Origin of the sequence: Rhodococcus parequi (assembly GCF_046042785.1) — a bacterium.
GTDB lineage: Bacteria > Actinomycetota > Actinomycetes > Mycobacteriales > Mycobacteriaceae > Prescottella > Prescottella parequi.
Window position 1 is genome coordinate 1 of record NZ_JBDLNV010000009.1, and the last position, 114,146, is coordinate 114,146.

Annotated in this window: 104 protein-coding genes and 1 tRNA gene; 50 read left to right on the forward strand and 55 right to left on the reverse strand. The window is 69.5% G+C overall.

All coding sequences use genetic code 11. From position 1 onward, the window contains the following. Positions 1–158: 158 nt before the first annotated feature. The 3 genes from ABEU20_RS22405 to ABEU20_RS22415 form a co-directional block, all read right to left on the reverse strand. Positions 159–740 carry a hypothetical protein gene (locus ABEU20_RS22405; RefSeq protein ID WP_420166585.1) on the reverse strand — a complete coding sequence of 194 codons (582 nt, stop codon included), beginning with the start codon at positions 738–740 and terminating at the stop codon, positions 159–161. Positions 741–786: 46 nt separating this feature from the next. After that, a complete protein-coding gene (locus tag ABEU20_RS22410) occupies positions 787–1,449 on the reverse strand; it encodes a TVP38/TMEM64 family protein (protein ID WP_420166767.1) in 663 nt (220 codons plus the stop codon). 65 nt (positions 1,450–1,514) lie between these two features. Then, positions 1,515–2,336, reverse strand: coding sequence for a PaaI family thioesterase (locus ABEU20_RS22415; RefSeq protein ID WP_420166586.1), 822 nt, complete (start codon positions 2,334–2,336; stop codon positions 1,515–1,517). Between the two features lie 171 nt (positions 2,337–2,507). Between ABEU20_RS22415 and mutA the strand changes: the two genes are divergently transcribed. Genes mutA through meaB form a run of 3 tightly spaced genes read left to right on the forward strand, consistent with a single transcriptional unit; the run spans position 2,508 to position 7,691 of the window. Further along, positions 2,508–4,427, forward strand: coding sequence for a methylmalonyl-CoA mutase small subunit (mutA, locus tag ABEU20_RS22420; protein WP_420166587.1), 1,920 nt, complete (start codon positions 2,508–2,510; stop codon positions 4,425–4,427). 14 nt (positions 4,428–4,441) lie between these two features. Next, positions 4,442–6,703: a methylmalonyl-CoA mutase gene (scpA, locus tag ABEU20_RS22425; protein ID WP_420166588.1), complete on the forward strand. Its 2,262-nt coding sequence runs from the start codon at positions 4,442–4,444 to the stop codon at positions 6,701–6,703. After that, positions 6,636–7,691 (forward strand): methylmalonyl Co-A mutase-associated GTPase MeaB, encoded by a 1,056-nt coding sequence (gene meaB, locus ABEU20_RS22430; protein ID WP_420166589.1) that lies wholly within the window; start codon positions 6,636–6,638, stop codon positions 7,689–7,691. The genes scpA and meaB overlap by 68 nt, the downstream gene beginning before the upstream one ends. Positions 7,692–7,764: 73 nt before the next feature. On the opposite strand, the gene ABEU20_RS22435 is transcribed toward meaB, so the two are convergent. From ABEU20_RS22435 to ABEU20_RS22450, 4 genes are all read right to left on the reverse strand, one after another. Beyond that, positions 7,765–8,202: a VOC family protein gene (locus ABEU20_RS22435; protein ID WP_420166590.1), complete on the reverse strand. Its 438-nt coding sequence runs from the start codon at positions 8,200–8,202 to the stop codon at positions 7,765–7,767. A gap of 150 nt (positions 8,203–8,352) precedes the next feature. Beyond that, positions 8,353–9,033 (reverse strand): ScbR family autoregulator-binding transcription factor, encoded by a 681-nt coding sequence (locus ABEU20_RS22440; RefSeq protein WP_420166591.1) that lies wholly within the window; start codon positions 9,031–9,033, stop codon positions 8,353–8,355. A 98-nt stretch (positions 9,034–9,131) separates the two neighbouring features. Then, a complete protein-coding gene (locus ABEU20_RS22445) occupies positions 9,132–10,190 on the reverse strand; it encodes a nucleoside hydrolase (protein ID WP_420166592.1) in 1,059 nt (352 codons plus the stop codon). Further along, positions 10,187–10,666 (reverse strand): OsmC family protein, encoded by a 480-nt coding sequence (locus tag ABEU20_RS22450; protein WP_420166593.1) that lies wholly within the window; start codon positions 10,664–10,666, stop codon positions 10,187–10,189. The genes ABEU20_RS22445 and ABEU20_RS22450 overlap by 4 nt, the downstream gene beginning before the upstream one ends. A 66-nt stretch (positions 10,667–10,732) precedes the next feature. Here ABEU20_RS22450 and ABEU20_RS22455 point away from each other — a divergent pair, with 66 nt between their 5' ends. Continuing rightward, positions 10,733–11,443 carry a lysoplasmalogenase gene (locus tag ABEU20_RS22455; protein WP_420166594.1) on the forward strand — a complete coding sequence of 237 codons (711 nt, stop codon included), beginning with the start codon at positions 10,733–10,735 and terminating at the stop codon, positions 11,441–11,443. On the opposite strand, the gene ABEU20_RS22460 is transcribed toward ABEU20_RS22455, so the two are convergent. Further along, positions 11,395–12,657, reverse strand: a complete 1,263-nt coding sequence (locus ABEU20_RS22460; protein ID WP_420166595.1) for a CoA transferase — start codon at positions 12,655–12,657, stop codon at positions 11,395–11,397. The genes ABEU20_RS22455 and ABEU20_RS22460 overlap by 49 nt on opposite strands. Positions 12,658–12,806: 149 nt before the next feature. On the opposite strand from ABEU20_RS22460, the gene ABEU20_RS22465 reads away from it, so the two are divergent. Together ABEU20_RS22465 and ABEU20_RS22470 are read left to right on the forward strand one after the other, a co-directional pair. Then, positions 12,807–13,334: a DinB family protein gene (locus tag ABEU20_RS22465; protein ID WP_420166596.1), complete on the forward strand. Its 528-nt coding sequence runs from the start codon at positions 12,807–12,809 to the stop codon at positions 13,332–13,334. Between the two features lie 81 nt (positions 13,335–13,415). Further along, positions 13,416–14,291 (forward strand): class II glutamine amidotransferase, encoded by an 876-nt coding sequence (locus ABEU20_RS22470; RefSeq protein WP_420166597.1) that lies wholly within the window; start codon positions 13,416–13,418, stop codon positions 14,289–14,291. Positions 14,292–14,304: 13 nt separating this feature from the next. Here the strand turns inward: ABEU20_RS22470 and ABEU20_RS22475 are convergent, their stop codons facing one another. From ABEU20_RS22475 to ABEU20_RS22490, 4 genes are all read right to left on the reverse strand, one after another. After that, positions 14,305–15,555, reverse strand: coding sequence for a saccharopine dehydrogenase family protein (locus ABEU20_RS22475; protein WP_420166598.1), 1,251 nt, complete (start codon positions 15,553–15,555; stop codon positions 14,305–14,307). Between the two features lie 41 nt (positions 15,556–15,596). After that, complete coding sequence (locus tag ABEU20_RS22480) at positions 15,597–15,974, reverse strand: DUF2784 domain-containing protein (protein ID WP_420166599.1); 378 nt, start codon at positions 15,972–15,974, stop codon at positions 15,597–15,599. Positions 15,975–16,031: 57 nt separating this feature from the next. Next, complete coding sequence (locus ABEU20_RS22485) at positions 16,032–16,427, reverse strand: universal stress protein (protein ID WP_420166600.1); 396 nt, start codon at positions 16,425–16,427, stop codon at positions 16,032–16,034. A 91-nt stretch (positions 16,428–16,518) separates the two neighbouring features. Further along, the gene (locus ABEU20_RS22490; RefSeq protein ID WP_420166601.1) at positions 16,519–17,961 is read right to left on the reverse strand and encodes an SDR family NAD(P)-dependent oxidoreductase; all 1,443 of its coding nucleotides are present in this window, start codon (positions 17,959–17,961) and stop codon (positions 16,519–16,521) included. A 222-nt stretch (positions 17,962–18,183) separates the two neighbouring features. Here ABEU20_RS22490 and ABEU20_RS22495 point away from each other — a divergent pair, with 222 nt between their 5' ends. Further along, positions 18,184–19,398 (forward strand): S8 family serine peptidase, encoded by a 1,215-nt coding sequence (locus ABEU20_RS22495; protein ID WP_420166602.1) that lies wholly within the window; start codon positions 18,184–18,186, stop codon positions 19,396–19,398. Positions 19,399–19,497: 99 nt separating this feature from the next. On the opposite strand, the gene ABEU20_RS22500 is transcribed toward ABEU20_RS22495, so the two are convergent. After that, positions 19,498–19,583, reverse strand: a tRNA-Leu gene (locus ABEU20_RS22500). A gap of 208 nt (positions 19,584–19,791) precedes the next feature. Between ABEU20_RS22500 and ABEU20_RS22505 the strand changes: the two genes are divergently transcribed. Beyond that, entirely contained in the window at positions 19,792–21,147 is a 1,356-nt protein-coding gene (locus ABEU20_RS22505) for a M20/M25/M40 family metallo-hydrolase (protein ID WP_420166603.1), read from the forward strand. Positions 21,148–21,168: 21 nt separating this feature from the next. Beyond that, entirely contained in the window at positions 21,169–21,699 is a 531-nt protein-coding gene (locus ABEU20_RS22510) for a YbhB/YbcL family Raf kinase inhibitor-like protein (protein WP_420166604.1), read from the forward strand. 64 nt (positions 21,700–21,763) lie between these two features. Here the strand turns inward: ABEU20_RS22510 and ABEU20_RS22515 are convergent, their stop codons facing one another. The 7 genes from ABEU20_RS22515 to ABEU20_RS22545 all read right to left on the reverse strand — a co-directional run bounded on the left by ABEU20_RS22515 (position 21,764) and on the right by ABEU20_RS22545 (position 28,676). Next, the gene (locus tag ABEU20_RS22515) at positions 21,764–22,834 is read right to left on the reverse strand and encodes a quinone-dependent dihydroorotate dehydrogenase (protein WP_420166605.1); all 1,071 of its coding nucleotides are present in this window, start codon (positions 22,832–22,834) and stop codon (positions 21,764–21,766) included. A 46-nt stretch (positions 22,835–22,880) separates the two neighbouring features. After that, on the reverse strand, positions 22,881–23,876 hold the full coding sequence (locus ABEU20_RS22520) for a YncE family protein (protein WP_420166606.1): 996 nt from the start codon (positions 23,874–23,876) through the stop codon (positions 22,881–22,883). 126 nt (positions 23,877–24,002) lie between these two features. Then, complete coding sequence (locus ABEU20_RS22525; protein ID WP_420166607.1) at positions 24,003–24,869, reverse strand: heme ABC transporter ATP-binding protein; 867 nt, start codon at positions 24,867–24,869, stop codon at positions 24,003–24,005. Further along, complete coding sequence (locus ABEU20_RS22530; protein ID WP_420166608.1) at positions 24,869–25,927, reverse strand: FecCD family ABC transporter permease; 1,059 nt, start codon at positions 25,925–25,927, stop codon at positions 24,869–24,871. Before ABEU20_RS22530 ends, ABEU20_RS22525 begins: the two co-directional genes overlap by 1 nt. Further along, the gene (locus ABEU20_RS22535; RefSeq protein WP_420166609.1) at positions 25,924–26,943 is read right to left on the reverse strand and encodes a heme/hemin ABC transporter substrate-binding protein; all 1,020 of its coding nucleotides are present in this window, start codon (positions 26,941–26,943) and stop codon (positions 25,924–25,926) included. The genes ABEU20_RS22530 and ABEU20_RS22535 overlap by 4 nt, the downstream gene beginning before the upstream one ends. Beyond that, positions 26,940–27,623, reverse strand: coding sequence for a biliverdin-producing heme oxygenase (locus tag ABEU20_RS22540; RefSeq protein ID WP_420166610.1), 684 nt, complete (start codon positions 27,621–27,623; stop codon positions 26,940–26,942). The genes ABEU20_RS22535 and ABEU20_RS22540 overlap by 4 nt, the downstream gene beginning before the upstream one ends. Before the next feature lie 117 nt (positions 27,624–27,740). Further along, a complete protein-coding gene (locus ABEU20_RS22545; protein ID WP_420166611.1) occupies positions 27,741–28,676 on the reverse strand; it encodes an aldo/keto reductase in 936 nt (311 codons plus the stop codon). A gap of 208 nt (positions 28,677–28,884) precedes the next feature. Here ABEU20_RS22545 and ABEU20_RS22550 point away from each other — a divergent pair, with 208 nt between their 5' ends. From ABEU20_RS22550 to ABEU20_RS22565, 4 genes are read left to right on the forward strand one after another with little or no spacing between them, the layout of a single operon-like run. Then, the gene (locus ABEU20_RS22550; protein ID WP_420166768.1) at positions 28,885–29,730 is read left to right on the forward strand and encodes an undecaprenyl-diphosphate phosphatase; all 846 of its coding nucleotides are present in this window, start codon (positions 28,885–28,887) and stop codon (positions 29,728–29,730) included. A gap of 37 nt (positions 29,731–29,767) precedes the next feature. Next, on the forward strand, positions 29,768–30,457 hold the full coding sequence (locus ABEU20_RS22555; RefSeq protein WP_420166612.1) for an MSMEG_4193 family putative phosphomutase: 690 nt from the start codon (positions 29,768–29,770) through the stop codon (positions 30,455–30,457). 39 nt (positions 30,458–30,496) lie between these two features. Further along, positions 30,497–31,090 (forward strand): DUF3090 domain-containing protein, encoded by a 594-nt coding sequence (locus tag ABEU20_RS22560; protein ID WP_420166613.1) that lies wholly within the window; start codon positions 30,497–30,499, stop codon positions 31,088–31,090. 5 nt (positions 31,091–31,095) lie between these two features. Beyond that, positions 31,096–31,917: an SCO1664 family protein gene (locus ABEU20_RS22565; protein ID WP_420166614.1), complete on the forward strand. Its 822-nt coding sequence runs from the start codon at positions 31,096–31,098 to the stop codon at positions 31,915–31,917. On the opposite strand, the gene ABEU20_RS22570 is transcribed toward ABEU20_RS22565, so the two are convergent. Then, a complete protein-coding gene (locus tag ABEU20_RS22570; protein ID WP_420166615.1) occupies positions 31,914–32,372 on the reverse strand; it encodes a MarR family winged helix-turn-helix transcriptional regulator in 459 nt (152 codons plus the stop codon). The two genes, ABEU20_RS22565 and ABEU20_RS22570, sit on opposite strands and share 4 nt — an antisense overlap. 88 nt (positions 32,373–32,460) lie before the next feature. Here ABEU20_RS22570 and ABEU20_RS22575 point away from each other — a divergent pair, with 88 nt between their 5' ends. Then, positions 32,461–34,608 carry an MMPL family transporter gene (locus ABEU20_RS22575; RefSeq protein ID WP_420166616.1) on the forward strand — a complete coding sequence of 716 codons (2,148 nt, stop codon included), beginning with the start codon at positions 32,461–32,463 and terminating at the stop codon, positions 34,606–34,608. A 10-nt stretch (positions 34,609–34,618) separates the two neighbouring features. Then, positions 34,619–35,860 (forward strand): cysteine--1-D-myo-inosityl 2-amino-2-deoxy-alpha-D-glucopyranoside ligase, encoded by a 1,242-nt coding sequence (mshC, locus tag ABEU20_RS22580; RefSeq protein WP_420166617.1) that lies wholly within the window; start codon positions 34,619–34,621, stop codon positions 35,858–35,860. A gap of 1 nt (position 35,861) precedes the next feature. Here the strand turns inward: mshC and ABEU20_RS22585 are convergent, their stop codons facing one another. Continuing rightward, complete coding sequence (locus ABEU20_RS22585) at positions 35,862–37,139, reverse strand: ATP-binding protein (RefSeq protein ID WP_420166618.1); 1,278 nt, start codon at positions 37,137–37,139, stop codon at positions 35,862–35,864. Between the two features lie 219 nt (positions 37,140–37,358). On the opposite strand from ABEU20_RS22585, the gene ABEU20_RS22590 reads away from it, so the two are divergent. Both ABEU20_RS22590 and ABEU20_RS22595 read left to right on the forward strand, forming a co-directional pair. After that, positions 37,359–37,925 carry a nucleoside deaminase gene (locus ABEU20_RS22590; RefSeq protein WP_420166619.1) on the forward strand — a complete coding sequence of 189 codons (567 nt, stop codon included), beginning with the start codon at positions 37,359–37,361 and terminating at the stop codon, positions 37,923–37,925. Between the two features lies 1 nt (position 37,926). Beyond that, positions 37,927–38,892 carry an antibiotic biosynthesis monooxygenase gene (locus tag ABEU20_RS22595; protein ID WP_420166620.1) on the forward strand — a complete coding sequence of 322 codons (966 nt, stop codon included), beginning with the start codon at positions 37,927–37,929 and terminating at the stop codon, positions 38,890–38,892. Positions 38,893–38,907: 15 nt separating this feature from the next. On the opposite strand, the gene ABEU20_RS22600 is transcribed toward ABEU20_RS22595, so the two are convergent. From ABEU20_RS22600 to ABEU20_RS22635, 8 genes are all read right to left on the reverse strand, one after another. After that, positions 38,908–40,164, reverse strand: a complete 1,257-nt coding sequence (locus ABEU20_RS22600) for an Nramp family divalent metal transporter (RefSeq protein ID WP_420166621.1) — start codon at positions 40,162–40,164, stop codon at positions 38,908–38,910. Positions 40,165–40,346: 182 nt separating this feature from the next. Then, positions 40,347–41,192: a glycoside hydrolase family 19 protein gene (locus ABEU20_RS22605; protein WP_420166622.1), complete on the reverse strand. Its 846-nt coding sequence runs from the start codon at positions 41,190–41,192 to the stop codon at positions 40,347–40,349. A gap of 546 nt (positions 41,193–41,738) precedes the next feature. Beyond that, positions 41,739–45,911, reverse strand: coding sequence for a TIGR02680 family protein (locus ABEU20_RS22610; protein WP_420166623.1), 4,173 nt, complete (start codon positions 45,909–45,911; stop codon positions 41,739–41,741). A 21-nt stretch (positions 45,912–45,932) separates the two neighbouring features. After that, positions 45,933–47,333: a TIGR02678 family protein gene (locus ABEU20_RS22615; protein WP_420166624.1), complete on the reverse strand. Its 1,401-nt coding sequence runs from the start codon at positions 47,331–47,333 to the stop codon at positions 45,933–45,935. After that, positions 47,330–48,778, reverse strand: coding sequence for a TIGR02677 family protein (locus ABEU20_RS22620; RefSeq protein WP_420166769.1), 1,449 nt, complete (start codon positions 48,776–48,778; stop codon positions 47,330–47,332). Before ABEU20_RS22620 ends, ABEU20_RS22615 begins: the two co-directional genes overlap by 4 nt. A 157-nt stretch (positions 48,779–48,935) precedes the next feature. Further along, positions 48,936–50,006, reverse strand: a complete 1,071-nt coding sequence (locus ABEU20_RS22625) for a hypothetical protein (RefSeq protein ID WP_420166625.1) — start codon at positions 50,004–50,006, stop codon at positions 48,936–48,938. 173 nt (positions 50,007–50,179) lie between these two features. Next, entirely contained in the window at positions 50,180–51,346 is a 1,167-nt protein-coding gene (locus tag ABEU20_RS22630; protein ID WP_420166626.1) for an MFS transporter, read from the reverse strand. Then, on the reverse strand, positions 51,343–52,251 hold the full coding sequence (locus ABEU20_RS22635) for a PAC2 family protein (RefSeq protein ID WP_420166627.1): 909 nt from the start codon (positions 52,249–52,251) through the stop codon (positions 51,343–51,345). The genes ABEU20_RS22630 and ABEU20_RS22635 overlap by 4 nt, the downstream gene beginning before the upstream one ends. 51 nt (positions 52,252–52,302) lie before the next feature. On the opposite strand from ABEU20_RS22635, the gene metH reads away from it, so the two are divergent. From metH to hisG, 6 genes are all read left to right on the forward strand, one after another. Then, on the forward strand, positions 52,303–55,872 hold the full coding sequence (gene metH, locus ABEU20_RS22640) for a methionine synthase (protein ID WP_420166628.1): 3,570 nt from the start codon (positions 52,303–52,305) through the stop codon (positions 55,870–55,872). Continuing rightward, positions 55,865–56,572 carry an HAD family hydrolase gene (locus ABEU20_RS22645; RefSeq protein WP_420166629.1) on the forward strand — a complete coding sequence of 236 codons (708 nt, stop codon included), beginning with the start codon at positions 55,865–55,867 and terminating at the stop codon, positions 56,570–56,572. Before metH ends, ABEU20_RS22645 begins: the two co-directional genes overlap by 8 nt. 2 nt (positions 56,573–56,574) lie before the next feature. After that, a complete protein-coding gene (gene trhO / locus ABEU20_RS22650; protein WP_420166630.1) occupies positions 56,575–57,426 on the forward strand; it encodes an oxygen-dependent tRNA uridine(34) hydroxylase TrhO in 852 nt (283 codons plus the stop codon). Between the two features lie 10 nt (positions 57,427–57,436). After that, positions 57,437–58,324 (forward strand): pseudouridine synthase, encoded by an 888-nt coding sequence (locus ABEU20_RS22655; protein ID WP_420166631.1) that lies wholly within the window; start codon positions 57,437–57,439, stop codon positions 58,322–58,324. A gap of 21 nt (positions 58,325–58,345) precedes the next feature. Then, positions 58,346–58,627, forward strand: a complete 282-nt coding sequence (locus ABEU20_RS22660; RefSeq protein ID WP_456300337.1) for a phosphoribosyl-ATP diphosphatase — start codon at positions 58,346–58,348, stop codon at positions 58,625–58,627. Positions 58,628–58,691: 64 nt separating this feature from the next. Then, positions 58,692–59,543: an ATP phosphoribosyltransferase gene (hisG, locus tag ABEU20_RS22665; protein WP_420166633.1), complete on the forward strand. Its 852-nt coding sequence runs from the start codon at positions 58,692–58,694 to the stop codon at positions 59,541–59,543. Positions 59,544–59,613: 70 nt separating this feature from the next. Here the strand turns inward: hisG and ABEU20_RS22670 are convergent, their stop codons facing one another. Further along, positions 59,614–60,423, reverse strand: coding sequence for a thioesterase family protein (locus ABEU20_RS22670; protein ID WP_420166634.1), 810 nt, complete (start codon positions 60,421–60,423; stop codon positions 59,614–59,616). After that, on the reverse strand, positions 60,420–61,307 hold the full coding sequence (locus ABEU20_RS22675; RefSeq protein ID WP_420166770.1) for a RecB family exonuclease: 888 nt from the start codon (positions 61,305–61,307) through the stop codon (positions 60,420–60,422). Before ABEU20_RS22675 ends, ABEU20_RS22670 begins: the two co-directional genes overlap by 4 nt. A gap of 85 nt (positions 61,308–61,392) precedes the next feature. Between ABEU20_RS22675 and ABEU20_RS22680 the strand changes: the two genes are divergently transcribed. Next, a complete protein-coding gene (locus ABEU20_RS22680) occupies positions 61,393–62,244 on the forward strand; it encodes a tRNA (adenine-N1)-methyltransferase (RefSeq protein ID WP_420166635.1) in 852 nt (283 codons plus the stop codon). A gap of 69 nt (positions 62,245–62,313) precedes the next feature. Here the strand turns inward: ABEU20_RS22680 and ABEU20_RS22685 are convergent, their stop codons facing one another. After that, positions 62,314–62,799 carry a nuclear transport factor 2 family protein gene (locus tag ABEU20_RS22685; RefSeq protein ID WP_420166636.1) on the reverse strand — a complete coding sequence of 162 codons (486 nt, stop codon included), beginning with the start codon at positions 62,797–62,799 and terminating at the stop codon, positions 62,314–62,316. Positions 62,800–62,999: 200 nt separating this feature from the next. Between ABEU20_RS22685 and arc the strand changes: the two genes are divergently transcribed. Continuing rightward, a complete protein-coding gene (gene arc / locus ABEU20_RS22690; protein ID WP_420166637.1) occupies positions 63,000–64,763 on the forward strand; it encodes a proteasome ATPase in 1,764 nt (587 codons plus the stop codon). 8 nt (positions 64,764–64,771) lie between these two features. Here arc and ABEU20_RS22695 read toward each other — a convergent pair whose 3' ends face one another. Genes ABEU20_RS22695 through ABEU20_RS22705 form a run of 3 tightly spaced genes read right to left on the reverse strand, consistent with a single transcriptional unit; the run spans position 64,772 to position 66,978 of the window. After that, a complete protein-coding gene (locus ABEU20_RS22695) occupies positions 64,772–65,269 on the reverse strand; it encodes an NUDIX hydrolase (RefSeq protein ID WP_420166638.1) in 498 nt (165 codons plus the stop codon). After that, positions 65,269–66,306: a MerR family transcriptional regulator gene (locus ABEU20_RS22700; protein WP_420166639.1), complete on the reverse strand. Its 1,038-nt coding sequence runs from the start codon at positions 66,304–66,306 to the stop codon at positions 65,269–65,271. The genes ABEU20_RS22695 and ABEU20_RS22700 overlap by 1 nt, the downstream gene beginning before the upstream one ends. A 15-nt stretch (positions 66,307–66,321) precedes the next feature. Continuing rightward, positions 66,322–66,978: a HEAT repeat domain-containing protein gene (locus ABEU20_RS22705; RefSeq protein ID WP_420166640.1), complete on the reverse strand. Its 657-nt coding sequence runs from the start codon at positions 66,976–66,978 to the stop codon at positions 66,322–66,324. Between the two features lie 120 nt (positions 66,979–67,098). On the opposite strand from ABEU20_RS22705, the gene ABEU20_RS22710 reads away from it, so the two are divergent. The 5 genes from ABEU20_RS22710 to prcA all read left to right on the forward strand — a co-directional run bounded on the left by ABEU20_RS22710 (position 67,099) and on the right by prcA (position 71,030). After that, positions 67,099–67,485: a nitroreductase family deazaflavin-dependent oxidoreductase gene (locus ABEU20_RS22710; RefSeq protein WP_420166641.1), complete on the forward strand. Its 387-nt coding sequence runs from the start codon at positions 67,099–67,101 to the stop codon at positions 67,483–67,485. A 56-nt stretch (positions 67,486–67,541) separates the two neighbouring features. Continuing rightward, a complete protein-coding gene (dop, locus tag ABEU20_RS22715) occupies positions 67,542–69,041 on the forward strand; it encodes a depupylase/deamidase Dop (protein ID WP_420166642.1) in 1,500 nt (499 codons plus the stop codon). 131 nt (positions 69,042–69,172) lie between these two features. Next, on the forward strand, positions 69,173–69,367 hold the full coding sequence (locus tag ABEU20_RS22720) for a ubiquitin-like protein Pup (RefSeq protein WP_005513229.1): 195 nt from the start codon (positions 69,173–69,175) through the stop codon (positions 69,365–69,367). Between the two features lie 116 nt (positions 69,368–69,483). Then, complete coding sequence (gene prcB / locus ABEU20_RS22725; RefSeq protein ID WP_420166771.1) at positions 69,484–70,239, forward strand: proteasome subunit beta; 756 nt, start codon at positions 69,484–69,486, stop codon at positions 70,237–70,239. Beyond that, on the forward strand, positions 70,236–71,030 hold the full coding sequence (prcA, locus tag ABEU20_RS22730; protein WP_420166643.1) for a proteasome subunit alpha: 795 nt from the start codon (positions 70,236–70,238) through the stop codon (positions 71,028–71,030). The genes prcB and prcA overlap by 4 nt, the downstream gene beginning before the upstream one ends. Here prcA and ABEU20_RS22735 read toward each other — a convergent pair. Beyond that, complete coding sequence (locus ABEU20_RS22735; RefSeq protein ID WP_420166772.1) at positions 71,027–72,445, reverse strand: bifunctional phosphatase PAP2/diacylglycerol kinase family protein; 1,419 nt, start codon at positions 72,443–72,445, stop codon at positions 71,027–71,029. The two genes, prcA and ABEU20_RS22735, sit on opposite strands and share 4 nt — an antisense overlap. A gap of 117 nt (positions 72,446–72,562) precedes the next feature. On the opposite strand from ABEU20_RS22735, the gene pafA reads away from it, so the two are divergent. From pafA to ABEU20_RS22775, 8 genes are all read left to right on the forward strand, one after another. Continuing rightward, positions 72,563–73,921 (forward strand): Pup--protein ligase, encoded by a 1,359-nt coding sequence (gene pafA / locus ABEU20_RS22740; protein WP_420166644.1) that lies wholly within the window; start codon positions 72,563–72,565, stop codon positions 73,919–73,921. A 91-nt stretch (positions 73,922–74,012) separates the two neighbouring features. Then, entirely contained in the window at positions 74,013–75,026 is a 1,014-nt protein-coding gene (locus ABEU20_RS22745) for a helix-turn-helix transcriptional regulator (protein ID WP_420166645.1), read from the forward strand. Next, positions 75,023–76,024: a helix-turn-helix transcriptional regulator gene (locus tag ABEU20_RS22750; RefSeq protein WP_420166646.1), complete on the forward strand. Its 1,002-nt coding sequence runs from the start codon at positions 75,023–75,025 to the stop codon at positions 76,022–76,024. Before ABEU20_RS22745 ends, ABEU20_RS22750 begins: the two co-directional genes overlap by 4 nt. A gap of 194 nt (positions 76,025–76,218) precedes the next feature. Further along, positions 76,219–76,491: a Sec-independent protein translocase subunit TatA gene (gene tatA / locus ABEU20_RS22755; RefSeq protein ID WP_420166647.1), complete on the forward strand. Its 273-nt coding sequence runs from the start codon at positions 76,219–76,221 to the stop codon at positions 76,489–76,491. A 69-nt stretch (positions 76,492–76,560) separates the two neighbouring features. Then, complete coding sequence (gene tatC / locus ABEU20_RS22760) at positions 76,561–77,514, forward strand: twin-arginine translocase subunit TatC (protein WP_420166648.1); 954 nt, start codon at positions 76,561–76,563, stop codon at positions 77,512–77,514. Then, the gene (locus ABEU20_RS22765; RefSeq protein ID WP_420166649.1) at positions 77,511–80,207 is read left to right on the forward strand and encodes a DEAD/DEAH box helicase; all 2,697 of its coding nucleotides are present in this window, start codon (positions 77,511–77,513) and stop codon (positions 80,205–80,207) included. Before tatC ends, ABEU20_RS22765 begins: the two co-directional genes overlap by 4 nt. A gap of 113 nt (positions 80,208–80,320) precedes the next feature. After that, complete coding sequence (locus tag ABEU20_RS22770; protein WP_420166650.1) at positions 80,321–80,584, forward strand: DUF1876 domain-containing protein; 264 nt, start codon at positions 80,321–80,323, stop codon at positions 80,582–80,584. Between the two features lie 195 nt (positions 80,585–80,779). After that, complete coding sequence (locus ABEU20_RS22775) at positions 80,780–81,523, forward strand: DUF4333 domain-containing protein (RefSeq protein WP_420166651.1); 744 nt, start codon at positions 80,780–80,782, stop codon at positions 81,521–81,523. 16 nt (positions 81,524–81,539) lie between these two features. Here the strand turns inward: ABEU20_RS22775 and ABEU20_RS22780 are convergent, their stop codons facing one another. Then, on the reverse strand, positions 81,540–82,484 hold the full coding sequence (locus tag ABEU20_RS22780) for a 5'-3' exonuclease (RefSeq protein ID WP_420166652.1): 945 nt from the start codon (positions 82,482–82,484) through the stop codon (positions 81,540–81,542). 36 nt (positions 82,485–82,520) lie between these two features. On the opposite strand from ABEU20_RS22780, the gene ABEU20_RS22785 reads away from it, so the two are divergent. After that, on the forward strand, positions 82,521–83,675 hold the full coding sequence (locus ABEU20_RS22785) for a M24 family metallopeptidase (RefSeq protein WP_420166653.1): 1,155 nt from the start codon (positions 82,521–82,523) through the stop codon (positions 83,673–83,675). 12 nt (positions 83,676–83,687) lie between these two features. On the opposite strand, the gene ABEU20_RS22790 is transcribed toward ABEU20_RS22785, so the two are convergent. Then, positions 83,688–84,179: a hypothetical protein gene (locus ABEU20_RS22790; protein WP_420166654.1), complete on the reverse strand. Its 492-nt coding sequence runs from the start codon at positions 84,177–84,179 to the stop codon at positions 83,688–83,690. A gap of 107 nt (positions 84,180–84,286) precedes the next feature. Continuing rightward, positions 84,287–84,700 carry a PPOX class F420-dependent oxidoreductase gene (locus ABEU20_RS22795; protein ID WP_420166655.1) on the reverse strand — a complete coding sequence of 138 codons (414 nt, stop codon included), beginning with the start codon at positions 84,698–84,700 and terminating at the stop codon, positions 84,287–84,289. 44 nt (positions 84,701–84,744) lie between these two features. Here ABEU20_RS22795 and ABEU20_RS22800 point away from each other — a divergent pair, with 44 nt between their 5' ends. The 6 genes from ABEU20_RS22800 (at position 84,745) to ABEU20_RS22825 (ending at position 89,641) form a co-directional block, all read left to right on the forward strand. Further along, entirely contained in the window at positions 84,745–85,500 is a 756-nt protein-coding gene (locus tag ABEU20_RS22800; RefSeq protein WP_420166656.1) for an SDR family NAD(P)-dependent oxidoreductase, read from the forward strand. Next, positions 85,497–86,741 (forward strand): precorrin-6y C5,15-methyltransferase (decarboxylating) subunit CbiE, encoded by a 1,245-nt coding sequence (gene cbiE, locus ABEU20_RS22805; RefSeq protein WP_420166657.1) that lies wholly within the window; start codon positions 85,497–85,499, stop codon positions 86,739–86,741. The genes ABEU20_RS22800 and cbiE overlap by 4 nt, the downstream gene beginning before the upstream one ends. Then, positions 86,738–87,487 carry a precorrin-4 C(11)-methyltransferase gene (cobM, locus tag ABEU20_RS22810; protein WP_420166658.1) on the forward strand — a complete coding sequence of 250 codons (750 nt, stop codon included), beginning with the start codon at positions 86,738–86,740 and terminating at the stop codon, positions 87,485–87,487. Before cbiE ends, cobM begins: the two co-directional genes overlap by 4 nt. Then, positions 87,487–88,248: a cobalt-precorrin-6A reductase gene (locus ABEU20_RS22815; protein ID WP_420166659.1), complete on the forward strand. Its 762-nt coding sequence runs from the start codon at positions 87,487–87,489 to the stop codon at positions 88,246–88,248. The genes cobM and ABEU20_RS22815 overlap by 1 nt, the downstream gene beginning before the upstream one ends. Positions 88,249–88,728: 480 nt before the next feature. Continuing rightward, the gene (locus tag ABEU20_RS22820) at positions 88,729–89,418 is read left to right on the forward strand and encodes a rhomboid-like protein (protein WP_420166660.1); all 690 of its coding nucleotides are present in this window, start codon (positions 88,729–88,731) and stop codon (positions 89,416–89,418) included. 10 nt (positions 89,419–89,428) lie between these two features. Further along, entirely contained in the window at positions 89,429–89,641 is a 213-nt protein-coding gene (locus tag ABEU20_RS22825) for a DUF4287 domain-containing protein (protein WP_420166661.1), read from the forward strand. Positions 89,642–89,658: 17 nt separating this feature from the next. Here the strand turns inward: ABEU20_RS22825 and ABEU20_RS22830 are convergent, their stop codons facing one another. From ABEU20_RS22830 to ABEU20_RS22840, 3 genes are read right to left on the reverse strand one after another with little or no spacing between them, the layout of a single operon-like run. Further along, positions 89,659–90,342 (reverse strand): sterol desaturase family protein, encoded by a 684-nt coding sequence (locus tag ABEU20_RS22830; protein ID WP_420166662.1) that lies wholly within the window; start codon positions 90,340–90,342, stop codon positions 89,659–89,661. A 5-nt stretch (positions 90,343–90,347) separates the two neighbouring features. Then, positions 90,348–91,082: a FadR/GntR family transcriptional regulator gene (locus ABEU20_RS22835; RefSeq protein ID WP_420166663.1), complete on the reverse strand. Its 735-nt coding sequence runs from the start codon at positions 91,080–91,082 to the stop codon at positions 90,348–90,350. 1 nt (position 91,083) lies between these two features. Then, positions 91,084–91,545, reverse strand: coding sequence for a hypothetical protein (locus ABEU20_RS22840; RefSeq protein ID WP_420166664.1), 462 nt, complete (start codon positions 91,543–91,545; stop codon positions 91,084–91,086). A 317-nt stretch (positions 91,546–91,862) separates the two neighbouring features. On the opposite strand from ABEU20_RS22840, the gene ABEU20_RS22845 reads away from it, so the two are divergent. Beyond that, positions 91,863–92,606 (forward strand): hypothetical protein, encoded by a 744-nt coding sequence (locus tag ABEU20_RS22845; RefSeq protein ID WP_420166665.1) that lies wholly within the window; start codon positions 91,863–91,865, stop codon positions 92,604–92,606. A 14-nt stretch (positions 92,607–92,620) separates the two neighbouring features. On the opposite strand, the gene ABEU20_RS22850 is transcribed toward ABEU20_RS22845, so the two are convergent. From ABEU20_RS22850 to cobG, 3 genes are read right to left on the reverse strand one after another with little or no spacing between them, the layout of a single operon-like run. Beyond that, complete coding sequence (locus ABEU20_RS22850; protein WP_420166666.1) at positions 92,621–94,111, reverse strand: precorrin-2 C(20)-methyltransferase; 1,491 nt, start codon at positions 94,109–94,111, stop codon at positions 92,621–92,623. Then, positions 94,108–94,734 carry a precorrin-8X methylmutase gene (locus ABEU20_RS22855; protein ID WP_420166667.1) on the reverse strand — a complete coding sequence of 209 codons (627 nt, stop codon included), beginning with the start codon at positions 94,732–94,734 and terminating at the stop codon, positions 94,108–94,110. Before ABEU20_RS22855 ends, ABEU20_RS22850 begins: the two co-directional genes overlap by 4 nt. Positions 94,735–94,753: 19 nt before the next feature. After that, positions 94,754–95,893 (reverse strand): precorrin-3B synthase, encoded by a 1,140-nt coding sequence (gene cobG, locus ABEU20_RS22860; protein ID WP_420166668.1) that lies wholly within the window; start codon positions 95,891–95,893, stop codon positions 94,754–94,756. A 209-nt stretch (positions 95,894–96,102) separates the two neighbouring features. Between cobG and cobN the strand changes: the two genes are divergently transcribed. Next, positions 96,103–99,723 carry a cobaltochelatase subunit CobN gene (gene cobN, locus ABEU20_RS22865; protein WP_420166669.1) on the forward strand — a complete coding sequence of 1,207 codons (3,621 nt, stop codon included), beginning with the start codon at positions 96,103–96,105 and terminating at the stop codon, positions 99,721–99,723. 8 nt (positions 99,724–99,731) lie between these two features. Here the strand turns inward: cobN and ABEU20_RS22870 are convergent, their stop codons facing one another. Further along, positions 99,732–100,373: a dihydrofolate reductase family protein gene (locus tag ABEU20_RS22870; protein WP_420166670.1), complete on the reverse strand. Its 642-nt coding sequence runs from the start codon at positions 100,371–100,373 to the stop codon at positions 99,732–99,734. A 179-nt stretch (positions 100,374–100,552) separates the two neighbouring features. Between ABEU20_RS22870 and ABEU20_RS22875 the strand changes: the two genes are divergently transcribed. After that, positions 100,553–102,862 (forward strand): FHA domain-containing protein, encoded by a 2,310-nt coding sequence (locus ABEU20_RS22875; RefSeq protein WP_420166671.1) that lies wholly within the window; start codon positions 100,553–100,555, stop codon positions 102,860–102,862. A gap of 10 nt (positions 102,863–102,872) precedes the next feature. Here the strand turns inward: ABEU20_RS22875 and ABEU20_RS22880 are convergent, their stop codons facing one another. Continuing rightward, positions 102,873–103,940, reverse strand: coding sequence for a metallophosphoesterase (locus ABEU20_RS22880; protein WP_420166672.1), 1,068 nt, complete (start codon positions 103,938–103,940; stop codon positions 102,873–102,875). Between the two features lie 140 nt (positions 103,941–104,080). Here ABEU20_RS22880 and ABEU20_RS22885 point away from each other — a divergent pair, with 140 nt between their 5' ends. Both ABEU20_RS22885 and ABEU20_RS22890 read left to right on the forward strand, forming a co-directional pair. Beyond that, entirely contained in the window at positions 104,081–104,464 is a 384-nt protein-coding gene (locus ABEU20_RS22885; protein WP_420166673.1) for a PPOX class F420-dependent oxidoreductase, read from the forward strand. 71 nt (positions 104,465–104,535) lie between these two features. Beyond that, the gene (locus tag ABEU20_RS22890) at positions 104,536–105,054 is read left to right on the forward strand and encodes an Rv2253 family sensor-like surface protein (RefSeq protein ID WP_420166674.1); all 519 of its coding nucleotides are present in this window, start codon (positions 104,536–104,538) and stop codon (positions 105,052–105,054) included. 15 nt (positions 105,055–105,069) lie between these two features. Here ABEU20_RS22890 and ABEU20_RS22895 read toward each other — a convergent pair whose 3' ends face one another. From ABEU20_RS22895 to ABEU20_RS22925, 7 genes are all read right to left on the reverse strand, one after another. After that, positions 105,070–106,272 carry a tyrosine-type recombinase/integrase gene (locus ABEU20_RS22895; RefSeq protein WP_420166675.1) on the reverse strand — a complete coding sequence of 401 codons (1,203 nt, stop codon included), beginning with the start codon at positions 106,270–106,272 and terminating at the stop codon, positions 105,070–105,072. A 237-nt stretch (positions 106,273–106,509) separates the two neighbouring features. Beyond that, entirely contained in the window at positions 106,510–107,943 is a 1,434-nt protein-coding gene (locus tag ABEU20_RS22900; protein ID WP_420166676.1) for a lipase maturation factor family protein, read from the reverse strand. Positions 107,944–107,987: 44 nt separating this feature from the next. Continuing rightward, positions 107,988–108,974, reverse strand: coding sequence for an LLM class F420-dependent oxidoreductase (locus tag ABEU20_RS22905; protein ID WP_420166677.1), 987 nt, complete (start codon positions 108,972–108,974; stop codon positions 107,988–107,990). A gap of 30 nt (positions 108,975–109,004) precedes the next feature. Beyond that, the gene (locus ABEU20_RS22910) at positions 109,005–109,397 is read right to left on the reverse strand and encodes a YchJ family protein (RefSeq protein WP_420166678.1); all 393 of its coding nucleotides are present in this window, start codon (positions 109,395–109,397) and stop codon (positions 109,005–109,007) included. A gap of 8 nt (positions 109,398–109,405) precedes the next feature. Further along, positions 109,406–110,773: a metallopeptidase TldD-related protein gene (locus ABEU20_RS22915; protein WP_420166679.1), complete on the reverse strand. Its 1,368-nt coding sequence runs from the start codon at positions 110,771–110,773 to the stop codon at positions 109,406–109,408. Further along, positions 110,770–112,320 carry a TldD/PmbA family protein gene (locus ABEU20_RS22920; protein WP_420166680.1) on the reverse strand — a complete coding sequence of 517 codons (1,551 nt, stop codon included), beginning with the start codon at positions 112,318–112,320 and terminating at the stop codon, positions 110,770–110,772. Before ABEU20_RS22920 ends, ABEU20_RS22915 begins: the two co-directional genes overlap by 4 nt. Positions 112,321–112,386: 66 nt before the next feature. Continuing rightward, the gene (locus tag ABEU20_RS22925) at positions 112,387–113,913 is read right to left on the reverse strand and encodes a DUF1254 domain-containing protein (RefSeq protein ID WP_420166681.1); all 1,527 of its coding nucleotides are present in this window, start codon (positions 113,911–113,913) and stop codon (positions 112,387–112,389) included. Positions 113,914–114,146: the final 233 nt, after the last annotated feature.

Consider the following 114,146-nt stretch of genomic DNA (forward strand, 5'->3'; position numbering starts at 1 on the left):
CGCGGCGGTGGCCGCGAGCGCCGCCCCTGCGAGTGCGAGAACGGCGACGGCGGGCGCGATGCGGGCGGCGGTACCGGCCCGGGCGGACGTCGCCCCCAGCCGACCGGCGACCACGCCGACCAGCGCGGCGATCGCCACGAGAACGAGGCTGAGTGCGGTCACCGATCTGCCCTCCCGAGGAGACGTGCGGCCAACTGTCTGCCGGCGACCTCGGCGTGCCAGCCGGCGGCGATGAGGCGCTGCGAGACGGCCTGCTTGCTGATGCCGAGTTCGGTCGCGGACTCCGCCTGGGTGAGTCCGCGTCGCACGAGCTCCACCGCGGCGTGGCCCTGCGGCGTCCTGCGCGACACGAGCAGCGCCAGCAGGGTGAGGGCGGCGTCGGCGTCGGCCGCCGCCTGCGGGTCCGCGGCCTCCACGGCGACCCCGGACGGTGTCCTCTTCGCGCGTTCCACGGCGTCCCGGGCGGCCTCGAACGCGGGTCCGCGGCCGGCACGGGTCTGTGCGGGGAGAGGTTCCTCGACCGCGCCCACTCCTATGCCGACGCTCCAGTGTTCGCGGCGCACGAGGTCGAGCGCGAGATCGACGACGGTGTCGGCATCGTCGGCGACTGCTTGGACCTCGTCTCCCGCGGTCCTCTCGAACGGGCGGAGCAGGGGATGCGCCGCGAGGTCGTCCAGCAGTGGGCCGACGCGGTCGATGTCTCGCCGGCTGCCTCGCTGATCGACGGTCAGAACGAACATGAAGCAAGGCTATGGGCTTGATACTGCAAGATCAAGCCTCTGGGCCTTACTTTGATGAATCCAGGTTCTGTGCTTGACTGGCATTGCTCGGAGTGACGGAGACGGGTGTGCGGGCGTCGACGAAGAGTCCCAGCATCCCCACCGCGATGCAGATCCCCGACACCACCAGCAGTCTCGGGTCGGTCTCACCAGTCAGCGCGTCGCCGAGCAGTACGACCCCCACCGTGCCGGGCAGGATGCCGGCGATGGTCGCGAGCGTGTACGGCAACACCCGGACCGACGACACGCCGCAGCAGTAGTTCACCACCGAGAACGGAATCATCGCGATCAGCCGCATGGAGCCGACGGCCAGCCAGCCGCGGCGCTCGAGGCGGGCATCCACCGAGCGGGCCGCGGGATGCGTCAGGTGCGCGGCGACGGCGTCTCGGCCGATCGCCCGCACGATCAACAGGGCGAGCACCGCACTGATCGTCGTGGCCGCCATCGTCACCGCGATGCCGGTCGCCGCACCGAACAGCACGCCCGCGCTGACGGTGAACAGAGTTCGCGGCACGGGCGCGATCGTTACCATGACGTGCACCAGCAGGAAGACCAATGGGAACAGCGGCCCGACGGAATCCGCCCACGCCCGGATCTGTTCGATCGACGGATGCGGAACCATTGCCGCCGCGACGAACAGCACCGCCAGCCCGACGAGGGCGCCGAGCACTCGGGGATCCCTCAGTCGCGCAATCACAATCGTTCAGACTACCCGCGAGGCTGGTGTCGACGCGTCTACCGGCTGGGACGCCGGCAGGTGACGGTGGCGACGGCGCACGGTCGGCCGTCGCTGCCGGTGCTCGTGACCCGCGCGACCGCGACCGACCGGCCGGCACGGACGACCTCGGCCGTGAACACGACGTCGGCGTCGACGGGGGCGGGGCGGAAGAAGTTGATGCGCATCGACGCGGTGTCCATCGGTGCGTCCGCGCTGCTGACGGCCGCGTTGCCGACCAGATCGATCGCACACGCCTGGATGCCGCCGTGCATCACGCCGAGCTTGTTGGCCAGCGTCGGATTCGCGGGCACGACGAGGCGAGCGCCGTCGTCGAAGGGCTCGAACCGGGCCCCGATGCGCACCAGCGACGACACGGAGGCATCCGGAATCGATCCGGGCGCGGAGGAGGGGCGCACGACGGTCGAGCTGCGATCGGCGCCTCCGTCCACGAAGTTGCCCCAAGCGGTCGCGGTGGCGAGCAGGGTGCCGCCCCCGTCCCGGATGTCGGTCGACGCGATACCGCCGTCCTGGGTGATGGCCACGGCGCGGCTGTCGGCGACCACCTCGGGACCGATCCAACCGGTCGGTGTGACGAAGTCCACTGAGAGGTCGGCCGTCACCACACCGGCGCGATCGCCGCGGCGGTCCCACAGCGTGAACCCGAGGATGTCGTCGATCAGAACGCCCAGCGTGGCGGTGGGGGAGACGCCTTGCGGCGCATGTCCGTCGATGTCCATGGTGAGGCGGTTGACGCCGTCGAGGCGCTGCGGACGGCTCATCCTGAAGAGCCGCTGGGGGGTGATCGACACACCTTCTTCCAGCACGTTCGCAGCGCTCATGAAACGAGGCTAGCGAACCGTGGGTGGCCTGACGTCGGCGACCGGACACATGCGGTTAGCATCACAGGTCAAGGGGACGGGAATCGTCCCATTTGTTTGCCCGATTGTTTGTCCGATTGGAAGACCGCTCGCCACGAGCGATCACGCACGAGAGTGAGAGGGAGCCGCCCCGTGTCACCAGCTTCACAAGCCGAGGACGCCGCGCGCGCCTACTCGGAATGGCAGCAGGCCGTCGCCGGCGTGCTTGCCAAGTCGCGTCGAGTCGACGCCGCCGAGCTGGGCCCGGAGCCGCAGAAGCTTCTCGATACCACCACGTACGACGGCGTGACCGTGTCGCCGCTGTACTCCGGTCGCGACGAGCTTCCCGAGGCCCCGCTGCCCGGCCAGTTCCCGTACGTCCGTGGCGCCGACGCCAACCGTGACGTCAACTCCGGTTGGCTGGTCAACGCTCGCTTCGGCCAGGACGCGCAGGACGCCGCCGCGGTCAACCGGACCGTCCTCGACGGCCTCGAGAACGGTGTCAGCGCGCTCACGCTGTCGCTGGGCGGCAAGAACCTCCCCGCCTCGGAGCTCGAAACCGTGCTCGAGGGCGTGCTGCTGGATCTGGCGCCGCTGACCCTGGACGCCGGCACGGACGTGGCCGACGCCGCGCAGAAGCTCTACGCGCTGCTCGATGCGCGCGGCGCCGCCGGTGACGGCGTCGCCGACCGGGCGCAGGTCCGTATCGGGCTCGGCGCCTCGCCGCTGACCGATGCCTTCGCCGGTACCGCCGGTGTCGAGTTGGACGAGGCCGTCGCGCTCGCCGAGGCCGCTGCATCCCGCGCGGAAACGGTCCGCGCGATCACGGTGGACGGCACCGCCTTCCACAACGCCGGTGCCGCCGACGCCGAGGAACTCGGTGCGGCCGTCGCGGCCGGTGTCGAGTACCTGCGGGCGCTCACCGAGCGGGGCCTGACGATCTCGGCGGCCCTGGGCCAGATCGAGTTCCGCCTCGCCGCAACCGACGACCAGTTCCAGACCATCGCCAAGTTCCGCGCCGGCCGTCAGGTGTGGGCCCGCGTCGCGCAGGTGTGCGGTGCCTCCGAGTTCGGTGGCGCGGTCCAGCACGCGGTCACTTCGGCGGCGATGATGTCGCAGCGCGATCCGTGGGTGAACATGCTCCGCACCACCCTCGCCGCCTTCGGCGCCGGTGTCGGCGGCGCCGACTCGGTGACGGTCCTGCCGTTCGACGTCGCGCTGCCCGCGGGTGCCGCCGGCGTCTCGAAGTCGTTCTCCGAGCGCATCGCCCGCAACACCCAGCTGCTGCTGCTCGAGGAGTCGCACCTCGGTCGTGTTCTCGATCCGGGTGCCGGCTCGTGGTACGTCGAGCAGTTGACGCAGCAGCTCGCCGAGAAGGCGTGGGACGTCTTCCAGCAGATCGAGGCCGCCGGCGGCTACCGCGCCGCCCTCACGGCCGGTGTCGTCGCCGACCGGATCGCCGCCACCAAGGCCGCTCGCGACGCCGACATCGCGCACCGTCGCACCGCCGTCACGGGCATCAACGAGTTCCCGAACCTCGGTGAGGACCCGTTGCCTGCGAGTGCCGCCGAGGCCGGATCCTCCGTCGCCGGCGTGACCGTCGCCCGCTACGCCGCCGCGTTCGAGGCGCTGCGCGACCGTTCGGACGCCTTCCTCGCCGCGAACGGCGCTCGCCCGCAGGTGTTGCTGGCCCCGTTGGGATCGGTCGCCGAGCACAACGTGCGCACCACGTTCGCGACGAACCTCCTCGCCTCCGGTGGCATCGAGGCCGTCAATCCCGGCCCGCTCGATGCGGCCGACGGCGGCATCGCCACGGCCGTCAAGGAGTCGGGCGCGACCATCGCGGTGCTGTGTGGCACCGACAAGCGCTACGGCGAGCAGGGTGCCGCGGCCGTCGCCGCCCTCCGCGAGGCCGGCATCGAGCAGGTGCTGCTGGCCGGTCCGGAGAAGGTCTTCGCCGACGTCAAGGACGACGCAGCCGCTGCACGTCCCGACGGATTCCTGACCGCTCGCATCGACGCAGTCGCGGCTCTGACCGAACTGCTCGGCGCTATCGACGGTGACAACAAGTGAGTGGGAGCATCGAAGTGACAACGAACGAGGTCAAGCACCTCATCGGCAGCTTTGCCGACGTCGCCTTGACGGACCCGGAGTTCCCGCAGCCGGCTGCTCCCACCGCGGAGCAGGCCGACGCGCTGGTCGAGAACCTCGCGACCGCGAACAACTACACCGCCGAGCAGGTGGTGTGGTCGACGCCCGAGGGCATCGACGTCAAGCCGGTCTACACCAAGGCCGACCGGGACGCCGCCGAGGCCGAGGGCTACCCGCTGGGCAGCTACCCGGGCGCGGCCCCGTTCCTGCGCGGCCCGTACCCGACGATGTACGTCAACCAGCCGTGGACCATCCGCCAGTACGCGGGCTTCTCCACCGCCGCCGAGTCCAACGCCTTCTACCGCCGCAATCTCGCGTCCGGTCAGAAGGGTCTGTCGGTCGCGTTCGACCTCGCGACGCACCGCGGCTACGACTCCGATCACCCGCGTGTGCAGGGTGACGTCGGCATGGCCGGTGTCGCGATCGACTCGATCCTCGACATGCGTCAGCTGTTCGACGGCATCGACCTGTCGCAGGTGTCGGTGTCGATGACCATGAACGGTGCGGTGCTGCCGATCCTGGCGCTGTACGTCGTGGCCGCCGAGGAGCAGGGTGTCGCACCCGAGCAGCTGGCCGGAACCATTCAGAACGACATTCTGAAGGAGTTCATGGTCCGTAACACGTACATCTACCCGCCGAAGCCGTCGATGCGGATCATCTCCGACATCTTCGCGTACACGTCGGCGAAGATGCCGAAGTTCAACTCGATCTCCATCTCGGGCTACCACATCCAGGAGGCCGGTGCGACCGCCGACCTGGAGCTGGCGTACACGCTCGCCGACGGCATCGAGTACATCCGCGCCGGTCTCGACGCGGGCATGGACATCGACAAGTTCGCGCCGCGTCTGTCGTTCTTCTGGGCGATCGGCATGAACTTCTTCATGGAGGTCGCCAAGCTCCGCGCCGGGCGTCTGCTGTGGGCGGAGCTGGTCGAGAAGTTCGCGCCGAAGAACTCCAAGTCGCTGTCGCTGCGCACCCACTCGCAGACCTCCGGCTGGTCGCTCACCGCGCAGGACGTGTTCAACAACGTCGGCCGCACGTGTGTCGAGGCGATGGCGGCGACGCAGGGCCACACCCAGTCGCTGCACACCAACGCGCTCGACGAGGCGATCGCGCTGCCGACCGACTTCTCGGCCCGCATCGCCCGCAACACCCAGCTGCTGATCCAGCAGGAGTCGAACACGGTCCGTCCGATCGACCCGTGGGGTGGCTCGCACTACGTCGAGTGGCTCACCAACGAGCTCGCGAACCGGGCCCGTGCCCACATCGCCGAGGTCGAGGAGGCCGGCGGCATGGCGCAGGCCATCGGTGAGGGCATCCCGAAGCTCCGCATCGAGGAGGCCGCGGCCCGCACCCAGGCCCGTATCGACTCCGGCCGGCAGCCGCTGATCGGCGTCAACAAGTACGTGCCGGACGAGCCGGACAGCATCGAGGTCCTCAAGGTCGACAACACCAAGGTGCGCGCCGAGCAGATCGCCAAGCTGCAGCAGTTGCGCGCCGAGCGCGACGAGGCCGCCACCCAGGCTGCTCTCGCCGAGCTGACCCGCGCCGCGGCCTCGACCGAGGGCGGCATGGAGAACAACCTGCTGGCACTCGCCATCGACGCCGCGCGTGCCAAGGCGACCGGCGGCGAGATCTCCGACGCGCTCGAGAGGGTCTACGGGCGCCACCAGGCCGAGATCCGGACCATCAGCGGTGTGTACCGGGACGAGGCCGGAAAGGTGAGCAACATCTCGAACGCAATCGCACTCGTCGAGAAGTTCGCCGAGGAGGAGGGACGTCGTCCCCGCATCCTCGTCGCGAAGATGGGCCAGGACGGTCACGACCGTGGCCAGAAGGTGATCTCCACCGGCTTCGCGGACCTCGGCTTCGACGTCGACGTGGGACCGCTGTTCCAGACCCCCGAGGAGGTCGCCCAGCAGGCGGCCGACGCCGACGTCCACATCGTCGGTGTGTCCTCCCTCGCCGCCGGTCACCTCACGCTGGTGCCGGCGCTGCGGGAGGCTCTCGCCGCGGCGGGCCGCCCCGACATCATGGTCGTGGTCGGTGGTGTCATCCCGCCGGGCGACTTCGAGGAGCTGTACCAGGCCGGTGCGGCGGCGATCTTCCCGCCCGGCACGGTCCTCGCGGATGCGGCCATCGGCCTGCTGCAGAAGCTGTCGGAGCAGTTGGGACACGATCCGATTGCCGCCGACTAACCGTCCGCCGCTCGACCTGGCCGCGCTCGGTGACGCGGTCCTGGAGGGCCGACGAAGTGATGTGTCCAAGGCCATCACCCTCGTCGAGTCCACCCGGGCCGATCACCGGGAGCAGGCGCAGCAGTTGCTGCTGCGCCTGCTCCCGCAGGCCGGCAACGCGATCCGGGTAGGCATCACCGGTGTCCCCGGCGTCGGCAAGTCGACCACCATCGAGGCCCTCGGGATGCATCTGATCTCGTTGGGGCACAAGGTCGCCGTCCTCGCGGTCGATCCGTCCTCGACCCGCACCGGTGGCTCGATCCTCGGCGACAAGACCCGGATGCAGAACCTGTCGGTGGAGCCGAACGCGTTCATCCGGCCGTCCCCGACCTCGGGCACGCTCGGCGGTGTCGCGAAGGCGACGCGCGAGACGATGGTGCTCCTCGAGGCTGCCGGTTACGACGTGATCCTGGTCGAGACGGTCGGTGTCGGGCAGTCGGAGGTGACGGTCGCCAACATGGTCGACACGTTCACGTTCCTCACCCTCGCCCGCACCGGTGACCAGTTGCAGGGCATCAAGAAGGGTGTCCTCGAGCTGGCCGACATCGTCACCGTCAACAAGGCGGACGGCAAGCACGAGACCGAGGCGCGGGTCGCTGCCCGCGAACTGTCCGGGGCGCTGCGGCTGATCTATCCGCACGACGCGCTGTGGAAGCCCCCGGTACTCACGATGAGTGCCCTCGAGAACGTCGGCGTCGACAAGTTCTGGGACGAGGTGCTGCGGCACCGCAAGGTTCTCGGCGACGCCGGTGAACTCGAACGCAAGCGCCAGAAGCAGCAGGTGGACTGGACGTGGTCGATGATCCACGATCAGCTGCTGCGCCGACTCGACTCGAACGCGCGGGTGAAGAAGATCCGCGGGCAGGTCGAGCAACAGGTTCGTGAGGGGTCGCTCACGGCGGCCCTGGCGGCGCACCGGATCCTCGAGGCATTCGACGGCTCCGAATAACGCTGCCCCGTAGTCGGAACCACGACGAGGGCCCCGCACCGTTCGCCGGTGCGGGGCCCTCGTCGTAGCCGTCTCACATGTCGGTCGTCAGCCGCACCTGCCCGTCGGCGTCGACGCTCCAGCCCGGGTTGTGGCAGATCTCCCAGATCACGCCGTTCGGGTCGGCGAAATGCCCGTGATAGCCGCCGAACGCGGCTTGCTGTGGATGTTTGACCAGCGCGGCCCCCGCCCGCACCGCGGCGGCCACCAGGGCATCGACCGCCTCCGCGCTGTCGACGTTGTGGGAGAAGGTGATTCCCGACGTCGCCACGTGCGTGCCGGGTCGTCCGATGTCTTCACGGAACTTCTCGGCATCGAACAGCCCCAGCACCGTGCCGGGCGCAGTCTGGAAGAAGATGATCTCACCGGGCACGTCGAGCAGAGCTTCCCACCCGAGCCCTCCGCAGTAGAACGTGCGCGCCGCGTCGAGGTCCGGCGTCGCGAGCGTCACGAAGTGGATGCGTTGGTCCATGCGGGCAGTCTGGCACCGATTCTCGCAGTCCGCACAGATAGCTCGGCCGGTGTCGCGGGCGTTCCTTGCGCCTGGAACGCAGGAGGGCACGCGGCATCCTGACACCCCGCATCCCCGGATGGCTCGGGATGCGGGGCCGGCTGAATGGATTCAGGCGTCGCCGGTCGACGTGTCGTCCGCCGCGCCGGTGGCGTCGACGGGCGCCTTCCACCGCGCTGCACGGATGGCCGCGAGTTCCGCCGCATCGTCGGTCGTCGCGATCGCCGGAAGCAGGTACTCCCACATGTCGTCGATGCGCTGCTCGATGTCGGCGCGCAGGGTGAGGACCTGCGATACCAGTTGGACGCCGGTGAACGACCCGATCACGAACCGCGCGAGCGTGGCCGGGTCGACGGTGTCCGCGATCTCGCCCTGTTCGATGCCGTGTTCGACGATCGCTTGGGCAGTCGCGATCCATTCGACGTACGGCTGCGCAGGTTCGCTCGATCCGCTGAACTCGAGCGTGAGCCGCATGCCGGCGCGCACGACCGGGTCGTCGAGGATTTGGCGTGCCATCTCGTGACACACCATGACGAGTTGTCGGAGCGCGCTTGCGCCGCTCTCGGCGACCGATCGAACCGATTCGATCGATGTGCGATGTTGTTCCTCGATGACGACGCGTGCGAGCTCGTCCTTGGATCGGAAGTGGAAGTAGAGGGCTCCCTTGGTGGTTCCCGAACCGTCGACGATGTCGCCGAGGCTCGCTCCCTCGAATCCGGATTGCTCGAACATGCGAGCTGCACCGGTGATGATCTGTTGCCGTGTTGCCACGGCGCGTGCCTGTCGTGCCACGTGTACCGCCTTTTTTCCCGACTGAACAACCTGGTTGACCGCTGCCGGAACCCCGACTGGACGCTCATCCAGATCGACGAAACGGTACCAGTGTCGAGCTACCGGTCGGTTCGCTCCGATTGCCGCTCGAACAGCCGCGCGAGGGTGGACAGGCGGGTGATCAGGTCTTCGAGAAAAGCGGACTCGTCGGTATCCCACGCAATTCGGGCATTGAGTGATCTTCCCCACATTCCGTGCCAGTCGGCGACCGTTTGTCCGCGCGTGATCCGCCCCTCGGTCTCGACGTCCACCGTGGCGGTGCGGTAGGTGGCGATCGCCGGATCGAGTGCCACGGCCGCCGCGAAGGGATCGTGCAGGTGCGCGATGAAACCCTGGGCGTGGTCGCGATGGAATTCGAAGTAGAAGCGCACGGCATCGGAGACGTGCCGTACCAGAGGATTCGACGCGGCCGACCGGGTGCCGACCGGATCGTCCACCCCGATGGTCTCCACCGGGGTGCTGCCGGAAAGCTCGGCGAACCGCCGCACGTGCTCGGGCGTCAGGACGATGCGCTCGGTCAGATTCAACCCGCACACGATCGGCGCACGCTCGGCCGGCACAGCGGAGAACGCGGCGAACACCTCCGCGGCCGCCTCCGGGTCGACCGAGACGTTCCACTCCGCGACGGGCGTCGTGTTGCCCGGGTACTCGAAGGCGCCGCCCATCACCACGAGACTCCGGAGGCGCTGGGGGAGTTCGGGATCCCGACGGATCGCGAGCGCCAGATTCGTCAGCGGGCCGGTGACGAGGCCGACGAGCTCACCGGGCCGCTCGCGTGTCAGCTCCACCCAGGCGTCGGCCGCCGAACGTCCGGACGGGCGCAGGGCGGGGGTGGGCAGGACGGCGTAGCCGATGCCCTGCGGCCCGTGGGTGTCCTCGGTGGTGCGCAGCGGGACCGACAGCGGCCCGTCGGCGCCGACCGCGACCTCGATGTCGGTGCGGCCGCACAACTCCAGCCAGGCCAGATTGTTGGCGGCGACCTGCGCGGTGGGCACATTGCCCGCGGTCGAGAGGATCGCGACGATCTCCGCGTCCTCGCGGGCGAGCAGGTACAGCAGCGCGATCGAGTCGTCGATGCCGGTGTCGACGTCGACGATCAGTGGGGTGCGATCGGTCACCGCACATCTCCTTCCGCGATGACGACGCCACGATGCCGGACGACGAAATTGACCGATCGTGCGATGAAGCACCTGTCGTGCGCGTCGGCATGGAGGCGCTCCGCCGCCGCGACCATGGACGGATCCGCCACCGTGACCCGCGGGGCCAGCAGCACCTCGGAGAATTGGCCGGAACCATCCGGATTCATCTCCAGGCGGCCCGTGGGGCGGTCGGTGTACGTCGAGACGACGATGCCCGCGTTCGCGGCCAGGGAGAGATACCAGAGCATGTGACACTGGGACAGCGCGGCCACCAACAGTTCCTCCGGATTCCACGCGTCCGGGACGCCCCGGAACGCGGGATCTGCGCTGCCCCGCAGCACCGGCTTGCCGGGAGCGGACACCGTGTGTTCGCGGTCGTAATCGCGGTAGCCGCTCGTTCCAGAACCGCGGTTTCCGGTCCACGCGACGTCCAGGGCGTAGGTGTGGTCGGCCATACGAGCAATCATGGCCGACGGCTGGATTCGTGCGGCGCCCGGCCGCCCCCGCCCTACCATGTGACGATGAAGTCGCAGCGGAGCCTTCCGATTCGGGTCGCGTGGACGGTTTTCGCACTCGTTGCGGCCGTGCACCTCGTGGCCCAACTCGTCGACGCGGACACGGGCGCGAACGTGACCCAGTGGTTCCTCATGCCGGTGCTCGCGGCGATCGTGTGGCTGTCCACGTCGGCGCCGCGCAGTCGGCTGGTGACCCTCGTGCTCGTCGCGCTGGGCTTCTCGTGGCTCGGGGACACCGCGCCGGACCTGGCAGACGGCGACACCTCGTTCCTGCTGATGGTGGGCTTCTTCCTGCTGGCCCAGGTCACCTACATCGTCGCGTTCGCGCCGTACAACCGGGACGGCACTGTTCGGCGACACGCCGGGCTGGTCGCGGGGTACGTGGTCGCCGTCGCGTCGTTGGTCGTCGCGTGCGCGCCGGGGGCCGGGGCACTGCTGGTGCCCGCGCTGATCTACGGCTCCGCACTCGGCGTCATGGCCGTGCTGTCGGCGGGGGTCGGGCGCACCGCGGCGATCGGTGGCGGCCTGTTCCTGGTATCCGACGGCATGATCGCCCTGGGCGCGTTCGCGGACTGGTTCGCGCCCCCGGCGGAGGGGTTCTGGATCATGGCCACCTACATCGCCGCACAGGTGCTGGTCGTGCTGGGCGTGCTCGCGCGGGACCGCGATCACCACACCGCCGCGTCGCCGCCCCACTCCCTCGCCGGGAACGGGTAGTCGGCGAGGTCCGCGATCGGTGGCCGCGCCGTGGTGATCGCGCCGTGTGTGACGACCGTGGCGGGGCCCGGAACGGCCGCTGCCGGCGCCGCCGATCGTCGGCCCGGAGCCGCCAGCAGCCAGGCGGCGGTCCGGGCGAGGGAGACGTCGACATCGCGGCCCGCGCCGTCGTCGTGCCGGTGTGCGAGCCCATCGAGAACGCCGGACGCCAGCAGATAGCCGGACGCGTGGTCGAGGACCTGGGCGGGCAGGACGCCGGGGCGTCCGTCGCCCTCGATCAGCGCGATGCCCGACGCGGCCTGCACGATGCTGTCGAATCCGCGCCGGCCGGCCCAGGGCCCGCGGCGGCCCCACGCGCAGACCCGGCCGTGGATCAGCCCGGGCCGGTGCTCGGCGGGGTCGCCGATCAGGGCTTCGACGGCACCCGGCCGGTAGCCGGTGAGCAGGACGTCCGCGCGGGAGAGCAGATCCCGGAACGTCGCGAGGCCACGGGCGTCGCGCAGGTCGAGCAGCGCCGACCTCTTCCCCTGGCCGTTCTCGAGATGCTGCCACTCGATCTCGGGCAGATTCGGCGGGTCGATTCGCAGCACGTCGGCGCCGAGGAGTGCGAGCGCACGTGAGGCGACCGGCCCGGCGATCACCCGCGTCAGGTCCAGGACTCGCACCCCGGCCAGCGGCTCCGACGCCGTGCCCGACGAGCGATGCGCCCACCGATCGGCCCGGGTGCGGACGGTCACGAGCCGGCCCGCCGCGGCCGCCACACCGGGATCGCTCGACGCCCATTCCCGTTCGGTGCGGACGCGGACGGCGATCGCACCGTTCGCGGCCGCGCGCTCCTCGACCTCCGCCGCGGGCAGCGTCGCGACGTGGCGGGCGAACTCGTCCCGCGCGCAGTCGTCGGGGAGTCCGAGCACCCGGGTCAGACGGGTGCGGTGGTGCGGATAGTTGGCGTGCGTGCGGATCCAGCCGTCGGCGGCGGCGAAGAACCCCGACAACTCCGCGAATCCCGCCACCGGATCGCCGTGGCGTCGGAACATCCTGTCGCCTGCGAAGGCGGCGGCGACCCGCTCCGGATCGACGGTCACAGGGTGGGGCGGTCGGCCGGACGCCGCGCGCACCGCATCGGCGGCCGTCGCGAACGCGGACACCGCGTGCACGGCGAGGTCGTACGCGGGCAGCCGCGCCGCCAGGAACGCATGTGTCGGTGTAGTCACGACGTCGAGGCTAGGACCGGCCGGGTCGCGTCGCGCCCGTGACCCGGAAGTTTTCCGCAAGCGCGCAATTGCGGACCGAAACTGACCGCAATCGTTCGTACCGTGGTTCTCATCGAGTTCGACCCACTCCGATCGAAGGACGACACACCATGAGCGACATCAGCAGCGAACGCGCCGACATCCTCGCCCTGCTCGACGACCAGCGGCACAACTTCCTCATCACCGTCCGGGGACTCGACGACGAGCAGGCCCGCACCCGTTCCACCGTCAGCGATCTGACGCTCGGCGGACTGGTCAAGCATGTGACCCACACCGAACGGGACTGGGTGCGCAAGATCGTCGAGCGCGACGAGACCGCCGAGTTCGACATGGAGACGGCGATGGCGACCTACTCCATGGCGGACGGCGAGACGCTGGCCGGGTTGCTCGCCGACTATCGGGCGACGGCCGAGGAGACGGCGCGCGTCGTCGGCGAACTCGACGATCTCGATCTGCTCGTTCCACTGCCGACCGCACCGTGGGCCCCCGAGCGGGAGTGGTGGACCGCCCGGCGGGTGCTGCTGCACGTCCTGCGGGAGACATCGCACCATTCCGGGCACGCGGACATCATCCGCGAGTCGTTGGACGGCGCGAACACGACGATGCAGATGGGGGCCGACGCCGGCATGGAGTTCTGACGGCGGCGAACCCGCACGCCGAGTGGGGGTGCGCGGTCATACTGGTCCGAGACCGCCCTCGACGCGAGGAGGACGACGACCATGTGTCGACTGTTCGGAATGTCCGCGGCCCCCCACCGTGTGCACGCCACCTTCTGGTTGCTCGACGCGCAGGACAGCCTCGCGCAGCAGAGCCGGCGAATGCCCGACGGCACCGGACTGGGCACCTTCGCCGAGGACGGGACCCCATTGTTGGAGAAGCAGCCCGTCGCGGCCTACGAGGACAGCCGGTTCGCGTGGGAGGCCAAGGAACGCGAGTCCGCCACGTTCGTCGCACACGTGCGGTACGCCACCACCGGCGCGAACAATCTGGCCGACACGCACCCGTTCGAGCAGAAGGGCCGGCTGTTCGCGCACAACGGGGTGATCGAGGACCTACCGGCGCTCGAGGCGGAACTCGGCGACTACCGCGACCTCGTGCACGGGGACACCGACTCCGAACGCTACTTCGCGCTGCTCACCCGGCACATCGACGAGCACGACGGCGATGTCGCCGCCGGGATCGCCGCCGCCGTCGGGTGGATCGCCGACAACCTGCGGGTGCTCTCGCTCAACTTCGTGCTCGCCGAGGCGCGCGACCTGTGGGCATTCCGCTACCCCGACACGGATGATCTGATGGTGCTGCGTCGTCGTCCGGGTGGCCCGAGCGGGCGACGTCATCTCGAGCACTCCAGCAGCGCCGGCACCGTCCGGGCCCGGTCCGGGGCGCTCGCGACGTTGCCCGCGGTGGTGGTCGCGACCGAACCGATGGACGAGGACCCGGACTGGGAGTCGTTGTGTCCGGGCGAGCTGCTGCACGTGAGCCCGGAGCAGGAGGTCACCCGCACGATGATCCTCGACAGGCAACCACGCCACCGGTTGGCGCTCGAGGACTTCGCGGGGCGGGCGGGGACGGGACAGACCCGCCAGGACACCTGAACGCGTTCGGCGGTCAGGCGCGGCGCGTGCGGATCTCGAAACCCGCGACCCGCAGGCGCTCCGCCAGGACGTCGCCCATCGCGATCGCGGGCGTGAGGACACCGGACCGATCCGGCAGCTCGTCGCGCTGCAACGCGAGGGCGAGTGCCGACTCACCGAACATGACGGCCGTCGCCGCGTACCCGGGGTCGCCCTGCGCCGCGACTCGGGCGGTGTAGCGCGCGCCGGACGTGGTCTCGCCGTACAGGTCGATCGTGAAATGTCCGTTGCGGCGGGCCTTCTCGTTCGGTCCCTGCCCCGGCTTGGGCAGCAGTCGGTCGAGCACCCACCGAGTCGGCGGGAACAGCAGGCCTCCGACCAGTGCACCCGTGCCCGCCGCTACCACCCCGGCGATCACCGGGGAGAGGCGCGAGGATCCGACGTTCATCACCTCGCGGTAGCGGAAGTGCTTGCCGTACGCATACCCGGAGAGAGCGTTGGACCGGCGCACCACGCGGGTGTTGTACGGCCCCATGAAGAAGGGTGCCTTCCATCCCGCGAGCCCCGGCGCGATGTCCGATCCTCGTACGAGAGACATGTCGGGTTGCCGTCCGAGATCGGGTTCGGCCGCCCGGTCCGGGCTGAGCGAGTAGGGCGAGACAGTGATCCGTCGCAGATCGGCATCGCGCTTGGTGGCGTCGAGTTGGGTGCGCAGCGAGTCGATCGTGCCGCCACTGACGCCCCCGCGCATCGACGCCACCACCAGTGTCGTGTCGGTCAGATCGCCGGCGCCGTCGTCCTGCACCTGCCGGTGCAGGACGTGCACGCCGAGGTCCGACGGGATCGAGTCGAACCCGCAGGAGTGCACGATGCGGGCCCCGCTCGCGACGGCGGCGTCGTGGAAGCGGTCGATGCTCTCCCGCGCGAACGGCGTCTCGCCGGTGAGATCGACGTAGTCGGTGCCGGCCTCCGCGCACGCGCCCACGAGCGGCAGACCGTACTTGGCGTAGGGGCCGACGGTCGTCGCGACGACGTGGGTGGCGGCGGCGAGATCGCGCAGCGACTGTTCGTCGTCCGCGTCCGCGCGCAGCAGCGGCCAGTCGGCGGCAGCCGGGCCGAGACCCGCACGGATCCGTTCGAGCCGGTCGATCGAGCGCCCCGCGAGGCCGATGCGGGTGCCGGCCGGGGCGTTGCGCGCCAGATAGTCGGCCACCAGTCGGCCGACGAATCCGGTGGCGCCGTAGACGACGACGTCGAGCGTGCGCGTGCGCTGTTCGGAAGTCATACGACGACCCTACCGGTGGGTAAGAAGTCGTGCGAGGAATGTCACACCGACGCGCGGCCTCGGGAACCGCGAAGCCGGGGGAGCAGGAAGCCGATCCACGACGCGACGACGCACACCGCGACGAGGGCCCGGACCAGGTCGACGGCGTTCGTCGGATAGAGCACACCCGTCAGGTAGTGCGCGATGAAACCGTCGGACGGCAGCTGTTGCTCACCCGCCTTCGCGCGGGCCCAGTTCTCGAGGTGCGTGAGCGGGCAGTCCATTCCGACGAGCACCGTGCCGAATCCCCACGCGACGGCGACGACGTGCAGCCAGATCGTCCGCCGCCACCGCCAGGCCAGGAAGCCACCGACCACGACGTACGCCAGAAAGGCCAGGTGAACGAGCACCGTGGCGTCCACGAGAAACCTGTACGGCACCGCGCCACCTCCCCGGCATATCGGGACGGAGTTCCGTGGGTGGATCCTGGATCCAGGCTACTGCGGTTCCTTGACCACCAGCACCGGAACGTCGACCTCGAGCAGGATGCGCTGCAGCGATCGTTCGAGCAGGAACTTTCCGATCGGCGACATCCGCTTGCTGCCCGCGACGAAAAGCCCGGCGCCGCAGGCCCCGACGAGTTCGACCAACGCCCCGACGCGGTCGCCGCTGTGTTCGCAGGTCCGCAGCTCCCAGGGGGATTCGCCGACCCTGCCACCGTCGAGAACGGTCTGCACCTCGGCGCGTAGCGCCTCGAGATCGGATTCGGTGCCCGCGTCGTCGAGGACGTGCAGCACCAGCAGTTGCTCGCGGCGCTGCATCGCCTCCCGCGCGGCGTAGACCATGGCCACGCGGCCTTCGGGGCTGTCGCTGTGTGCAACGGCAATCGCCATCAGGCCTCCAGAGCAGGGAGTGATCGGTACGCCCACCCAGTATCCCCGCTCCGCCGCGGAAACCGGGTGTGGCACACGTCGCTCTCCGTGGTCACCAGGGCGACGGCTGGAAGTCCTTGAGGAAGCACCCGTACAGATCGACGCCCGCCTCGCCCTGCACGATCGGGTCGTAGACGCGGGCGGCGCCGTCCACCAGGTCGAGCGGGGCGTGGAAGCCCTCGTCGGCCAGGCGCAGCTTCGTGTAGTGCGGGCGCTCGTCGGTGATCCAGCCGGTGTCGACGGCGGTCATGAGGATGCCGTCGTCGAGCATCTCCTTGGCGCTCGTCCGCGTGAGCATGTTCAAGGCGGCCTTGGCCATGTTGGTGTGCGGGTGGCCCGGGCCCTTGTACGCGCGGCTGAACTGGCCCTCCATCGCGGAGACGTTCACCACGTACTTCCGTCGGGCCGCAGCTGCCGCCATGGACGGTCGCAGCCGGGACACCAGGATGAACGGCGCGACCGAGTTGCACAGCTGAACCTCGAGCAGCTCGATGGGGTCGACCTCGCCGACCGTCTGCACCCAGCTGTTGGTGTGCGCGAGATCGGGGAGCAGGCCGCCGGCGTCGATCGCCACGCCCTGCTCGATGCGGGCGGGCGTCGCGGAACCCGCGACGAGGGCGAGCGAACTGACCTCGTCGGCAGTCAGATTCGTGGACGCCGTCAGCGCCGCCGTGGACAGCGATCCGGCCAGCGCGGCCGGGTGCGCCTCGCTGGTCTTGCCGAACGTCACGACGTCGGGCAGCTCACCGGCCGGCAGCGGTCCGGACTCGGCGTCCGCGAGCGCGCTGTACGCGCCGGGGGAACGGCGGACGGTCTGCGCGGCGTTGTTGATGAGGATGTCCAGCGGGCCTTGCGCCGCAACGGAATCGGCCAGCGCGACCACCTGGGCGGGATCGCGAAGATCGATGCCGACCACCCGCAGGCGGTGGATCCAGTCGGCGCTGTCCTCCATCGCCTTGAATCGGCGGATGGCGTCGTTCGGGAAGCGCGTGGTGATCGTCAGGTGCGCACCGTCGCGCAGCAGGCGCAGCGCGATGTACATGCCGATCTTCGCGCGGCCGCCGGTGAGGAGAGCGCGGCGCCCGGTGAGATCGGTGCGCTGGTCCCGCTTGGCGTGGCTGCTCGCCGCGCAGTCGGGGCACAGCTGATGGTAGAAGGCGTCGACCTCGGTGTAGCGCTGCTTGCAGATGTAGCACGGGCGGGGACGGATGAGGGTGCCCGCGGTGGCGCCGACGGTATTGGATGTGAGGAGAATCCCCGCGGTCTCGTCGTCGATGCGATCGGGCGAGCCGGTCGCCGTGGCCGCGACGACCGCGCGATCGGCTTCGGACACCGCGTCGCGCGTCTCGTTCCGGCGACGGCGCTTGAGCTTCTTGAACAGGTTGCCGACGGCGCGCTGCAGTGCGACGGAATCGGGGTGGTCGGTGTCGAGCGCGGATGCCTCCGACAGCACCCGCAGGCAGACGTCGAGGTCTGCGGGATCGATATTGGTCATCGGTTGTGCCATCGGTCGGTAGCTCAGTTCTGATCTCGTGCGGACGGCCGGATGCCCGTGCGGGTGGGCCGACCGGACATTCTACCGATTGCCGAACCGGTGATTCACGGTCGCGGGGCTGGTGACACCACGCTTCGGCGGGAGGAGCATGTGAGATACCAGGGGGAGTGCTCCCCGGGGCAGTCCCCGCTCGAGACATGACACTCGAGGAGGGTGAGGACAATGAACGAGTCGAACGGATCCTCCGGACAACCCGACAGACACCGACCGCCCGTGGGCAACGTCGTCGGCACCTTCGAGGCGCTGCACGGCGAGGCCGTCGTCCCGGTGGAAGCGCCGCTGCAGAAGGACGGGCCCTTTCTGCCGGAGCTGACCGAGGTGGATCTGTTGGTGCGTGCGTCCGAGGCGCGTCGCGACTTCAACGTGTCGGGGTCCGGCGTGACCGTCGCGGTGCTCGACACGGGTCTGCGGTCGACGCACGTCGACTTCGCGGGAAGGGTGGTGCCGGGACGCAACTTCACGTCCGACTACGGCGGTGACCCGGCCGACGTGACCGACGGTCACGGCCACGGCACGTCCGTCGGCGGAATCGCGTGCGCCGGACGGGTCCACACCGGGATCGCACCGAACGCGCGGATCGCGGCGGTGAAGGTGCTCGCGAACGACGGCACCGGCCGATTCGCCGACATTCGCGATGCACTCGACTGGCTGCTGGATCGGCGCTCGTCCCTGGGGATTTCGGCGCTGTGCCTGGCGACCGGTGCGGCCGACAACCGGACCACCGACACCGACATGCCCGGCGACGCGATCGGCGCGCTGTTGCAGGAACTGACGGACGAGGGCGTGTGCTGCTGTACGGCGGCCGGCAACGACTACTACGCGCACGGCGGCACGCAGGGGATGTGCTACCCCGCGATCTTCCGGCAGACGATCAGTGTCGGGGCGGTCTACGACGCCGACGAGGGCAGCTTCCGGTACCGCGACGGGGCGAAGGCGTTCGCGTCCGACTCCGACAGGTTGACGCCGTTCACGCAGCGCCTGCACCGGACGATCGGCGGGCCGTGTGCGACCGACACGTTCGCACCGGGTTCGCCGATCACGTCGTCGGGGATCCTCAACGACACCGGGGAGTCGATCCAGTACGGCGCCAGCCAGGCGACGCCCGTGGTACTCGGCGTGGTGGCGCTGTTGCAGTCGTTCCATCTGCGGACGACGGGGCATCTCCCGGCCGTGACGGATGTGAAGCGGTGGCTTACGCGGGGATCGACCGTCGTCTACGACGGTGCGGACGATCACGACAACGTCAATCACACCGAGTCGACGTTCCCGCGCGTGAGCGCGTTGGGCTCGTTGCTGGTGTGCGCCAAGGATCTTGCGGTCCGGGAACTGTCCCGGGCGAATCGCGCCGATCTGAGGATGGAAGCGACGAGGAGATGATTCGTCGCGGGCCGGAACCCTCAGCCGGAACCCGCAGTCGGAACGACGAAGACCCCGGTTCGATGAACCGGGGTCTTCGTCGTCTGTCTCAACTCAGAGTGTCCGAGGGGGGACTTGAACCCCCACGTCCGTTAATAGGACACTAGCACCTCAAGCTAGCGCGTCTGCCATTCCGCCACTCGGACTCGTTGTTATCCCGCCTGTTCGCGGGGCCTTCAGTTGTTTTTCGTTTGCCCCCGTTCTCCGGGTGCCTGGAAAGATTATCCGATATTGCGCCAGGTCCAAAATCGGCTGGTCAGGGGTGGTTTTTGCGGCATATGGGTGTGCTTGTCGGTTCATCGGTGGGACGCCCGACGGTGGTAGGAAAGTGGAGTGGCAGCAAATGGAGAAGCAGTGACGTCGGATCGATCGTCGGACCGGTCCCCGGGGCGAGCCGAAGCAGAGGTCGTCGACCTCGTCAGTTCGCTCATCCGGTTCGACACGTCGAACACCGGTGAACTCGAGACGACCAAGGGAGAGCGCGAGTGTGCCCTGTGGGTGCAGGAGCGGCTCGAGGAGGTCGGCTACGAGACCCGGTACGTCGAATCGGGTGCGCCCGGGCGCGGCAACGTCTTCGCGCGGCTGAAGGGTGCGGACCCGGCGCGCGGGACGCTGATGATGCACGGCCACCTCGACGTCGTGCCGGCCGAGCCGGCCGACTGGAGCGTCCATCCGTTCTCGGGCGCCGTCGAGGACGGCTACGTGTGGGGCCGCGGCGCCGTCGACATGAAGGACATGTGCGGGATGATGCTGGCGCTCGCGCGACAGTTCAAGGCCGAGGGCACGGTACCCCCGAGAGACATCCTGTTCGCGTTCGTCGCCGACGAGGAGGCCGGCGGCAAGTACGGCTGCCAGTGGCTCGTCGACCATCGGCCCGAACTGTTCGACGGTGTCACCGAGGCAGTGGGCGAGGTCGGCGGCTTCTCCTTGACCGTGCCGCGCGCAGACGGCACCGAGAAGCGTCTGTATCTCGTCGAGACGGCCGAGAAGGGCCTCGGGTGGATGCGACTGACCGCCAAGGCCACCGCGGGCCACGGGTCGTTCCTGCACGAGGACAACGCCGTGACGATCCTCGCGGACGCGGTGTCCCGACTCGGCAACCACACGTTCCCGCTCGTGATGTCGGATTCGGTCGCCGAATTCCTCACCGTGCTGTCGGAGGAAACCGGGGTCGAGTTCGATCCGAACTCCCCGGACATCGACGGCACCCTCGCAAAGCTGGGCAGCATCGCCCGCATCATCGGCGCCACCCTTCGGGACACCGCGAATCCGACCATGCTGAAGGCCGGCTACAAGGCCAACGTCATCCCGCAGACCGCCGAGGCCGTCTTCGACTGCCGGGTGCTGCCCGGACGGCAGGCCGCGTTCGAGCGGGAGGTCGACGCGCTGATCGGGCCGCACGTGACCCGGGAATGGATCACCAAGCTCGACTCCTACGAGACGACGTTCGACGGCGATCTGGTCGACGCGATGAACGACGCGATCCTCGCGCACGACCCGAACGGTCGCACCGTGCCCTACATGTTGTCGGCGGGCACCGACGCAAAAGCCTTCGCGCGCCTGGGAATTCGCTGCTTCGGTTTCGCGCCGCTGCGGCTGCCGCCGGACCTGGACTTCGCGGCCCTGTTCCACGGGGTGGACGAGCGTGTGCCCGTCGACGCCCTGCGCTTCGGCACCCGGGTGATGGAACATTTCCTGATGCACAGCTGACCGAGAGAGAGGAATTCCCACATGGCTCACAACCCCTACGACGAGCTTCCCGACCTGCCGTCCTTCACGCTGACGTCGGAGGACGTCACCGACGGTGCGCCGCTGAAGAACGATCAGGTGAGCGGCATCTTCGGGGCCGGCGGCCACGACATCTCGCCGCAGCTGTCCTGGTCGGGGTTCCCTCCCGAGACCAAGAGTTTCGCCGTCACGATGTTCGACCCGGACGCGCCCACCGCGTCGGGCTTCTGGCACTGGGCGGTCGCGAACGTACCCGCCACGACGACCTCGCTGGCCGCGAACGCCGGTGACGAGAACGGCTCGGGGCTACCCGCGGGTGCCGTCACGCTGGAGAACGACGGCGCCCTCGCCCGGTACCTGGGCGCGTGCCCGCCGAAGGGGCACGGGCCGCACCGCTACATGTTCGCGGTGCATGCCGTGGACGTCGAGCACCTCGACATCACCGCCGACTCGAAGCCGGCGTTCCTCGGCTTCAACCTGTTCTCGCACGCCATCGCGCGCGCGGTGATCACCGGAATCTACGAGCAGAAGTAGCACCCAGACGCGACGAGGGCCCGTCACCGAATCCAGCGGTGACGGGCCCTCGACGCGTTTTTGGCTACGTCCGCGCGCCGGCGCCGACGGCGTCGGAGACCGACCGAAAGCCGCCCTCACGCACCTTCCGGGCCAGCCCCTTGTGCAGCTTCTTGGCGTAGAACGGGCCGCCGTAGATGAAGCCGGTGTAGCCCTGCACGAGGGTCGCGCCGGCGAGGATCCGCTCCCACGCCTGGTCGGCGGTCTCGATGCCGCCCACGGAGATCAGGACCAGCTTGTCGCCGACCCGGCCGTGCAGGCGCCGCAGCACCTCGAGCGAGCGGGCCGCGACCGGTGCGCCGGAGAGCCCGCCCGCCCCGATCTCCGCGATCCGGGACTGCGGCGTCTTCAGGCCGGTGCGCGCGATCGTGGTGTTGGTGGCGACGATTCCGGCCAGGCCCAACTCCACCGCGAGATCGGCGACCGCGTCCACGTCCTCGTCGGACAGATCCGGGGCGATCTTCACGAGCACCGGGATGTGCACGGTGTCGAGCACCGCCTGGAGCAGCGGACGCAGCGATTCCACGGCCTGCAGGTCACGCAGCCCCGGCGTGTTGGGGGAACTGACGTTGACGACGAGGAAATCGGCCAGCGGCCCCAGCAGCCGGGCGCTCGCGGTGTAGTCGCCGGGCGCCTCCTCGGCCGGGACGACCTTCGTCTTGCCGATGTTGGCGCCGATCGGGACGTCGCCGCGACGATGGCGCAGGTGGTTGGCGGCATTGCCGGCACCGTGGTTGTTGAAGCCCATCCGGTTCACCAGCGCCCGGTCGTCGGGCAGGCGGAACAGTCGTGGCGCCGGGTTCCCGGGTTGCGCCTGCGCGGTGACGGTGCCGACCTCGGCGAAGCCGAAGCCCAGCGGACCCCACGTGTCGACACCCGTCGCGTCCTTGTCGAAGCCGGCGGCCAGACCGACCGGTGCCGGAAAGTCGACACCGAACGCCTTCGTGCGAAGCACGGGATCGTCGACGACGAGCACCTTCGCGACCAGCGCGCGGATCGGCGCGAAGCGCGTGACGAGCCGCATCGCCGCGAACGCGAGATGGTGGATGCGTTCCGGGGGGACCCGGAACATCAGACGAAGCAGCAGGTAGTACACGAATCTCCTCGAGGCCGGATGCCGGAAACGTGATGGGGGGTGATGATCAGTCCGCCAGCGGGATCCGCTGCAGGCCGTCGCCGGTGGCCGAGCCGACCACGAGTGTGCCGGTCGCGGTGTCCACGGTGACGGAGTTGGGCTGGCGGACGGTGTCGAAGCGGCCCTTCTCGACCGGAACACCGGTGGACAGGTCGTAGCCGACGACCTTGTTGCTGCCGGTGAGGGTCACCCACACCAGATCGGTGCGATCGTCGTAGGCGAGCGCGTACGGCGCGTGCGGGACGGGGTAGCGCTGCCGCATGATCAGCGGATCGGTGGTGAAGACCAGCAGTTCGTCGCCGCCGGTGTCGGTGACGAGGATGCGTTCGTGCTCGTCGGTGACGAGGTGCGTGGCGCCCTCCCCGGCGCGCAGCGCCATGCCCAGCGACGAGTCCCCGAGATCGATCTCGGTGAGCGACGTCTGACGGCGGTCCAGCGCACTCAGATCGCCGCCGGTGAGCGCGAGCTCGTCGACCGACGCAAGCCCGGAGACGGTCTCGGTGACCGTGCCGTCGGTGGCGTCGACGATCTGGATCCTGCCGCTGGCCAACCCGACGGCGAGCGTGCCGTCGGGGAGGAACAGCGCGGAGCGCGCGTCGCCGTCGACGGTGACCGACGACTTCTCCCCGGACGCGGTGTCGACGATCTGCACCCGTCCGTCCATCGGCAGCAGGACCCGGCCCTCGGCGGCCGATGCCATGTCGACGGCGCGCCCGTCGAGGGGCACGGTGCGCGGGTCGCCCTCACCCTGCAGCAGCAGGTTCGTGCCCCCGTCGGTGAGGATCGCGGTGGTGTTCGTGGCCGGATCGAACGCGAGCGCGTCGACCGGCCGGCCGAGACCCTGGACCGATCCGGCGGGCGTGGCCGCGGCCGGGGCGACCGCCGCGGTGGCCGGGTCCATGGTCTGGAGGTCGTCGCCGTCCTTCTCGCTCGAGCACCCGGTGAGCAACAGCAACGCGGCCCCGATCGTGCAAGCGGTGATGCGCGGTGCGGGTACTCGCATGGTTGTGCTCCTCGGAGGTGATGCAGGGATGCTGCGTGGTCGCTCGGCTTCTAGCATCCCTGATCGACAAGGCCCGCCCGAATCCTGGTGGTCCCGTTCGTGAGACGGGCGACACCCCGCCGACGGTCAGTGCCGCGCGAGGGGCCCGTCGTCGCGGCGCGGAAGGACCAGCGTGGCGCCCGACCGGGGATGCTCGAAGACCTCGACCGGATGGCCGTACACGCGACTGAGCAGTTCCTCGGTGAAGACCTCGGCCGGCGTCCCGTCGGCGGCCGCGCGGCCACTCTCGAGAACACAGATGCGGTCGGCGTACGCCGCGGCCAGTCCCAGGTCGTGCAGGACGACGACCACGGCGGCGCCGTCCGCGGCGCGTGCCCGGGCGATCGCCATCACCGACTCCTGGTGGCCCAGGTCGAGTGCCGCGGTCGGTTCGTCGAGGAGCACGGTCTCGGTGTCCTGGGCGAGGACCCTGGCCAGCGCGACACGGGCGCGTTCGCCGCCGGAGAGCACACTGAACGGCCGATCGGCGAGGTGCGCGACATCACAGATCGTCAGGCTCTCCTCGATCACCCTCTCGTCGTCCGCGCCGCGTTCGGTGCGCTGCCACGGAGCCCGCCCCATCCGGACCACGTCGCGCGCGGTGAACGAGAACCCCACGGTGTGCTGCTGCGGCAGGACCGCACGACGCCGCGACATCTCCGACGGCGTCCACTCGGTGAGGGATCGGCCGTCGAGTTCGACGGTGCCCGCCACGACCTGTTGGTCGCCCGACAGCGCCGCCAGCAGGGTCGACTTGCCGGCGCCGTTGGGTCCGACCAGTGCGAGCACCTCGCCGGCGCGGACGGTGAGGTCGACGCCGTCGAGCACGGTGCGGCCGCCGCGTTCGACGCTGATGCCGTTCGCGCGCATGGTGACCGACCCGGTCTCGGTGCGCCCCGGTCCGGCGACCTCGCGGCCGAACAGATTGCGGGCGCGATCGAGCAGTGACGTCATCACGCCCACCCGCCTTGCCGGGATCGGGTGCGGCGGAGCAGCCAGAAGAAGAAGGGACCGCCGACGAGCGATGTGAGCATGCCGAGCGGCAGGTCGGCGTTCGCCACGAGCGTGCGCGAACCGAGGTCGGCCGCGAGCAGCACGACCGCACCGCCCAGCACACTCGCCGGCAGGAGCAGGCGGTGTCCGGGGCCGACAAGCATGCGCATCACGTGCGGCACGACGAGGCCGACGAACAGGATGATGCCCGTGAATGCGACGCCCGACGACACGAGCACCGCGACGATCACGATCGCGATCAGTCGCAGCTTCTCGACGTCGACGCCGAGGTGCCGGGCCGCGCTCTCGCCGAGGGCGAGCAGGTCGAGCTTGGGGGCGATCAGCATCGACGCCGCGATGCCGGCGATCGCCATCGGGGCGACGATCGCGACGGCGTTCCAGGTGGCGCCGTTGAGACTGCCGAGTTGCCAGAAGACGATCTGGTCGCGGGCCGCGGGGCTCGCAACGAACGTGAAGAATGCGATGAGGCCGCCCGCGAACGCGTTGATCGCGACGCCGGTGAGCACGAGTGTGACGACCTCGGTGCGACCCTCGGACCGGGCGAGCAGATACACCATGGTCGTCGTGACGAGACCGGCCACGAACGCGGCCGCCGCCACCGAGGCGCCGGCGGTGAACGCGCCGCCGAGGACGATGGCTGCGCTCGCGCCGACCGCCGCGCCCGCGGAGACGCCGATGACGCCAGGCTCCGCGAGCGGGTTGGAGAACACACCCTGGAGCAGGGCGCCGGAACAGCCGAGCGCCGCTCCGACGAGGATCGCGAGGATCACCCGCGGGAAACGCACCTGCCACAGGGTGACCTCGCCGCTGGGATGCGACGGCATCGGTCCGATGTCGAGGCCGATCCGGTGCAGGACGCTGCCGAGGACCTCGGCCGGACTGGTGGGCACCTGGCCGATGCATGCCGACGCGAGGGCCAGCGCTGCCAGGAGGACCACCAGCCCGACCACGACGGTGCCGGCCCGCATCTTCGGCCGGGTGGAGACGGTTGTGCTCATTCCGCGGTGGGGTGGTAGATCGCGTCGGCCAGCGCCGCCAGTACCTGGCCGGTGTTGGAGCCGAAGCTGAGCAGCATGGTGTCGGCCATGTCGACGACGCGCTTGTTCCGACCGGCCGGCGTCTGGGCGATGCCCGGCACTTTCTCCAGCCCGTCCATCCCGCCGATCGACTGGAGTCCGCCGCTCATCATGAGGATGACGTCGGGGGCCGACGCGATCATGGCCTCGCTCGTGATCGGCACGAACTCACTGGTCAGCCCGGAGGCTGTTCCGGCATCGGTGGCGCCGAGCGCCTCGATCAGCGAATCGGCTCCCGAGCCGGGGCCGGCCAGCATCGTGATGGAGGGCCCACGCATGTAGAGGAACGCGATCTTCAGGTCCTCGGACCCCGCGGGCACCATGGCCTTCGCGTTCGCGATCTCCTGTTCGGTGCGCGCGACGAGTTGCTCTCCCTGCTCCGGCACGCCGAGTGCCTGTGCCACCGCGGTGATCTGTCCGGGGACACCCTCGAGGGTCCGCGTCGGATCGAAGTAGACGACGGGGACACCCGCCGCCCGCAGCTGCTCCTGCACCGACTTCGGCCCGATGCTGGTGTCGGTCAGCACGACGGTGGGCGCGAGGTTCAGGATCGCCTCCGCGTTCATCGCCTGCCCGCCGGGGGTGATGTTCGGGATGTCCTCGGCGGCGGGGAACGCCGAGGCGGTGTCGCGGCCGACGACGTTGTCGCCCAGACCGAGGGCGAACACCGTCTCGGTCAGGGTGCCGTAGCGGTCCGCCGTGACGATCCGGCTGGTGTCGGTCACGGTGACGTCGACACCGTCGAAGCTGCGCACCGTCACCGGCAGCTGCGGTGTCGGAGCGGTCGAGACGGGTCGCGGGTCGGCGTCGGCGACCACCGCGGTGGTCTGGCCGCGCTGCTCGGTGTCGCCGGTGGTGACCGACGTACACGCGGCGAGCGAGACCACGGTCGCGGCCGAGGCGGCCACGACGAGGAGCCGGGAGAGCACAGATCTCATTTCACAAGGTAGCGATCGATGTCGGCTTCGAGGTCCGCGAACAGGGCGCCGTTGAGTCGGTACGCGAGGTTCACCTCGGCGATGAAGCGGGCCTGCGCCTCGGCCGAGAGGGGCGCGGCGTCGAGATTCGCGCGGTACTCGTCCTTGAAGACCTTCGGCTTGGCGATCCGGTCGAAGATGTAGAAGCGCAGTCCGTCGACCTCGTAGCCGTAGGCGCGCTCGAGCATGCGGCGGATGATCTGACCGCCGGACAGGTCGCCCATGTAGCGCAGGTAGTGGTGCGCGACGAAGTCGGCGGCCGAGTCGAACGCGACCTCCTCGAGGCGGGCGACGTACGCGGCCGTGGCGGGCGTCGCGGCCACCTGGTCACGCCAGGTCGGGCCCAGCAGGAACTCGAGGTCGGCCGCGAGGGACGGCAGCCGGACGAGGTCGTCGGTGATGAACGGTGCGGCGATCGGGTCCGCGACGTGCGCGTCGGCAGCGCGCTCGAGTGCCTCGTACACCAGGTACGTCTGCGCCAGCAGGGCTGCGTAGCCCTCCTTGGTGAGCTTGCCGGCGAGAAGATCACCGACGAACCGGGACTGCTCGGTGGCGCGGTGAGCGGCATCGGTCTCGGTCTTGATGCGCTCTGCGAAACCGGCACGTTCTCCGGCCTCGGTACCCTGGTCGAGCACGTCCATGTGATCTCCTTCACGACGACATCCGTCAAACACAACGGACACGAGGTTAGCCTACCCTCGCATCGTTGTCGTCACTAAATACCGAGAATCAACCGAAAGTTGGACGCGCGCCCGATTTCACGCGCTCACGTCGTCCAACGCCGCCGCGATCGCGGGGGGAAGGACGAGGTCCTCGGCCGACAACACCCCCGTCAACTGCGCCAGATCACGGGCGCCCACCACGGCGCTGGCGATGCCCGGCCGGTCCCGGGCCCACGCGAGTGCCACCGCGAGCGGCGAGGTTCCCAGACCGTCGGCGGCGGTGAGGACGGCGTCGACGACGCGGACGGAACTCTCGGTGAGGTAGGTGCGCACCTCGGCCGCGTGGGTCGGGTCGGCGCCGCGCGAATCGGCCGGGATGCCGTCCCGGTACTTGCCGGTGAGCACGCCGCCGGCGAGCGGAACGGCCGCGAAGACTCCGATGCCGTGATACGCGGCGGCCGGCAGCAGTTCCTCCTCGACGCCTCGCGCGAGCAGCGAGTACTCGGCCTGCGTCGCGACGAGCCGCCCCGGCCCGGAGCGTCCCGCGGCGGTGGCCAGCTGCCACCCCAGATAACCGCGGGCACCGGTGTAGCGGACCCGGCCGCTGGTGACGGCGTAGTCGAGGGTGTCGGCGATCTCGTCGACGGGTGTCAGTCGATCCCACGTCGCGATCTGCCACATGTCGAGGTGGTCGGTGCCGAGTTCCCGCAGCGTCGCGTCGAGCTGCGTCAGCAGCCCCCGCCGCGAGCAGTCGACCCGTTGCTCGGGTGCGGCGAACGGATTGATCCCGGCACTGCCGCCGAGGATGAGGTACTCACGCGGCACGACGTCGTCGAGGAGCTCCGCCAGCAGGCGCTGCGCCTTGCCGTCGCCGTATGCGGGGGAGGTGTCCACGAGTGTGCCACCCGCGTCGACGAATGCGGACAGCTGCGCCGCCGCCTCGTCGCCGTCGGTATCCCGACCCCAGTGCAGGGTGCCCAGACCGAGCCTCGACACTCGCAGCCCGCTCGTTCCCACTGCTCTGTATTCCATAACCGCCCACGCCTCGACACCGGATGAATTCGATCGGCGAGAGATACCCGCCGATCGAGAACACTAGTGGCGCGCACGGCGCGCCGAACACAGCCACGCCGGGTACCGTCTGTGCCGTGAAACTTGGACTACACGCGTGTAATCCGGATGCCCCCGACCCCATCCGCCGTACCGTCCGCATCTCGTGTGGCCCGGGGTGCCACGCGTGATCGGCGAGGCCATGACCTGGCTCCAGGCGATCGTCCTCGGAGCGGTGCAGGGTCTGACGGAATTCCTGCCCATCTCCTCGTCCGGACATCTCCGCATCGTGTCCGAGATCTTCTTCGGCACCGACGCCGGCGCGTCCTTCACTGCCGTCACCCAGTTGGGCACGGAAGCCGCAGTGCTGCTGTACTTCGCGCGCGACATCGGGCGCATCGTCACCGCGTGGTTCCGTGGGCTCTTCCATGCCGAGCATCGCTCGGACCTCGACTACCGCATGGGTTGGTACGTGATCCTCGGCACGATTCCCGTGGGTGTGCTGGGTTTCCTGTTCAAGGACCAGATTCGCACCGGCGCAAGGAATCTGTGGCTGATCGCGACGATGCTGATCGTGTTCGCGCTGGTGATCGCGGCGGCCGAGTACTACGGACGCAAGACGCGGCCCATCGAGGATCTGCGGGCCCGGGACGGCATCATCATGGGTTCGGCGCAGGCGCTCGCGCTCATCCCGGGCGTCTCGCGCTCCGGCGGCACCATCAGTGCCGGTCTGTTCCTCGGGCTCACCCGTGAGGCGGCCGCCCGGTATTCGTTCCTCCTCGCGATTCCCGCCGTCGTCGCCTCCGGATTGTTCAGTCTCCCGGATGCATTCGAGCCGGCCGGCGAGGGCCTGATCGCGTCCGGCCCGCAGTTGCTCGTGGCGACGCTCATCGCGTTCGCGATCGGCTACGCCTCGATCGCGTGGCTGCTCCGCTTCGTCGTCAACCACTCGATGTACTGGTTCGTCGGGTACCGCATCGTGCTCGGGACGCTCGTGCTCGTGCTGCTGGCGACCGGCGTGGTCTCGGCGACGTGACCGGGGGTCGGAGCGCGATCCCACTAGGCTGTAGCGCATGACGGTGATCCTGCTCCGACACGGACGTTCGACCGCGAACACGGCCCGCACCCTGGCCGGTCGATCGGCGGGCGTCGCGCTCGACGAGCTGGGCGTGGAGCAGGCGAAAGGCGTCGTCGACCGGTTGGCCGGCCTCTCGATCGCGGAGATCGTCCACTCGCCGCTGCTCCGCTGCGAGCAGACGGTTGCGCCGCTCGCGGTCGATCGCGGTCTGACTCTGCGCGCCGACGACCGTCTGGTCGAAGTGGACTACGGGCAGTGGACCGGACGCGAGCTGAAGGAGCTGGTCGAGGAACCGCTGTGGAAGGTCGTCCAGCAGCACGCGTCCGCCGCGGTCTTCCCGGGCGGTGAGGGGTTGGCCCAGGTACAGGCGCGCGCCGTCGCGGCGGTGCGCGAGCACGACCGGCGGCTCACCGAGGCGCACGGATCCGACGTGTTGTGGGTGGCCTGCAGCCACGGCGACGTGATCAAGGCCGTGCTCGCCGACGCCGTCGGCACGCACCTCGACGGTTTCCAGCGGATCGTCACCGAACCCGCGTCGATCAGCGTCGTCCGGTACACCGACACCAGACCGTACGTCCTGCGGATGAACGACACCGGTGGTGACCTGACCGGCCTGGACGGGGGTGGACACAAGCCCGACGCGCGGGAGCCGGTTCCCGGCGGTGAGGTCGGGAACGGCCGCTAGGCGGATAATGAGGCGGTACGCAGAATTCGAGGAGGTGCAATGCCGCGCGCGATACACGTTTTCCGCACCCCTGATCGATTCGTTGCGGGGACGGTCGGCGAGCCGGGTGACCGGTCCTTCTATCTTCAGGCCGTGCACGATGCCCGGGTGGTGAGTGTGCTGCTCGAGAAGCAGCAGGTGCAGGTTCTCGCGGATCGGATGGGTCTGCTCCTCGAGGAGGTCCACCGCCGGTTCGGGACGGCGGTGCCGCCCGAGGCCGGGGAACTGGGGGACCTGAGTCCACTGGTGACACCACTCGACGTCGAGTTCCGGGTGGGCACGATGGGTCTCGGCTGGGACGCCGAGGCGGAATCGGTCGTGGTCGAGTTGCTCGCGGTGAGCGAGACGGAGTTCGACGAATCGGTCGTCCTCGACGACACGGAGGAGGGCCCCGACGCGGTCCGGGTCTTCCTCACGCCCGTGCAGGCCCGCGAGTTCGCGCTGCGATCGGAGCGGGTCGTCGCGGCCGGACGGGCCCCGTGCCCGCTGTGCGGGGAGCCGCTCGGTACGGACGGCCACATGTGCATCCGAACCAACGGCTATCGCCGGATCGCCGGGTTCGATTCCTCCGTCGAGTTCGGGGAAGAGCTCTGACCGCGGTGCCGATCGACCCCCTCGATCCCGCTGACGGCGCACTGCTCGCGGAGGGCGAACTGACCCTGGTCGGTCGAATCGTGCATGCCAGCAATGCGACCCTCGTGTGCGACGCGTCCACCGACGGCCGCTCGGTGCGGTGTGTGTACAAGCCGATCCGCGGCGAGCAGCCGCTGTGGGACTTCCCGGACGGGACCCTCGCCGGCCGCGAGGTCGCGTCGTATCTGATCTCCGAGGAACTCGGGTGGGGTGTCATTCCCCCCACCATCCTGCGGGACGGGCCGTTCGGGCCCGGCATGGTCCAGCGGTGGATCGACACCCCGGAGCGCCATCCCGAAGAGGGCGGGCAGCCGGACCTGGTGGACATCTGCCCACCCGAGGAGGTGCCCCCGGGCTGGCTCGAGGTCCTGCGGGCGCTCGACGTGCAGGGCACGGAGGTCTCGCTCATCCACGCGGACGACCCGCGGTTGCAGCGGATCGCGGTCCTCGACGTCGTGCTCAACAACGCGGACCGCAAGGGTGGTCACGCGCTCGAGGGCGTCGACGGTTCGGTGTACGGCGTCGACCACGGCATCTGCCTGCACGAGGAGAACAAGCTCCGAACGGTGCTGTGGGGCTGGGCCGGTGCGCCGATCGCGGACGATCTCGTCGCCGATCTGTCCGCGTTCGCCCAGCGCTTGTCCGGCGACGAGCTGCCGGCGGCACTCGCCGAGCACATCACGGTGGGGGAGGTCGAGGCGTTGCGCGAGCGCGTGCAGCTACTGCTCCGCGAACCGGTGATGCCACATCCCTCGGGCTCGCGTCCCATTCCGTGGCCGGCGTTCTAGGCGCCCGACTCCCGGCGCGCGTTGATCAATTCGATCAGCAGCGCGCGTAGCGCGGCCGGATCGGACACGCCCGAGGTGAGCGACTCGTCGTCCTGCTCGAGGGCGAGCAGCCGCGTGTAGGTGTCGCGCCCCGACGGCGTGATCGTGACCCGTTGCCGACGTTCGTCACCCGGATCGGTCGCGCGCGTGACGAAGCCGCCGCGTTCGAGGCGTTCGACCGTCCGGCTCATCGTCTGGTCGGTGACGCGGCACGCGCGTGCCATGTCGCGCTGTGAGCGCGGTCCGTCGGTGAGCGTGTGCAGCGCGATGAGACCGGCATGGGTGGTTCCGTGGGCGCGCAGCACTTCTTCCCACGAATGCTCTACCAGGCGTGCCGCCGTCGACAGCAGCCGTCCGGTGGGCCATGAGCGGAAGCCGTCGACGTCGACCGGACGGGTCGGTTCGGGCTGGGACAAGGGCGTCTCCGTGCAATTGTTCAGTGGGCTGAATAAACTTCGTGGGGAAGTGTCCCGAGACTAGCTGTCGATCGATCCCGGAGGACCCGTGAGCAAGCCGGCAAACACCGATTCGGCTCCACCCCGCACGTCCCGTTGGCGGTGGCTGCTGCCGGCCGTGCTGGTTCTCGTCTGGCTCGGCGTCGGGGGCTTCGGAGGCCCGTTCGCCGGCAAGCTCGGCGAGGTCCAGCAGAACGACAACACCTCGTTCCTGCCGGCGTCCGCAGAGGCGACCGAGGCCGGTGCCCACTACGACGGGTTCACCGAAACCCGTTTCGTTCCCGCGATCGTCGTCGCCGAACGTGATTCGGGGACAACGCCGTCCGACGCCGAATTCCTCGCCCGAGCGGGGGCCGAGGTCGCCGGGCAGCCGGGGTTCGGCGAACGGACGTCCCCGCCCCTCCCGTCCGAGGACGGTCGGGCGTTGCAGATGATCGTCCCGGTCGATTCGACGGTCGACGTCGGCGACAGTGTCGAGGCACTGCGGGCGGATCTGAGTAGTGCACCCGACGGGCTCACGGTGCTGGTGACCGGTCCGGCCGGGCAGGTCGCCGACCTGTCGACGGCGTTCAAGGGCATCGACGGGTTGCTGCTGTTGGTGGCCGCGGCGGTGGTCCTGCTCATCCTCGTGGTCGTCTATCGCAGCCCGCTGTTGCCGTTCCTCGTGTTGTCGTCGGCGGTGTTCGCGCTGGGTCTCGCGAGCCTGCTGGTGTACCTGCTCGCGGACGCCGGGACGATCGCGCTCAACGGGCAGAGCCAGGGCATCCTGTTCATCCTCGTCTTCGGTGCCGCCACCGACTACGCGCTGTTGCTGGTGGCGCGCTACCGCGAGGAACTGCACAACGAACCCGATCGCTTCGACGCGATGAAGCGCGCGTGGCGCGCCACCCTCGAGCCGGTCGCCGCATCGGCCGGCACGGTGATCGCGGGTGTGCTGTGTCTGCTGCTGTCGGACCTGAACTCGAACCGCGGCCTGGGTCCGGTCGCGGCCCTCGGTATCGCCGCGTCGTTCGTCGCGTCGATGACGTACCTGCCGGCGGTGCTGGTGCTGTTCGGGCGCGTCGCCTTCTGGCCCAAGCGACCGGCCTACGATCCGGCGCACGCCGACCGGGACGAGGCGACCGATCACCGATTCTGGGGCGCGCTGGCGCAGAAGGTCGGCGCGCACCCGCGGCGCTTCTGGGTCGCGTCGACGCTCGTGCTCGCGGCCTTCGCGCTCCTGCTGCCGATGTTCAAGGCGAGTGGCGTGGCGCAGTCGGAGGTCTTCCTGCTCGACGTCGACTCCGCGGCGGGACAGCAGGTTCTCGGCGAACACTTCGACGCCGGCTCCGGATCGCCCGCGATCGTGATCGCCGATGCCGCCGCGCTCGACGGGGTGCTCGCCGCGTCCCGCGTCGACGGGGTGAGCGACGTGCGCGCCGTCCCGGCGCCGGGGGCGCAGACCCCGCTGGTCGTCGACGGCCGGATCGCGGTCCAGGCCACGCTCACCGACCCCGCGGACTCGTTGGAGGCCGAACGCACCGTCGAGCGGCTGCGGGAGTCGGTGCATGCGGTGCCCGGCGCGGACGCGCTCGTGGGCGGGCCGACCGCGACGGACCTCGACACGAAGGACACCTCGATCCGGGACCGGACGGTGATCATCCCCGTGGTCATCCTGGTCGTGTTCGCGATCCTGGCGCTGCTGCTGCGGTCACTGCTGGCGCCGTTGCTGCTGATGGGGACCGTGGTGCTCTCGTTCGCCGCGACCCTCGGGGTGTCGTCGCTGGTGTTCGACCACCTGCTCGGATTCCCCGGCGCGGACCCGGTGGTGCCCCTGTTCGCGTTCGTGTTCCTCGTCGCGCTCGGCATCGACTACAACATCTTCCTGATGACGCGCGTGCGGGAGGAAGCGCTGCGCGTGGGCACCCGGCGTGGTGCGCTCCGGGCGCTGACCGTAACCGGTGGGGTGATCACGTCGGCGGGGGTGGTGCTGGCGGCGACGTTCTCCGCGCTGGCGGTCATTCCGCTGCTGTTCCTCGCGCAGATCGCGTTCATCGTGGCCTTCGGTGTCCTGCTCGACGCGCTGCTGGTGCGGTCGCTGCTGGTGCCCGCGCTCACCGTCGACATCGGGCAGCGGATCTGGTGGCCGAGCCGTCTGGCGTCGGCGCAGGAGCCGTCGGACACGCCGCCCGCGAGGGCGGAATCGACTCTCCATTAGGCTCGTTCCCATGCAGTCTTGGTCCGACACCGCTGTCCCGTCCGTGCCCGGTCAGGGGCCTGCCCTCCGGCTCTACGACACCGCGGACCGGCAGGTGCGGCCGGTCACCCCGGGCGCGACGGCGAAGATGTACGTGTGCGGCATCACGCCGTACGACGCGACCCACCTCGGTCACGCCGCCACCTATCTGACGTTCGACCTGGTGAACCGGGTGCTGCGGGACGCCGGTCACGACGTGCACTACGTGCAGAACGTCACCGACGTCGACGACCCGCTGTTCGAGCGGGCCGAGCGCGACGGCGAGGACTGGGTCGTGCTCGGCATGCGGGAGACCGCGCTGTTCCGTGAGGACATGGAGGCGCTGCGGGTGCTCCCGCCGCGGGACTACATCGGCGCCGTGGAGTCGGTGAACGAGGTCGTCGAGCTCGTCGAGAAGTTCGTCGCGTCGGGTGCGGCGTACGTGGTCGACGATCCCGAGTACCCCGACGTGTACTTCCGGGCGGACGCGACGTCGCAGTTCGGCTACGAGTCCGGCTACGACCGCGCCACCATGGACCACTTCTTCGCCGAGCGCGGCGGCGACCCCGACCGCCCCGGCAAGCGGGACCCGTTGGACGCGTTGGTGTGGCGCGCACAGCGTCCCGGTGAGCCGTCGTGGCCGTCGCCGTTCGGCCCGGGTCGTCCGGGCTGGCACATCGAGTGCGCGGCCATCGCCCTCAACCGGATCGGTTCGGGTTTCGACATCCAGGGCGGCGGCAGCGACCTGATCTTCCCGCACCACGAGTTCTCGGCGGCACACGCCGAATCCGCTTCGGGTACGGACCGATTCGCGCGCCACTACGTGCACACCGGGATGATCGGCCTGGACGGCGAGAAGATGTCGAAGAGTCGCGGCAACCTGGTGTTCGTGTCGAAGTTGCGCGGCGAGGGCGTGGACCCCGCCGCGATCCGGCTCGGCCTCCTCTCGGGTCACTACCGCATGGATCGGCCGTGGACGGACGGGGTGCTGTCCGACGCGCAGGAGCGGCTCGCGCTGTGGCGCAAGGCCGCTGCGCTCGAGTCCGCGCCGTCCGCGGAGGACACCGTCGCCCGGCTGCGGCAGCATCTCGCGGACGACCTGGACACCCCGAAGGCGCTCGACGCGCTGGACGGCTGGGCGCGTCGGGCCGTGGATCACGGCGGACCGGACGCGTCGGCACCCGCGGCGTTCGCGACCGCGGTGGACGCGCTGCTGGGTGTCGAGCTGCGCTGACCTACAGCCGGGTGAACTTCTCGCTGTCCGCGTCGAACTCGGTGAGCAGTTCGGTCGTCAGGGTCGGGCGGGTGTCGGCGATCGCCGCCAGATAGTCCTCGGTCGTCGCGGGTCGGCCCGACCGATCGGAGACCTCGCGTTCGAACGCGGCCTGCGAGCCCTTCCTCGACGCGAACTCGATGTCGGCGGGGGTGAACAACTCACTCGCCTCGACCAACCGCCCGAGATCGACATGGGCCGCGGAGGAACCGAGGTACCGCTGCCAGACCGCGTGCCGGGCCGGCTCGTCGGGCGGGCCGACCGGGATCACGTAGTCGAATCGGCCCGGACGCAGGAACGCCGAGTCGAGGGAATGGACCGAGTTCGTCGCGCAGACCATCAGCCGTCGCTCGCCCTCGCGGAACGCGGGAATGAGTTTGAGGAGTTCGTTGGTCACCCCGTGCGCCGGGTTGGTGGCGATTCCGGTCCGGGCGCTGGCGATCTCCTCGACCTCGTCGATGAACAGCACGACCTCCTCGAGCTCGGCGAGATCGGCGAACACCTCTCGGAGCGACGCCGCGAGGCCACCCTCCGACGACGCGGCGAGTCGGGACGGGAACAGTTCGACGAACGGCCAGTCGAGCCGGGAGGCGATGGCCTTCGCGAAGCTCGTCTTGCCCGTCCCGGGCGGGCCGAACAGGATCACCGCCTTGGGCGGCTGCACCCCGTATCGGTCGGCCAGGTCAGGGTTCTCGAGCGGTGAGACGATGCGGCGCTCGATCACCTCCTTGACCCCTTCCATGCCGGACATGGTGTGCCAGAGGCCGTCCGGCATGACCCGGCCGCCGAGCTCGCCGAGCAGCGTCTTGTCCGGGCCCGGCGGTTCCAGCAGTTCGTAGTAGACGAGGCCGTCGCGGCGGTGGTAGCCCGAGTGCTCGAACGCCGCGGAGCCGGTGGCGGCGTCGGGGAGCATCGCCGAGATGCGATGCGCGCCCGCGCTCCGCAGCCGCCGCTCGAGGTTCGCGAGCAGCGCGCTCCCGATGCCGCGGTTGCGCCAGCGGGATCCGAGTGCGACGAGCAGGATCCAGGCGCGTTCCCCGTGGACCTGTGCGACGGCCATGCCCACCAGTTCGTCGCCGACCGTCGCGACCACCGCGGGCTGTCCGGCCCGTGCCGCCGCCATTACTTCCGCGAGCGTGAACACCGGCTCCGGTGAGCCCGGGACCCGGCTCTGATCCCAGATCTGGATGGCCTGGTCCAGGTCGTCGTTCTGGAAATCGCGCAATCGCCACACCGGCATCTGTGGTCACCTCGATCCGATCGGTTCTCTACGTCGTCGGGTCTGTCGAGTAGACACCGCCGATGGGGCGCTGTCAGCCGGAGGCGCGAATCGCAACGACCGTGAGATCGGGGCAAATCGCCTGGTCATGTGGATTTCCGATCGCAATCCGCTGTGGTGCGACTCACCCGGTCGTTAGATTGTGGGTGGGTCTACTGCGACGCGTGGAGGCGATCGGCCATGACACCGGACGAACTCATGAACGAGGCGTGCCGACTCGCCATCGAGTCGGTCGAGAACAATTGGGGTGGTCCGTTCGGGGCGGTGATCGCCCGCGACGGCGAGATCGTCGCCCGCGGACAGAACCGGGTCCTACTGACCGGCGACGTGACCGCACACGGTGAGGTCGAGGCGATCCGGAAGGCCATCCAGGTGCTCAATGCGGCGGCCCCGAGCATCTCACGCGAGCACGTCGACGAGTCCACGCTGAAGCTCGTGCCGCGGCCGGAGGGGTCGCCGGATCGGGTGCCCGAACGGGCCCGCATGCTGATGGGGATGGAGCTCTACACGTGCGGGGCGCCGTGCCCGATGTGCATGAGCGCGATCTACTGGTCCCGGCTCGACGCGGTCTACTTCGCGAGCGATCTGCCCGCCACCAGCCACATCGGTTTCGACGACGCGTTCCAGTACGAGGACTTCTCGCGGCCACTCGACGAACGGTCCATCAAGATCGAGCAGTTGCGGGCCGACCTCGGCGCGGCGGCCTACGCGACATGGGCCGAGAAGCCCGACAAGCACCCGTACTGACATGGCGGGACCGGATCCGTCCGCACGCGGTCCGAGGCCCGCGACGGTCGTCGTCACCCATCGGTTGCGCCCCGGAACGGGCACCGACTTCCGGCGATGGCAGAACGAAGTCGATTCTGCGGCAGCGACGTTCGCCGGGTTCCTGGGCACGGAGGTCACGCCCCCGGCCGACGACGGATCCGAGTGGTCGGTGGTGTACCGCTTCGACTCGCTCGACCACCTGCGGGACTGGCTCGAGAGCGGCCGACGGCGAGATCTGGTCGAGCGCGCCGGAGAGATGTTCGTTGCGCCGCCGACCCAGAACGTTCTGGTCGAGAACGGTTCGCAGGCGGTGACCGTCGTGGTGTCGCATCCGCCGGTGCCCGGACGCGAGTCCGAGTTCCTGGCATGGCAACACCGAATCACCGACGCGGAGCGGAAGTTTCCCGGCTTCCGGGGCTCCGAGTGGCACCCGCCGATTCCGGGCGTGCAGGACGACTGGACGATTCTGTTCACCTTCGACACTCAGCAGCATCTCGACCGGTGGCTGGAGTCGCCCCAGCGTGCGGCGCTGCTCACGGAAGGTCGAGAGTTCAAGGACTTCACCGTGCGGCCCATCCCGAGCCCGTACGGCTCGTGGTTCTCCGCGGGCGGCGCCGGGGACGAGCAGGTGCCGTCGTGGAAGACCGCGTTGTCGGTGCTGGTGGGGCTCTACCCGCTGGTCGTGGTGCTCACGATCACCATCGACGAGTTGTGGCCCGGCGCGCCGCTGTGGGCGAGCCTGCTGATCGGCAACATCGCCTCGGTGTGCCTTCTGACCTGGGTGGTGATGCCGATCGTCACCCGCGCCCTGCGCTTCTGGCTGGAACCGGGGGACATGTCGGGCGGTCGCGTCGACACGATCGGGCTGCTGGTCTCGGTCGGGTTCCTGGCGGCCGCCGCGATCGTGTTCTGGCTGGCGACGACCGTGGTGTGGTCGCTGCCGTGAAACGGTGGCCGCCGGCTAGCCGGAACCCGTCACGGTCAACCACAGCAGCGCGACGTTGAGTGCGATGATGAGGCCGACACACAGCCAGGCGGCCGCGGTGGTGGCCGTGGCGTTGCGTTCGGGACCCATCAGCTCCGGGTCGGATGTCATCCGCACGAGCGGCACGAGGGCGAACGGAATGCACAGGCTCAGCACGACCTGACTGATGACGAGGGCGTAGGTCGGATCGACGCCGATCCCGAGCACGATCAGCGCGGGAATCAGCGTGACGACGCGCCGGGTGAGTACCGGGATCCGCATGTCGAGCAGTCCGTGCATGATCTCGGATCCGGCCGCGCACCCCACCGAGGTCGACGCCAGGCCGGACGCGAGCAGTCCGACGGCGAACACCACCGCGACACCCGGACCGAGCGACGCCTGGATGGCCGCGTGGGCGCCCTCGATGCTGTCGGTGCCGGGCACGCCGCGCAGCGCCGACGCGGCGAGTAGAAGCATGCCGATGTTGACTCCGCCCGCGACCACCAGCGCCGCCGCGACGTCCCAGCGGGTGACGCGCAGCAGGCGGTGGAGGCGTGGGCCGTGGCCCGCCGAGCCGTGCCGATCACGGGCGAGTGCGGAGTGCAGGTAGATCGCGTGCGGCATGACGGTCGCGCCGAGCATGCTGGCCGCGAGCAGCACGGTCTCGGTGCCCTCGAACCGGGGAACGAGTCCCGCGACGGCGTCGCCGGCCGACACGTCGGTGAACGCCAGTCCGGTGAGGAACCCGATCGTGATGATCGCCAGCAGTCCCATCACCACGAACTCGAACGTCCGCTGCCCGCGCCGTGACTGGATCGACAGGATGATCATCGACACGACGCCGGTGATCAGGCCGCCGACGAACAGGGGCAGACCGAACAGCAGGTGCAGGGCGATGGCGCCGCCGATGACCTCCGCGAGGTCGGTCGCGGCCGCCATCGCCTCGGCCTGCAGCCAGAAGGCGCGGCGATTGCCCTTCCGCAGTCGCAGACCCAGCATCTCCGGCAGGGATCGCCCGGTGACCAGGCCCAGTTTCGCCGAGAGGTACTGGATCAGCACCGCCATCGCGTTGGCCAGGACCAGTACCCAGATCAGGAGGTACCCGTACTTGGCTCCCGCGGTGAGATTGGCGGCTACGTTGCCTGGGTCGACGTACGCGATCGCGGCGACGAAAGCGGGGCCCATCAGCGCGACGGAGCGCAGGCCGGAGCCTCGGCGTCGTGGCGCCGAGGGGGCGTCGATCTCGGTGCTCACTGGACTCCGCTCGGTGAACTCTTCGGTGACGGTAGCGAGGACCGCGAGAGCTGCGATTCGCTATATCGCACTATAGAGTTCGGGTGCCCGAACTTCCAACCGAGGGGTGGCTGCCGAAACGCGATCGCCCCCTACCGGACACACGGTCCGAGAGGGGGCGATCGCGCTGGGTGCGCGCCGGGTCAGTGGAAGACCGACAGCGCGCGCTGGAAGCTGTCGATGCGCTGGACCAGGCCGTGCGTGCCGCCGTTGACGATGCGGGACACCGACTCGATGCTGCCCGAGTCCGACACGGCATTGAGGTTGCGGGACTGCCAGTACCACGCGGCGGTCTCGAAGGCGTTCTCCGGCGTCGCCATCAGTTCGGGGTTGGCGACGAAGTCGATGCCGAGGTACTGGCTGACGCTCTCGTAGTTGTGGCGCCCGGTCACCTGGATGGCGCCGCGACCCTTGAAGCGCTCGCCGTCGCCCGGTGCGACGTTGCCCAGGTCCGAGCGGCCCTCGTAGGCGCGACCGGACGCGTACTCCTCGAACGTGCGGAAGGAGTCGGACTCCACCACGAGCTGCGCGATGAACGCGGCCTTCCGCAGCGGGGTGTCGATGGCGGCCTTGGCCAGTGCCTCGTTGAGCGGCGCGACGTACTGTGCCAAGCGATCGGGCGCCACCTGCGGGACGATGTTCACCAGCTCGTCGAGCGTGACCGACGCGGGAGCCGGCGGCGGCGGTGGTGCCGGCAGGGCCGGCAGGGCCGGTTCCGGCACGACCCGCGCCTGCGGGACGGGGGCCGGAGTGGTCGAGGACTGGGGAAGCTCGAGTGCCTTCAGCAGTCCGGCGGTGTCCAGGAACTGCGCGGGAGCGGCGGGCAACGCCGGCGTCACGCTTGCGGAGGCGACCGGTCCGGTCGCGAGGTTGCCGGCGCAGAGCCCGGCGACAGTGGCGGTGGCGAGGACCGCGACACGGGCTCGCGACAGGAGTCCGCGCTGGGTGCCGGTCTTTCGATCGGTCGTGCAGTCAGGAGTGTTGTGCAAGGCTCATGCTCCGGCTGGGGGCTGCGGGGTGCAGCTACGTCGGGCGTGAACACCGGTATCATCGGAAGTGGTCGTCGTGGTCGAGACCGTCGGATCACCAGGTGGTCACGGCAATGTCACAACCAGATAACAGGCCGTTACCGAAGATCTTCAAGTCATCGAGACGAGTGCCACTTCGAGCCTCAAAAGTGATTCAGATCACATATCTGACGGCGTGTCGTTACAGGCTTTGTGCCCTCAATGCTGGTAGGCCAGCCTTTTTTGGGCGGTCGGATGGGAGTCCGGAACCTCCCGTCGTGACCTTCCGGGGGCCGGATCGGCCGCGTACGACAGCTCGGACGCTCCGCGATCGACGGGCATGCACCCGTCCGTGACATCCGTTCGTGATGTCACGGACCCACCGATACATGTCCGTGACCGCGGACTAGGCCCCGGAATCAGACCCCCGGAAATCAGCCGGGGACTCGGCCGGTGCCGAGGACCGCACACCGCCCGGGTCCGCCTATCCGCACGCGTGCGTCGGCCCGTCCGGACAGACGGGCGTCCCTAGGCGTCCGCGAACTCCAGACCACCGTCCGCGGTGGCGGGTACACGCCGGCGCAGCGGTGACCCCAGAGCACGGGCGAGGTCGCTGCCGTCGTGCTCGGCGAGCAGGTCGCCACCGGACCACACCAGCAGTGCCGCGCTGACGCTCTGTTCGGCCGTGGAGTGCGCCAAGTCGTAGTGCGCGCACCCCGGCACACCCGCGTAGGTGATCCAGAGGTCGTAGCCCGTCATGAAGAGGTCGAGATCGAACTGCACACTCAGGCCCAGCAGCTCGCTGCGTCCGTTGTCGTCGACACCGGCGAAGGCCTCGTCGAGCCCGAGCAGGCGGGGAGAGTGCGGATCGGCCGACGAGAGCATCACGTGCGCGGCCGCGAACAGGGGAAGGTGCAGGGACACCGACTGCTCGCCACCGGACAGGGCGCTGTGCCGCGCCACCGTCAACCGGTCCTCACTGCCGTCGCCACCGATGAGGGTGAACGAGAACACGCGCCACCGGCGGTAGTCGAGCGCCGACGCGAGGATCTCGGGGTACGACCGCTCCGGGTGCGCGGCCCGGGCGATCCGCACCTGCGCGGCGAAGTGCGCGCGGATCGTGGCCATCTCGTCGGCGCTGAGCGCCGAGGTCGCGCGGTCCAGCAGCTTGGAGACGGCCCGCGAGCTGTCGTCCAGGTTGTCCGCGAGCACCCAGTGCACGCCGATCGTGCTGCCCGAGGACATGCGGCGCTCCCGCATCTCGGCGCCCATCTGCGCGATCAGGTCGCGGGCGTCGGCGGTGCGCTCGTGGATCTGCTGGGCGAGGCCGGTCAGCAGCGCGTCCTCGAGGATGCGCCGCTCCGAATCGGTGAGCAGCACCTCCTGGTCCTGACGGGCCGCGCCGATCCGCGTCGCGAACTCGCCGATCGACGAGTACCCCTGGTCGTCCTGGACGCGCACGACCGTCAGCCCGTCCGGCGCGTCCCACTGCAGGCGGTAGTCCTGGCCGGCGGCGGCGAGCTGGGCGTCGAAGTCCTGCAGCGCGGCGGTGAGCGCCGAGCGGGTCGACTTCTTGGCGTTCTCGCTCGTGCGGACGGACGCGGTCGCGGAGTCCATCGCGCGATAGAGCGCCGACACTTCGGGCGGCAGGATCGGGGCGTCCGGGTCGCCCTCGGTGACGATCCGGTAGACGAGTTGGTCCGGGGTGAGCCACGCCGCGGAACTCTGCGGCCACGTGTGCTCGCCCTCGACACGGAGCAGGTCGAGCAGGTCGCGCCGCGCGTACGGGGCGAGCCGGTCGGCGTCGGTGCGGGTCTCGGTGAGGGCGCTGCGCAGGCCCTCGACCGCGGCGTTGTGGGCGCCCTCGGCCTTGCCGATCTGTTCGACGGCGGCGTCGTAGGCCTTGCGCGCGGCGCGCTGCTCGGTCTTGCACACCTCGATCCGCGCGCGGGCCTCTTCGAGATCGGCGTCGATCTGTTCGGCGCTCGCGCCCAGCGCTTCCCGCAGAGTCTCGAGCCGGGATACCTGCTGTGCGTAGTTCTCCTCGGCGACCGCGGCCTCCTCGACGAACTCCTCGGTGTTGCCGCGGGCCTCGTCGAGTCGGTCCTCGGCCTCGCGGTGGAGTTCGAGTTCCTTCTCGTGCTCACGGCGGCAGCGCAGAAGTTGCTCGCCCTGCGCCTCGAAGTGGCGGATCGAGGCGGCGAGCGCGTCGATCTCGCGGGCGTGGTGCGAGGCCCGGTGTGTGACCGCCACCGCGCGAAGCTGCTTCTCCTTCGCCGTGTGGTCGGCGATCGCCTGGTCCAACTCCTCGCCGGACGTCGCCGTCGACTCGGACCGCATGCGGAGCGCGCCTGCGGCCTCGGTGAGCTTCTTGATGGCGGCCAGCACATTCGACGTGCGCGGTAGTGCCTTGCCGGCGCCGGTCAGGCGGTCGACCACCGCGGCGGTCTCCGCCTCGGCATCGCGAGCCGCGGCGAGGGCTTCCTCGGCCGCCGCGATGTCCTGGTCGATCTCCTCGAGTCGCTGGGCGCGTCGGCGTTCGCGGGCCGTCGTGCCGATGTACTCGGCGTCGGCCTTGACGTGCCGACCGCGCTGGACGCCCTGTCGGAAGTGGCCGTCGACCCCGATCCCGACGACGGCGTCGCCGAGCGTGTCGCCGCGGTCGAGCGCGATCGACTCGAGGATGGCCTGCACGGTCGACTCCGGCACGCCCGCGTCGGGCTCGACCTCGAGGACATCGGCCAGTGTCGGGCCCGTCGGACGGCGGTCGCCGTCCAGGGGCGTGAGGTACTGCTCCGATTCGAGTTCGGGTGGCGGGCCGTCGCCGCCGAAGATCCATCCGTCCAGGAGGTTCGCGGCGGCGAGCGCCGATTCGACACCCGCGGCGAGCGCCGGGTCGGTGTCGTCGGCGAACCGCACCAGACGCCACAGGGGGGCGCCGGGCAGGTTGCTGCGGTCGCCGGTGCGGAAGGCGAAGCCGGCGGGGGCGTCGTCGTGCTCCGCGGCGACCAGCTTGCGGTCGGCCCGCAGAGACGCGATCCGTTCCTTCGCCGCGGTCTGCGCGGCCACGGCGTCGCGGCGCTGGGCGCGCTGTTCGTCGAGCGCCGACTGGGTCTCCTCGTGCAACACGGTCGAGAGGCTGGGGGAGTCGTCCTCGCCGGCCCTAGCGAGGGCGGCATCGAGACCGGCGAAGAGATCCGCGGACACGCCGATCGACGCGTACTCGGCCGAATGCTCGGTCCACCACGCCCGCAGTGCCGCGGCACAGTCGGCGCGGGCGAGTTCGACCGATGCCTCGGCCTCGGCGACCGCGGCCTGCGCCGCCTCGAGCAGTTCGCGCCCCTTGTCGGCGGCGCGATCGGCGCGGTCCCGCTCGGTACTCGCCTTCTCGACCGTGGCGAGTGCGGCGCGCACCGCCCGCACGTCACCGTCGCGTTCCTCGGCATGACCACGGACCGCGGAGATGATCTGGTCCGAGCGCGAGCCGTCCGGCAGCGGTGTCCACGCGATGCCGGCCTGCTCGGCGGCCTCGGCCAGTTCGGTCTCCGCACGCACCAGCGACGCGGTGGCGGCCCGCACCGATTCGGTTGCCCGCGTTGCCTCCCCGGTGCGCTGCTCGAGCGTGGCCTGAGCCTTGCGGGCCTTGTCGGCCTGCTGCTCGGTCGACAGCTTGAGTTGCGCGACCGCCGCCGCGAGGTCGTCGAGCTGCTGCTTGCCCTCGTAGGCGCCCGAACGCTGCAGCGTGTCGAGGTCGGCGCGGGCCTGCTCGAGAGCGCGTTCGGCGGCGGTGAACCGGTCCTCGGCGAGCAGGCGCTCCTCCTGCCGTGAGGACTGCAGCGCGACGGCCGCGTCGAGCACGGACTGGGCGCGCTCCACCGACTCGAGGCGTCGGGCGACCTGCTCGACATCGGTGCGGGCCTGCTGCGCCAGGTACTTCGAGTACACGGTCACGAAGCTCTGCGCGGCCTGGTCCGCGGCGGCCAGCCCCTCGAGGGCACGGCCCACCTCCTCCATGTCGCTGAAGGAGCGGGCGGCCTCGAGGACCAGTTGCTCGTCGAGGGGGCGCAGGCCGTCGGTGAGGGCCTGGGACAGACCCTTCGGGTCGAGGTTCTTCGCCAGCTGCGGCCGGCGCAACGTCAGGATCAGGTTGATCAGCTGGTCGTATCGTTCGGCGCCGAGGCCGAACAGGCGTGCGTCGATGGCGCCGCGGTAGTCGACGGGCCGGTCGGTGATGGCGTCGCTGCCGAGCTGTTCGGCGAGCTGCTTCTTCGTCAGCGGCCGGTCATCGTCGCCGAGCAGCGAGAAATCCACGCCGACGCGCCCGTCGGCGACGAAGTACCAGCGGGTGACCTTGTCGTTCTGCCGGCTTGCGCGCATGCCGATGCCGACGGTGACCGCCTCGGGGTCGTCCTGCGGTCCGCGGGCGAATTCCATCCACACGTACGAGTGCGCCGAATCCTGGCCCCGGTAGAGCAGGTTCGACTTCATCGTCCGCTCCTCGCCCGCGAACGGATTGAGGCGCCGGGGCTCGATGCGGCCGTCGAACACGAAGGGGAACAGCACCTCGAGCGCCTTCGTCTTGCCGGACCCGTTCGGGCCGCGGAGCACGAGCCGGCCGTCGGCGAACGAGAACTCCTGGTCGCGGTAGTCCCAGAGATTGATGATCCCGGCGCGGGTCGGCTTGAAACGCGCAGATGCCATGGACAAGGTGCCTCTACTTCTCTAGGAGTGCTGCTCGGCGGGAACCGGTTCGTGGAACAACTCGGACTGGGCCGTCCGGTCCCGGATGTTGACGACGACGCCGCGGAACCGGGCGATCGGTGGCAGCACGAGGACGCCGCCGTCGACGCTGTGGATCAGCCGGAGCCGGTCGAGGAGAGCGATCGCATTGCGGCGCAGGCCCTTGCGGTCGGCCTGCCACTGCGCTGCGAAGGTGCGCCCGAAACGGAGGACGAGTTCGTCGACCGCGGCCGTGATCCAGTCGTCGTCGAGCAGCGCGTACCGGGCGGGTTCGGCGGTGCCGTCGATGTTGGGGTCGTCGTATTCCGACGGGTCGGCCGCGTAAGGGTCGGCCAGCTGCTCGAAGATCCCGGATTGCGGGATCGCCGAGTCCAGCCGCTCGACCAGCTCGGCCTGGTCGGTCGTCGGTAGCGGGTGCCGGGGGAGCGGCGGGGCGTCGAGATCGAGAACCCGATCGGCCATCTCACCGGCGAGCAGTAGCGCAACCTGCGCAATGGTGCCGGTGCTCGGGAAGCGCACGTCGGACATCCGGCCCGACGGGTCGATCATCGCGATGCCCTCGGCGCGGCGTTCGGCGACCAGGCCCGTGAGGTCCTCGACGTCGGCGGCCGTGCGGGGCAGCGCCAACTGCAGTTGCTCGTCGTCGGTGAGACTGTCGGCGTACACGACGGGGCGTTCGACCAGCGCGCGACGCATCCGGCGGGCGGTCTCGCGGGCATCGGTGGGACGGTAGGAGGTGATGTCGTCGTCGCCGGGTACCGCGTCACCGGCGAGCAGCGAGCGCACCGACGTCACGTGTTGCAGCGCGCGCGGCGGGCGGAACAGCGCCACGACGACGGACCGGTCGATGTCGTAGAGGGCTTCGCCCGCATCGGGGTTCGACGCCCACCCGCCCGCGTCGCCGTCCGCGAGGACGATCGCGCCGCGCGCGGCGAGCCAGCCGACGGCGTCGACGAACGCGTCGCGGTCGGCTGCCCGGTCGGTGGACAGCGCCACACCGGGCACCTGGGCGGCCTCGGTTGCGACATGATCGGCCAACTCGGACAGTGTGATCTGGTTGCCGGCGCGGCCCAGGGCGGCCAGGGCGAGGGCGAGGTAGGCGTACCGGTGCCGGTCGAAGGCGCGATCGTTGCCGGTGCGCGCGGGTGCTCCCGACTCGAGCCGGTCCGCGACGGTGAACAGGCGGGCCGTGGTCTCGGTGACCTCGAGCCGGTATCCGAACAGCTCGAGCAGGTCGTCGCGCAGTTCCGTGGCCCACCGTCGCAGCAGCGGAAGCGCGAGACGATCGGGATAGGTCTGTGTCACAAGGTGATTCGAGAGAATCACTCGGGCGGCACGCTGATACGAATCGAGGTCCAGCGGGGAAACGGAACGGTTTCTCATCGGACGCTCACTCGCAGTCCGTCCAGGTGGAGCTTTCCGCGTGCCGTCTGCACGACGGTCGATTCGCCGTGCGGGCTGAGCGTGAGTTTGACGCCGTTCTCCGATCCGGTCGAGCTGGGTACGGATCCGGTGACCGGCACCCGTGCGGTCAGGGCGGCGTTGAGCAGGCTGAGGAGGACGTCGGTCTCCTGCTCGTCGAGCACCCGGTCGTAGGCGCCGGACGCCGCCAGCGACGACGCGGCGATCGCGCGGGCCCGCTGGCCGGCCAACTGCTCCTCACGGAGTCGACGGATGCTCCCTTCGTTGCGCTGCATGCGCGACGGCATGCCGGGCTGCCCGGCCCGGCCGGTCTCGGCGAGCGTGCGGGAGATCTCCACCGGCGTCGCGTCCCACCACGAGCGGGACTCGGGGATGATGTCCGCGTCCGGGTGCACCATCGACAGGTGCCGCGGCCGGCCCAGGTCGAAGACGAGTTGGAACAGGGCGTGGGCCGAATCCTCGTCGGGGGTCGCGGCGAACCAGCCGGCGAGGTGTCGCAACTGACTCTCCCGGCTCACGCCGCCGCGGCGGGTCTCGGTCACTCGGCGCAGCAACGACAGCACCGCCGCGATCGCGCTCATGGTGCCCTCGCGCAGGCGATCGGACTCACTCGGCCCGGAGGTCGCGACGAACCACTGGGCCAGGCCGGACCAACGAGCCCGCCAATCGGATTCGCGCTCCTCGCGGGAGAGGAAGACGCGGTCGTCGCTGGCGGCGGCGCGGGCGATCAAGGCTTCGATCCCGGTCGCCTCCACGTTCTCGATCGCCGCACCGAGCTTGGGGGCGTACCGCGCGAGGTCGGAGCTGAACTCGCGCATGTGGCTGAGCAGTGCGTCCTTGTGGGAGAGGAAGGCCTCGGGAGTGATCTCGGTGGTGCGCACCAGGTCGCCGAGCATCAGGTAGAACTGCGCGGCCCGGGCGGCCATGTCGGTGAGTGTCGAGTCCAGACGGGCGAGCTTGCGGTAGATGAGGTCGCCGTCGCCGCGGCGGTTCGCCTGGGCGAGTTCCTCGAGGTCGGACAGCAGGTCGGGGAGCGCGAGACGTGACAGCGTCGCATCCTCGAGGCGCGCACCCAGCAGGTCCTCCACCGCACGGAACGCGAGGTAGCCGGCCTGGCTGAACTGGTACACGAAGTGGCGGTTCCGGTACTCCGCGAGTGTCGCCGCCCGGCTGCCGTCGTAGCTCCGTTCGAGCACGCCCCACGTGTGCAGCTGCTCGAGCAGCGGAGTGATCTCCCCGGAGGTGAGTGCCCCGGACGGCTCCGCGCCGGTGATCCGCGCGAGGATGTCGGCGACCTCGCCGGCATGCAGCAGCACGACGTAGTTGGCGCGCGCGTGGTCGAAAGCGCGCATCACCCACAGGTAGTCGGTGCGCTTCTCCGCCGTGGTGAAGGAGAACAGCCGCAACCGGTCCTCGCGCGCGGCGAAGTCTGCGCGCGAGGACGTCACCTCCGTCGCCGCTGCCACAGCCGCGGCTGCCGCGACGGACGCGCGCGGGTCACCTGAATCGCTCACCGTGACAGCCTAGGACGTCGGTCGGGTCGTGAGCGAACACGCCGGTCGGTCACCTGTTCCGGCGTAACTCGCGGCGCCAGGCCGACTCGTCCGCGCGCAGCGCCGTCAGCTGGTAGTCCGCGGCATCGGGATGCCGGAAGGGTCCGGCGACCAGGTCCGCGTACGCGTGGGTCGGGGCCACACAGCGCAGTCCTGCGCGGATCTGCATGCGTTCGAACACGACCGCCGACCAGGGCGTCGCGATCACGACGTCGCCGCCTCCGTCGACCGGGCGCAGGTCGAATTCCGATGCGAAGGCATCCACGTCGTCGGCGTACAGCTCGAGCACGTCGGCGTGCGCGTAGTCGGTCGCGCCGATACCGGTCACCGCGTACCCGAGGTCGCCGTTGCTCTCCGCGAGTCGTGACCGCAAGTCGTCGAGGCCGTCGGGCGAAGCGAAACGCCTTGTGGGGCAGGGCTTGCGGTCGGTCGCCCACGCCCGCAGCATGTGTTCCCAGCGGACGTCGGTGACCGGACCGCGCGGCATGCGGCTGAGTAGTTCCCGCTCGAAGAGGACCTCCACGACGCGGTACGCGGCGCCGGTCGACGCACCCGAGAGCTTGATCAGTTCCGGCACCGACACCTCGCCGACGTGATCGGCGAGGGCGCGCACGATCCGCTCGGACGGCTCCCCGGTGAGGACGCCGGATGGCCGGCCCGGGCCCCGCCAGGGATCCGCGTCCGCGCCCCGGTTCCGCACCCAGATCGCAGGACGGTCCGCGACGAGCGTGAGATTTCCGGTCGCGTCGGCGTAGGAGATGCCGTGCCCGTCGAGCTGCCGGCGCACCGGCTCGGACAGGTAGTGGGCGCACACGAATCCCCGGTCGCTGTCGGTGAGTTCGGTGGCGATGCGGGCGATGTCGCCGCTCAGGACGCCTTTCGACGTGATGATCGAGTACGACACGGTGTCGCCGTCGGGGGCGGTGACGAGGAGGCGGTTGGGCGCGGCGGGGGAGCGGGGACGGTCGGCCGACACGCTCCAACCGTTCGGCAACGCCGCTTCGAGCCACGACACCGCTCGCCGGTAGATGTCGATGCTGCGCTCGGGCCGTGGGTTCGGTGCAACGTCCGTGATGCTCACTTTCGTCACACTAGTCACTCTGTGCACTACGGAACCGTCAGAAACACCGAATTGCGTCCGCGTGTCGTGAGGAGGTCTGTAGGCGACGGAACCGGTGGAATAACGGAATCCTGGTCTCACCGCCGCATCACTCGGCCGCGCGTCTCGAGAAAGAGCCAGGGACGACGGGGCGGTCAGTCGGTGCGCGGGTCCCGGGGCGTGGGGTTCCGGGGCATGAGGAGTGGCGGCACCAGCGCGAGGAGCAGCGCAGGCACGAGGAAGCTCGCACTCGGATGGGCCGCGTAGAGCGGGGTGAGAGTGAGCGGCGCGAGCGCCGACCCGGAGAACCGGAACGACTGCACCACCGATACCGCGCCGCCCCGATTGCCGCCCTCGGCGCCGAGAACGGCGGCGTTGACGCCGACCAGGAGGAACTGCGACGCGACCCCGGCCACGAACCAGGCGATCGCCGCGACCGCGACGTAACCGACGGTGCCGGCGACGGCCACCAGGGCCGCTCCGGCGATGGCGCCGAGCAGGACGGTCCTGCGGGGGCCGATCCGATCGATCAGCGTGCCGACCGGGCGGGCCGTGAGGATGCCCGCGACGCCGAAGCCCGTCAGCAGGAGACCACGGGCGGCCGGGCTCATCCCGAACACGTCCTCGGCCCGGAAGGCGAGCAGGAAGCCGAGGCCGCCGAGCGCGCCCCAGCCCAGCAGGGCGACGACGCCCACCCGGAGAACATCCGGCCGGAGAGCATCGCGAAGTCGGGCGGTGGTGTCCGCCGGGATGGTGCGGGCGGCATCGGGCAGTCCGACCGCGCCGAGCAGGCCGGCGACGACGGCGATCGCGAGGAAGGCCAGTCGCCAGTCGACCTCGGCGGCCAGGCCGCCGATCAGCGGCGCGCTGGTCTGGCCCGCGGCCTGGAGGGCGCCGAACGTTCCGAGCGCCCGGCCCAGCTGCTGCTGCGGCGTCATCGCCGCGAGTGCCGCCAGCAGCAGGGGAGTGGTGAACGCGTTGGCGCAGCCCTGCAGCACGCGGGCGCCCAGGAACAACTCGAGGGTCGGGGCCGCGAAGCAGGCGAGGGACGCTGCCAGGTACGCGCCGTACGCGATGCGCACCGTGCGCATCCGGCCCCAGCGCGCGCCGAGCGTGCCCGAGACGAGCATGACGAGGGCGAACGGGAGTAGATAGGCGGTGAGCGAGGACGCCGCCGCGGCGGCGTCGGTCCCGAGCCCGTCGCCGATCTCGGGGAGCATCGACGTGACGACCCCGCCGCCGAAGGGGCCCAGGAAGCCGCCGGCGTACAGCGCCGATCGTTGCAGCGCCGCGCGCGGCCCGGCGGTGCCGTCCGGTCTCACGCCCCGAAGCGACCCGGTCCGCGGCGGCGCAGATAGCGCTCGAACTCGGCTGCGAGGGCGTCCCCGTCGATCTTCGAGATCGCGTCGGAGATGTCGGTCTCCGCGTCGCCCCGCTCCTCGAGCGAGCGCACGTACTCGGCGATCTCCTCGTCGTCACGCGTCATCTCGGAGACCGATTCCTCCCAGTCCTCCGCCTGGTTGGGGAGGTCGCCGAGCGGCACCTCGATGTCGAGGACCTCCTCGACGCGCTGGAGCAGTGCGACCGTCGCCTTGGGATTGGGTGGTTGCGAGACGTAGTGGGGAACGGCGGCCCAGAACGAGACCGCCGGAACGCCCGCCTTGACGCACGCGTCCTGCAGCACGCCGGCGATCCCGGTCGGGCCCTCGTAGCGGGACTTCTCGAGGCTGAACTGTTCGGCGGCCTCGATGCTGTGCGCCGTGCCGGTGACGGGTACCGGCCGACTGTGCGGGGTGTCGGCGAGGAGGGCGCCCAGGATCACCACGGTGTGCACGCCGAGTTCCTCGACGAATTCGAGCAGCTCGTCGCAGTAGCTGCGCCACCGCATGTTCGGCTCGATACCGCGCAGCAGCAGCACATCGCGGTCGCTGCCCGGCGGGGTACACAGCGACAGCTGGGTGGTGGGCCAGACGATCTCCCGGGTGACGCCGTCGACCTGCCGGATGATCGGCCGGTTGACCTGGTAGTCGTAGTAGTCCTCGGAGTCCAGCTCGGCGAGCGGCTTGGCGTCCCACGTCAACTCGAGGTGCTCGACGGCCCCGCTCGCGGCGTCACCGGCGTCGTTCCAGCCTTCGAAAGCGGCGATCAGCACGGGATCACGCAGGGGTGGCACGTCCGCGTCGGTTTCGTCCGGAGCGGAGGTGTCGGGGAACTCGGGTGAACTCACCCACCCAGCCTACGACCAGCACCCGACGAGCCGCCCACTACTCTGGACGGCATGTCTGCACCATTCCACTCTGCCCTGCTCGATGCGCTGAAGCAGCGCGTTGTGATCGGCGACGGCGCCATGGGCACGATGTTGCAGGCCGCGGATCTGACTCTCGACGACTTCCTCGGGCTCGAAGGCTGCAACGAGATTCTCAACGAGACCCGTCCCGACGTGCTGCGCGACATCCACCGCGCGTACTTCGAGGCCGGCGCCGACGCGGTCGAAACCAACACTTTCGGTTGCAACCTCCCCAACCTCGCCGACTACGACATCGCCCACCGCATCCGTGATCTGTCGGAGCGCGGCACCCGGATCGCCCGTCAGGCCGCGGACGAGATGGGGCCCGGCCGTGACGGCATGGGGCGCTTCGTCCTGGGCTCGATGGGCCCGGGCACCAAGCTGCCCACGCTCGGTCACGCCCCGTTCGCGGTCCTCCGTGACGCCTACACCGAATCCGCGCTCGGCATGATCGAGGGCGGCGCCGACGCGATTCTCGTCGAGACGTGCCAGGACCTGCTCCAGGTGAAGGCCGCGATCATCGGCAGCCAGAACGCGATGGAGAAGCTGGGCCGTCGCCTGCCGATCATCACGCACGTCACCGTCGAGACGACCGGCACGATGCTGCTCGGCAGCGAGATCGGCGCCGCGCTCACGGCGCTCGAGCCGCTCGGAATCGACATGATCGGCCTCAACTGCGCCACCGGACCGGACGAGATGAGCGAGCATCTCCGGCACCTGTCGCGGCACTCGACGCTGCCGGTGTCGGTGATGCCGAACGCCGGTCTGCCGCAGCTGGGTCCGAACGGGGCCGAGTACCCGCTGTCCGCCGAGGAACTCGCGATCGCGCTGTCGGGTTTCGTGAGCGAGTTCGGTCTGTCGTTCGTCGGCGGATGCTGCGGTACCACCCCCGAGCACATCCGCCAGGTCGCGGCGGCCGTCCGCCAGGTCGAGAAGGCGAAGCGCACGCCGCAGCCGGAGGACGGCACGTCGTCGCTGTACCAGGCGGTGCCGTTCGACCAGGACGCGTCGATCCTGATGATCGGTGAGCGCACGAACTCCAACGGCTCCAAGGCGTTCCGCGAGGCGATGATCGCCGAGGACTACCAGAAGTGCATCGACATCGCCAAGGACCAGACCCGCGACGGCGCGCACATGCTCGACCTCAACGTGGACTACGTCGGACGCGACGGGGCGGCCGACATGGCTGCGCTCGCAAGCCGCTTCGCGACCGCGTCGACGTTGCCGATCATGCTCGACTCCACCGAGCCGGAGGTGCTGCGGGCGGGCCTCGAACACCTCGGCGGGCGGTGCGCCGTCAACTCGGTGAACTACGAGGACGGCGACGGTCCGACCTCCCGCTACCAGCGAATCATGAAGCTGGTCAAGGAGCATGGCGCCGCCGTGGTGGCGCTGACGATCGACGAGGAGGGCCAGGCCCGCACCGCCGAGCACAAGGTGCGGATCGCCGAGCGGTTGATCCAGGACATCACCACCACCTGGGGGCTGTCGCAGTCCGACATCATCATCGACGCGCTCACCTTCCCGATCTCCACGGGACAGGAGGAGGTCCGCCGCGACGGCATCGAGACGATCGAGGCGATCCGTGAGATCAAGCGGCGCTACCCGGACGTCCACTTCACGCTCGGCATCTCGAACATCTCGTTCGGCCTCAATCCCGCTGCGCGACAGGTGCTGAACTCGGTGTTCCTGCACGAGTGCACCGCGGCCGGCCTGGACACCGCCATCGTGCACGCCTCGAAGATCCTGCCGATGGCGCGCATCCCGGACGAGCAGCGGGAGACCGCGCTCGACCTCGTCTACGACCGTCGTCGCGAGGGCTACGACCCGCTGCAGAAGCTCATGGAGCTGTTCGAGGGTGTGTCGGCGGCCTCGGCGCGCGAGTCGCGGGCCGAGGAACTGGCGGCGCTGCCGCTGTTCGAGCGGCTCGAGCGGCGCATCGTCGACGGTGAACGGAACGGTCTCGAGGCCGATCTCGATGCCGCGATGCTCGAGCGCCCGCCGCTCGAGATCATCAACGAGACGCTGCTGTCGGGCATGAAGACCGTCGGCGAGCTGTTCGGGTCGGGCCAGATGCAGCTGCCGTTCGTGTTGCAGTCCGCCGAGGTCATGAAGGCGGCGGTCGCGCATCTCGAGCCGCACATGGAGTCGACCGGCGACGACGGCAAGGGCCGCATCGTGCTCGCGACGGTCAAGGGCGACGTGCACGACATCGGCAAGAACCTGGTCGACATCATCCTGTCGAACAACGGGTACGAGGTGGTCAACATCGGCATCAAGCAGCCGATCGCGACGATCCTCGACGTCGCGCTCGACAAGAAGGCCGACGTCATCGGCATGTCGGGCCTGCTCGTGAAGTCGACGGTCGTGATGAAGGAGAACCTCGAGGAACTCAACGCGAAGGGTGTCGCGGAGCAGTTCCCGGTCCTCCTCGGTGGTGCGGCGCTCACCCGTTCGTACGTCGAGAACGACCTGTCCGACGTCTACCAGGGCGAGGTGTCGTATGCGCGGGACGCATTCGAGGGACTGCACCTGATGGACACGATCATGGCAGTCAAGCGCGGGGAGGGACCGGCTCCGGACAGCCCGGAAGCGATCGCCGCCGCAGAGAAGGCAGCCGAGCGCAAGGCCCGGCACGAGCGCTCGAAGCGGATCGCGGAGAAGCGCAAGGCCGAGTCGGCGCCGGTCGAGGTACCGGAGCGGTCCGACGTCGCCGCCGACATCGTCGTGCCGACCCCGCCGTTCTGGGGTACCCGGATCGTGAAGGGCATCGCGCTGGCCGAGTACTCGGGCCTGCTCGACGAGCGTGCTCTGTTCCTCGGGCAGTGGGGCCTGCGCGGACAGCGGGCCGGCGACGGCCCGACGTACGAGGAGCTGGTCGAGACCGAGGGACGTCCGCGCCTGCGGTACTGGCTGGACCGGCTGAGCACCGAGGGTGTGCTGCAGCATGCCGCCGTCGTGTACGGGTACTTCCCGGCAGTGTCCGACGGCGACGACGTGATCGTGCTCGAGTCGCCCGAGCCGGATGCGCCCGAGCGGTTCCGGTTCACGTTCCCGCGTCAGCAGCGCGACCGGTTCCTGTGCATCGCGGACTTCGTGCGGTCCCGCGAGGATGCCCGCAAGGACGGCCAGGTCGACGTTCTGCCGATGAACCTCGTGACGATGGGGCAGCCCATCGCGGACTTCGCGAACGAGCTGTTCGCCGCGAACTCCTACCGCGACTACCTCGAGGTGCACGGCATCGGCGTCCAGCTCACCGAGGCGCTGGCCGAGTACTGGCACCGCCGGGTCCGCGAGGAACTGGTGCTGCCGAGCGGCCACAACCTGGCCGAGCAGGACCCGTCGAACGTCGAGGACTTCTTCAAGCTCGAATACCGTGGTGCGCGTTACTCGTTCGGATACGGCGCGTGCCCCGATCTCGAGGATCGACGCAAGCTCGTCGCGCTGCTCGAGCCGGACCGGATCGGCGTCGAGCTGTCCGAGGAAGTCCAGCTGCATCCCGAGCAGTCGACCGACGCGTTCGTCCTGCATCACCCGGAGGCCAAGTACTTCAATGTTTGATCGAACATCGGCAGTGTCGGGCCGTCCGACCGGCACCCTGCGGGCCGTTCTGTGGGACATGGACGGCACGCTGCTCGAGTCCGAGAACCTGTGGGACATCGGGGTCCGCGAGCTGTCGCTGCACCTCGGTGGTCCGATGTCGGAGGAAACCCGGCAGGCGACCATCGGGGCGTCCAGTTACAACGCGCTGATCACGGTGTTCGCAGCCCTCGATCTCGATCCGCATCCGGACGCGCTCGCGGATGCCAAGCACTGGCTGTACACGCGGATGGGGAAGCTGTTCGAGGCCGGTCTGCCCTGGCGGCCCGGTGCGCAGCAGGCGCTGCGCACCGTCCGTGCGGCGGAGTTGGGGTCGGCGTTGGTGACCAACACCGACCGCGAGCTGTGCGAGTTCGCGCTCGACACGCTGGGCCGTGAGCACTTCGACCACTCGGTGTGCGGTGACGAGGTCCCGGAGGGCAAGCCCGATCCGGCGCCGTACCTGCGTGCTGCACACCTGCTCGGTGTCGATCCCGTCGACTGTCTCGCCGTGGAGGACTCGCCCACGGGCGCGGCCGCGGCGGAGGCAGCCGGCTGCACCGTCCTGGTGATCCCGTCGATCACCACGGTGCCCGAGTCGCCGCGGCGGATCTTCCGCACCACGCTCGAGGGCCTGACCGCGCCGGACCTGTTCGCGCTGCATCGGCAGGAGGTTGCCTGACCGTGGCGACCCCGAAAATCGTTCTGTTCTACCGGTTCACGCCGCTCGCCGACCCCGAGGCGATCCGACTGTGGCAGCAGACGCTCGCGGCGTCGAACAACCTCACCGGCCGGATCCTGATCTCCGAGCACGGCATCAACGCCACCGTCGGCGGTGATATCGCCGACGTCAAGCGGTATGTGCGCGGAACCCGTTCGTACGCACCGTTCAAGGACGCCGACATCAAGTGGTCCGACGGCACCGGGGACGACTTCCCGCGGCTGTCGGTGAAGGTCCGTCCGGAGATCGTCACGTTCGGTGCCCCGGACGAGCTGAAGGTCGACGCCGACGGTGTGATCGCCGGCGGCGTCCACTTGTCGCCCGGCGAACTCCACGAACTCGTCGACCGGCGCGGCGACGACGTCGTGTTCTTCGACGGTCGAAACAGGTTCGAGGCCGAGATCGGGCGCTTCCGCAATGCGGTCGTCCCCGACGTCGCCACGACCCGGGACTTCCTGTCCGAGCTCGACAGCGGCCGGTACGACCACCTCAAGTCCAAGCCCGTCGTCACCTACTGCACGGGCGGTGTCCGGTGCGAGGTGCTGTCCGTCTTGATGCGCAACCGCGGGTTCGAGGAGGTCTACCAGATCGACGGCGGCATCGTCCGCTACGGCGAGGCCTACGGGGACGAGGGCCTGTGGGACGGTGCGCTGTACGTGTTCGACAAGCGAATGAACGTGCAGTTCACCGACAATGCCGTGACCCTCGGCGCGTGCACGCTGTGCCAGGCGCGGACGTCGCGGTACCGCAACTATCCGGACGCGGGCGGCCGCGAGTTGGTGCTCGTGTGCGAGTCCTGCGTGCCCGACGCCTGAGCGGCCGACGATGGCGCGCGCCCCTCTCCCGGTTCGGGACGGACTCGGTCCGGACCGGATCCGGATGCCCGCCGAACCGGCGGCACCGACCGTCGTCGAGTTCCTGACGACGCACCATCCCGGGGAGGACTGGGCGGGACGGATCGCCGCGCGCGAGGTGGTCGACGAGCACGGCCGGATCGTCGACCATGGCACCCGGTACCAGCTGACCCGGTTCGTGTACTTCTACCGGGAGCCGGCGCCGGAGGTTCCGGTCCCGTTCGCCATCGACGTCCTGCACCACGCGGACGGCCTGGTCGTCGTCGACAAGCCACACTTCCTGTCGACGATTCCGCGCGGGGCGCACATCCGCGAGACGGTCGTCGTGCGCCTGCGGCGGGACCTGGCACTGCCCGACCTGGTGCCGGTGCACCGCCTGGACCGGATGACGGCGGGGGTGCTGCTGTGCACGGCCGACCCCGGCCTGCGCCGGTCGTATCAGGAGATGTTCGAACGCCGGAGGGTGCGCAAGGTGTACGAGGCGATCGCGCCGTACCTCGAGGACGTCGAGTTCCCACGGACCGTGCGAAGTCGGATCCGGAAGGTTCACGGCGAGCTCACCGCGTACGAGGAAGCGGGAGAACCGAACTCGGAGACGCGGATCGAGTTGGTCGAGCGACGGGGCGAGCTCGCCCGGTACCGGCTGCATCCGAGGACCGGCCGGACCCACCAGTTGCGGCTGCACCTGAACTCGCTCGGCGCGCCGATCGTCGGCGACAACTTCTACCCGCAGTTCCGGCGCCGCGATCGCGACGACTTCACCGACCCGCTGCGGCTACTCGCGCGGAGCCTCGAATTCGACGATCCGGTCACCGGCGAGACCAGGCGGTTCGAGAGTCGACGGGTCCTGGAGTACTGAGTGCGGGCGGCTCGTCGCCTCGTGAGACAATCGATACCCGTGAAGACCTTCGAATCCCTGTTCGCCGAGCTGACCGAGCGCGCCGCCTCCCGCCCCGAGGGATCCGGCACCGTTGCCGCGCTGGACGCAGGTGTCCATGCGCAGGGCAAGAAGGTGCTCGAGGAGGCCGGCGAGGTTTGGATCGCCGCCGAACACGAGACCGACGAGGCACTCGCCGAGGAAATCTCTCAGCTTCTGTACTGGGTCCAGGTTCTGATGGTGGGCAAGGGGCTCGAGCTCGAAGACGTGTACCGACATCTGTGATCGCCGCACCGAGCCACTGACACCCCTGGGTTCCTGATACCCATCCCCGGAAGGACCACCCCACATGCTGCGCGTCGCAGTACCCAACAAGGGATCGCTCTCCGAGTCCGCGAGTCAGATCCTCACCGAGGCCGGCTACCGTCGCCGGACCGACTCACGTGACCTGACCGTCCTCGACCCGACCAACAACGTCGAGTTCTTCTTCTTGCGCCCCAAGGACATTGCGATCTACGTCGGCTCCGGCGAGCTGGATCTCGGCATCACCGGCCGCGACCTGTCGCTCGACTCCGGCGCACCCGTCGACGAGCGTCTCGCGCTCGGCTTCGGCGGTTCCACGTTCCGGTACGCCGCGCCGGCGGGCAAGGACTGGAACGTCGAGGACCTCGGCGGTCTGCGCATCGCGACGTCGTACCCGAACCTCGTGCGTGCGGACCTCGCCGCCCGCGGCCTCGAGGCCACCGTCATCCGTCTCGACGGCGCCGTCGAGATCTCGATCCAGTTGGGCGTCGCCGACGCCATCGCCGACGTGGTCGGCTCCGGGCGGACGCTGCGCCAGCACAACCTCGTCGCGTTCGGCGAGTCCCTGTGCGACTCGGAGGGCGTGCTGATCGAGCGCCAGGGCTCGGACCGCTCCGACAAGGCCCGCAATCAGCTGATCGCCCGCGTGCAGGGTGTCGTGTTCGCGCAGCAGTACCTGATGCTCGACTACGACTGCCCCAAGACGGCGCTCGACGAGGCCGTCAAGGTCACGCCGGGTCTCGAGTCGCCCACCCTCTCGCCGCTCGCCGACGAGAGCTGGGTCGCGGTGCGGGCGATGGTGCCGCGCAAGGGCCACAACGCCGTCATGGATCGGCTGGCCGACCTGGGCGCGAAGGCGATCCTCGCCTCCGACATCCGGTCCTGTCGCGCGTTCTGACGACGCTTCTCAACGCTTTCGGCGGCGGTGATTCCCCTCGGGGAGTCACCGCCGCCGATGTCTTCGGGGGCTAGCGGGCCCGAACCTGGACCGTCTGGTTGATCCTGCCCACGGCGCCGGTCTCGTCGTAGATGACGCCGGCGCACATACCGACCCCGTCCGGGCCGTACGACGTCTCGGACGACAGTCCGATCCACTCACCGTCGGGCACCCGGAACAGGTGCACCGTCAGATCGGTGTTGAGGAAGGTCCACTCGCTCGGATGGATCTTGGCTCCGACGCCGTTGGAGACGTCGACGACCGTGAAGAGCCGTTGGACCGGGCTCAGCGACTCACCCTCGACGAGAACGGGATCGGGGCGGGCCCACACCTGGCCGGGACCTTCGCAGCCGATCTCCTTCAGCCAGCGCCAGTCCAGGCTCGTGACGAAGCCGGAACCCCAGAACGGTCCGTCCATCGGGAGCTCGTGGCCCTCGGACACCGGACGCAGCGGTGCGTCGGCGGTGTGCGCGACGGCCGCGGTGTCGACGGTCTCCATGCGCCACCCGGTGCCCCGCGCGACGGCGCGGGCCGTGCCGTCGGGGCCCGCGGCCCACAGCTCGGCAACCACCAGCTCGACGCGCCGGCCCGGGCGCTCGACCCACGAGCGCACCTCGATGTCGCTGATCGGGATGGGGCCGAGGATCTCGATGACGACGCGGGTCAGGCGCGTGTCGGGCCGGGCGGTGCAGCGCTCGAGCGCACGCACCAGCAGCGCCGACGGCGGGGCCCCGTGCTGCATCGTGTCGGCCCAGGTACTGGCGGTCAGCGGTGTGGATGCGAACCTCTCGACACCGTCCTCCGCGCTTCCGAGCGGTACGTAGTAGGCCAGATCGCTCACTCGACTATCTCCTCGAACTCCGAACTCTCCTCCGAGGGGACGTCCGGCCAGCCGGGATACGGGGGCGGTGTTCCACCGAAGGCCGGGCAACGCGTCTTATGGTCGCACCAGTCACACAGGCGCCCCGGGTTGGGGCGAAAGTCACCCGTGGCGCCCGACTCCGTGATCGCCTGCCAGATCGCCGACAGCGTGCGCCCGAACCGCACCAGCTCGTCCTCGTCCGGTTCATAGGTGAGAATCTGGCCGTCCCCGAGGTAGAGCAACTGCAGCCGCGCCGGCACCACCCCGCGTGTGCGGAACAGGACGAGAGCGTAGAACTTCATCTGGAACAGCGCCTTGGACTCGCTGATCGCCCACGGGGCCCGGCCCGTCTTGTAGTCGACGACACGGATCAGTCCGGTGGGGGAGACGTCGATGCGGTCGACGAAGCCGCGCAGCAGCACCCCGTCGTCGAGTTCGGTCTCCACTCGCATCTCGCACGACTCCGGTTCGAAGCGCGTCGGATCCTCGAGTCGGTAGTAGTTCGAGACCAATCGCCGCGCGTCGGCCAGGAACTGCCCGCGGTCGCCGGGGCCGATCACGTCGGCGAGCTCGGGCGAGTCGGCCAGCACCCGATCCCAGGCCGGTTCGACGAGTTCCTCGGCCCGCTCGGACACCCGGTGGTCGGCGGGCAACGCGAACAGCGCCTCGAGTGCCGCATGCACGACGGTACCCTTGAGCTGCGCCTTCGACGACTTCTCCGGGAGTCGATCGATAGCGCGGAAGCGGTACAGCAACGGGCACTGCTTGAAATCGCCCGCCCGCGAGGGGGACAGCGCGAGCCGGCGTCCACGTCCGCGCGTGTGCCCCTGGTCGGCGCCTTCGCCCTCGGCGGCAGGGGGCATCGGAACGGTCATCGTCACACCTGGCAGGCTATGCGCTGGGTCCGACACGGTGTCGGGCACGGTCGACGACAGGAGTGGGCACGAGATGGCATCAGGCGGAATGGGACGTAGCGGACCGTTTCAGGTCGGTGACCGCGTCCAACTCACCGATGCCAAGGGGCGCAAGTACACGGTGGTCCTGGAACCGGGCAAGGAGTTCCACACGCACCGCGGCGGAATCCTGCACGACGCCCTGATCGGCACCGACGAGGGCAGCGTCGTCACCTCCACCAACGGGACTCCGTACCTCGCGCTGCGGCCGCTGCTCACCGACTACGTGCTCTCGATGCCGCGCGGCGCGCAGGTGATCTACCCCAAGGACGCTGCGCAGATCGTCCACGAGGGCGACGTCTTCCCCGGAGCGCGGGTGCTCGAGGCCGGCGCCGGCTCGGGCGCGCTGACCTGCTCGCTGCTGCGCGCCGTCGGACCGACCGGCCGGGTCACGTCCTACGAGGTGCGTGAGGACCATGCCGAGCACGCGGTCCGCAACGTCGAGACGTTCTTCGGTGGACGGCCCGACAACTGGGATCTGACGATCGCCGACCTCGCCGAGTACGACGCCGACGTCCACGGCAAGGTCGACCGCGTCGTGCTGGACATGCTGGCGCCGTGGGACGTGCTGCCGGCGGTGTCGAAGGCGTTGGTCCCCGGCGGCGTCCTGGTCGTCTACGTCGCGACCACGACGCAGCTGTCCAAGGTCGTCGAGGCGATGCGCGAACAGGAGTGCTGGACCGAGCCCCGGTCCTGGGAGTCGATGGTGCGCGGGTGGCACGTCGTGGGGCTGGCGGTGCGTCCGGAACACCGAATGCAGGGACACACGGCGTTCCTCGTCACCGCCCGACGCCTCGCCGAGGGCACCGTGACCCCCAAGCCGCAGCGACGTCCCAGCAAGGGCTGATCGCTCGCTCCACCGACGGAAAGGGCCTGTCGCGCGAATCAGCGCGACAGGCCCTTCGTGTTCCGTGGGTCAGGAGCAGCTCAGCCGGCCCATGCCGAAGATCTCGCACGTGCTCGCGTCGGAGACCACCCACTCGCCGTCCTTCTGGACGAAAGTGACGGGGACCGGCGCGCCGCCGTGCGGGCCGGCGATCTGCGTGGTCGCGACGACGTTGTCGCCCTCGACGGCGACCTCGTCGACCGTCGCCGTCAGCGGGTAGCCGGCGAGGACACCGTTGAACTGCTCGAGTGTGGCCGTGCGGGCGGTGCCGTTCTCGATGACGGCAGCCTTCTGCTCCGTGGTGGTGGCCGGATCGAAGAAGATGGCCAGCTGACCCTGCAGAACCGCCGCCTCGGGCGCCGCCGCGCCGGTCTCCGAAGCCGCACTCGTCGTGGCCGAGACGGCCGATGTCGTGGAGCTCGCTGCCGTGTCCGACGAATCGTCCGAGCTGCAGGCAGTCATTCCGAGGGCGGCAACCAGCACGCCGGCGGCGACGAGGGATTTGCGGATGAACACGGTGAGAGGCCTTTCGGTTCGGGAGGCCCGATCGGGAACGACCGGCCGGTAGAAAGGTAAGGCTAACATCTGTCGTCCGGGTGGAAGCGGGCGTCACGGTTCGTCGGCGTCTGGGTCTCGGATCAGTTCGAGCCCGTGTCACACCCCGCTTTGCCCTCGCTGCCGGTAGCGTTGATGGATCGGACTGGGAGGAGCTGCACATGAACCCGACAGAGAATCCGGACCCGGTTGCCGCCGCGCGTGAACTCGACGCGCTGCGGGCAGAGACAGCGGCGCTCCGTAGGCAACTCGCGGAATCCCCCGAGCAGTTGCGCGAATTCGAATCCCGAGTGGACTCGCTCACCGTCCGCAACGGCAAATTGATGGACACCCTCAAAGAGGCCCGGCAGCAGCTCATCGCCCTCCGGGAGGAGGTCGACCGCCTCGGCCAGCCGCCCAGTGGGTACGGCGTCCTGCTCGGCGTCCACGAGGACCAGACCGTCGACGTGTTCACGTCGGGACGCAAGATGCGCCTGACGTGCTCGCCCAACGTGGAGACCGACACGCTTCTGATGGGGCAGACGGTCCGCCTCAACGAGGCGCTCACGATCGTCGAGGCGACGAGATTCGAGGGCGTCGGTGAGATCTGCGCTCTCCGTGAGGTTCTCGACGACGGGCAGCGGGCTCTCGTGGTGGGGCATGCCGACGAGGAACGGGTCGTGTGGCTCGCTTCCCCGCTCGCGGCGATCGCCGAGGAGGACGACGTCAAGGATCCGGACTCCCCGTCGCGTCGGCTGCGGCCCGGCGATTCGCTCCTGGTCGACACGAAGGCCGGCTACGCGTTCGAGCGCATCCCGAAGGCCGAGGTCGAGGACCTGGTGCTCGAGGAGGTCCCGGACGTCGGGTACCACGACATCGGTGGCCTCGGCCGGCAGATCGAACAGATCCGCGACGCGGTCGAGTTGCCGTTCCTTCACAAGGATCTGTTCCACGAGTACGCGCTGCGCCCGCCCAAGGGCGTGCTGCTCTACGGTCCGCCGGGCTGTGGCAAGACCCTCATCGCCAAGGCGGTCGCGAACTCGCTGGCCAAGAAGATCGCGGAGGCTCGTGGAGAGGACAGCAAGGAGGCCAAGTCCTACTTCCTCAACATCAAGGGCCCCGAGCTGCTCAACAAGTTCGTCGGCGAGACCGAGCGGCACATCCGGATGATCTTCCAGCGGGCCAGGGAGAAGGCGTCCGAGGGCACCCCGGTGATCGTGTTCTTCGACGAGATGGACTCGATCTTCCGTACTCGCGGGTCGGGTGTCTCGTCCGACGTCGAGACGACCGTGGTCCCGCAGCTGCTCAGTGAGATCGACGGCGTCGAGGGACTCGAGAACGTCATCGTGATCGGCGCGTCCAACCGTGAGGACATGATCGACCCGGCGATCCTGCGTCCCGGGCGTCTCGACGTGAAGATCAAGATCGAACGCCCGGACGCGGAGTCCGCGCAGGACATCTTCTCGAAGTACCTCACCGAGACGTTGCCCCTGCACGCCGACGACCTGGCCGAGTTCAACGGCGACCGGGCGGCGTGCGTCAAGGCGATGATCGAGCGAGTCGTGGACCGGATGTACGCCGAGAGCGACGACAACCGGTTCCTGGAGGTCACCTACGCCAACGGTGACAAGGAGGTCCTGTTCTTCAAGGACTTCAACTCCGGCGCCATGATCCAGAACATCGTGGACCGGTCCAAGAAGTACGCCATCAAGGCCGTCCTCGAGACCGGGTCGCCGGGCCTGCGGGTGCAGCACGTCTTCGATTCGATCGTCGACGAATTCTCAGAGAACGAGGACCTGCCCAACACCACCAACCCGGACGACTGGGCCCGGATCTCGGGCAAGAAGGGCGAGCGGATCGTCTACATCCGCACGCTGGTCACCGGGAAGAACGCGAGTGCGAGCCGCGCGATCGACACCGAGTCGAACACCGGCCAGTACCTGTAAGGGAAGCGTCAGTCGAAGTAGTCCGCCAGCAGGACCCGGGTGTCCGGAACGAACGGCCACCCCGGGTCCTGCAGGTGTGTTCGGAGTTCGTCTTCGGTCCACCACCAGCCGTCGGTGATCTCGCTGGGCTGGTGGTGGATCGGCCCGTCGTAGTGGGCCTCGAATGCGTACAGGTGGCAGCGCAGCGGCTCGCCGTGCCAGGTGCCGTCCCACGAGATCCGCGAGATCGGGGTCAGGTCGACACCGGTGACACCCAGTTCCTCCGCCAGTTCGCGGCGCGCGGTCTGCTCCGGCGTCTCGCCCGGATCCACGACTCCGCCCGCGAGGCAGTCGTGCATGCCGCCGAACACCGCCTTCTGAGGCGTCCGGCGGTGGACGTAGATGCGGGTGCCGTCGAGCGAGCGCAGCAGCACACCCGCGCTGGCATGCCACAGCCCCTCCGCGTACACCCGTGACCGGGGTGCCGTACCGATCGGTTCACCCTGCGCGTCGTAGACCGCGACCATCACGTCGCCCGAGTCGGTGACTGTCTGCGTCGGATCCGCCCGCGATCCTGGAGGTCGATGATCGCGGCTGCGGTCGCCGCGATCGTGCGGTCGCCGTCGTGGGCCAGCCGGGCCAGGGCGTCCCGTGCCTCCGAGCCGGGAATCTCGGCCAGCGCCTGCGTGATCCGCAACCGTGAGGCCGTGTCGGTCGCGTCGTCGAGCCGATCCTGAACGGCCGCGACGACCGCCTCGGTCGGGGTCGACGCCTCGGCCAGCAGACCCAGGACCTCCGCGGCCTCGACGTCGCGTCGCCCCTCGACGATCATGTCGAGGAGGACGGGCATCGGGTCGGCGCTTCCGCGGGATCCGAGTGCGAGGGCAGCACGGTCACGGACAGTGTCGTCGGAGTCGGCGAGGGCTCGTCGCAACAGGACTGTCGCCTCCGCGTCGGGGACCGCAGCGATTGCCGACACCGCGCGGCGCCGGATATCGGCGACATCCGAATCCAGGCCGCCGGCCAGACCGGCCAATGCGCGCCCCGCTGCCCGCGCCAGGGACCACTGCAGCGCGCCCGCCACGTTGAGGTCGTCCTCCGTCAGGACTGCCGCCACCAGTGCTTCGACGGGCAACGGGGTGTCGTCGTCGTGTGCCAGGACTGCTTGTTGACGGCGGCCCGCAGACTCGGATTCGAGGGCGTGCAGCAGGCCGACGATCCGCAGTACGTCGTCCCACTGTGCCGGTGCGGCGGCGTCGACGCGCTCGAGCCTGGCGAGCAACTCCTCTTCGGCGGTAATCCGTCGGCGGGTGTGCCCGATGAGGTCTCCCACTAGATCGGTGGGCGCGAAACCGGGATCGTCCAGCGCCCGCTTCGTGTCCTCCAGCGAGAGTCCCAGGGTCCTCAGGCTCTCGACGTGGAAGAGCCGTCGGATATCGTCCGGCGAGTACTCCCGGTACCCACCGGACGTCCGCCCGGTGGGTGTCACGAGCCCCAACGCGTCGTAGTGGCGCAGCATGCGGGCACTGACACCCGAACGCTCGGAGACCTCACCGATCAACATGTCCGTCCTGCCTCTCTAGGTATCCGAACCGGTTGCCGCGACACGCCTGGCCAACTCGACCGAGACCGCGAAGCCGCTGTCCGGATCGAGGTGGAGGCGCTGCGTGGCCTCGGCATGCGCCCGAACGTACGGATCCGGGTCGCCGGCCGCGACGTCGAGCGCGGGCAGGGCGTCGTCACCGAGCGCGACGAGCGCGCGGCTCAGACTGAGCTGCCGGTCCCGGTCACCACGCCCGAGCTCGATCGCGAGATCCGCGGCGAGATCGGGCTCGCCGCCGGGCGGCACCACCGCGACCGCGGCCCGCCACGCGCTGCGCGCCACGTCGTCGTGCCCGTCGTGCAGGAGGTCCCGCACTGCGGGCCACGCACGCCGGTCTCCGATCTTCGACAGTGTGTGCAGCGCCTGACTGCGCGCCTGCGCAGCGGCGGCGTCGAGCTCGTCGACCAGCAGCGGCACCGTCGCGTCGGCCGGGAGACGGCACAAGGCCCAGGTCAGCATGTCGCGGACGAAGAAATCCGGCTCGACGGCACATCGCGAGATCAGGGACTCCGCGGTGCTCGGGTCGCCGTCGGTGCCGATGGCGAGCGCCGCCCGCAGCCGGTCCGACGGTTCGGGGGCGGCCAGGGCGGCGACGAGGCGGGCAAGGGGCCCACCGTGGTTCGTGGTGTTCACGACAACCACCTCCTTCGTCGACCATTCGAGCCCTTGTCACTGTGTCAGGGTCAAGTGGCGAAGTCCGGGAGGTGCTGCAGGGAGGCGGATACGATGTGCTGAACGAGAGGTGGTGACGCTGTGCCCCTTCCACGTTCACTCGCGCGGGCCAATCGGGTGGGACTCAACCGGGTCGTCGTGCGCGTCGCCGGACATCTTCCCGGATTCGCGCTCGTGCACCACCGCGGTCGACGCTCCGGTCGGCAGTACACGACTCCGGTCAACGCGTTTCGGATCGGAAACGGCTACCGCTTCGCCCTGACCTACGGCACCGGCAGCGACTGGGCGCGCAACGTCCTCGCGGCGAGGGAGTGTGACGTCACCGTTCGTGGTCGAACCGTGCACCTGGTCGAACCGCGCCTCGAGCACGATCGATCCGCCCGGTGGGCGCCCGGACCGGTGGGAGCGGTGTTGCGCAGAATCGGTGCGGACACGTACCTGCAGTGCCGGATCGACGAACCTCGTTGAGAACCTTCACCGCCGTCGTTCCGATGTGGGCGCGCGGAACGATCTAGGCTCGTGCCATGCAGCGGATCATCGGCATCGAGGTCGAGTACGGCATCTCCTCGCCCAGCGAGCCTTCGGCGAACCCGATTCTGACCTCCACCCAGGCGGTCCTGGCCTACGCGGCGGCCGCAGGGGTACCGCGCGCCAAGCGCACCCGATGGGACTACGAGGTCGAGTCGCCGCTGCGGGACGCGCGTGGATTCGACCTCGGTCGGCTCAACGGGCCGGCGCCGGTGATCGACGCGGACGAGGTCGGTGCTGCCAACATGATCCTCACCAACGGTGCGCGTCTGTACGTCGATCACGCGCACCCCGAGTACTCGGCGCCGGAGGTCACCGATCCGCTCGACGCGGTCATCTGGGACAAGGCGGGGGAGCGGGTGATGGAGGCTGCCGCCCGGCACGCCTCCAGCGTCCCCGGGGCGCCGCGCCTGCAGCTGTACAAGAACAACGTCGACGGCAAGGGTGCGTCGTACGGCACGCACGAGAACTACCTGATGTCCCGCGAGACACCGTTCTCCGCGGTGATCACGGGACTTTCCCCGTTCTTCGCGTCCCGGCAGGTGATCTGCGGCTCGGGCCGCGTCGGCATCGGCCAGTCCGGGGACGAGGCCGGATTCCAGCTGTCGCAGCGCGCCGACTACATCGAGGTGGAGGTCGGGCTCGAGACGACGCTCAAGCGGGGCATCATCAACACCCGCGACGAGCCGCACGCGGACGCCGACAAGTATCGCCGGCTGCACGTCATCATCGGCGACGCCAATCTGGCGGAGATGTCGACGTACCTCAAGGTCGGTACGACGGCGCTGGTCCTCGACCTCATCGAGGCCGGAGTCGACCTGACCGATCTGCAGCTCGCGCGTCCGGTCACCGCGGTCCACCACATCAGCCACGACCCGACATTGCGGGCCACCGTCGCGCTCGCGGACGGACGCGAGCTGACCGGTCTTGCGCTGCAGCGCATCTACCTCGATCGCGTCGCCAAGTTCGTCGAGCGCGAGGGCAACGACGATCTGCGGGTGGCCGACATCATCGACAAGTGGGCGATGGTGCTGGACCTGCTCGAACGTGACCCGATGGAGTGTGCGCACCTGCTGGACTGGCCTGCGAAACTGCGTCTGCTCGAGGGCTTCCGGCATCGCGAGGGGCTCGCGTGGTCTGCTCCGCGACTGCACATGATCGATTTGCAGTACTCCGACGTGAGGCTCGACAAGGGCCTGTACAACCGGCTCGTCGCACGGGGATCCATGAAGCGGCTGGTCTCGGAACAGCAGGTGCTCGACGCCGTCCACAATCCGCCGACCGATACCCGGGCGTTCTTCCGGGGCGAGTGCCTGCGGCGTTTCGGCGCCGACATCGCCGCCGCCAGCTGGGACTCGGTGATCTTCGATCTCGGCGGCGAGTCGCTCGTTCGGATCCCGACGCTCGAGCCGCTCCGGGGCAGCCGCGCACACGTCGGGAAGCTGCTCGACTCGGTGGATTCGGCCGCTGAGCTGGTGGAGCAGCTTACGAACTGATCACACCGGCAAATCGCGCCGCGCGCTTGCGGCCCCGCGGTCACTGTCGGTCGGTAGGGTTAGGGTCCGAGCAGGACGGCTCGCCGGAGGATTGCTCCGGCGGCGCCGCGGTGAAGAGGAGGTCGGTGGCTATGGCCCAGGAGCAGACCAAACGCGCCGGTGGCGGCGACGACGACGATGCCCCGATCGGCGAGGGCGCAGCCGGGCAGGAACGGCGCGAGAAGCTCGCGGAGGACACCGACGATCTGCTCGACGAGATCGACGACGTCCTCGAGGAGAACGCCGAGGACTTCGTGCGTGCATACGTCCAGAAGGGCGGCCAGTGACGAGCGGTCGTGCAGGGGCGTCGTCGACTGCAGGCGGCCTCGGTGCAGGACTCGGAGCGGGGCTCGCCTCGAACCTGTCCTCCTTCACCGAGCATCTGCGCCTCCACGCGCCCGAGATGCTGCCCGGTAATCGAATCGACATGAGTCGCAACGGTGCGGAAGGCGATGTGGCGCCGCACGGCACCACCATCGTCGCGTTGACGTTCGCCGGCGGTGTGGTCATCGCCGGCGACCGGCGCGCGACGATGGGCAACCTGATCGCCAGCCGTGACGTCGAGAAGGTGTTCGTCACCGACGACTATTCGGCGGCGGGAATCGCCGGCACCGCCGGTGTGGCGATCGAACTGGTGCGGCTGTTCGCCGTCGAGCTCGAGCACTACGAGAAGATCGAGGGCGTCCAGCTCACGTTCGACGGCAAGGCCAACAGGTTGTCTTCCATGGTGCGAGGCAATCTCGGTGCCGCGATGCAGGGACTCGCGGTCGTGCCGCTGCTCGTCGGCTTCGATCTGGACGCGGCCGATCCCGAACGCGCGGGCCGCATCGTGTCGTACGACGTCGTCGGTGGACGGTACGAGGAGCGGGCCGGCTACCACGCGGTCGGGTCCGGATCGCTGTTCGCGAAGTCCTCGCTCAAGAAGCTGTATCGCGAAGGCGTCGACGAGGACTCGGCGTTGCGGATGGCGATCGAGGCGCTGTACGACGCGGCCGACGACGACTCCGCCACCGGCGGACCGGACCTCGTGCGGTCGATCTACCCGACGGCGGTGTCGATCACGTCGGCGGGCGCGGTGAGCGTACCGGCGGATCGGACCGCCGAGCTGGCTCGCGCGGTCGTCGCCGACCGCACAGAGGAAGGACGCACCCCGCGATGACACTGCCGTATTACGCCTCCGCCGAGCAGATCATGCGCGATCGCTCGGAGCTGGCGCGCAAGGGAATCGCGCGCGGCCGCAGCGTCATCGTGCTCACGTTCGCCGACGGTGTCCTGTTCGTGGCGGAGAATCCGTCCACGGCGCTGCACAAGGTGAGCGAGCTGTATGACCGCCTGGGGTTCGCCGCGGTCGGCAAGTACAACGAGTTCGAGAACCTGCGCCGCGCGGGCATCGTGCACGCGGACATGCGCGGCTACTCGTACGACCGCCGCGACGTCACCGGCCGTTCCCTCGCCAACGGCTACGCCCAGACGCTGGGGACCATCTTCACGGAGCAGCCCAAGCCATACGAGGTGGAGATCTGCGTCGCGGAGGTGGGTCCCCACGGCGCGCCGCCCCAGGCGCAGCTGTACCGGATCACGTACGACGGTTCCATCGTCGACGAGCAGCAGTTCGTCGTGATGGGCGGCACCACCGAGCCGATCGCGACGGCGCTGCGCGAGTCGTACCGTCCGGGCATGGACCTCACCGAGGCGGTGGCCGTCGCGGTGACCGCGCTCCGCGACGGAACCCCGTCGGGGAACGGTGATTCCGAACGGCCCGCTCTCGGAGTGTCGGGCCTCGAGGTGGCGGTGCTCGATCAGTCCCGGCCGCGGCGTGCCTTCCGACGGATCGCCGGTGCGGCACTCGAGCCGTTGCTGCCGGCGCCGAGCACTCCCAAGCCCGACGTGAAGGACGGCGGCGAGGCCGGCGGCACCCCCGAGACCGGGGACACCGCCGGATCCGACTAGAGCTGCCGGTAGAGCACCACGCGCTGGGGTTCACTGCGGAACTCGAAACGGCGGCCGTCGGCGACAACCTCGCCGTCGGTCGCCAACGCGACTGGGGGGCCGTCGATCTCGACCGCCACCGACGAGGCATTGCTGTGCACGTAGGTCGGTGAGGTTCCGAGGGTTCCGGTGAGGGCCGCCCCCACCAGCCGTAGCCGGGAGAACCGGTGGTCGGCGAGCAGATACCGCACATCGAGGGTGCCGCGGTGGATTTCCGGTCGCGACATCGGTACCTGGTCGGACGGGGAGTAGCGGCCATTTCCGACGAACAGCATCCAGATGGCGTGCTCGGCTCCGTCGATCGTGACCTTCAGCGGCTGTGCGGACTTCAGCACCCGCGCCATCGCGAGGGCCGCCGCGGGCCATTTCCCGAGCCGGGGCTGCCAGCGTTCGCGCAGGCGCACGGAGTCGGGATAGCCGCCCAGGCTCGCGGTGTTCACGAAGGTCGCCTCCTCACCGCCGTCGACTCGGATGCGTCCGAGATCGACCAATTCGGCGCTGCCGTCCGCGATCGCCGAGGCGGTTGATGCGACGTCGCCTACGCCGGCGTCACGCGCGAAGTGGTTGAGCGTGCCACCGGGGAAGACCGCGAGCGGAAGGTCGTGCCGGACGGCGGCGTCCGCGACGGTCACGACCGTGCCGTCGCCTCCGCACACGCCGAGCGCCTTGGGTGACTGCGCGGCCACGATCTCGTCGATCTGGGCGCCGAAGTCCCGGTCGCCGTCGAACTCGACGATCCGCGCCTTGGGGAGATTGTCCTCGACCTCGGTGCGGACGGCGTCGTCGTCGCTGCCCGAACCGGGATTGACGAACACGATCATCCCGTCGCCCTCGACGAGCGCCTGGGTCGTGCGATCGGGGCCCAGCGTCGCGGGTTCCTCGTTCCGCACCGCCCACCATCGCCGCGTCGCGACGGCGACGGCAGCACCGACGCCCACGCCCACTGCGATGTCGGACGGCCAGTGCACACCTGTGTGCACCCGCGAGTACGCGACCGCGGCGGCGAGGGGCACGAGGGCGACGCCGGCAGCGGGGTACTCCAGCGCCACTCCGGTGGCGAACGCCGCGGCGGACGCGGAATGCCCGGACGGGAACGACGACGAGCGTGGCGCGGGCAGCCCACGTCGCAGGGAGAACTCCGGCGTTCCGGCGGGCGGCCTCCGGCGTGGGAAGACCGGTTTGAGGGCCGCGTTCGACAACGCGCTCGCACCGGCCACCGCCAGGACGCCGCGAACCGCGGCGCGTCGGGCGCGGCCGCCGGCCAGACCCATGCCCGCCGCGACACCCATCCAGAGGACGCTGTGGTTCGCGGCGTTGCTCAGCGCGCGCAGACCACCATCGAGTCGCGAGGGCGGCAGCTCGGTACTCAGGCGCATGAGTATCCGGTCGGTACGTTCGGGGAAACATCTCACTTCGGCCACGTTCCCACCCTAGGGCCGCGAGGCTGTTCGCGAACGGCAAGGCAAACTGGCTCGGCGCTGTACTGTCGAAGTGTGCAGCGACGAATCATGGGAATTGAGACCGAGTTCGGTGTCACCTGCACCTTTCACGGTCATCGACGGCTGAGCCCGGACGAGGTTGCCCGTTACCTCTTCCGGCGGGTGGTCTCGTGGGGCCGCAGTTCCAATGTCTTCCTCCGCAACGGCGCGCGCCTGTATCTCGATGTGGGTTCCCATCCCGAGTACGCGACCGCGGAATGCGACAGCCTCCTCCAACTCGTGAACCACGATCGGGCGGGCGAACGCGTGCTCGAGGATCTCCTCGTGGACGCCGAGCAGCGGTTGGCCGAGGAAGGCATCGGCGGCGACATCTATCTGTTCAAGAACAACACCGACTCGGCCGGGAACTCGTACGGATGCCACGAGAACTTCCTCGTGGTCCGGGCGGGCGAGTTCTCCAGGATCTCCGACGTGTTGCTGCCGTTCCTCGTCACCCGGCAGTTGATCTGCGGCGCGGGCAAGATTCTGCAGACGCCGAAGGCGGCGACGTTCTGTCTGTCGCAGCGCGCCGAACACATCTGGGAGGGCGTGTCGTCCGCGACCACCCGCTCGAGGCCGATCATCAACACGCGCGACGAGCCGCACGCGGACGCCGAGAAGTACCGGCGTCTCCACGTCATCGTGGGCGACTCGAACATGTCCGAGACCACCACGATGCTCAAGGTCGGCACCGCGGCCCTGGTCCTCGAAATGATCGAGGCGGGGGTCCCGTTCCGTGACTTCGCACTCGACAACCCCATTCGGGCGATCCGCGAGGTGAGCCACGACATGACCGGTCGCCGGCCCGTTCGGCTTGCGGGCGGTCGACAGGCGAGTGCGCTCGACATCCAGCGGGAGTATTACTCGCGGGCGGTCGACCATCTGCGCACGCGGGAGCGGGATCCGCAGGTCGACCAGGTGGTCGATTTGTGGGGCCGCACGCTCGACGCCGTCGAGAACCAGGATTTCGCGAAGGTCGACACCGAGATCGACTGGGTGATCAAGCGCAAGCTGTTCCAGCGCTACCAGGACAAGTACGGGATGGACCTCGCCGATCCCAAGATCGCCCAGCTCGATCTGGCGTACCACGACATCAAGCGTGGTCGCGGCGTGTTCGACCTGCTGCAGCGAAAGGGCCTGGCCAAGCGGGTCACCGAGGACGAGACGATCGAGGCGGCAGTGCAGACGCCGCCTCAGACGACCCGCGCGAAGCTGCGCGGCGAGTTCATCGCCGCTGCCCAGGACGCGGGTCGTGATTTCACCGTCGACTGGGTGCATCTCAAGCTGAACGATCAGGCGCAGCGGACCGTGCTCTGCAAGGACCCGTTCAGGTCGGTCGACGAGCGGGTCGAGCGCCTCATCGCGTCGATGTGAGCGAAGCGGTCGTTCCGCTCGGAGCCGCATCCGGGCGAAACGACCGTTTTGCTACCGCCCGGTCGGCTTCGGGGGCGCTACTCTTCTCCGAGTGGCGACCACCAAAGTCGAGCGGCTGATGAATCTCGTCATCTGCCTGTTGTCGACGCGACAGTTCCTGACCGCCGAGAAGATTCGCGAAAGCGTCGTGGGCTACCACGATTCGCCGAGCGACGAGGCGTTCAACCGGATGTTCGAACGGGACAAGAGTGAGCTCCGTGACCTCGGCATTCCGCTCGAGACGGGGCCGGCGAACCGGTTCTCCACTGTCGAGGGGTATCGGATCAACCGGACGGCGTACGAGCTGCCCGACGTGGATCTGGACAGCGGTGAGGCCGCGGCCGTCGCGGTCGCCGCCCGGCTGTGGGGATCTCCCGAGCTGATGTCGACGTCGCAGAGCGCGCTGATGAAGCTGCGGGCGGCGGGCGTGCAGGTGGACGCGGACGTGGATTCGGTGCCCGTCGCCGCGGTTCCCGCCCGCACGCGTGGTTCGGAATCGGCGCTGCGACAGTTGCTCGCCGCCATCGACGCCGGCCGGGCGGTCACCTTCCGGCATCGGAGTGCGCCCACCGACCCGTACATCGACCGGACGGTCGAGCCGTGGGGCGTCGTGACGCTGCACGGCCGGTGGTACCTGGTGGGGCACGACGTCGATCGTGATGCGACCCGCACGTTCCGGCTGTCCCGGATCAGTGAACCGGTGGTCGCCGTGGGCCCGGAGAACTCGGTGCACAAGCCGGCGGATGTGGATTTGCGGGCCATCGTCGACGCCGTCACCGGTGCCGGTTCGGTGGCCGGTACCGCGACGGTATGGGTGGCCGCGGGCCGCGCGTACGAACTGCGCCGGCTCGGCACCGTCCGCGAAGAGCGGGAACTCGGTGGTCGCGCCGGAGTGGTCCTCGACATTCCGGTTCGGTCGTGGGGCTGGACGGCCCGGCTCATCGCCGGGCACGGTCTGGATGCGCTGGTACTGGCCCCGGAATCGCTGCGCGCGGACGTGAAGGAGAAGTTGCGGTTCGCGGCGGGCGAGTCGGCTGCGACCGACGAAGGGGGAGAGGTTCGATGACGGCCGGACTGTCGCGACTGGCGCGACTGCTGAACATGGTTCCGTACTTCATCGCGAATCCGGGGATCAGCAAGGAGGCGGCAGCGAGAGACCTCGGTCTGAGCGTGCCGAACCTGACGAAGGACCTGCAGCAGCTGTTCGTGTGCGGGCTGCCGGGATACGGCCCGGGTGATCTGATCGACCTTTCCTTCGAAGGCGAGACGGTGTCGGTGATCTTCTCCGCCGGCATCGACCGTCCGCTGCGGCTGACGTCGACCGAGGCGACCGTGCTGCTGATCGCGCTGCGGTCGCTGGCCGAGATGCCGGGCATGGTCGACCCGTCGGCCGCGCAGAGCGCAATCGCGAAGATCGAATCGGCTGCGGGCAGCGCGGCGCGACGAGCGGTGGCCGCAGCCGACGAAGACGTGGCGGACGAGGGCGACGCGGCGGACGACGGCGACCGCGGGGCACGGGAGAATCCGGTTGCCGCGGCGGTCCGCGACGCACTGCAGCACGACCGGGCGGTGCGTCTCACGTACTACTCCGCGTCACGCGACGCACTGACCGAACGCGTGGTCGATCCCATCCGCTCGTTGCTTCTGGACGACCACACGTACCTGCAGGCGTGGTGTCGGCAGGCCGAGGGCGTGCGCCTGTTCCGGTTCGACCGCATCGAGGCCGCCGTCGAGTTGGACGAACCGTCGCGGCCGCCCGCGCAGGCGCTCGGCACGGACGAACATCTCGAGTTGTTCAGTCCGGACGGAGATCTGCCTCAGGCGGTCCTGCAGATCTCGGCCGACCACGGCTGGATCCTCGAGAACTACCCGCTCGATCCCGTGCGCACCCTGCCGGATCGGTCGGTCGAGGCGACCATGCGATACGGCTCGCAGGAATGGATGGCGCGCCTGGTCCTGGGTTTCGGTCCCGGTGCGCGCGTCCTGGGGCCCCCAGAGCTGGTGGAGGCGGTGCGCGAGCGCGCGCGGGCCGCCCTCGACGCGTACGACGCCCTGGAAGCGTGACGCGGATCGGGTCGATCGGCCACCGCGAGAGTGTCGGAAAGTGTAATTTCGGGTTGCTGCTTCGTTAACGGCTCTGCCGTTTCCGTAGCGGTGGCTCCGGTTGGTTGTTACGTCACGGTGAACTGGACATTTACCGCAAGATCGACGCACACACGTCCGGTAGCATCGTTGGCATCTGATACCTGGAGGTAATTATGGGAGCCATGAGCCCCTGGCACTGGGCCATTGTGGCGCTGGTCGTCGTCATCCTGTTCGGCTCGAAGAAGCTGCCCGATGCGGCTCGCGGACTCGGACGCTCGCTGCGGATCTTCAAGAGCGAGGTCAAGGAGATGCAGAACGAGGGCAACCCCACTCCGAACGCCGCACCTCAGACGCCTGCCGCGCCCACCGGCCAGCTTCCGTCGGCACCGGTCGACGCGACGGTCGTGGACACGCCGCAGTCGCACACCGAGCCGAAGTCGGCCTAGTTCACGTTCCACACACACCGGGGTGAGCAGCTCACCCCGGTGTCCGGCTGATCAAGGCTAGGGCCCACTGTGCGAATTCCGTTCGACCCGCGTCGCAGCAGGCGCAGGACAAATCCAGACGGCACGATGTCGCTCGTCGACCATCTCTACGAGCTGCGGACTCGACTTCTGATTTCCGTGGCCGCGGTGATCGTGACGACGCTCATCGGATTCGTCTGGTACTCGACCCGAATTCTCGGGATCGAGAGCCTCGGAGAGCTCCTGCGCGGCCCGTACTGTTCGCTGCCCTCGTCCAGTCGTGCAGATCTCAGTGCCGACGGCGCGTGTCGGCTGCTCGCAACCGGGCCGTTCGACCAGTTCATGCTCCGCTTCAAGGTCGCCTTGACCGCCGGAATCGTCCTTGCGTGTCCGGTCTGGCTGTATCAGATTTGGCGCTTCGTCACTCCCGGCCTGTATTCCAAGGAACGCAAGTACGCGATCAGTTTCGTCTTCGGAGCGTCAGTGCTGTTCATGGCCGGCGCTGTCCTCGCCTACGTGATCGTCGCGAAGGCCCTGCACTTCCTGATGACGATCGGCGACAACGTCCAGATCACGGCCCTCAGCGGCAACCAGTACTTCGGATTCGTGATCAATCTGCTGATCATCTTCGGCGTCAGCTTCGAGATTCCGTTGCTCATCGTCGCGCTCAACGTCGTCGGTGTACTGCCGTACGCCAAGCTCAAGGCATGGCGTCGCGGTCTCATCATGGCGTTGTTCGTGTTCGCCGCGGTGGCGACGCCGGGCCAGGATCCGTTCTCGATGCTCGCACTCGCTCTGGCTCTCACGATCCTGTTCGAGATGGCGGTGCAGATCGCGCGGCTCAACGACAAGCGCAAGGCGCGTCGCGAGACCGAGAACTGGGGTGATCTCGACGACGAGGACGCATCCTCGATCTCCGCCCCCTCACCGATCCAGGACACCGCCCCGGTCCAGTCGTCCTCCGTTCCGAAGGCCGGTGCCCAGGACTACTCGGACACGCTGTGACCTCGGTTAACCAACTCGCCGCCTTCACCGCCCAGCTGAGCTTCCCGCTCGATCCGTTCCAGATCGAGGCGTGCGCGGCGCTCGAGGCCGGGCACGGTGTGCTCGTCTGCGCGCCGACCGGCGCCGGGAAGACTGTCGTCGGCGAGTTCGCCGTGCACCTGGCCCTCGAAGCGGGGCGCAAGTGCTTCTACACGACGCCGATCAAGGCGCTGAGCAACCAGAAGTTCAACGAACTTTCCGCGCGCTACGGCAGCGACGCGGTGGGTCTGCTGACCGGTGACACCAGCATCAACTCCGACGCCCCGGTCGTGGTCATGACCACCGAGGTGCTGCGGAACATGCTCTACGCCGATTCCCCGACGCTGCGCGGTCTGTCGCACGTGGTGATGGACGAGGTCCACTACCTCGCCGACCGGTTCCGCGGGGCGGTGTGGGAGGAAGTGATCCTGCACCTGCCCGAGGACGTGCGGCTGGTCAGTCTGTCGGCCACGGTGAGCAACGCCGAGGAGTTCGGTGCGTGGATGGAAACCGTCCGCGGCGACACGACCATCGTCGTGGACGAGACCCGGCCGATTCCCCTGTCGCAGCACATTCTCGTGGGCCGGCGCCTGTTCGATCTCTTCGACGCGAAGGCGGCCGCGGGCGCACAGCACCAGGTGGTGGTCGACCCCGACCTGGTCCGGCACGTCAAGCAGCGGCTCGCGCTCGACCGGATGAATTCGTGGGAACCGCGCGGCCGTGGTGGCTACCGCTCCAACGACTTCCGGCCACTGCCGCGTCCCGAGGTGATAGCCCGCCTGGACGAGGAAGGCCTCCTGCCCGCCATCACCTTCATCTTCAGTCGCGCCGGATGCGAGGCCGCCCTGGCGCAGTGCGTCCGGTCGAAGCTGCGCCTCACCACACCGGAGCAGACCGCGCGGATCCGCGAGATCATCGACGAGCACACACGGCACCTGCCGCGTCCGGATCTCGAGGTGCTCGGCTACTGGAGCTGGCGGGAAGCGCTCGAGCGGGGGTTCGCCGCCCATCACGCAGGCATGCTGCCCGCGTTCAAGGAGACCGTCGAGGAACTCTTCGTCAACGGCCTGGTGCGCGCGGTGTTCGCCACCGAGACGCTGGCCCTGGGCATCAACATGCCCGCGCGGTCGGTCGTGCTCGAACGACTCGTCAAGTACAACGGCGACACTCACGCAGAGCTCACACCCGGCGAATACACCCAGCTCACCGGTCGGGCCGGCAGACGAGGCATCGACGTCGAGGGCCATGCCGTCGTGCTGTGGCAGCCCGGCATCGAACCCACCGACGTCGCAGGGCTCGCGTCGACCCGTACCTTCCCGCTGCGCAGTTCGTTCCGGCCGGGCTACAACATGTCGATCAACCTGGTCGACCGGATGGGCGCCGTGGAGTCCCGCGCACTGCTCGAGCGGTCCTTCGCCCAGTTCCAGGCCGATCGGTCCGTCGTGGGGCTCATCCGGTCCATCGAACGCAACGAGGCGGCGCTCACGGAGCTTCGGGACAAGCTCGGCGGCGCGGACGGCGAGTACTTCGAGTACTTCCGGATCCGGGAGCAGCTGCGCAGCCGTGAGCGCATGCTCGAACGTCAGGGCCGGGCCGACCGCCGGGGTGCGTCGGTGTCGTCGCTGGTAGACCTGCGCCGAGGAGACGTCGTTGCGATCCCCGTCGGCAAGCGTTCGGGGCTGGCGGTCGTCCTCGAACCCGATCAGAACCCGAACGATCCGCGACCGTTGGTGCTGACGGAGGACAAGTGGGCCGGGCGGGTCAGCGCAGCCGACTTCCCCGTCCCGGCACGGTCCCTCGGGAAGATGCGTCTGCCCAGGCACGTCGATCACCGGACGGCGCGGGTGCGCCGCGACCTGGCGTCGGCGCTCAGATCCACCGGAATCGTCCCGCCGCGCAAACCCACACGCGCCAAGGGCGGTCGTGAGGACAGCGACGTCGTCGCACTCCGGAAGGCCCTGCGGGAGCATCCGTGCCATTCGAGGCCGGACCGCGAGCAACTGAGCCGCACCGGTGAGCGGTACAACCGCCTCGCCCGCGAAACGGAGTCGCTGCGCCAGAAGGCAGCGGCGACGACGAACTCGCTGGCCCGCACCTTCGATCGGATCGTGGCCTTGCTCACCGAGCGGGGATTCATCGCCGACGGCCGCGACCCGAAGGCGACGGAGGAGGGTCAGCGGCTCGCTCGGATCTACAGTGAGAGCGATCTGCTGGTGGCGGAGTGCCTGCGGCGCGGCGCGTGGAACGGACTCACGCCCGCCGAACTGGCCGGCGTGGTGTCCTCCGTGGTGTACGAATCCCGGCAGGATGCGGACGCTCCCGATCGTGGTCCCACCGCGCCGCTGCGCCAGGCCCTCGCCGAGACGATGCGGGTATGGGGTTCTCTCCAGGCCGACGAGATCCGCCACAAGCTTCCGGTGACCCGGGAACCCGATTCGGGGTTCGTCACCGCCATCTACAGCTGGGCCAACGACGAACCGCTGGTCGACGTGCTCGTGGCCGCCGGTTCGGGCGGCAAGGAACTGGCGGCCGGGGACTTCGTGCGGTGGTGCCGTCAGGTGATCGATCTCCTCGACCAGGTACACGCGACCGCACCCGATCCCGCGGTCGCCAAAGCCGCCGCACGCGCGATCGGGTCGATCCGCCGGGGGGTCGTCGCGATCTCCGCGGCCTGACCCCGTCGGCGCTCGTAGGGCCCTGGTGTTTTTCGGACGTCCGTCGTTGACTGGTTCGTAGGGGCGCGTCTCGCACGCGCGTGCGTGGCGCCGGCGGCGAGAGGAGAACGACTATGGACGGGAAGAACTGGTCGGTGGACATCTCCATCGACGAACACGAGGCGCAGACTCGGTCGACGGCTCGCCTGCACATGGTGGAGTCCACGATCGTAGGAGTCGGTTTGGCGCGGCGGAATCCGGTCGATCGAAACGTTCCGTCGATCGGGGACGAGTTGGCGACTGCGCGCGCCCTCGCCGATCTCGCGCACCAACTGATCGATGCGACAGTCGGTGACATCGAGGCGGTGACCCACTCGAAGGCCCACCTGACGCAGTGAACCGGATCTGATCGGCTCGACAGGTCGACACGGACGGCGTGGGGCAATGTTCCGCGTCGTCCCCTGTACTGCGTAGTGTGGCAGTCGTCTCGCGCCCGGGGAGGGAGTCGATCGGGGGATCGAGGAACGGGTTCCGGTGCGGCGAGGCACTTCGTTGCGGCGCAGATGGCCGCGGACCGGACACGAGGAGACGACATGAGCGGGCCGCACGGACCGAACGAATCGACCGCCCGTCGGACGCCTGACGGCGGCAGTGCCGAGGGTTCCGTCGGGCCGGGTCCCACCGAGCAGTTCCCCCAGCACGCCTACCCGGCGGACGTGCACGGCGCGGGCGCGTACCGCGGCCCCGATCAGGGGCAGTGGCAGCAGGGCCAGTCCTGGGGGCAGCACCCCGGTACCCCGGGCCCCGCTCCGGGGCAGCAGTGGGGGCCGGCGCCGCAGGGGTGGCCGCAGCACAATCCCGGTCAGCCGTATCCGGGGCAGCAGTGGGGCGCACCCGGGCAGCAGCAGTGGAATCCCGGGGGCCAGGGCATGGCCCCGGGATATCCGCAGCAGCCCCAGCAATTCGGGCAGCCCGGAAACCAGTGGGCACCGCCGCAGCCCGGTCAGCCGACACCCGGCCAGGGCGGCAGGAAGACGGGCCTGTGGGTCGGGATCGCCGTCGCGGTAGTGGTCGTCGTCGGGCTGATCGTCGCGCTGCTGTCGTGGACGCTCGGCGGAAAGACCCTCGACCAGCAAGCGGCGCAGCGCGGTGTCGAGCAGATCGTGACCGAGTCGTACGGCGCCCGTTCGGTGACCGGCGTCAGCTGCCCGTCCGGCCAGGAGGTCGAGAAGGGTGCGTCGTTCGAGTGCACCCTCACGGTCGACGGCTCGCCGAAGTCGGTCAAGGTCACCTTCACCGACGACGAGGGCACCTACGAGGTCAGCCGACCCAGCTGACCGAGAACCTCCGGACTCAGGAGCGTTCGGTCGCCATTGCCGCGAGCAGGCGCGCGACCGAACGCTCGATTCCCAGTTCTGCCGAGACGTTCTCGAGTCGCGCGGGATCGGCCGCCGTGTTCGGCAGGATGTCCGGGCGCGACAGCTGGACCTCGGCATCGGTGACGACCCGGACCACCGGCAGCGCAGCGTCGAGGTAGTCGCTTGCCACGGACAGCTTGGCTCGCACTCCCTTCGCGACGTCGCTCGCCGGGTCGTCCGCGGCAGCGCGCAGGTTCTCGAGCGAGCCGTGTTGCAGCAGCAGCGTGGACGCGGTCTTCTCTCCCACCCCCTTCACCCCGGGCAGGCCGTCCGACGAATCACCGCGCAGCAGAGCGAGTTCGGCGTACGCGGCTCCGGCGCGTCCGGCCGGCACCCCGTACTTCGCGGCGACCTCCTCGGGACCGAACAGTTCGGCCTTCGCCAGACCTCGACCCACGTACAGCACCCGGACGGCAACCGGGTCGTCGGAAACGACCTGGAGTAGGTCGCGGTCCCCGCTCACCACGACGACCGGGTCGGCCTTTTCCTGTGCGGCAAGGGTTCCCAGTACGTCGTCGGCCTCGAGTCCTGCTGCCCCGGCGGTGGCGATACCGGCGGCGTCGAGGACGTCCATGATCATGTCGACCTGCGGCGTGAGCGTGTCCGGCACCTCCTCGGCGGAGCCGTCGGAGTCCTCGGCCACCCGGTGGGCCTTGTAGGAGGGCACCGCCGCGACGCGGAACTGCGGACGCCAGTCCAGATCGAGGCACACGGCCAGGCGGGACGGCTGCGTTCGGGTGATCAGGGCGGCCACCATGTCGGTGAAACCGCGGACGGCATTGACGGGACGTCCGTCCGGCGCGGTCATCGACTCCGGCAGGGCGTAGAACGCCCGGAACCACAGACTCGCACCGTCCAACAGCAGCAAAGGCCCACTCATGCGCCCCATCCTGCCAAACGGCACTAGCCTGAATCCATGAGTTCCCACAGTGCCGTTTCCGCCGGCTCCGAAGCCTCACGGTTCCCGACTTCGGTCTACGCCGATCGACTGGCCCGCGCCGCGCAGATCGCCCAGCGGTCGGGCCTGGACGGCCTGCTGGTCACACCCGGTCCCGACCTGCGTTATCTGGTCGGCTCCCGCGCGGATTCCTTCGAGCGGCTGACGTGCCTGGTCGTGCCGGCGGACGGAAATCCGCCGTCGGTGGTGCTGCCGCGGCTCGAGCTTGCGTCGCTGAGTGATTCGGCCGTCGGCGAACTGAATCTGCCGGTGCACGATTGGGTCGACGGCGTCGACCCGTACGAGCTGGTGTCGTCGCTGCTACCGGAGACACCGCGGGTCGCCGTCACCGACGCGATGCCCGCGCTCCATCTGGTCCCGCTGGCCCGGCGTTTCGGCGCGGTCCCGGCGCTGGCTACCGATGTGCTGCGCGAGCTGCGAATGATCAAGGACGACGCGGAGATCGAGGCGCTCCGTCGTGCCGGTGCCGCGATCGACCGGGTCCACGCCCGTATGGGTGAGTGGCTGCGCCCGGGCCGCACCGAGGCGGATGTCGCCGCCGACATCACGGCCGCGATCCTGGCCGAGGGGCATACCGAGGCCGCATTCGTGATCGTCGGATCGGGCCCGCACGGCGCCGATCCGCACCACGAAGTTTCGGACCGGGTGATCGAATCCGGCGATATCGTCGTGATCGATATCGGGGGACCGGTGGAGCCGGGCTACAACTCGGATTCCACCCGCACCTACGTCCTGGGCGAGCCGGATCCGCAGGTGGCCGATCAGGTCGCGGTCCTGGAGGCGGCGCAGCGCGCCGCGGTCGACGCGGTGCGGCCCGGGGTGACCGCGGAGTCGGTCGACGCCGCTGCCCGTGACGTCCTCGCCGATGCCGGTCTTGCCGACGTGTTCGTGCATCGGACCGGGCACGGCATCGGGCTGTCGGTACACGAGGAGCCGTACATCGTCGCCGGCAACACGGTGGTGCTCACGCCGGGGATGGCCTTCAGCGTCGAACCGGGCATTTACTTCCGGGGCCGTTGGGGTGCCCGGATCGAGGACATCGTCGTCGTCACCGCGGACGGCTGCGAGTCGGTGAACAAGCGCCCGCACGGATTGACGGTCCTCCCCGGCTGAGGCGGCGGCCGGTCAGACGATGAAGTTCCCGAACGTCGGGTTCGACTGACAGAGCGGCAGGCTCCACAGGTCGATCGTGCCGAACACGGTGGCCCGGATGTTGCCGTTGCCGGTGTAGACGGTCTTCGAGTAGTAGGGATAGGCACCCTCGAGGGCCGCCATCCCGCTCGCCCCCGTGTCGAGGTTGACCCACGCGACCGTGACCTGTCCCGCGGCGGGGATCGGGGGTGCGGCGGGGAACGTCTCGAAGCGGATCTCGCCGGGGCCGATCGGCGGGTCCTGTTCGGGCCCGGACTGTCCGGTGGCACCGGTCAGCGACATCAGACTGCCCTGGTTGGCGCACCCGATGGTCAGGGCCGGGGGCCCGAACGGGTGCGGCGGCAGTGCGGCGGCTGTCGCCGGCACCGCGACGGTGGCCAGGGCGGCGGCCGTGACAGCCGCCGACCGGAGGATCCGGCGATGCGCCGGCGATGGTTTGCGTCGAGCTGTCCGTCGAGTTGTCATGGCCATCCCCGTTCGGGTGTGCTGGGTGACGTCCTCCCACGGTACCGCCGTGACTCGTTCGGCAACTCCGCTTGGGGTCAACGAATACCGGTGCAAATCAGGCTATTTCACCGATCGACCAGAATCGCGGACCCCATGATGCGCTCGACCGCTATCTCGATGACGACGCGGGTCGGATTCTCTCGCGGGGTCCGGTAGCGCGCCGCGTAGCGTTCGACACCCTCGGCGACCGATGCGGGATCGGACATGACGCGCGCGGGGCCCTCGAGCGTGAGCCAGCGACCGCCGTCCACCTGACTCACCGCGGCGTATCCGCCGCGATCGGCGTTGCGCGCCTTCTGCGAGGCGTCGTTCGTGATGATCCGGGCGATTCGGCTCTCCGGATCCCACGTGAACCCCACCGCCACGACGTGCGGGGTGCCGTCCTTACGCAACGTCGTCAAGGTCGCGAGATGCCGCTCGGTCAGGAACGCGGCGGCCTCGGCGGTGAGATGGGACGGATCGGCGGGATTTCGGGCCATGCCCCGACGGTACTCGAGCGCCGCCGATCCAGGACACTGGAGTCATGAGTGACACGGACTATGCGCCCGGCTCGGTGGTGCTGCTGGGCGGTCGCAGCGAGATCGGGGTGGAGGTTGCGCGTCGACTGGCGCCCGGCCGCGTGGTCGTGCTGGCCGCGCGGCGCAGCGACGACCTCGAACAGGAGACACGCGTCGTGCTCGACGCCGGCGCGACGGCGGTGCACTGCGTCGAGTTCGATGCCGACCGGGTCGCCGACCATCCGGCGGTGCTCTCCGCCATCACCGAGCAGCACGGACCCATCGGCGTCGCGGTGCTCGCGTTCGGGGTACTCGGCGACCAGGCGCGCGCGGAGCAGGACGCCGGCCATGCGCTCGCCGTCGTCCACACCGACTACGTCGCGCAGATCAGTGTGCTCACACACCTCGCGAATCTGATGCGGGCGCACGGCTCGGGGCAGATCGTGGTGTTCTCCTCGGTCGCGGGCGCTCGCGTGCGTCGCGCCAACTACGTGTACGGCTCGGCCAAGGCCGGCCTCGACGGATTCGCGAGCGGCCTGACCGACGCACTGCACGGCAGCGGAGTCCGCCTGCTCCTGGTCCGGCCGGGATTCGTCATCGGCCGCATGACCGCGGGCATGAAGGCAGCGCCGTTCTCGAGCACCCCGCAACAGGTGGCCGACGCCGTCGCGCACGGGCTCCGGAAGGGCTCCGAGCGGGTCTGGGTGCCGGGTCTGCTTCGTCCGGTGATCTTCGGGATGCGGTTGTTGCCGCAGTTCATCTGGCGGCGACTGCCCCGGTGACGCCTCCTGCGATCGACCCGATCGTCGTCGTCGGCATCGGCGCCGACGGCTGGGACGGCCTCGCGCCGCGCGCGCAGACCGCTGTCCGCGACGCCGAGGTGCTCATGGGCTCGACCCGGCAACTCGCGCTCATCCCCGAGTCCGGGGCGAAGCGCGTGCCCTGGCCGTCGCCGATGCTGGCCGCACTGCCCGCGCTGTTCGACGAGCACCGGGGCCGGCGGGTGTGCGTGCTGGCGAGCGGGGACCCGATGTTCCACGGCATCGGGGTCACACTCGGCCGGATACTCGGTCCCGAACGCTTGCAGGTGCTCGCGCACCCGTCCTCGGTGTCGCTCGCGTGCGCCCGCCTCGGCTGGCCGCTGCACGAGACGACGACCGTCAGCCTGGTGAATCGTGACGTCGCGACGCTGGCCGCGAGCCTGGTCGACGGTGCGCGACTGCTGGTGCTCAGCAACGACGAGCACACCCCCGGGGCGGTGGCGAAGCTGCTGCGCGAGCACGGGTTCGGCGACAGCGCCGTGGTGGTGCTCGAACAGTTGGGTGGTCCCGCCGAGCACGTGGTTGACGGCGTCGCGGGAACCTGGGATCGGGAACCCGGAGACCCGCTCAACGTGATCGCACTCGAGCTCCGGGCGTCGGACACCGCGCTCCGTCTGACCCGGACACCCGGACTGGCGGACGACGCCTACCGCGGCGACGGCCAGATGACCAAGCACGAGGTGCGGGCGCTGACGCTGTCCGCGCTGGCCCCGGCGCCGGGCGAGCTGCTGTGGGACGTCGGCGGCGGCTCCGGGACCATCGGCATCGAGTGGATGCGGAGCGATCCGCGCTGCCGCGCCGTCGCGTTCGAACGCGAGAATGCCCGCGTCGCGCAGATCGTCGACAACGCTTCTCGGCTCGGGGTGCCGACGCTGCGGGTGCGGGGCTCCGCGCCTGACGCGTTCCCCGCCGAGACGACGGTGCCGGACGCGATCTTCGTCGGCGGCGGGGTGACGCAGGACGGACTGCTCGACGCGTGCTGGATGCGCCTGCGTCGGGGCGGCCGGATGGTCGTCAACGCGGTCACCGCGGAATCGGAGTCGCTCGTGCTGCAGTGGCATGCGCGGCTCGGTGGCGAGCTGCGCAAGTTCCAGATCTACCGCGGCGAACCGCTCGGCGGATTCACGGCGTGGCGACCGCACCTGCCGGTGGCGCAGTGGTCGGTCGTCAAGCCGCACAGCACCGAAAGGGAAGAGCAATGACAGTCCATTTCATCGGAGCCGGACCGGGCGCCGCGGATCTGATCACGTTGCGGGCCTCGCGCATCATCGCCGAAAGCCCGGCGTGCCTGTACGCGGGCAGCCTGGTCCCGGCCGAACTGCTGACGCTCTGCCCCGACGACGCCGAGGTGATCGACACCGCCCGTCTGAGCCTCGACGAGATCATCGAGCAGATCATCGCGTTCGACGCGGCCGGCCTCGACGTCGCGCGGCTGCACTCGGGAGATCCGTCGATCTATTCGGCAGTGGCCGAGCAGGTTCGGCGGCTCGATGCAGCCGGCGTCGCGTACGACATCGTGCCCGGTGTCCCGGCATTCACCGCGGCCGCGGCCGCACTCGGCCGTGAACTGACGGTGCCCGGGGTGTCCCAGTCGATCGTGCTGACCCGCGTGTCGACGCTGTCGACGGCGATGCCGCCGGGGGAGGACCTGCGCTCGCTCGGTCGCAGCGGCGCCACGATGGTGGTGCACCTCGGGGCGCACCGGATCGAGCAGATCGTCGACGAACTGTCCGAGAACTACGGATCCGACTGTCCCGCGGCCGTCGTCGCGTTCGCCAGCCGGCCCGACGAGGTGGTGCTGCGCGGCACGCTGGCGACGCTCGTCGACCAGGTGCACGCGGCTGGGATCACGAAGACCGCAGTGGTGATCGTCGGCCGCGTCCTCGCCGCGGAGGGGTTCCCCGACAGCTACCTGTACTCGGCGACGCGGTCCCGCACCACCCATTGATGTCGGCAGTACGCAGGGTCCTCGTTCTCGGCGGCACCGGTGAGGCGCGCAGGCTCGCGGCGCGACTCGACGGGAATCCGTCGGTGAAGGCGATCTCGTCGCTGGCCGGTCGGGTCCGTGAACCGGTGCTCCCGGTTGGGCAGGTCCGCGTCGGTGGCTTCGGCGGTGTCGACGGGCTGGCGCAGTGGTTACGGGACAACGAGATCGACGCGGTCGTCGACGCCACCCACCCGTTCGCCGCACGCATCACGGCGAATGCCGCCGCGGCCACCGCACGCGTGGGCGTCCCTCTGCTGGTGTCGCGCCGTCCCGCGTGGGCCCCCGAGCCGGGGGACGACTGGCATGTCGTTCCGGATCTAGCCGCGGCCGCCCAGGCGGTTGCGGGGCTGGGGGAGCGGGTGTTCCTGACCATCGGGAGACAGGGCGTCGACGCATTCGCCGACGGCGCCGGCTGGTTCCTCATCCGGGCGATCGATCCCCCCGACGTGCGGATGCCGGAGCGGGCCCAACTGCTCCTCGCACGTGGACCTTTCACGGTCGACGACGAGGTGACGCTGCTGAAGGACCACCGCATCGACGTCGTCGTCACCAAGAACAGCGGGGGAGCGCTCACGTCGGCGAAACTCGCGGCGGCGCGCGAAGTGGGGGTGCCGGTGGTGATGGTGGCGCGCACGCCGATTCCGGAGGGGATCGCGTCAACCTCCGACCTCGACGCCGCGGTCGTGTGGGCAGCTGAAGGGGAGCTCCCGCTCCCGAACTGACCTCCCGCGGCCGCGATTGCGCGGGCGGCGGGTCATTTCGGGAGCGGGACAGTTCCGCGCAGAACTTCGTACCTGACGGAACCGGAGAGATTTCCGAATTTCCTGCCGCCCACTCACGCACTCCACAGCATCGTCATCGGGCTCACCTCTCCAGCATCCCCGTCACCGCCTGGACAGCCGGGGTCGAACGTCCCAGGACCAAGGGGAGAGTGTTCGTGAATCCGCCGCTCAACTTCCTATGCACCCCATCTCGCCGGAGGCGGTGGCCGCGCGGGTGCTGGGTCTCGTCGACGGGCCCCGGGTCGAGACGAACGTGCCGCGATCGGCCGGGGGCGGATGCTCGTGCCCGGTCCGACGTTGCGGATCCTGCAGTGCACGGCCCGACTCGCGCGCGGCGACCTGCGGCGATATCGGGCCCGGCATGGCATCGAGGCCGTCGTCCGGTAGTCCGCCGCGGTCCGGCAGCGCCATACTGGTCGGGTGGAGGCCGAGAGGCGGTTCCGGGCGTCGGACATTGCGTCCGCGGCGTGGACGTACGTCCGCCGCGCGCCGGGCACGTTCGTGTGGCTGGCGATCCTGTTCGTTACGACGGTCGTCATGCATCATCTGTCACCGCAGGTGCTGAACGACGTCCTCGGCAATCGGTCGACCAATCTGCACCACCTCCGTGAGGATCCCGTCAGGGTCCTGATCACCAGTGCGTTCTGGATCGCGGGCGGCACCTGGATCGGCTATTTCGTGCTCTTCAATCTGTTCCACGTGCCGGTGGAGCGGTGGCTCGGAACCTGGCGGTGGCTGACGGTCGCCGCGATCGCTCACGTCGGCGCGACGTACATCAGCGAGGGTGTGCTGTACCTGGCGATCGAGCACCACCGCGCCCCGGAATCGGCAGTGAACACCCTCGATGTCGGGGTCAGCTACGCGCTCGCGGGGGTGACGGCCGTGCTGGCGTACCGGATCGCGCCGCCGTGGCGCTATCTGTACGTGCTCGGGGTGCTGCTGGTCTACGGCCTGCCCCTGTTCGGTGGACTCACCTTCACCGACATCGGCCACTTCACCGCGGTGCTCATCGGCTTCGCGTGCTACCCGCTCACGCGGTCGCGCCCCGGAGTGTGGGATCCGGCAGACTGGCTGCGCGGGCTACGCGAACGTGTCGGAGCGCACAGGTAGCGTCCCCGACATGACCGAACCGGTGAAGGGTCCCGCGTCCTACTTTCCGTCGATCGAGAAGAAGTACGGCAAGCCGATCAGTGAGTGGCAGAGCCTGATTCGCTCCACGGATCTCACCAAGCACATGGAGCTGGTCGCGTGGCTCAAGACCGAGCACGGTCTCGGGCACGGCCACGCCAACGCCCTCGTCGCGCACACATTGAAGGAGGACGCGGCGGGCTGATCCGCCGGGCACCGAATTCAGGTGCCGGCGACGTCGAGTCCGTGCAAGCGCTTCGCGGTGGGAGATTTCCCGACGGTGTCCGGGTCGGGCTCGGTGCCGAACATGCGGTCGGCGGTGCCGGACGTGGTGACGGTGAACCAGTAGTGCTCGTTGCGGTAGTGGTGGTTGCGGTGGTGGCGCCACGTCGCCTTGTACAGCGCGGTCTTCGGCTTGTAATCGGTGTGGATGAGGAAGTGCGTCCACTCGTAGCCGAGTCCGAGTGCGGTGATGACGATCAGGAACGTCAGGCCGAGTTCGAGGCGCGGTACCGCGATCAGGGCGACGGCCAACAGCAGCGGGACCAGCCACGCGAAGACCGGCGCGGGGATGAAGTCCAGGGGAATGTTCCGCGGATCTCCGTGGTGTGCGCGGTGTTTGCGGGCGAGCAGTGGATCGATCGTCATCCCAACGACCCGCTTCGGGCGCCAGTGCAGGATGAACACGTGGATGATCCACTCCAGCACCGGGAACAGTGCGAGCATCACCAATGGCACCACTGCGTCGGCCCAGGTCCAACCGCCGACGACGACCCGCGCGGCCACTGCACCGAGGAACAACGTTCCGATGATCCACGGACTCGGGTGCCGGCCGAACTCCCGGACGGCACCGCCCAGCGTGACGTCGCGGCCGAATGCCGATGAGGCCTGACGGGTGCCGGTCATGCCGGTCATAACTCCTCCACGGATGCGTCGCGTGCGGCGGCGAGTGCCTCGCCCAGGAGCGTGGTCGCCGGTTCCAGCAGGGCGTGCGCAGCTGCGTACGCGCCGTCGGGTTCTCGCCGACGAACAGCCTCGACGATTGCGCGGTAGCGGTCACTCTCGTTCACCTCGGCCGCCATCACCACCGCCAACGCGTCGAGCATCGGTTCGTACGCGGTGCGCAGCGTGTTGAACATGAGCCGGAACGTGATCGAGTCGGCGCCGTCGACGACCAGATCCCAGAAGTCGAGGGCGATCCGTTGCCGGGCGACGGGGTCGTCGGCGACGGCGAGCGCATCGACGGTGGAGTCCAGGGCGTCCGCCGTGCTCTCCGGTGCGCGCTGCGCCGCGAGTTCCGCGACCTTCGGCCCGTTCCAGAGCCGGGCCTCGAGAATGCTGTGTGCCACCGCCGGATCGATCTCGCCGCTCCGGACGAGCAGGCGGGGGAGTAGGTCGAGACCGCCGTGCCGGCGCAGGTCGTTCACAACCGTCGCGCCTCCCTGCCGGATGTCGACCAGACCCATCGCCGCGATCCGGCCCAGTGCCTCGCGCACCGCCGGACGTGACACGCCGAGAGCCTCCGCCATCCGCCGCTCGCTCAGCAGCGTCTCGCCCGGTGCCACGCCTCCGTCGACCAAGCCCCCGAGCAGTTGCTCGAACACATCGTCGGGAATCGAGCGTCGCTGCACCGGGGTGAGATCCATGTCACAACGCTAGGCTCGGCAGGCCGGGTGGACAAGTGGTCAGACCAGTATCGGCGAGACGTCGGTGAAAGGTCGCGAGCAGGACCGCGACGAAGGCACTGGGCAGGCAGTAGCCGAGAACCGCGAGGGGCAGAGAGTCGCCCGAAAGTGGCCGGTGCTCGACCAGGATCGAGGTGGCGATGAGTGCCGACATGCCGCACGTGGCACTCCACACGACGGCCCGCCGTGGCGCGAGTACCGGAAGCGAACAGACCAGCACGGGCAGTGCGAGTGGAACCAGTAGACCGACACCGTAGAAGTCGTACGTCGACGTCGTGCAGTCGTCCCAGTCGGAAATCAACTCTGTCGGCAGCAGGCCCAACTGGCATTCACTCGTCCACCACATGGGCTCGATCGCGGTGGCAACCGCCAGCGCGATGGTGAGGGCAACGAGTATCAACCACTCGATTCGGACGACGATCACCCGGTGATCAAAACATGAGCGCCCGGTGCGGCACGACGGACAGAGCCCACCAGGAGGTGGTGTCGGTTCAGCCGCACCGCTGCGCCCGCGTCAGTCGCGGACATCCGGAATCGGTCGCGGGGTCCAGTTCGCTGACCACGGGGCAGCCGTGAACGACGTCTGCTGGTCGAGGTACTGGACCGTGCCACCTCGGCCGCCGAACGACGAGCGAATCGAGGCGCCGTCCGCGGCGACGTCGACCTGCAGGGAACCGTCGACGACCGCGACGAACGTGGAAGCCGCTGCGCGCCGGCTCCGGACGCGGTGTGATGCATGGCATGGATCATTCAGCGATCGGCGGCCTCGACTGGGACGAGCGCGGCCTGCGCATGGTTCGCGACGTCGATGCCGGGCAGTGGATCGTAGATCAGGTGCACCGATTCGATCACACGGTCGCATCGTTGCTTCCGCCAAGCTTCCCCGCGTACGCCCGCATCTTCCACCCGGCCACGGCGGCCGACGGTATGCCCGTGCGCTGGGCGGAGGTCGCGGCCGCCAACGGTACGACGGCGCATCCGGTGATGGAGTGGGGTTCGATCGTCGGCGCCTGGGACACATCGGGCCAACCCGGTGTGTGGGAGGACGATCCGGAGCAGGGGTCACTGCCGCCGACGACGACTCGAGCCCTGGCCGCGGTCCTCGGGCGTTTCACCGGCACACCCGACAGGTGTTGGTTCGCGCACTGGGAGGGCTCCGGGCACATCTGTGCACCTTCCGACTATCGACGCCTTTCCATGCCGGCGCGGGACATGATCCTCTTCGCCGGTCCCCTGGACATGGCGGACACCCAGTTCGGTGCGACGCGGCGGTTTCCCGTCGGGATGAGCGCACACCTGTGGTGGCCCGACGACCATGCCTGGTGCGTGGCAACAGACATCGACCTGAGGTCCACGTACCTCGGGGCGTCCACCGAGTGCGTCGCTGCAGTGCTGGCCGGGGGCGGGCTCGAGGCACTACCGGCGCGTGCCGACCAGAGGCTGACCTGGGACAGCGACACCGTCAATCCGCTGCCGCCGGACTGATCCGCGACGCGATGTCAGGCGGGGTAGTGCCGCGGTGTGAAGACCTTTGTTCCCGAATCGGTCTCGACCACCGTCGTCTGCGACGACCCGACGATCAGTAGGCACCGCATGTCGACGTCGGCGGGGTCGAGATCGGCCAGGCGGACGATCTTGATCGACTCCTGCGGGCCGGCGATGTCGCGGCCGATGATGACCGGGGTGTCGGGGGAGCGGTGCTCGAGGACGAGGTCACGCATCGCGGCGACCTGCCACGTGCGGGACTTCGACGCCGGGTTGTAGACCGCGAACGCCATGTCGGCGCTCGCCACCGCGGAGACGCGCTTGGCGACGATGTCCCACGGCTTGAGCCGATCCGACAGCGACAGCATCGCGTAGTCGTGGCCCAGCGGGGCGCCGACCCGGCTCGCGACGGCGTTGGCGGCGGTCATGCCGGGCAGGATTCGGACCGGGACGCCCCGCCACTGCTCCTCGGCCGCCACCTCGAGCACGGCTGCGGCCATCGCGAACACGCCCGGATCACCGGACGAGACCACCGCAACGCGCGCGCCGCGCTTGGCCATGTCCAGGGCCATTGCGGCCCGTTCGGCTTCGACGCGGTTGTCGCTGGCGTGCCGGCGCTGCCCCGGCCGGACCGGTACCCGGTCGATGTAGGTGGTGTAGCCGACGAGATCGGTGGCCAGCGCGAGCTCGCGTCGGACCTCCGGTGTGGTCCAGGCCTGGTCGCCGGGTCCGAGGCCCACAACGACCACCTCACCACGCGCAGGTTCGGCTTCGGTGCGGTTGTTCAGCGGACTCGGGACGATCGCGATCGAGAAGTACGGGACGTCGGCGTCGTCGACCTCGTCGGCGGCCGCGACGCGCTGCCGGGCGGTGCTGGCGCGCTCGACGTAGTACGCCTCGTCGATCCGGCCGGCGTCCTTCAACGCCTGGCGCACAGCGGGATACGTGCGGCCGAGCTTCATGATCGCGGCGGCGTCGGTCTCGCGCAGCCGCCGGGTCAGCTCCTCCTGCGGCAGGGTGCCGGGTAGGACCGTGAGCACCTCGTCGCCCTCGACGAGCGGCTCGGCCAACGCGGCCGATGCGGCGCTGACGGCCGTGACACCGGGGATGACCTCGGCCTCGAACCGGTCGGCCAGACGCTTGTGCATGTGCATGTACGAGCTGTAGAACAGCGGGTCGCCCGCCGCGAGCAGCGCGACGCTGCGGCCGGCCGCAAGGTGCGCGGCCAGGCGCTCGGCGGCCTGCTCGTAGAACTCGTCCATCGCGCCCTGGTAGCCGCCGGGGTGATCGATCGTTTCCGTCGTCACCGGGTAGACCAGGTGTTCCTCGATCTGCCCGTCCCGCATGTACGGGGCGGCGACGCCGCGGGAGATGCTGCGGCCGTGCCGGGCGCTGTGGAAGGCGACGACGTCGGCCTCGCCGATCACGCGGGCGGCCTTGACGGTCATCAGCTCCGGGTCGCCGGGCCCGATGCCGACACCCCAGAGCTTGCCTGCACCACTCATTCGACTTCGCTCGCAATCGCATTGAGGGCGGCCGCCGTGATGGCGCTGCCGCCGCGGCGTCCGCGCACCACCAGGTACTCGAGACCGGACGGGTCCTCGATCAGCGCTTCCTTCGACTCGGCCGCCCCGATGAACCCGACCGGTCCGCCGACGATCGCGGCGGGCCGCGGCGCGCCGGCCTCGATGAGGTTGAGGAGGTGGAACAGCGCGGTGGGGGCGTTGCCGATCGCGACGACCGCGCCGTCGAGCTTGTCGCCCCACAACTCGAGCGCCGCCGCCGAGCGGGTGTTGTCGATCGCCTTGGCCAGCACGGGAACTCGCGGGTCGTCGAGCATGCACAGCACGTCGTTGTCCCGCGGGAGACGCTTGCGGGTGACGCCGGCGGCGACCATCTTCGCGTCACACAGGATCGGGGCACCGCGGCGCAGCGCCTCACGGGCGTCGGCGACGACGTTCGGGGTGAATGCGATGTCGTCGACCAGATCGACCTGACCGCTCGCGTGGATCATCCGGACGACCGCCTGCGAGACGTCGGCGGGGAAGCGGGCGAGGTCCGACTCGGCCCGGATGGTCGCGAAGGACTGGCGATAAATCTCCGCGCCGTCGCGGATGTAGTCGATCATGCGCCACACGATAGAGGCATCATGCGGGCGGGTTCTCCACCCGGTAACCGTCGGGGTCGGCGACCACGTCTGTTACCTCGCCTCGCGGCCGACCGCACTTGCGATCGCATCCGGACCAGTGCTGGCGGCCGTCGGCGGGCAGGTCCTCGTTCTCGATCGCCTCCCGGGCGTCGGCCCGCACATCGGTGTGCGACTTGGCGCAACCCGGCTGCCCTGCACACGCACTGACCTGCAGATACGGGGAGTTCTCGTCGAAGATCAGCCCCATCGGCGCGAGCACCCGCACGACCTGCTCGGCGGCCCACTCCTCGAGGTCGGGCAGCAGGATCGAACGCCACGGAGTGACGACGATCGGCTTCTCGACGGCCGCGAGGAACTCCGCGAGCCGCGCCGGGAGGGTGCCGAACGCGAGTCCGGCGGCGAGGGTGACGTGCCCGTCGGGCTGGTCCAGCCACCCGATCGGGCCCCGCTCGACCGCCCCGGGCAGTTCCACCGGGTCGCCATACTCGAGCCCGAGCCGGGCCAACACGCGTTCTGTACCGCCGGGCACTTCGTCGAGCCGCCACGCGTCGTGGCGGATCTCGGCGAACGTGCCCGCCGACGCCAGCAGCACCTCGACCGCGTCCGTCTCCGCGAGCCGGGCGCCGGTGTCCGTACCGGCGAGGACCAGCGCGAACCGGCCGTCCTCGAGCGCGTGCACACCGAAGTCGCCGCGTAGTCCCGAGATGTCGCCGGTGCCGTCGTCGAGCGTGAACAGAGTGCGTCCGGGCAGGTCGGCCAGTGCCGGATCGGCGCACAGGCCGTGGTCGAGGTCGGTGACCAGCGCCCGCACGTCGGCGAATCCGCCGATCCGCCCCGACAGCGGCGACGCGAGGATGTTGCGCACCCGCTCGTGCGTGGTGGACGGCAACAGCCCGACGTCGGCGATCCGGCTGGCAAACTCCTCGGGATCGGAGACCGCGCGGAGCTGGACGTTGCCGCGCGAGGTCAGCTCGATCTCGCCGTTGCCGAGCTCCTGCGCAGCCGTCGCCAGGGCCTGCAGCTGCGGCGATGCGACGACACCGCCGGGCAACCGGACGCGGGCGAGCGGGCCGTCGGCGGCCTGGTGGACCTGCAGAGCCCCCGGGCACTTGTCCGGGCCGGAACGTGGAGATGGCACGTCTCCAGGCTAGAGAAGTCCGGCGGCCGGTACGCACACGCCTGACCGGTAGGATCACCGGCGACCGCGGCAGAAGAGGAAGCCGGTGAGATTCCGGGCGGTCGCGCCACTGTGAAAGTCAGACCCTCTTCCGCCGCCCGAACCCGTTCCCGAGACGTGTCTCGCCGGAACCCTGCCGTGGGGCGCGAAACCCCGGAAAGGCTGCACCAGTGATCCTGCTGCTGTCGACGTCCGACACCGACCTGCTCAGCGCCCGCGCGAGCGGCGCCGACTACCGTTGGGCCAACCCGGCCCGCCTGCTCGTTGGCGAGGACCTGCCGGAACTGCTGGGCGGTGTCGACCTCGTGGTGGTCCGCATCCTCGGTGGCCGCCGGGCGTGGGAGGACGGCATCGACGCGGTGCTCGCGTCCGGGCTGCCGACGGTGGTCCTCGGAGGCGAGCAGGCCCCGGACGCCGAGCTGATGGAATGCTCGACGGTTCCCGCCGGCATCGCGGCCGAGGCGCACACGTATCTCGCCGAGGGCGGGGCCGCGAACCTGCGTCAGCTGCACAACTTCCTGTCCGACACGGTGCTGCTCACCGGCCACGGCTTCGAGCCCGCGGTGCACCTGCCGAACTGGGGGATCTTGGAGCGGAGCCTGCGGAGCGACGGTGTCGCCGGTGCGGGAGTCGATTCTCCGACCGTCGCGGTGCTCTACTACCGCGCCCAGCACCTGGCCGGGAACACCGCGTACATCGAGGCGCTGTGCCGGGCGATCGAGGAAGCCGGCGCGAACCCGCTGCCGATCTTTTGCGCCTCGCTGCGCACCGCGCCCGCCGATCTGCTCGAGACGCTGGGCCGCGCCGACGCGTTGGTCGTGACGGTCCTCGCAGCCGGCGGCACCAAGCCGGCGAACGCGCAGGCCGGCGGCGACGACGAGGCGTGGGACGTCGCGGAACTCGCGGCGCTCGACGTGCCGATTCTGCAGGGCCTGTGCCTGACCAGCAGCCGCGAGGCGTGGGAGGCCAACGACGACGGGATGTCCCCGCTCGACGTCGCCACCCAGGTCGCGGTCCCCGAGTTCGACGGTCGCCTCATCACGGTGCCGTTCTCGTTCAAGGAGATCGACGCCGACGGGCTCACCGCGTACGTGCCGGATGCCGAGCGCGCCGCCCGCGTCGCCGGGATCGCCGTCCGCCACGCGCGACTGCGCCGGATCCCGAACCCGGACAAGAAGATCGCGCTGATGCTGTCGGCGTATCCGACCAAGCACGCGCGCATCGGCAACGCCGTCGGCCTGGACACCCCGGCCAGTGCGATCGACCTGCTCACGGCGATGCGCGAGCACGGCTACGACCTCGGCCCGGCCGACGGCGACGACGCGCTGCCCGGCCTCGCCGCCCAGGACGGCGACGCGCTGATCCACGCGCTCATCGCCGCGGGCGGGCAGGATCCGGACTGGCTCACCGCCGACCAGCTCGAGGGCAACCCGATCCGCATCTCCGCCGCCCGCTACCGCGAGTGGTTCGCGACGCTGCCGCAGGACTTCCGCGACGGCGTCGAGGAGCACTGGGGCGCCGCGCCCGGTGAGCTGTACGTGGACCGCTCCTCCGATCCGGACGGCGAAATCGTCATCGCCGCCATCCGCGCCGGCAACGTCGTGCTGATGGTGCAGCCGCCCCGCGGGTTCGGCGAGAACCCGGTCGCGATCTACCACGACCCGGACCTGCCGCCGAGCCACCACTACCTGGCGGCGTACCGGTGGGTCGCGGCGGAAGTGGATGCCGGCGGCTTTGCGGCCGACGCGATCGTGCACCTGGGCAAGCACGGCAACCTGGAGTGGCTGCCCGGCAAGACCCTCGGCATGTCGGCGTCGTGCGGCACCGACGCCGCGCTCGGCGACCTGCCGATGATCTACCCGTTCCTGGTCAACGACCCGGGCGAGGGCACGCAGGCCAAGCGCCGCGCGCACGCCACCCTGGTCGACCATCTCATCCCGCCGATGGCGCGCGCCGAGTCCTACGGCGACATCTCGCGTCTCGAGCAACTCCTCGACGAGCACTCGAATATCTCGGCGCTCGACCCGGCGAAGCTGCCGGCGATCCGCCAGCAGATCTGGACGCTGATGCGGGCCGCGAAGATGGACCACGATCTGGGCCTGACCGAGCGTCCCGAGGAGGACGTGTTCGACGACATGCTCATGCACGTCGACGGCTGGCTGTGCGAGATCAAGGACGTCCAGATCCGCGACGGACTGCACACCCTCGGCACGGCGCCGCAGGGCGATGCCGAGGTGGAGCTCGTGCTCGCGATGCTGCGCGCCCGGCAGATGTGGGGCGGTGAGCAGACGGTCCCGGGACTGCGGGAAGCGTTGGGGCTCAGCGAGGCGGGTGACGAGGACCGTGGCCGCGTGGATCAGATCGAGGCGCAGGCCCACGCGCTGCTCTCCGCGCTGGCCGAGACCGACTGGGATCCCGCGGCCGCCGACCGACTGTCCGACGACGACACCGTCCGGCAGATCCTGCGCTTCGCCGCGACCGAGGTGGTGCCCCGGCTGCGGCAGACGTCCGGCGAGATCGACCAGGTGCTGCACGCGCTCGACGGCGGTTTCATCGCGGCCGGCCCGTCCGGGTCGCCGCTGCGCGGGCTGATCAACGTGCTGCCCACCGGCCGCAACTTCTACTCCGTCGACCCCAAGGCGGTGCCGTCGCGGCTGGCGTGGGAGACCGGTCAGGCGATGGCCGAATCGCTCGCCGCCCGCTACCGCGCCGACCACGGCGAGTGGCCCAAGTCGGTGGGCCTGTCGGTGTGGGGCACGTCCGCGATGCGCACCTCCGGCGACGACATCGCCGAGGTGTTCGCGCTGCTCGGCGTCCGCCCGGTGTGGGACGAGGCGTCGCGCCGCGTCACCAGCCTCGAGGTGATCGATCTCGCCGAACTCGGTCGCCCGCGCATCGACGTCACCGTCCGGATCAGCGGGTTCTTCCGGGACGCGTTCCCGCACGTGCTGACGCTGCTCGACGACGCCGTCCGCCTGGTCGCCGGTCTCGACGAGTCGCCCGAGGACAACTACGTCCGCGCCCACGCGCAGGCCGACCTCGCCGAACACGGCGACGACCGCCGCGCCACCACGCGCATCTTCGGCTCCAAGCCCGGCACATACGGCGCCGGCCTGCTGCAGTTGATCGACTCGAAGAACTGGCGCGACGACGCCGACCTCGCGCAGGTGTACACCACGTGGGGCGGCTACGCGTACGGCCGCGGGCTCGACGGCGCCCCGGCATCGGACGACATGCGCAGCGCGTACAAGCGGATCGCGGTGGCCGCCAAGAACACCGACACCCGCGAGCACGACATCGCCGACTCGGACGACTACTTCCAGTACCACGGCGGCATGGTCGCGACCGTTCGCGCGCTCACCGGTACCGCGCCGGAGGCGTACATCGGCGACAGCACCCGTCCCGACGCCGTCCGCACCCGCACGCTGTCGGAGGAGACCGCCCGCGTCTTCCGCGCCCGCGTCGTCAACCCGCGGTGGCTCGACGCGATGCGCCGGCACGGCTACAAGGGAGCCTTCGAGATGGCCGCGACCGTCGACTACCTGTTCGGCTACGACGCGACCACCAACGTCGTCGCGGACTGGATGTACGAGAAACTCGCCGAGACGTACGTGCTGGACGAGCAGAACCGCAAGTTCATGTCCGAGTCGAACCCGTGGGCCCTGCACGGCATCTCCGAGCGACTGCTCGAGGCCGTCGAGCGGAAGATGTGGGAGGAACCGTCGCCCGAGGTGCTCGACGGGCTGCGCCAGGTGTACCTCGAGACCGAGGGCGAACTCGAGGGGGAGTAGCCGACCGGCTACTTCCGCCAGAACAGGTGGTGGGTCACCCCGCTCGGACTGGGCACTGTTTCCAAGTTGAATCGGTCGCGCAGGTCGTCCGGGGTGTCCCACAGCCGCAGTCCGGTTCCGAACGTGATCGGGGAGACGGCCACATGCAGGGTGTCGACCAGATCGGCGTCGAGGAACTCGCGAATGGTGGTGACCCCGCCGCCGAGTCGGACGTCCTTGCCCTGCGCCGCCTCCTTGGCCTGCTCGAGGATCGTGGCCGGCTCGCCGTCGACGAAGTGGAACGTGGTCTCGCCACGCGTGATCGACGGTCGCAGGTGGTGGGTGGCGACGAATACCGGCGTGTGGAACGGCGGCTCCTCACCCCACCAGCCCTCCCACTCCAGGTTCTCCCACGGCCCGCGCTGCGGCCCGAACTTGTTGCGCCCCATGATCTCGGCACCGATGTTGTGGGAGAAGTCGCGGGTGAAGTAGTCGTCGAGGCCGCGACTGCCGCCGCCGTCGGTGCGCATGGGCCAACTCGCAGTGGCGCCCGCCCACGCGAGCATCTCGCCGGGGTCGAGGCCGAACGGGTTCTCGAAGGTCTGGTTCTCGCCGCATGCGACGCCGTCGCTCGAGACGTTGAAGTTCTGAACCTTCAGAAGTTGACTCACGTGACGCTCCGTTCTCGAAGGTGGTGTTACGAGAAGACAGACTCGTCGTACCGACAAAACTCATCACGACGTCCTGGCTGCGAGAATACGAGACTGACCGTTCTGTCGTCGGGTCACGGGTGCGTGCGACCATGGTGAAGTCGACGCTCTACGCCTGATGCGGACCGGAGGCCGTGGCGATGGACGACTGGACGGGAAGCGAGTACCCGCGGGTCGTGGTCGAGACCGAACACGGCCGCGCCAGCTACAGGGCGGGCACCGCGGTACGCATCGGCCGGGACCCGCAGTCGGAGATCACGATCGTCGATCCCGTGGTCTCGCGCGAGCACGCGTGCCTCAGGTGGGACGAGGGATGGCAGCTGGTCGACTCCGGCAGCAGGAACGGGATCTACGTCGACGGCAAGCGCCGGGACGAGGTGCCCGTCACGGACACCGTCCTCGTCCGCCTGGGCGACGCGGTCGACGGTCCCGCCGTCCGGCTCTCGATCGAGGACCCCGACGCGACGCGACGGGACGTGGGCACTCGCTGGGACGAGTCGACGATCGAGGCCGGGGCCTCGATCGCCCCGGCCCCGGCACCCCACCAGACCCTTCCCGCGGGAGCCCTCACGATCGGACGGGCCCCCGACAACGACATCGTCGTCCCCGACGTGCTGGCCTCACGCCGGCACGCGATCGTCCACCACACGCCGTCCGGGCTCGAACTCGACGACCTGGGGAGCGTCAACGGAACGTTCGTCGGCGGTGCCCGAGTGTCGCGCGCACGGCTGACCGACGGCGACGTCGTCACCATCGGCAACACCGACTTCGGCGTCCAGGAAGGCCGTCTCGTTCCACGGCAGCCGACGGCCGCGACCGCCGGCGGTCTGCGTGTGGACGGCGTCGGGCTCACCATCGAAGGCGGGCGTCGACTCCTCGAGGACGTCACCTTCACGGCGGGACCCGGCAGTCTCACCGCGGTGATCGGCCCCTCCGGCGCGGGAAAGACCACCATCGCCAAGATCATCTCCGGTTCGGAACGCCCCACGGAAGGCGTGGTCGAATTCGACGGACGCAGCGTGCACACCGAGTATTCGGTACTGCGTTCCCGTATCGGCATGGTCCCTCAGGACGACGTCGTCCATCGGCAGCTGACCATCCGGCGCGCCCTCGGCTACGCCGCGGAGCTGCGACTGCCGCCGGACACCACGCGTGCCGACCGTGAACAGGTGATCGCGGGGGTACTCGACGAACTGCAACTGACCGAGCACGCCGACACCCGCGTCGATCGGCTGTCCGGAGGGCAACGCAAGCGCGCATCGGTCGCGCTGGAGTTGCTCACGGGCCCCTCCCTGCTCATCCTCGACGAACCGACGTCGGGTCTCGACCCCGCGCTCGACCGACAGATCATGGCGACGCTGCGCCGCCTCGCCGATTCGGGCCGCGTCGTCGTCATCGTCACGCATTCGCTGTCCTACCTCGAAATGTGCGACCGGGTCCTCCTGCTCGCACCCGGGGGCAAGACCGCGTACGTGGGACCACCCGACCGGGTCGGGAGCGCGCTCGGCAGTACCGACTGGGCCGACATCTTCGCCCGCGTCGCCTCCGATCCGGACGGGGTGTTCGCCGAGTACCGCGCCACCCGCACGGCGGCGGAGGTGCCACCGGCACTGCCCGGGCCACTCGGCTCTCCCGCGCACACCTCGAGACGTAAGCAGCTGAGCACCGTCGCCCGCCGCCAGGTCCGGCTGATCCGCGCCGACCGGGGCTACCTGATCTTCCTGTCGCTTCTGCCCTTCGTACTCGGCGGTCTGGCCCTGCTCGTGCCGGGCGACACCGGGTTCGGGCCGTCCGGTGCCGACGTGTCCGGCGAACTCACCCAGATTCTGGTGGTCCTCATTCTCGGTGCCGCCTTCATGGGTTGTTCACTGACCATCCGCGACCTGGTCGGAGAGCGCATGGTCTATCAACGCGAACGTGCCGCAGGGCTGTTGCCGTCCGCCTACCTGGCGGCGAAGATCGCCGTGTTCTGCGCCGCCGGCATCGTGCAGTCGGTGATCATGGTGCTGATCGTCTACCTGGGCAAGGGTTTCCCGGCCCACGGCAGTGTGCTCCCCTCGGGGTCGATCGAACTGATCGTGGACATCGCCGCCACCACCTGCTGCTGTGTCGTGCTCGGATTGGCGTTGTCGTCGGTGGCGCGCTCGAGCGAGCAGGTGCTGCCGATGCTGGTGGTCACGATCATGGCGCAGCTGGTGATGTGCGGAGGATTGATCACGATCACCGGCCGCGCCGTGCTCGAACAGGTCGCGTGGCTGTTTCCGTCACGCTGGGGGTTCGCGGGCGCCGCCTCGACGGTGGACCTGGTCACCAATTCCACCGGCACCGAACCGGACACGCTGTGGCAGCACACCGGATCGTGGTGGCTGCTCAGCATCGCCATGCTGGTGCTCATCGGTTGCGTGCTTGCCGTCGTCACCTACAGCCGGCTGCGGCTGCGCAGCCGGTAGAGGTCAGCGCCTAGAGTCGGCGGTCGAAGGCGAGTGTCGGCTCGGCGGTGGGGATGTCGACGGTGTACGCCCGCAGGCGCACCGACTCCGGTGACAGGTCCATGACCATGAATCCGACGTCGTCGAAGTTCTGGTAGAGGTTCGCCCGATCCGGACGGGTCGACTTGCCGTGGTTGTTCTTCGCGGCGGCGCCCGAGACGATCTGCCGGGTGCCCTTGGACTCGACCGTCGGCTCGAGGATCTGCAGCGAATGATCGTGGCCGGAGAGGATGAACTGGCACCGCCCGACCACGTGGTCCTCGAAGAATCGCTTGGCGTGGATCCCGTTCATGGGTTCGATCGGGATGCCGTCGTAGGCACCGGCATCGCCGTGCGAGCCGTTGTTCAGGTACGGGTGGTGGGTACACGCGATCTTCCACTTGGCCGGTGAGGCCGCGATCGCGGCGTCGAGCCAGGCCCGTTGCTCGTTCATGAACTGGCCGTCCACTGCCCAGTACTGCACGAACAGCGGAGGCAGATAGGCGGCGAGGGGATTGAGGTCCAGCACGAAGAACTCCACGACCGGGTTCTCCTCGGGCACTCGCACCGAGTAGTAGCGGTACGGCATCCACCATTTGCGCGAGGTGGCGTGGTACTCGACCTCGTCGTTGCCGCGCAGCAGCCAGCCCCCGTCCCCGGGGAACACCGCGCTGTTGTCGTGGTTCCCCAGCGCCATCACCCAGGGGAAGTCCAGCCCGTGGTTGGGGTCTTCGAACTTGGTGGCGAACTGGACGTCTCGGTCGCCGTTGGGTCCGGCCTCGTAGATGTTGTCGCCGAGCCCCAATGCCATCCCGAACGGCTCGGCCTCGTGCAGTTTGCGGGCGGCGTCGGCCACCGCCCACTGCGGCTGCGTGCCGGTGCCGGCGTCGCCGGTCACGAGCACCCGCACGCTCGACCCGGTCGGGAAGGGGAGCTTGCCGTCCGCGGGTGTAGCGGCAGCGGAGGCGGTCGGTGCCAGCGTCGCCAGCGAGACGGCCGCGCCGGTGGCGCCGACTCCGGCGAGGAAGCGGCGGCGGTCGATCGGGTTGAACTCGGTCACAAGGATCCTCGGCGTTGTCCAGGTTGTCGGGATGTCGGTCCCAGCAAACCCCACCGGCGGCAGCCGAACGCCCGAAACTGCGATATCGGAGGAGGTATTCACGACACGTTCACCGTCGGGTCGCACGTACTCTGGCCGTCATGACTGCCACGCTGAGCGAGATCGGTGCCGCGAAATACGTTCTGTTGACGACCTTCAAGAAGGACGGCTCCGGCGTACCCACCCCGCTGTGGGCGGCGATGGACGGCGACCGGATGCTGATGTGGACCGAGACGAAGTCGTGGAAGGTCAAGCGCATCCGGAACCGCTCTCGTGTCACGGTCGGGGTGTGCGACGCGCGGGGCAACCCCAAGGGTCCCCAGATCGACGCCACCGCTGTGGTGCTCGACGACGCCGGCACCGAGGAGACGCGCGACGCGATCGCCCGCAAGTACGGCGTGATCGGATGGATCGCCGTCAAAGGCAGCATCCTACGGCGGGGACGCAAGGGCACGGTGGGATTGGCGGTGACGGCCCCGTCCTGACCTGGTCGGGAACGAAACGGTCATTAGGGAATTCGTCGACGGGGCGCGCCGTCCGGTGCTTCAATTCGCCCATGCGAAAAGCGCTGCTGGCAGTTGTCTTGGTCGCGACCTGGTCCATCGCGGGAGCCCTGCCCGCAGGGGCGGCTCAGCCGTCGTGGTCCGGCGACTATTCGGTGAAGCGCTTCGCCGCGACCAAGACCGGCACGAGTCTGGCGGCAAGTCAGTGGGAACCCGATTTCGCCGACATCTACACGTTCGAGACGACGTGCACGGATGGCGAGTGCGTGGCCACCGTGGTCGGCGGGCCCGCCCCGGCCAATCCGACCCTGCCGCAACCGGCGCAATACACGTGGGACGGGACCAGCTGGGTCCATCCGTACGACTGGGAGTGGGACTGCTGGATGGGGGAGGGCAATCCGAAGGTGTGGGCGCCGGCGCACTCGGAGGCCTACTACACCCCACAGCCCGACGGCACGCTGATCGGCTCGTGGCGCACCGACATCGCGAGCGGCCCGTGCGCAGGCTCGGTCATCATGGACGTCGCGGCTTACCCGGTCGACCTGCCTCCCGTGTTCGGTAGCGGTAGCTGACGAATCTCGCGATCCTCAGAGCTCGAAGCCGGCGACCGCGTTTCCGGTGAGCGGATTGTGCTCGCGGGCATAGATTTCCAGGGTGGCAGGATTCTTGTGCCCGGTCTGCCGCATCACTTCGTGGGCCTGCGCGCCGTTGCGGAACGCCTGGGTGACGAATCCGGCACGCAGGGAGTGCCCGCCGAGTTTCACGATCTTGGCGGGGGAGAGTCCCGCGTCGGCGGCCGCCCGCCGGATCACCCCGTGGATGCCCTGCCCGGTGAGGGCGCTGTCACCGATGTTGCCGTTCACGCGCAGCGGACGGAACACCGGCGAGGTGGCGACGTCGGGGTAGAGGTCGGGGTAGGCGACGTGGCAGATGTGCGCGCCGAACGTGTCTGGCGCGCCGAGCAATTCGGCGACGGCGTCGCGGCCACCTCGGTGGTGGGCAAGTACGACGTCGAGCCACCGTCGGTACACGCACGGCGGGCACGCGCGGTGCCCGACCGCGAACGGGGTGGCCTTGACCATGCCGTCGCCGACCTGGTCGGTCTTCGATCGCCGTACCAGGATGTGCAGCCCGTCCTGGGGGTGCAGGGTGATGTCGCGCAGTTGCAGGCCGGACAGCTCGGCGCGGCGGAACGCACCGAGGAAGCCGATCAGGATGACCGCCGAGTCGCGGCGTTCGCGCAGTCGCTCCTGCCACGTGGCGGCGTTCTGCCGCATCGTGGCGAGGATGTAGCCGATCTCGTCCCCCAATAGAGGTGCGACGCGTTTGGTCGGGCGTTCCCCGGCCGCGGCATAGGTACGACGAAGGCCGGCCAACGTGTCCTTGACGATCTGGGCTTGCCCGGGGGCAGGGCGGGCGCACGCGCGGTGCCAGTAGTTGATCGACGCCACCCATCGGGTGAGCGTGTTCGTCGCGTACCGGCGTTCCCCGGTGCCGGCGCGCAACTCGGCGTGCTCGGTGAGATAGTCGGCGACGGTGTGCGGGTGCGCCGGCATCGGCACGTGCCCGCGCTCCGCACACCAGCTGCGGAACTTGTCCCAGTCCGTGCGATAGTTCCGGGCGGTCGACGGGGAGTGCCGCTGCTCGAGGGCGGCGACGATCCGAGCCTCGGCGGACACGGACAGCACCGGGACGGCAGGTTCCGGTCCGGGCTCGGTCGATGCCGTCGGGCGTTCGGGGACCGCGGGCAGAGCGGGCACGACACGGACCGTGTCGACCTCTTCACTCACACCCGCGCTCCTCTCGTGTCATCGAGCGAGCCTACCGAGTGGGACCGACAGTTCTGTATGCCCGGATGTGACGCCCCGGAGTGTCACAGTGACGGAATTGCGTGGACTCCCCGGAAGCCCGTGTGGGGCCGTCGACGCGGCGACGTGGCGGTACTGACCGTCCGACTCCGCCGACACAGTGATGGCGCTAACTGTCATTAGCGTGAGTTGGATTCCTGGGGTCCGGTGAACCGCTCCTCAATGCGCGCCCCGCCGCGACACCGGCGGCATGAACTCGCCCTCGAGGGTCCGGTGCCACCAGGCACCGGACTCCCGACGTTCGGCCGGCGTGGTGTACCGGTAGCGGTAGATCCGCGCCCGGATCACCGCCGGGGGAGCGTCCGGAAAGGGATTGCGGTGCAGTAGTTTCAGGATGGCGCGGTCGCCCTCCAACAAGCGGGTGACGAAGGCGCCGAACCAGGAGGCGGCGTAGCCGGGGGAGATCGCGGCGAACCACATCAGCCAGTCCAGCCGCAGGTGGTAGGGCGCGAACTGGCGTGGACGGCGTCGCAGATCGCCCGGCTTGCCCTTGAACTTGTACTCGCGCCACTCGGTGTCGGGAGTGATGTGTTCGTCGGAGGTGCCCTCGACCACGATTTCGCGTCGAACGCGGGTGATGTGGCCGAACGCTCCGTAGGTGTTCACCAGGTGCCACGGATCGAACGACGCGTTCATCATCTGATGGCGCGAGAACAGGTTGCGGGCCGGCCGGTAGCTCAACCCGAGGATCACGGCGGCGAACGCCACCACGACACCGACGAACCACAGCGGCGACGACGCGATCTCCGACGGCGACGACACCGGGAGCACGAACTCCCAGAACCCGTCCGGCAGCACCGACAGTCCGAGCACGATCGCGAGCCAGTTGAGCCACGCGAAGTTCCCGCTCGCCACCAACCACAACTGGGTGACCACCATGATCGCGGCCGCGCCGCCCGCGACGGGCTGCGGCGCGAACAGGAAGAACGGCACGATCAGCTGCGTGAAGTGGTTGCCGGCCACCTCGATCTTGTGCAGCGGCCGCGGCAGGTGGTGGAAGTACCAGCTGAGCGGCCCGGGCATCGGCTGGGTCTCGTGGTGGTAGTTCAGACAGGTCAGATCCCGCCAGCACGGGTCACCGCGGATCTTGATCAGGCCGGCGCCGAACTCGAGCCGGAACAGCAGCCACCGCAGCAACAGCAGCGTCAGCAGCGGCGGGGCGGTGTCCCAGTTCCCGACGAACACCGCGAGTAATCCCACCTCGAGCAGCAGCGATTCCCAGCCGAACCCGTACCAGAGTTGCCCGACGTTGACGATCGACAGGTACAGCCCCCACAGCAGCAGCCAGCCCAGCATCGACAGCGGCAGCGGAAGCCGGTCCACCAGGCCGAGCAGCGCGAGACCCGACAGCACCACCCCGGACCACGCCACGATCGCGTAGAACCGGTCGGAGTAGTGCAGGTGGAAGATGCTCGGCGAGCGCTGCCAACGGCTCCCTGCCAGGTAGCGCCGGATCGGCAGCAGCCCGCCGTCCCCGATGAGAGGTCTGAACTGATTGACCGCCACCAGGAAGGCAGCGAAGTAGATGGCGGCGAGCCCCTCCTTGAAGAGCAGCCGCGACAGCCAGTAACCGTCCGCGTCGAACCACACCACAGCAGGCTCCTCTGCCGTGGACGCTACTCGCTCCCGTCAAGCGCTCACATCAGGTGCGGCAGCACTTCCTTCTCGAGCAACTCGAGACCGGACGTGTCGTATGCGGCCTCCGGGACATAGAAGATCGCGTACTCGAGGCCCTGCTTCTTCAGCGCGGTCAGATTCTCGACGATCTGCTCCGGGGTGCCGACCGCCGGCAGACCGCGGAACGCGCTCAGCGACGCCTCGGCCTTCTCGGCGCCGACGACCGGTTCGAGCCGGGACCGCAGAGCGTCGAGCCGGTCCTGCACCTCGGCCTCGGTCCGGCCGATCGCCACGTTGTAGTTCGCCGACCGGGTGATCGCGTCGAAGTCGGTGCCCAACTCCGCACAGTGCCGGCGCAGGACCTCGGACTTGTGCGCGAACACCTCGGGGGTGCCGTCGAAGTTGGTGTACTGCGCGTACTTGGCCGCGATCTTCAGCGTCACCTTCTCGCCACCACCGGCGATCCACAGCGGGATGCCACCGTCCTGCAGCGGTAGGGGGCGGACGATCGCGCCGTCCACCTGGTAGTGCTTCCCGTCGAGGGTGGCGCTGCCCGTGGTCCACGCCTGCTTGAAGATCTGGACACCCTCGTCGAGTCGACCGAGTCGCTCGCCGGCCGACGGGAACCCGTAGCCGTAGGCGCGCCATTCGTGCTCGTACCAACCGCCACCGATACCCATCTCGACTCGTCCGCCGGAGATGAGGTCGGTGGTGGCCGCGACCTTCGCGAGATACGCGGGGTTGCGATAGCTCATCGCGGTGCACATCTGGCCCAGGCGCACCCGATCGGTGACGGCCGCGAACGCCGCCATCAACGACCAGGCCTCGTGCGTCGCCTCGTCGGTGGGTTCGGGAACGGTGTGGAAGTGGTCGTAGACCCAGATCGAGTCCCACGGGCCGTTGTCGGCGCGCACCGCGAGGTCACGCATCACCTGCCACTGGTCGGCGGGATCGATCCCGACCAGGTCCAGTCGCCAACCCTGGGGCACGAAGAATCCGAAACGCATGGTGGGGTCCTGTTCTCGAGAGGTGGTGTACTACTGCACGGCGTCGACGTACAGCCATCTTCCGTTCTCACAGACGAACGTGCTGTGTTCGCGCATCGAGCCGCGCTCGCCGTGGTCGACGTAATGTGCCACGAACTCGACGGCGCCGGTGGAGTCGAGGAGACCGCCGGCCGACGTGGCCAGCACGTCGAGGCGGCGCCACACCTGCTCGGGGTCGATGTCCAGCCGTTTCGGTCGGGTACTCGGATGCCATGTGCGCAGCAGGTACGCCTCGTCGCCGACGGCGAACGCCGCGTAACGCGACCGCATCAACTGCTCGGCGGTGGGCGCCTCGGCAGCACCGGAATGGAAGCGGCCGCAGCACTGGCCGTACTGCTCGCCGGACAGGCAGGGGCAGCGGTCGTCGTTCGCAATCGTGGCCATCGGGACCCTCACTGTGCCTGGCTGACGGAGGACATGTGGAAGTCGGGAATTCGCATCGGCGGCATCGCGGTTCGGGTGAACCAGTCCTTCCACTCCCGCGGCAGCGTCGGCTCGGTGGCGCCCACCTCGGTGGCCCGGCGCAGCAGATCCAGTGGGCTGTCGTTGAACCGGAAGTTGTTGACCGCGGCGGTGACCGCGCCGTCCTCGACGAGGTACACGCCGTCGCGGGTGAGACCGGTGAGCAGCGCGGTGGCCGGGTCGACCTCTCGGAGGTACCACAGCGTGGTGAGCAGCAGGCCGCGTTCGGTGCGCGCCACCAGGTCGTCGAGCGTGGCCGCCGAACCGCCGGTGAGCAGCAGGTTGTCGCCCGGCACGGCAACGGGCGCATCGAACTCGGCGGCCGCGGCGCGCGGGTAGGCGAGCGCGTTGATCACGCCGTCCCGGATCCAGTCGACGCGTCCGGCGTCCATCCCGTTGTCGAACACCGACAGCGTGTCGGACGACGCGGCGGTCGCGACGAACGGGGCGTAGCCCAGTCGGTCGGCGTGCGGGTCCGAGTACAGCGTCAGCGGAATGTCGGTGAGTCGCTCGCCGACCCGGGTGCCGCCCTTGCGGGAGAGCGCCGTGTGCCCCTCCTGCGCGCCCCGGCCCTCCATCGCCCACATCAGCGGGATCATCAGGTCCGACACCGCCGACGGCGGCAGCACCGTCTCGTAGCGTCCGGCCGGCAGCGCCACCGTGCGGGCCGACCAGTCCAGCCTGGTGCCGAGATCGGCCAGCAGATGCGGGACGGACACATCGGTGAAATCGAGGCTCGCCGAGCCGACCCAGGCGCTGGCGTCGCCGCGCTTGCCGTTGATCTCGATCGATCCGGTGGGCTGCGTGAACCGGCGGCGGACGCCCGCCGACGTGCCGAGCCACGTGGAGTGGACCTGGTGGTGCGCGAAGCCGTACAGCCGGTCGGCGCCCGCGAAGCCGTCGGCGAGACCGGGCACGAGTCCTTCGAACACCTCGACACCCGTGGTCGCCGGCCCGTCGGCCCAGCCCCCGCCGCCGACCCCGTCCCCGGTCGGCAGATCCATCGCGTCCTCGGCGGGCTGCGCCGAGCGCGCGGCCGCCTCGCTGGCCCGCACGACGTCGGCGATCGCGTCGGCATCGACCGTGGACGACGTCACCGCGCCGACCCGGGCGGAACCGTCGGCGGAGCGGACGACGGACAGCACGGTCCACGACCGCGACGTCGAGACACCGTTGGTGGTCATCGAATTGCCGGCCCAGCGCAGCGACGCCTCACCGGCGTCGGTGACCAGCACCATCGCCTCGTCGACCGTCGACAGTGCGAGGGCACGCTCGACCAGTTCCTGCGCCGCGATCATCGGCCGCTCTCCGTTCGCGTGTTGAGCACGTTGACGCCGCGGAACAGCGCCGACGGGCAGCCGTGGCTCACCGCCGCGACCTGCCCGGGCTGCGCCTTGCCGCAGTTGAACGCGCCGCCGAGCCGCCACGTCGACGGACCGCCGACCGCCTCCATCGACCCCCAGAAATCGGTGGTGGTGGCCTGATAGGCGACGTCCCGGAGTTGGCCGTCGAGCCGGCCGTTGCGGATCCGGAAGAACCGCTGACCGGTGAACTGGAAGTTGTAGCGCTGCATGTCGATCGACCAGCTCTTGTCGCCGACGACGTAGATGCCGTGCTCGACGCGGGAGATCAGGTCGGCGGTACCGGGGTCGGACGCCGGGTCCGGCTGCAGCGACACGTTCGCCATCCGCTGGATCGGCACATGGTGGGCGGAATCGGCGTACGAGCAGCCGTTGGAGCGGTCCAACCCGAGCCGCGGCGCGAACACCCGGTCCAGCTGGTAGCCGACGAGGACGCCGTCGCGCACCAGGTCCCAGCGCTGCGCGGCGACCGCATCGTCGTCGTATCCGACGCTCGCCAGACCGTGCCGCTCGGTGCGGTCCGCGGTCACGTGCATCAGCGGGGTGCCGTACTGCAGGGTGCCCAGTAGGTCCGGGGTCGCGAACGAGGTGCCGGCGTACGCGGCCTCGTAACCGATCGCGCGGTCGTATTCGGTTGCGTGACCGATGGACTCGTGGATCGTCAGCCACAGGTTCGTGGGGTCGATCACGAGATCGGTGGGGCCGGCCTCGACACTGGGCGCCGCGATCTTCTCCGCCAGCAGGCTCGGGATCTCGTCGAGTTCGGCGTCCCACTCCCAGCTGCTGCCGGTCAGGTACTCCCAGCCGCGGCCGACGGGCGGGGCGAGCGTGCGCATCGTCTCGAAAGTTCCGGCGGCCTCGTCCACCGAGGTGGCCTCCAGTTCCGGATGCAACCGGACGCGTTGCTGCGTGATCGCCGACCCGGCGAGGTCGGCATAGAACGTCTGCTCCTTGACCTGCAGACAGTTCGCCGTCACGTGGTGGACCCCCGGGGAGTCCAGCAGACGCCGCGACCAGTCACCGAGCAGCGCCACCTTGTCCGCGGTCGGGACGGCGAACGGATCGGTCACGTAGTCGGACACCCAGGTGGCATCCGGGTAGACGGGTTCCGGTGCGAGCACGACGCGGTCACGATTGAGGGTTCGCAACGCGCGAGCCACGCGAACCGCTTCCGCCGCCACGGTGGCGGCGGTGTCCGCTGTCAGCTGGGCGTGGGACGCGAAGCCCCAGGTGCCGTCCACGATCACCCGGACCGAGAATCCGGTCTCGGTCCCGTCCTCGACCGCCTGCACCCGGCCGTCGCGCAGGCGAAGCGACTGGGTGACCGTTCGGTGCACCCGCAGGTCCGCGTGTTCGGCACCCGACGCGCGGGCCACCGACAGGGCCGCGTCCGCGAGGGCGCGGAGGGGGAGGGTGGTGAACTGGTCGTCGACCCCGTGCGGGGCGCGGTCCGTGGGGTGGGCGCCGCCATACGTCACGATCACCGGCCCAGTCTAGAGCGCGGCAGCGCGGCGACGGTCGACCCGCCGCCGTCGCCGCGCCTGCGCTGACTATTCCCCGGATCGGACGATGCGCGGCATCGCGTACCCGCCGTCGATGAGTCCCGCGGTGGGACCGTAGAACCGGGCCGCCAACCGGAATCCGTCCGACGGTGAGGTCGGCAGCCAGTTGCGCGCCTGCTCCGGATCGGTCGGACGCTCGGGCTGCAGGTAGAAGGTGAGTTTGCCGTCGACCACGGCGTAGTCGCCCGCCTTCAGCAGTTCGCTCGTTGCGCTGTACCGGTCTACCGGGTTGTCGATGAAGTAGCCCGCCGAGTCGTACACCGGCAGCTCCCAGAACTCGGTGGTCGGCGGCAGATCGTCCATGTCGAAGGTCAGCGTGTAGTCGTACCGGCCGTCGAGCGGGCGTCCCTCGCTGTCGTCGAAGACGTACGCGATGGTGTGCGATTCGTAGGGGACGGGGGTGCCCCACGCGACGTCGTCGGCACCGGCCTTGGCGACGTAGTCCAGGTCGTCGAAGAACAGGCTCGACTGCAGGCGCCAGCCGTTCATGTCGACCTGGGAGGACTCGAACGCCTGCTTGGCCTCGCGCCGCGCACGGGCGAAGCCGTCCTCGATCGCGGCCTTCTGCTCGGCCGAGACCTCGCCGGGTTCGAAGATGGTGCCCTCCCGCAAGCCCAGCTTGGACAGTCGGTTCAGTGTCTCGGTCTCCTTGACCGAGTCCGTCCGCCGGGTCAGCGACGGATCGTTGATCGACAGGCTGAGCAGCTGCAGATAGTCGATCGGCGTCATCGACTTGCCGATGTCGGCGATCTGGTCCATTCGCGGGAACGTCCGGTAGTCGCCCTTGACGATCGGCTGCTGTTCGAGCGGCGGAACCCTGCCACCGTTCGCCTCCCACTGGGCGAGGGGCGCGGCCAGCACCCCGGTGACGGTCTGCCGGGCCCCGGCCATGTCCTGCTCGTCGCGGGTCGTCACCGCCACGCGCACCGCGAGCGTGAACGAGTTGGACGACGCGCGGATGATCTCGGTGCCGCGGAAACCACCGGGCAGCTTGCCCTTCCACTCGGGTCCGACGATGAGATACCGCTGCGGCGCGTTGCCGGTGAACTGTGAGCCCGCCTTGAAGAAACACTCGACGTTCTGGTCGGTGGCCTGCACACTCCAGTACCGGCCGTCGGTGACGGCCGGCGTCTCCACCACGATCGGGTCGGCGGAGACGTCGAAGGCGCCACCGGAGTACAGCGTCGACGCGTTCACCGTGGTCGCGTACCGGGTCTTCGCGTCGAACAGATTCAGCTGCGGCTGGACGCGATTGATCCCCCGGTAGGCGGGCTGCCCCTCGAGTCCGGTGAACATGTGCCGCAATTCGTAGTAGCCGGCGATGTTCAGGCCCCAGTAGAAGGCCTCCTCCGACAGGTCGGCGATCTGTGCGGTGGACAGCGCCGGATCGACGAGGGCCCGCTCGCTCGATCGAGCGGCGGACGTTCCGCTGCAGGCGGTGAGCAGCAGCAACGCCGATGCGGCGGCGGCTGCGGCGGCAAGGACCGTGGCGCGAGACCGCGGACGAATGTTCATACGATGCCCTTCCTGGTAAGACGTAGTGACTTAGTCGATGGTCGGCACGAAGTGCCGCCGGGTGATTCGGGATTGCGGACCAGCGCGCGCAGGGGCGGGCCGCGAGTCCGATGGTCAGCGCGTCCATCCCGATCGCGGCCCGCGTCGAGATCGATGGTGTTCGAGGCGTCGTCGGTTAAGTCACTTTGTCTCAACGAGGTCCTAGTTCCCAGTGACGCTCCCACTGAGAGGGA

What these genes read in the sequence shown, in the direction of transcription:
- ABEU20_RS22850 (WP_420166666.1), bottom strand. Translation starts at nt 94,111, where the DNA reads ATGAGTGGTGCAGGCAAGCTCTGGGGTGTCGGCATCGGGCCCGGCGAC.
- ABEU20_RS22560 (WP_420166613.1), top strand. Translation starts at nt 30,497, where the DNA reads ATGCCGCGCGCGATACACGTTTTCCGCACCCCTGATCGATTCGTTGCG.
- ABEU20_RS22785 (WP_420166653.1), top strand. Translation starts at nt 82,521, where the DNA reads ATGAGTTCCCACAGTGCCGTTTCCGCCGGCTCCGAAGCCTCACGGTTC.
- ABEU20_RS22485 (WP_420166600.1), bottom strand. Translation starts at nt 16,427, where the DNA reads ATGGCGATTGCCGTTGCACACAGCGACAGCCCCGAAGGCCGCGTGGCC.
- ABEU20_RS22535 (WP_420166609.1), bottom strand. Translation starts at nt 26,943, where the DNA reads ATGAGATCTGTGCTCTCCCGGCTCCTCGTCGTGGCCGCCTCGGCCGCG.
- ABEU20_RS22770 (WP_420166650.1), top strand. Translation starts at nt 80,321, where the DNA reads ATGGACGGGAAGAACTGGTCGGTGGACATCTCCATCGACGAACACGAG.
- ABEU20_RS22735 (WP_420166772.1), bottom strand. Translation starts at nt 72,445, where the DNA reads ATGCGCCTGAGTACCGAGCTGCCGCCCTCGCGACTCGATGGTGGTCTG.
- ABEU20_RS22610 (WP_420166623.1), bottom strand. Translation starts at nt 45,911, where the DNA reads ATGGCATCTGCGCGTTTCAAGCCGACCCGCGCCGGGATCATCAATCTC.
- ABEU20_RS22835 (WP_420166663.1), bottom strand. Translation starts at nt 91,082, where the DNA reads ATGGATCTCACCCCGGTGCAGCGACGCTCGATTCCCGACGATGTGTTC.
- ABEU20_RS22700 (WP_420166639.1), bottom strand. Translation starts at nt 66,306, where the DNA reads ATGTTGATCGGTGAGGTCTCCGAGCGTTCGGGTGTCAGTGCCCGCATG.
- ABEU20_RS22595 (WP_420166620.1), top strand. Translation starts at nt 37,927, where the DNA reads ATGGCGGGACCGGATCCGTCCGCACGCGGTCCGAGGCCCGCGACGGTC.
- metH (WP_420166628.1), top strand. Translation starts at nt 52,303, where the DNA reads ATGTCTGCACCATTCCACTCTGCCCTGCTCGATGCGCTGAAGCAGCGC.
- cobM (WP_420166658.1), top strand. Translation starts at nt 86,738, where the DNA reads ATGACAGTCCATTTCATCGGAGCCGGACCGGGCGCCGCGGATCTGATC.
- ABEU20_RS22555 (WP_420166612.1), top strand. Translation starts at nt 29,768, where the DNA reads ATGACGGTGATCCTGCTCCGACACGGACGTTCGACCGCGAACACGGCC.
- ABEU20_RS22775 (WP_420166651.1), top strand. Translation starts at nt 80,780, where the DNA reads ATGAGCGGGCCGCACGGACCGAACGAATCGACCGCCCGTCGGACGCCT.
- ABEU20_RS22855 (WP_420166667.1), bottom strand. Translation starts at nt 94,734, where the DNA reads ATGATCGACTACATCCGCGACGGCGCGGAGATTTATCGCCAGTCCTTC.
- ABEU20_RS22825 (WP_420166661.1), top strand. Translation starts at nt 89,429, where the DNA reads ATGACCGAACCGGTGAAGGGTCCCGCGTCCTACTTTCCGTCGATCGAG.
- ABEU20_RS22510 (WP_420166604.1), top strand. Translation starts at nt 21,169, where the DNA reads ATGGCTCACAACCCCTACGACGAGCTTCCCGACCTGCCGTCCTTCACG.
- ABEU20_RS22780 (WP_420166652.1), bottom strand. Translation starts at nt 82,484, where the DNA reads ATGAGTGGGCCTTTGCTGCTGTTGGACGGTGCGAGTCTGTGGTTCCGG.
- ABEU20_RS22615 (WP_420166624.1), bottom strand. Translation starts at nt 47,333, where the DNA reads ATGAGAAACCGTTCCGTTTCCCCGCTGGACCTCGATTCGTATCAGCGT.
- ABEU20_RS22645 (WP_420166629.1), top strand. Translation starts at nt 55,865, where the DNA reads ATGTTTGATCGAACATCGGCAGTGTCGGGCCGTCCGACCGGCACCCTG.
- dop (WP_420166642.1), top strand. Translation starts at nt 67,542, where the DNA reads ATGCAGCGGATCATCGGCATCGAGGTCGAGTACGGCATCTCCTCGCCC.
- hisG (WP_420166633.1), top strand. Translation starts at nt 58,692, where the DNA reads ATGCTGCGCGTCGCAGTACCCAACAAGGGATCGCTCTCCGAGTCCGCG.
- ABEU20_RS22405 (WP_420166585.1), bottom strand. Translation starts at nt 740, where the DNA reads ATGTTCGTTCTGACCGTCGATCAGCGAGGCAGCCGGCGAGACATCGAC.
- ABEU20_RS22525 (WP_420166607.1), bottom strand. Translation starts at nt 24,869, where the DNA reads ATGACGTCACTGCTCGATCGCGCCCGCAATCTGTTCGGCCGCGAGGTC.
- ABEU20_RS22890 (WP_420166674.1), top strand. Translation starts at nt 104,536, where the DNA reads ATGCGAAAAGCGCTGCTGGCAGTTGTCTTGGTCGCGACCTGGTCCATC.
- ABEU20_RS22540 (WP_420166610.1), bottom strand. Translation starts at nt 27,623, where the DNA reads ATGGACGTGCTCGACCAGGGTACCGAGGCCGGAGAACGTGCCGGTTTC.
- ABEU20_RS22830 (WP_420166662.1), bottom strand. Translation starts at nt 90,342, where the DNA reads ATGACCGGCACCCGTCAGGCCTCATCGGCATTCGGCCGCGACGTCACG.
- arc (WP_420166637.1), top strand. Translation starts at nt 63,000, where the DNA reads ATGAACCCGACAGAGAATCCGGACCCGGTTGCCGCCGCGCGTGAACTC.
- ABEU20_RS22695 (WP_420166638.1), bottom strand. Translation starts at nt 65,269, where the DNA reads ATGGTCGCGGTCTACGACGCGCAGGGTGAACCGATCGGTACGGCACCC.
- ABEU20_RS22470 (WP_420166597.1), top strand. Translation starts at nt 13,416, where the DNA reads ATGTGTCGACTGTTCGGAATGTCCGCGGCCCCCCACCGTGTGCACGCC.
- ABEU20_RS22545 (WP_420166611.1), bottom strand. Translation starts at nt 28,676, where the DNA reads ATGGAATACAGAGCAGTGGGAACGAGCGGGCTGCGAGTGTCGAGGCTC.
- ABEU20_RS22585 (WP_420166618.1), bottom strand. Translation starts at nt 37,139, where the DNA reads ATGCCGGTGTGGCGATTGCGCGATTTCCAGAACGACGACCTGGACCAG.
- ABEU20_RS22435 (WP_420166590.1), bottom strand. Translation starts at nt 8,202, where the DNA reads ATGGACCAACGCATCCACTTCGTGACGCTCGCGACGCCGGACCTCGAC.
- ABEU20_RS22875 (WP_420166671.1), top strand. Translation starts at nt 100,553, where the DNA reads ATGGACGACTGGACGGGAAGCGAGTACCCGCGGGTCGTGGTCGAGACC.
- ABEU20_RS22415 (WP_420166586.1), bottom strand. Translation starts at nt 2,336, where the DNA reads ATGAGCGCTGCGAACGTGCTGGAAGAAGGTGTGTCGATCACCCCCCAG.
- ABEU20_RS22680 (WP_420166635.1), top strand. Translation starts at nt 61,393, where the DNA reads ATGGCATCAGGCGGAATGGGACGTAGCGGACCGTTTCAGGTCGGTGAC.
- ABEU20_RS22885 (WP_420166673.1), top strand. Translation starts at nt 104,081, where the DNA reads ATGACTGCCACGCTGAGCGAGATCGGTGCCGCGAAATACGTTCTGTTG.
- ABEU20_RS22750 (WP_420166646.1), top strand. Translation starts at nt 75,023, where the DNA reads ATGACGGCCGGACTGTCGCGACTGGCGCGACTGCTGAACATGGTTCCG.
- ABEU20_RS22845 (WP_420166665.1), top strand. Translation starts at nt 91,863, where the DNA reads ATGGATCATTCAGCGATCGGCGGCCTCGACTGGGACGAGCGCGGCCTG.
- ABEU20_RS22520 (WP_420166606.1), bottom strand. Translation starts at nt 23,876, where the DNA reads ATGCGAGTACCCGCACCGCGCATCACCGCTTGCACGATCGGGGCCGCG.
- ABEU20_RS22455 (WP_420166594.1), top strand. Translation starts at nt 10,733, where the DNA reads ATGAAGTCGCAGCGGAGCCTTCCGATTCGGGTCGCGTGGACGGTTTTC.
- ABEU20_RS22490 (WP_420166601.1), bottom strand. Translation starts at nt 17,961, where the DNA reads ATGACCAATATCGATCCCGCAGACCTCGACGTCTGCCTGCGGGTGCTG.
- ABEU20_RS22465 (WP_420166596.1), top strand. Translation starts at nt 12,807, where the DNA reads ATGAGCGACATCAGCAGCGAACGCGCCGACATCCTCGCCCTGCTCGAC.
- ABEU20_RS22790 (WP_420166654.1), bottom strand. Translation starts at nt 84,179, where the DNA reads ATGACAACTCGACGGACAGCTCGACGCAAACCATCGCCGGCGCATCGC.
- ABEU20_RS22475 (WP_420166598.1), bottom strand. Translation starts at nt 15,555, where the DNA reads ATGACTTCCGAACAGCGCACGCGCACGCTCGACGTCGTCGTCTACGGC.
- ABEU20_RS22655 (WP_420166631.1), top strand. Translation starts at nt 57,437, where the DNA reads ATGGCGCGCGCCCCTCTCCCGGTTCGGGACGGACTCGGTCCGGACCGG.
- ABEU20_RS22925 (WP_420166681.1), bottom strand. Translation starts at nt 113,913, where the DNA reads ATGAACATTCGTCCGCGGTCTCGCGCCACGGTCCTTGCCGCCGCAGCC.
- ABEU20_RS22910 (WP_420166678.1), bottom strand. Translation starts at nt 109,397, where the DNA reads ATGGCCACGATTGCGAACGACGACCGCTGCCCCTGCCTGTCCGGCGAG.
- meaB (WP_420166589.1), top strand. Translation starts at nt 6,636, where the DNA reads ATGCGGCCATCGGCCTGCTGCAGAAGCTGTCGGAGCAGTTGGGACACG.
- ABEU20_RS22815 (WP_420166659.1), top strand. Translation starts at nt 87,487, where the DNA reads ATGTCGGCAGTACGCAGGGTCCTCGTTCTCGGCGGCACCGGTGAGGCG.
- ABEU20_RS22795 (WP_420166655.1), bottom strand. Translation starts at nt 84,700, where the DNA reads ATGGCCCGAAATCCCGCCGATCCGTCCCATCTCACCGCCGAGGCCGCC.
- ABEU20_RS22530 (WP_420166608.1), bottom strand. Translation starts at nt 25,927, where the DNA reads ATGAGCACAACCGTCTCCACCCGGCCGAAGATGCGGGCCGGCACCGTC.
- ABEU20_RS22915 (WP_420166679.1), bottom strand. Translation starts at nt 110,773, where the DNA reads ATGATCGCGGCGCAGGAACTGGTCGAGCGTGCCCTCGCACTGTCGACG.
- ABEU20_RS22720 (WP_005513229.1), top strand. Translation starts at nt 69,173, where the DNA reads ATGGCCCAGGAGCAGACCAAACGCGCCGGTGGCGGCGACGACGACGAT.
- prcB (WP_420166771.1), top strand. Translation starts at nt 69,484, where the DNA reads ATGCTGCCCGGTAATCGAATCGACATGAGTCGCAACGGTGCGGAAGGC.
- ABEU20_RS22800 (WP_420166656.1), top strand. Translation starts at nt 84,745, where the DNA reads ATGAGTGACACGGACTATGCGCCCGGCTCGGTGGTGCTGCTGGGCGGT.
- prcA (WP_420166643.1), top strand. Translation starts at nt 70,236, where the DNA reads ATGACACTGCCGTATTACGCCTCCGCCGAGCAGATCATGCGCGATCGC.
- ABEU20_RS22590 (WP_420166619.1), top strand. Translation starts at nt 37,359, where the DNA reads ATGACACCGGACGAACTCATGAACGAGGCGTGCCGACTCGCCATCGAG.
- ABEU20_RS22495 (WP_420166602.1), top strand. Translation starts at nt 18,184, where the DNA reads ATGAACGAGTCGAACGGATCCTCCGGACAACCCGACAGACACCGACCG.
- ABEU20_RS22450 (WP_420166593.1), bottom strand. Translation starts at nt 10,666, where the DNA reads ATGGCCGACCACACCTACGCCCTGGACGTCGCGTGGACCGGAAACCGC.
- ABEU20_RS22675 (WP_420166770.1), bottom strand. Translation starts at nt 61,307, where the DNA reads ATGCCCCCTGCCGCCGAGGGCGAAGGCGCCGACCAGGGGCACACGCGC.
- mshC (WP_420166617.1), top strand. Translation starts at nt 34,619, where the DNA reads ATGCAGTCTTGGTCCGACACCGCTGTCCCGTCCGTGCCCGGTCAGGGG.
- tatA (WP_420166647.1), top strand. Translation starts at nt 76,219, where the DNA reads ATGGGAGCCATGAGCCCCTGGCACTGGGCCATTGTGGCGCTGGTCGTC.
- ABEU20_RS22905 (WP_420166677.1), bottom strand. Translation starts at nt 108,974, where the DNA reads ATGCGTTTCGGATTCTTCGTGCCCCAGGGTTGGCGACTGGACCTGGTC.